This window comes from Liquorilactobacillus satsumensis DSM 16230 = JCM 12392 (assembly GCF_001435195.1).
Classification (GTDB): Bacteria; Bacillota; Bacilli; order Lactobacillales; family Lactobacillaceae; genus Liquorilactobacillus; species Liquorilactobacillus satsumensis.
This window is the reverse complement of the sequence record NZ_AZFQ01000052.1, coordinates 52,916-168,258: the sequence shown is the minus strand read 5'-3', so window position 1 is coordinate 168,258 and position 115,343 is coordinate 52,916. Positions and strand designations below refer to the sequence as shown.

The 115,343-nt window shown below is 39.2% G+C and carries 129 protein-coding genes, 2 tRNA genes and 2 pseudogenes (1 of these 133 cut by a window edge); 113 read left to right on the top strand and 20 right to left on the bottom strand.

From position 1 onward, the window contains the following. The 43 genes from FD50_RS09520 to dltD form a co-directional block, all read left to right on the top strand. Positions 1–173 carry the 3' portion of a TIGR00282 family metallophosphoesterase gene (locus FD50_RS09520; RefSeq protein WP_054755925.1) on the top strand. It extends 628 nt beyond the left edge of the window, so 173 of the gene's 801 nt are visible here — the last part of the coding sequence; the start codon falls outside the window, past its left edge; the stop codon is at positions 171–173. 16 nt (positions 174–189) lie between these two features. Beyond that, positions 190–2,802, top strand: coding sequence for a DNA mismatch repair protein MutS (gene mutS / locus FD50_RS09515; protein ID WP_056961307.1), 2,613 nt, complete (start codon positions 190–192; stop codon positions 2,800–2,802). A gap of 23 nt (positions 2,803–2,825) precedes the next feature. Further along, complete coding sequence (mutL, locus tag FD50_RS09510) at positions 2,826–4,775, top strand: DNA mismatch repair endonuclease MutL (RefSeq protein WP_056961305.1); 1,950 nt, start codon at positions 2,826–2,828, stop codon at positions 4,773–4,775. A 32-nt stretch (positions 4,776–4,807) separates the two neighbouring features. Beyond that, entirely contained in the window at positions 4,808–5,419 is a 612-nt protein-coding gene (ruvA, locus tag FD50_RS09505) for a Holliday junction branch migration protein RuvA (RefSeq protein WP_056961303.1), read from the top strand. A 27-nt stretch (positions 5,420–5,446) separates the two neighbouring features. Then, positions 5,447–6,463 (top strand): Holliday junction branch migration DNA helicase RuvB, encoded by a 1,017-nt coding sequence (gene ruvB / locus FD50_RS09500; protein WP_056961301.1) that lies wholly within the window; start codon positions 5,447–5,449, stop codon positions 6,461–6,463. Positions 6,464–6,491: 28 nt separating this feature from the next. Next, positions 6,492–7,526, top strand: coding sequence for a tRNA preQ1(34) S-adenosylmethionine ribosyltransferase-isomerase QueA (gene queA / locus FD50_RS09495; RefSeq protein ID WP_056961366.1), 1,035 nt, complete (start codon positions 6,492–6,494; stop codon positions 7,524–7,526). 27 nt (positions 7,527–7,553) lie between these two features. Next, on the top strand, positions 7,554–8,699 hold the full coding sequence (tgt, locus tag FD50_RS09490; protein ID WP_056961299.1) for a tRNA guanosine(34) transglycosylase Tgt: 1,146 nt from the start codon (positions 7,554–7,556) through the stop codon (positions 8,697–8,699). Between the two features lie 81 nt (positions 8,700–8,780). Next, positions 8,781–9,158, top strand: coding sequence for a preprotein translocase subunit YajC (gene yajC, locus FD50_RS09485; protein ID WP_056961297.1), 378 nt, complete (start codon positions 8,781–8,783; stop codon positions 9,156–9,158). Positions 9,159–9,599: 441 nt separating this feature from the next. Then, complete coding sequence (fabZ, locus tag FD50_RS09480) at positions 9,600–10,046, top strand: 3-hydroxyacyl-ACP dehydratase FabZ (protein ID WP_056961295.1); 447 nt, start codon at positions 9,600–9,602, stop codon at positions 10,044–10,046. Between the two features lie 92 nt (positions 10,047–10,138). Continuing rightward, entirely contained in the window at positions 10,139–10,579 is a 441-nt protein-coding gene (locus tag FD50_RS09475) for a MarR family winged helix-turn-helix transcriptional regulator (protein ID WP_054755929.1), read from the top strand. 20 nt (positions 10,580–10,599) lie between these two features. Beyond that, positions 10,600–11,577: a beta-ketoacyl-ACP synthase III gene (locus tag FD50_RS09470; protein ID WP_056961293.1), complete on the top strand. Its 978-nt coding sequence runs from the start codon at positions 10,600–10,602 to the stop codon at positions 11,575–11,577. Positions 11,578–11,611: 34 nt separating this feature from the next. Then, a complete protein-coding gene (locus FD50_RS09465; RefSeq protein WP_054755933.1) occupies positions 11,612–11,854 on the top strand; it encodes an acyl carrier protein in 243 nt (80 codons plus the stop codon). Positions 11,855–11,873: 19 nt separating this feature from the next. Continuing rightward, a complete protein-coding gene (locus tag FD50_RS09460) occupies positions 11,874–12,812 on the top strand; it encodes an ACP S-malonyltransferase (RefSeq protein ID WP_056961291.1) in 939 nt (312 codons plus the stop codon). A gap of 4 nt (positions 12,813–12,816) precedes the next feature. Beyond that, on the top strand, positions 12,817–13,548 hold the full coding sequence (fabG, locus tag FD50_RS09455; RefSeq protein ID WP_056961290.1) for a 3-oxoacyl-[acyl-carrier-protein] reductase: 732 nt from the start codon (positions 12,817–12,819) through the stop codon (positions 13,546–13,548). A 12-nt stretch (positions 13,549–13,560) separates the two neighbouring features. Continuing rightward, on the top strand, positions 13,561–14,796 hold the full coding sequence (fabF, locus tag FD50_RS09450; RefSeq protein WP_056961288.1) for a beta-ketoacyl-ACP synthase II: 1,236 nt from the start codon (positions 13,561–13,563) through the stop codon (positions 14,794–14,796). Positions 14,797–14,800: 4 nt separating this feature from the next. Further along, positions 14,801–15,271 (top strand): acetyl-CoA carboxylase biotin carboxyl carrier protein, encoded by a 471-nt coding sequence (gene accB, locus FD50_RS09445; protein ID WP_056961286.1) that lies wholly within the window; start codon positions 14,801–14,803, stop codon positions 15,269–15,271. A 1-nt stretch (position 15,272) separates the two neighbouring features. Beyond that, entirely contained in the window at positions 15,273–15,698 is a 426-nt protein-coding gene (fabZ, locus tag FD50_RS09440) for a 3-hydroxyacyl-ACP dehydratase FabZ (RefSeq protein WP_056961284.1), read from the top strand. Positions 15,699–15,712: 14 nt separating this feature from the next. Then, positions 15,713–17,077 (top strand): acetyl-CoA carboxylase biotin carboxylase subunit, encoded by a 1,365-nt coding sequence (gene accC, locus FD50_RS09435; protein ID WP_056961282.1) that lies wholly within the window; start codon positions 15,713–15,715, stop codon positions 17,075–17,077. Positions 17,078–17,080: 3 nt separating this feature from the next. Then, positions 17,081–17,938, top strand: coding sequence for an acetyl-CoA carboxylase, carboxyltransferase subunit beta (accD, locus tag FD50_RS09430; RefSeq protein ID WP_056961280.1), 858 nt, complete (start codon positions 17,081–17,083; stop codon positions 17,936–17,938). Then, a complete protein-coding gene (gene accA / locus FD50_RS09425) occupies positions 17,931–18,719 on the top strand; it encodes a carboxyltransferase subunit alpha (protein ID WP_056961277.1) in 789 nt (262 codons plus the stop codon). Before accD ends, accA begins: the two co-directional genes overlap by 8 nt. Positions 18,720–18,740: 21 nt before the next feature. Continuing rightward, positions 18,741–19,499, top strand: a complete 759-nt coding sequence (gene fabI, locus FD50_RS09420) for an enoyl-ACP reductase FabI (RefSeq protein WP_156653531.1) — start codon at positions 18,741–18,743, stop codon at positions 19,497–19,499. Between the two features lie 227 nt (positions 19,500–19,726). Beyond that, the gene (gene zwf / locus FD50_RS09415) at positions 19,727–21,190 is read left to right on the top strand and encodes a glucose-6-phosphate dehydrogenase (protein WP_056961273.1); all 1,464 of its coding nucleotides are present in this window, start codon (positions 19,727–19,729) and stop codon (positions 21,188–21,190) included. A gap of 309 nt (positions 21,191–21,499) precedes the next feature. Continuing rightward, complete coding sequence (gene dinB, locus FD50_RS09410; RefSeq protein WP_228888527.1) at positions 21,500–22,555, top strand: DNA polymerase IV; 1,056 nt, start codon at positions 21,500–21,502, stop codon at positions 22,553–22,555. Positions 22,556–22,618: 63 nt separating this feature from the next. After that, entirely contained in the window at positions 22,619–23,302 is a 684-nt protein-coding gene (locus tag FD50_RS09405; RefSeq protein WP_056961269.1) for a metal-dependent hydrolase, read from the top strand. 11 nt (positions 23,303–23,313) lie between these two features. Further along, positions 23,314–24,273: a DHH family phosphoesterase gene (locus FD50_RS09400; protein WP_056961267.1), complete on the top strand. Its 960-nt coding sequence runs from the start codon at positions 23,314–23,316 to the stop codon at positions 24,271–24,273. Beyond that, a complete protein-coding gene (locus FD50_RS09395; protein WP_056961265.1) occupies positions 24,266–25,606 on the top strand; it encodes a DEAD/DEAH box helicase in 1,341 nt (446 codons plus the stop codon). Before FD50_RS09400 ends, FD50_RS09395 begins: the two co-directional genes overlap by 8 nt. A 276-nt stretch (positions 25,607–25,882) precedes the next feature. After that, positions 25,883–28,531 carry an alanine--tRNA ligase gene (gene alaS / locus FD50_RS09390; protein WP_056961263.1) on the top strand — a complete coding sequence of 883 codons (2,649 nt, stop codon included), beginning with the start codon at positions 25,883–25,885 and terminating at the stop codon, positions 28,529–28,531. Positions 28,532–28,841: 310 nt separating this feature from the next. Next, positions 28,842–29,105, top strand: a complete 264-nt coding sequence (locus tag FD50_RS09385) for an IreB family regulatory phosphoprotein (RefSeq protein ID WP_056961364.1) — start codon at positions 28,842–28,844, stop codon at positions 29,103–29,105. Beyond that, entirely contained in the window at positions 29,102–29,533 is a 432-nt protein-coding gene (gene ruvX, locus FD50_RS09380) for a Holliday junction resolvase RuvX (RefSeq protein WP_054755945.1), read from the top strand. The genes FD50_RS09385 and ruvX overlap by 4 nt, the downstream gene beginning before the upstream one ends. Positions 29,534–29,570: 37 nt before the next feature. Then, on the top strand, positions 29,571–29,858 hold the full coding sequence (locus FD50_RS09375; protein ID WP_054755947.1) for a DUF1292 domain-containing protein: 288 nt from the start codon (positions 29,571–29,573) through the stop codon (positions 29,856–29,858). Between the two features lie 216 nt (positions 29,859–30,074). After that, positions 30,075–30,341 (top strand): cell division protein ZapA, encoded by a 267-nt coding sequence (gene zapA / locus FD50_RS09370; protein ID WP_054755949.1) that lies wholly within the window; start codon positions 30,075–30,077, stop codon positions 30,339–30,341. A gap of 5 nt (positions 30,342–30,346) precedes the next feature. Then, positions 30,347–30,892 (top strand): CvpA family protein, encoded by a 546-nt coding sequence (locus FD50_RS09365; RefSeq protein ID WP_056961262.1) that lies wholly within the window; start codon positions 30,347–30,349, stop codon positions 30,890–30,892. Between the two features lie 11 nt (positions 30,893–30,903). Then, positions 30,904–33,264 carry an endonuclease MutS2 gene (locus FD50_RS09360; protein WP_056961260.1) on the top strand — a complete coding sequence of 787 codons (2,361 nt, stop codon included), beginning with the start codon at positions 30,904–30,906 and terminating at the stop codon, positions 33,262–33,264. Between the two features lie 71 nt (positions 33,265–33,335). Next, positions 33,336–33,647: a thioredoxin gene (gene trxA / locus FD50_RS09355; RefSeq protein ID WP_054755951.1), complete on the top strand. Its 312-nt coding sequence runs from the start codon at positions 33,336–33,338 to the stop codon at positions 33,645–33,647. Between the two features lie 266 nt (positions 33,648–33,913). Further along, positions 33,914–34,243: a PadR family transcriptional regulator gene (locus FD50_RS09350; protein ID WP_056961258.1), complete on the top strand. Its 330-nt coding sequence runs from the start codon at positions 33,914–33,916 to the stop codon at positions 34,241–34,243. After that, positions 34,236–34,844, top strand: coding sequence for a DUF1700 domain-containing protein (locus FD50_RS09345; protein ID WP_056961256.1), 609 nt, complete (start codon positions 34,236–34,238; stop codon positions 34,842–34,844). Before FD50_RS09350 ends, FD50_RS09345 begins: the two co-directional genes overlap by 8 nt. A gap of 1 nt (position 34,845) precedes the next feature. Beyond that, on the top strand, positions 34,846–35,778 hold the full coding sequence (locus FD50_RS09340) for a DUF4097 family beta strand repeat-containing protein (RefSeq protein ID WP_056961254.1): 933 nt from the start codon (positions 34,846–34,848) through the stop codon (positions 35,776–35,778). Positions 35,779–35,803: 25 nt separating this feature from the next. After that, the gene (locus FD50_RS09335) at positions 35,804–36,058 is read left to right on the top strand and encodes a PspC domain-containing protein (RefSeq protein WP_054755959.1); all 255 of its coding nucleotides are present in this window, start codon (positions 35,804–35,806) and stop codon (positions 36,056–36,058) included. A 250-nt stretch (positions 36,059–36,308) separates the two neighbouring features. After that, on the top strand, positions 36,309–36,458 hold the full coding sequence (locus FD50_RS12560) for a teichoic acid D-Ala incorporation-associated protein DltX (RefSeq protein ID WP_082610504.1): 150 nt from the start codon (positions 36,309–36,311) through the stop codon (positions 36,456–36,458). Positions 36,459–36,478: 20 nt separating this feature from the next. Next, positions 36,479–37,993 carry a D-alanine--poly(phosphoribitol) ligase subunit DltA gene (gene dltA / locus FD50_RS09330; RefSeq protein ID WP_056961253.1) on the top strand — a complete coding sequence of 505 codons (1,515 nt, stop codon included), beginning with the start codon at positions 36,479–36,481 and terminating at the stop codon, positions 37,991–37,993. Next, positions 37,993–39,201 carry a D-alanyl-lipoteichoic acid biosynthesis protein DltB gene (dltB, locus tag FD50_RS09325; RefSeq protein ID WP_056961252.1) on the top strand — a complete coding sequence of 403 codons (1,209 nt, stop codon included), beginning with the start codon at positions 37,993–37,995 and terminating at the stop codon, positions 39,199–39,201. Before dltA ends, dltB begins: the two co-directional genes overlap by 1 nt. Positions 39,202–39,215: 14 nt before the next feature. Then, positions 39,216–39,443: a D-alanine--poly(phosphoribitol) ligase subunit DltC gene (gene dltC, locus FD50_RS09320; protein WP_056961250.1), complete on the top strand. Its 228-nt coding sequence runs from the start codon at positions 39,216–39,218 to the stop codon at positions 39,441–39,443. 1 nt (position 39,444) lies between these two features. Then, a complete protein-coding gene (gene dltD, locus FD50_RS09315; RefSeq protein ID WP_056961249.1) occupies positions 39,445–40,683 on the top strand; it encodes a D-alanyl-lipoteichoic acid biosynthesis protein DltD in 1,239 nt (412 codons plus the stop codon). Positions 40,684–40,955: 272 nt separating this feature from the next. On the opposite strand, the gene FD50_RS09310 is transcribed toward dltD, so the two are convergent. Beyond that, positions 40,956–41,456 carry a YslB family protein gene (locus FD50_RS09310; protein ID WP_056961248.1) on the bottom strand — a complete coding sequence of 167 codons (501 nt, stop codon included), beginning with the start codon at positions 41,454–41,456 and terminating at the stop codon, positions 40,956–40,958. A 147-nt stretch (positions 41,457–41,603) separates the two neighbouring features. Here FD50_RS09310 and FD50_RS09305 point away from each other — a divergent pair, with 147 nt between their 5' ends. The 4 genes from FD50_RS09305 to FD50_RS09290 all read left to right on the top strand — a co-directional run bounded on the left by FD50_RS09305 (position 41,604) and on the right by FD50_RS09290 (position 43,280). Continuing rightward, positions 41,604–42,200 (top strand): XTP/dITP diphosphatase, encoded by a 597-nt coding sequence (locus FD50_RS09305; RefSeq protein ID WP_056961247.1) that lies wholly within the window; start codon positions 41,604–41,606, stop codon positions 42,198–42,200. Then, a complete protein-coding gene (locus FD50_RS09300) occupies positions 42,200–42,736 on the top strand; it encodes a metallophosphoesterase (protein WP_054755962.1) in 537 nt (178 codons plus the stop codon). Before FD50_RS09305 ends, FD50_RS09300 begins: the two co-directional genes overlap by 1 nt. A gap of 245 nt (positions 42,737–42,981) precedes the next feature. After that, positions 42,982–43,054, top strand: a tRNA-Glu gene (locus FD50_RS09295). Positions 43,055–43,207: 153 nt separating this feature from the next. Beyond that, positions 43,208–43,280 (top strand) — tRNA-Gln (locus FD50_RS09290). Positions 43,281–43,466: 186 nt separating this feature from the next. Here FD50_RS09290 and FD50_RS09285 read toward each other — a convergent pair. From FD50_RS09285 to FD50_RS09260, 6 genes are all read right to left on the bottom strand, one after another. Further along, positions 43,467–44,612 (bottom strand): tyrosine-type recombinase/integrase, encoded by a 1,146-nt coding sequence (locus tag FD50_RS09285; protein ID WP_056961246.1) that lies wholly within the window; start codon positions 44,610–44,612, stop codon positions 43,467–43,469. 165 nt (positions 44,613–44,777) lie between these two features. Then, positions 44,778–45,497 carry a hypothetical protein gene (locus FD50_RS09280; RefSeq protein WP_054756688.1) on the bottom strand — a complete coding sequence of 240 codons (720 nt, stop codon included), beginning with the start codon at positions 45,495–45,497 and terminating at the stop codon, positions 44,778–44,780. A gap of 17 nt (positions 45,498–45,514) precedes the next feature. Continuing rightward, complete coding sequence (locus FD50_RS09275; RefSeq protein ID WP_056961245.1) at positions 45,515–45,898, bottom strand: hypothetical protein; 384 nt, start codon at positions 45,896–45,898, stop codon at positions 45,515–45,517. A gap of 76 nt (positions 45,899–45,974) precedes the next feature. After that, a complete protein-coding gene (locus FD50_RS09270; protein WP_054756692.1) occupies positions 45,975–46,286 on the bottom strand; it encodes a hypothetical protein in 312 nt (103 codons plus the stop codon). Between the two features lie 40 nt (positions 46,287–46,326). Then, on the bottom strand, positions 46,327–46,758 hold the full coding sequence (locus FD50_RS09265) for an ImmA/IrrE family metallo-endopeptidase (RefSeq protein WP_056961244.1): 432 nt from the start codon (positions 46,756–46,758) through the stop codon (positions 46,327–46,329). A gap of 11 nt (positions 46,759–46,769) precedes the next feature. After that, a complete protein-coding gene (locus FD50_RS09260; protein WP_054756694.1) occupies positions 46,770–47,183 on the bottom strand; it encodes a helix-turn-helix domain-containing protein in 414 nt (137 codons plus the stop codon). A 254-nt stretch (positions 47,184–47,437) separates the two neighbouring features. Here FD50_RS09260 and FD50_RS12730 point away from each other — a divergent pair, with 254 nt between their 5' ends. Then, on the top strand, positions 47,438–47,575 hold the full coding sequence (locus FD50_RS12730) for a hypothetical protein (protein ID WP_156653530.1): 138 nt from the start codon (positions 47,438–47,440) through the stop codon (positions 47,573–47,575). Here FD50_RS12730 and FD50_RS12725 read toward each other — a convergent pair. Further along, positions 47,572–47,736 (bottom strand): hypothetical protein, encoded by a 165-nt coding sequence (locus FD50_RS12725; protein ID WP_156653529.1) that lies wholly within the window; start codon positions 47,734–47,736, stop codon positions 47,572–47,574. The two genes, FD50_RS12730 and FD50_RS12725, sit on opposite strands and share 4 nt — an antisense overlap. Before the next feature lie 53 nt (positions 47,737–47,789). On the opposite strand from FD50_RS12725, the gene FD50_RS09255 reads away from it, so the two are divergent. Further along, entirely contained in the window at positions 47,790–47,996 is a 207-nt protein-coding gene (locus FD50_RS09255; RefSeq protein WP_054756696.1) for a helix-turn-helix domain-containing protein, read from the top strand. Between the two features lie 14 nt (positions 47,997–48,010). Further along, positions 48,011–48,154 carry a hypothetical protein gene (locus FD50_RS12720; protein ID WP_156653528.1) on the top strand — a complete coding sequence of 48 codons (144 nt, stop codon included), beginning with the start codon at positions 48,011–48,013 and terminating at the stop codon, positions 48,152–48,154. On the opposite strand, the gene FD50_RS09250 is transcribed toward FD50_RS12720, so the two are convergent. Both FD50_RS09250 and FD50_RS09245 read right to left on the bottom strand, forming a co-directional pair. Beyond that, positions 48,138–48,371: a hypothetical protein gene (locus tag FD50_RS09250; protein WP_054756699.1), complete on the bottom strand. Its 234-nt coding sequence runs from the start codon at positions 48,369–48,371 to the stop codon at positions 48,138–48,140. The genes FD50_RS12720 and FD50_RS09250 overlap by 17 nt on opposite strands. A gap of 69 nt (positions 48,372–48,440) precedes the next feature. Beyond that, a complete protein-coding gene (locus tag FD50_RS09245) occupies positions 48,441–48,671 on the bottom strand; it encodes a DUF2188 domain-containing protein (protein WP_054756701.1) in 231 nt (76 codons plus the stop codon). Between the two features lie 156 nt (positions 48,672–48,827). On the opposite strand from FD50_RS09245, the gene FD50_RS09240 reads away from it, so the two are divergent. From FD50_RS09240 to FD50_RS09200, 10 genes are all read left to right on the top strand, one after another. Further along, the gene (locus FD50_RS09240; RefSeq protein ID WP_054756703.1) at positions 48,828–49,031 is read left to right on the top strand and encodes a helix-turn-helix domain-containing protein; all 204 of its coding nucleotides are present in this window, start codon (positions 48,828–48,830) and stop codon (positions 49,029–49,031) included. Positions 49,032–49,035: 4 nt separating this feature from the next. Further along, positions 49,036–49,317: a helix-turn-helix domain-containing protein gene (locus FD50_RS09235; protein ID WP_054756706.1), complete on the top strand. Its 282-nt coding sequence runs from the start codon at positions 49,036–49,038 to the stop codon at positions 49,315–49,317. A 289-nt stretch (positions 49,318–49,606) separates the two neighbouring features. Further along, positions 49,607–49,837: a helix-turn-helix domain-containing protein gene (locus FD50_RS09230; RefSeq protein ID WP_235803458.1), complete on the top strand. Its 231-nt coding sequence runs from the start codon at positions 49,607–49,609 to the stop codon at positions 49,835–49,837. Continuing rightward, on the top strand, positions 49,828–50,043 hold the full coding sequence (locus FD50_RS12715) for a hypothetical protein (protein WP_156653527.1): 216 nt from the start codon (positions 49,828–49,830) through the stop codon (positions 50,041–50,043). The genes FD50_RS09230 and FD50_RS12715 overlap by 10 nt, the downstream gene beginning before the upstream one ends. 6 nt (positions 50,044–50,049) lie before the next feature. Beyond that, on the top strand, positions 50,050–50,385 hold the full coding sequence (locus FD50_RS09225) for a MazG-like family protein (RefSeq protein ID WP_054756708.1): 336 nt from the start codon (positions 50,050–50,052) through the stop codon (positions 50,383–50,385). Positions 50,386–50,387: 2 nt separating this feature from the next. After that, entirely contained in the window at positions 50,388–51,689 is a 1,302-nt protein-coding gene (locus FD50_RS09220; protein WP_054756710.1) for an AAA family ATPase, read from the top strand. Positions 51,690–51,692: 3 nt separating this feature from the next. Further along, positions 51,693–52,751: an ATP-binding protein gene (locus tag FD50_RS09215; protein WP_056961243.1), complete on the top strand. Its 1,059-nt coding sequence runs from the start codon at positions 51,693–51,695 to the stop codon at positions 52,749–52,751. 12 nt (positions 52,752–52,763) lie between these two features. Further along, positions 52,764–53,333 carry a hypothetical protein gene (locus FD50_RS09210; RefSeq protein WP_056961242.1) on the top strand — a complete coding sequence of 190 codons (570 nt, stop codon included), beginning with the start codon at positions 52,764–52,766 and terminating at the stop codon, positions 53,331–53,333. Positions 53,334–53,347: 14 nt separating this feature from the next. After that, positions 53,348–53,650 (top strand): hypothetical protein, encoded by a 303-nt coding sequence (locus FD50_RS09205; protein ID WP_056961241.1) that lies wholly within the window; start codon positions 53,348–53,350, stop codon positions 53,648–53,650. Positions 53,651–53,803: 153 nt separating this feature from the next. Further along, on the top strand, positions 53,804–54,037 hold the full coding sequence (locus tag FD50_RS09200; RefSeq protein WP_054756714.1) for a hypothetical protein: 234 nt from the start codon (positions 53,804–53,806) through the stop codon (positions 54,035–54,037). On the opposite strand, the gene FD50_RS09195 is transcribed toward FD50_RS09200, so the two are convergent. Then, on the bottom strand, positions 54,015–54,725 hold the full coding sequence (locus FD50_RS09195) for a DUF4145 domain-containing protein (protein ID WP_056961240.1): 711 nt from the start codon (positions 54,723–54,725) through the stop codon (positions 54,015–54,017). The two genes, FD50_RS09200 and FD50_RS09195, sit on opposite strands and share 23 nt — an antisense overlap. Before the next feature lie 63 nt (positions 54,726–54,788). Here FD50_RS09195 and FD50_RS13025 point away from each other — a divergent pair, with 63 nt between their 5' ends. The 41 genes and pseudogenes from FD50_RS13025 to FD50_RS08990 all read left to right on the top strand — a co-directional run. Next, a complete protein-coding gene (locus tag FD50_RS13025; RefSeq protein WP_056961239.1) occupies positions 54,789–57,413 on the top strand; it encodes a DEAD/DEAH box helicase family protein in 2,625 nt (874 codons plus the stop codon). 86 nt (positions 57,414–57,499) lie between these two features. Then, a complete protein-coding gene (locus tag FD50_RS09185) occupies positions 57,500–57,736 on the top strand; it encodes a hypothetical protein (RefSeq protein ID WP_054756721.1) in 237 nt (78 codons plus the stop codon). Beyond that, the gene (locus FD50_RS09180) at positions 57,723–59,975 is read left to right on the top strand and encodes an AAA family ATPase (RefSeq protein WP_056961238.1); all 2,253 of its coding nucleotides are present in this window, start codon (positions 57,723–57,725) and stop codon (positions 59,973–59,975) included. Before FD50_RS09185 ends, FD50_RS09180 begins: the two co-directional genes overlap by 14 nt. Positions 59,976–60,260: 285 nt before the next feature. Further along, positions 60,261–60,638 (top strand): RusA family crossover junction endodeoxyribonuclease, encoded by a 378-nt coding sequence (locus tag FD50_RS09175; RefSeq protein ID WP_415621171.1) that lies wholly within the window; start codon positions 60,261–60,263, stop codon positions 60,636–60,638. Further along, the gene (locus FD50_RS09170; RefSeq protein ID WP_056961236.1) at positions 60,639–60,872 is read left to right on the top strand and encodes a hypothetical protein; all 234 of its coding nucleotides are present in this window, start codon (positions 60,639–60,641) and stop codon (positions 60,870–60,872) included. Next, complete coding sequence (locus tag FD50_RS09165; RefSeq protein ID WP_054756727.1) at positions 60,865–61,131, top strand: hypothetical protein; 267 nt, start codon at positions 60,865–60,867, stop codon at positions 61,129–61,131. The genes FD50_RS09170 and FD50_RS09165 overlap by 8 nt, the downstream gene beginning before the upstream one ends. Continuing rightward, positions 61,124–61,543 carry a hypothetical protein gene (locus FD50_RS09160; RefSeq protein WP_056961235.1) on the top strand — a complete coding sequence of 140 codons (420 nt, stop codon included), beginning with the start codon at positions 61,124–61,126 and terminating at the stop codon, positions 61,541–61,543. Before FD50_RS09165 ends, FD50_RS09160 begins: the two co-directional genes overlap by 8 nt. After that, complete coding sequence (locus FD50_RS09155; protein WP_056961234.1) at positions 61,540–61,767, top strand: DUF3310 domain-containing protein; 228 nt, start codon at positions 61,540–61,542, stop codon at positions 61,765–61,767. The genes FD50_RS09160 and FD50_RS09155 overlap by 4 nt, the downstream gene beginning before the upstream one ends. A gap of 6 nt (positions 61,768–61,773) precedes the next feature. Then, entirely contained in the window at positions 61,774–62,223 is a 450-nt protein-coding gene (locus FD50_RS09150; RefSeq protein WP_054756731.1) for an ArpU family phage packaging/lysis transcriptional regulator, read from the top strand. 207 nt (positions 62,224–62,430) lie between these two features. Further along, positions 62,431–62,838, top strand: coding sequence for a hypothetical protein (locus tag FD50_RS09145; RefSeq protein ID WP_056961233.1), 408 nt, complete (start codon positions 62,431–62,433; stop codon positions 62,836–62,838). A 95-nt stretch (positions 62,839–62,933) separates the two neighbouring features. After that, positions 62,934–63,734, top strand: coding sequence for a phage terminase small subunit (terS, locus tag FD50_RS09140; RefSeq protein ID WP_056961232.1), 801 nt, complete (start codon positions 62,934–62,936; stop codon positions 63,732–63,734). After that, on the top strand, positions 63,724–65,019 hold the full coding sequence (locus tag FD50_RS09135) for a PBSX family phage terminase large subunit (RefSeq protein WP_056961231.1): 1,296 nt from the start codon (positions 63,724–63,726) through the stop codon (positions 65,017–65,019). Before terS ends, FD50_RS09135 begins: the two co-directional genes overlap by 11 nt. A gap of 18 nt (positions 65,020–65,037) precedes the next feature. Next, positions 65,038–66,513, top strand: coding sequence for a phage portal protein (locus FD50_RS09130; protein ID WP_054756736.1), 1,476 nt, complete (start codon positions 65,038–65,040; stop codon positions 66,511–66,513). Continuing rightward, positions 66,491–66,796: a ribosomal-processing cysteine protease Prp gene (locus FD50_RS09125; protein ID WP_054756738.1), complete on the top strand. Its 306-nt coding sequence runs from the start codon at positions 66,491–66,493 to the stop codon at positions 66,794–66,796. The genes FD50_RS09130 and FD50_RS09125 overlap by 23 nt, the downstream gene beginning before the upstream one ends. A 4-nt stretch (positions 66,797–66,800) precedes the next feature. Further along, positions 66,801–67,964 (top strand): minor capsid protein, encoded by a 1,164-nt coding sequence (locus FD50_RS09120; protein WP_056961230.1) that lies wholly within the window; start codon positions 66,801–66,803, stop codon positions 67,962–67,964. An 89-nt stretch (positions 67,965–68,053) separates the two neighbouring features. Further along, the gene (locus tag FD50_RS12710; RefSeq protein ID WP_156653525.1) at positions 68,054–68,230 is read left to right on the top strand and encodes a hypothetical protein; all 177 of its coding nucleotides are present in this window, start codon (positions 68,054–68,056) and stop codon (positions 68,228–68,230) included. A gap of 2 nt (positions 68,231–68,232) precedes the next feature. After that, entirely contained in the window at positions 68,233–68,424 is a 192-nt protein-coding gene (locus tag FD50_RS09115; protein WP_054756742.1) for a hypothetical protein, read from the top strand. A gap of 44 nt (positions 68,425–68,468) precedes the next feature. Next, on the top strand, positions 68,469–69,170 hold the full coding sequence (locus FD50_RS09110) for a hypothetical protein (RefSeq protein ID WP_054756744.1): 702 nt from the start codon (positions 68,469–68,471) through the stop codon (positions 69,168–69,170). Between the two features lie 167 nt (positions 69,171–69,337). Next, entirely contained in the window at positions 69,338–69,997 is a 660-nt protein-coding gene (locus FD50_RS09105) for a capsid assembly scaffolding protein Gp46 family protein (protein WP_054756747.1), read from the top strand. A 16-nt stretch (positions 69,998–70,013) separates the two neighbouring features. Then, a complete protein-coding gene (locus tag FD50_RS09100) occupies positions 70,014–70,370 on the top strand; it encodes a hypothetical protein (RefSeq protein WP_054756749.1) in 357 nt (118 codons plus the stop codon). A gap of 37 nt (positions 70,371–70,407) precedes the next feature. Further along, positions 70,408–71,448, top strand: a complete 1,041-nt coding sequence (locus FD50_RS09095) for a major capsid protein (RefSeq protein WP_054756751.1) — start codon at positions 70,408–70,410, stop codon at positions 71,446–71,448. Between the two features lie 17 nt (positions 71,449–71,465). Next, the gene (locus tag FD50_RS09090; protein WP_054756753.1) at positions 71,466–71,771 is read left to right on the top strand and encodes a phage head-tail connector protein; all 306 of its coding nucleotides are present in this window, start codon (positions 71,466–71,468) and stop codon (positions 71,769–71,771) included. Then, the gene (locus FD50_RS09085) at positions 71,768–72,127 is read left to right on the top strand and encodes a hypothetical protein (protein WP_056961229.1); all 360 of its coding nucleotides are present in this window, start codon (positions 71,768–71,770) and stop codon (positions 72,125–72,127) included. The genes FD50_RS09090 and FD50_RS09085 overlap by 4 nt, the downstream gene beginning before the upstream one ends. Continuing rightward, positions 72,120–72,671, top strand: coding sequence for a hypothetical protein (locus FD50_RS09080; protein WP_056961228.1), 552 nt, complete (start codon positions 72,120–72,122; stop codon positions 72,669–72,671). Before FD50_RS09085 ends, FD50_RS09080 begins: the two co-directional genes overlap by 8 nt. Further along, positions 72,671–73,036 (top strand): hypothetical protein, encoded by a 366-nt coding sequence (locus tag FD50_RS09075; RefSeq protein WP_056961227.1) that lies wholly within the window; start codon positions 72,671–72,673, stop codon positions 73,034–73,036. Before FD50_RS09080 ends, FD50_RS09075 begins: the two co-directional genes overlap by 1 nt. 27 nt (positions 73,037–73,063) lie before the next feature. Continuing rightward, a complete protein-coding gene (locus FD50_RS09070; RefSeq protein WP_056961226.1) occupies positions 73,064–73,534 on the top strand; it encodes a phage tail tube protein in 471 nt (156 codons plus the stop codon). A 111-nt stretch (positions 73,535–73,645) separates the two neighbouring features. Beyond that, the gene (locus FD50_RS09065; protein ID WP_054756761.1) at positions 73,646–74,050 is read left to right on the top strand and encodes a DUF6096 family protein; all 405 of its coding nucleotides are present in this window, start codon (positions 73,646–73,648) and stop codon (positions 74,048–74,050) included. 89 nt (positions 74,051–74,139) lie between these two features. Continuing rightward, positions 74,140–74,412, top strand: coding sequence for a hypothetical protein (locus FD50_RS09060; protein WP_056961362.1), 273 nt, complete (start codon positions 74,140–74,142; stop codon positions 74,410–74,412). A gap of 15 nt (positions 74,413–74,427) precedes the next feature. After that, positions 74,428–80,067 (top strand): hypothetical protein, encoded by a 5,640-nt coding sequence (locus FD50_RS09055; RefSeq protein ID WP_056961225.1) that lies wholly within the window; start codon positions 74,428–74,430, stop codon positions 80,065–80,067. A gap of 13 nt (positions 80,068–80,080) precedes the next feature. Then, the gene (locus FD50_RS09050; protein ID WP_054756763.1) at positions 80,081–80,443 is read left to right on the top strand and encodes a DUF6711 family protein; all 363 of its coding nucleotides are present in this window, start codon (positions 80,081–80,083) and stop codon (positions 80,441–80,443) included. A gap of 15 nt (positions 80,444–80,458) precedes the next feature. Beyond that, a complete protein-coding gene (locus FD50_RS09045) occupies positions 80,459–84,994 on the top strand; it encodes a gp58-like family protein (protein ID WP_056961224.1) in 4,536 nt (1,511 codons plus the stop codon). Further along, positions 84,991–85,428 carry a DUF1617 family protein gene (locus FD50_RS09040; RefSeq protein WP_056961223.1) on the top strand — a complete coding sequence of 146 codons (438 nt, stop codon included), beginning with the start codon at positions 84,991–84,993 and terminating at the stop codon, positions 85,426–85,428. Before FD50_RS09045 ends, FD50_RS09040 begins: the two co-directional genes overlap by 4 nt. 2 nt (positions 85,429–85,430) lie before the next feature. Beyond that, entirely contained in the window at positions 85,431–85,661 is a 231-nt protein-coding gene (locus FD50_RS09035) for a VCBS domain-containing protein (protein WP_054756769.1), read from the top strand. Positions 85,662–85,695: 34 nt separating this feature from the next. Continuing rightward, positions 85,696–86,049, top strand: coding sequence for a hypothetical protein (locus FD50_RS09030; protein WP_056961222.1), 354 nt, complete (start codon positions 85,696–85,698; stop codon positions 86,047–86,049). Continuing rightward, positions 86,049–86,408: a holin gene (locus FD50_RS09025; RefSeq protein WP_056961221.1), complete on the top strand. Its 360-nt coding sequence runs from the start codon at positions 86,049–86,051 to the stop codon at positions 86,406–86,408. The genes FD50_RS09030 and FD50_RS09025 overlap by 1 nt, the downstream gene beginning before the upstream one ends. Positions 86,409–86,419: 11 nt before the next feature. Further along, positions 86,420–87,664: a GH25 family lysozyme gene (locus FD50_RS09020; protein WP_056961220.1), complete on the top strand. Its 1,245-nt coding sequence runs from the start codon at positions 86,420–86,422 to the stop codon at positions 87,662–87,664. Positions 87,665–88,522: 858 nt separating this feature from the next. Further along, positions 88,523–89,035 carry a hypothetical protein gene (locus FD50_RS09015; protein WP_056961219.1) on the top strand — a complete coding sequence of 171 codons (513 nt, stop codon included), beginning with the start codon at positions 88,523–88,525 and terminating at the stop codon, positions 89,033–89,035. Then, a complete protein-coding gene (locus FD50_RS09010) occupies positions 89,023–89,484 on the top strand; it encodes a hypothetical protein (RefSeq protein ID WP_056961218.1) in 462 nt (153 codons plus the stop codon). The genes FD50_RS09015 and FD50_RS09010 overlap by 13 nt, the downstream gene beginning before the upstream one ends. Then, positions 89,471–90,217, top strand: a complete 747-nt coding sequence (locus FD50_RS09005; protein ID WP_056961217.1) for a hypothetical protein — start codon at positions 89,471–89,473, stop codon at positions 90,215–90,217. The genes FD50_RS09010 and FD50_RS09005 overlap by 14 nt, the downstream gene beginning before the upstream one ends. Positions 90,218–90,892: 675 nt before the next feature. Then, on the top strand, positions 90,893–91,177 hold the full coding sequence (locus tag FD50_RS12555) for a helix-turn-helix domain-containing protein (protein WP_082610500.1): 285 nt from the start codon (positions 90,893–90,895) through the stop codon (positions 91,175–91,177). A 14-nt stretch (positions 91,178–91,191) separates the two neighbouring features. Further along, a pseudogene (locus FD50_RS08990) lies at positions 91,192–91,989 on the top strand (IS3 family transposase); the annotation flags it as partial. A 7-nt stretch (positions 91,990–91,996) separates the two neighbouring features. Here FD50_RS08990 and FD50_RS08985 read toward each other — a convergent pair. Continuing rightward, complete coding sequence (locus tag FD50_RS08985) at positions 91,997–92,524, bottom strand: hypothetical protein (RefSeq protein WP_056961215.1); 528 nt, start codon at positions 92,522–92,524, stop codon at positions 91,997–91,999. Between the two features lie 365 nt (positions 92,525–92,889). Here FD50_RS08985 and FD50_RS13080 point away from each other — a divergent pair, with 365 nt between their 5' ends. Both FD50_RS13080 and FD50_RS08975 read left to right on the top strand, forming a co-directional pair. Then, on the top strand, positions 92,890–93,243 hold the full coding sequence (locus tag FD50_RS13080) for a DUF1648 domain-containing protein (RefSeq protein ID WP_056961214.1): 354 nt from the start codon (positions 92,890–92,892) through the stop codon (positions 93,241–93,243). A 502-nt stretch (positions 93,244–93,745) separates the two neighbouring features. Beyond that, positions 93,746–94,042, top strand: coding sequence for a MazG-like family protein (locus tag FD50_RS08975; protein WP_056961213.1), 297 nt, complete (start codon positions 93,746–93,748; stop codon positions 94,040–94,042). Between the two features lie 73 nt (positions 94,043–94,115). Here the strand turns inward: FD50_RS08975 and FD50_RS08970 are convergent, their stop codons facing one another. After that, entirely contained in the window at positions 94,116–94,328 is a 213-nt protein-coding gene (locus FD50_RS08970; protein WP_054758164.1) for a hypothetical protein, read from the bottom strand. A gap of 822 nt (positions 94,329–95,150) precedes the next feature. Between FD50_RS08970 and FD50_RS08965 the strand changes: the two genes are divergently transcribed. Continuing rightward, entirely contained in the window at positions 95,151–95,417 is a 267-nt protein-coding gene (locus FD50_RS08965; RefSeq protein WP_054758163.1) for a SemiSWEET family transporter, read from the top strand. Between the two features lie 544 nt (positions 95,418–95,961). On the opposite strand, the gene FD50_RS08960 is transcribed toward FD50_RS08965, so the two are convergent. Beyond that, positions 95,962–97,473, bottom strand: coding sequence for a glycosyltransferase family protein (locus FD50_RS08960; protein WP_056961212.1), 1,512 nt, complete (start codon positions 97,471–97,473; stop codon positions 95,962–95,964). Between the two features lie 888 nt (positions 97,474–98,361). On the opposite strand from FD50_RS08960, the gene gltB reads away from it, so the two are divergent. Further along, positions 98,362–102,831 (top strand): glutamate synthase large subunit, encoded by a 4,470-nt coding sequence (gltB, locus tag FD50_RS08955; protein ID WP_056961211.1) that lies wholly within the window; start codon positions 98,362–98,364, stop codon positions 102,829–102,831. Positions 102,832–102,846: 15 nt separating this feature from the next. Further along, positions 102,847–104,271 carry a glutamate synthase subunit beta gene (locus FD50_RS08950; RefSeq protein ID WP_056961210.1) on the top strand — a complete coding sequence of 475 codons (1,425 nt, stop codon included), beginning with the start codon at positions 102,847–102,849 and terminating at the stop codon, positions 104,269–104,271. Positions 104,272–104,610: 339 nt separating this feature from the next. Here FD50_RS08950 and FD50_RS08945 read toward each other — a convergent pair whose 3' ends face one another. From FD50_RS08945 to FD50_RS08925, 5 genes and pseudogenes are all read right to left on the bottom strand, one after another. Then, the gene (locus FD50_RS08945; RefSeq protein WP_056961209.1) at positions 104,611–105,159 is read right to left on the bottom strand and encodes a cysteine hydrolase family protein; all 549 of its coding nucleotides are present in this window, start codon (positions 105,157–105,159) and stop codon (positions 104,611–104,613) included. A gap of 173 nt (positions 105,160–105,332) precedes the next feature. Then, positions 105,333–106,489 (bottom strand): annotated as a pseudogene (locus tag FD50_RS08940) (MFS transporter). Positions 106,490–106,566: 77 nt separating this feature from the next. After that, positions 106,567–106,866, bottom strand: a complete 300-nt coding sequence (locus FD50_RS08935; protein WP_054758026.1) for an ArsR/SmtB family transcription factor — start codon at positions 106,864–106,866, stop codon at positions 106,567–106,569. Positions 106,867–106,954: 88 nt separating this feature from the next. Continuing rightward, positions 106,955–107,704, bottom strand: a complete 750-nt coding sequence (locus tag FD50_RS08930) for a glucose 1-dehydrogenase (protein WP_056961208.1) — start codon at positions 107,702–107,704, stop codon at positions 106,955–106,957. Between the two features lie 141 nt (positions 107,705–107,845). Beyond that, positions 107,846–108,970: an alpha/beta fold hydrolase gene (locus FD50_RS08925; protein ID WP_056961207.1), complete on the bottom strand. Its 1,125-nt coding sequence runs from the start codon at positions 108,968–108,970 to the stop codon at positions 107,846–107,848. A gap of 136 nt (positions 108,971–109,106) precedes the next feature. On the opposite strand from FD50_RS08925, the gene FD50_RS08920 reads away from it, so the two are divergent. From FD50_RS08920 to FD50_RS08895, 6 genes are all read left to right on the top strand, one after another. Continuing rightward, positions 109,107–109,649 carry a TetR/AcrR family transcriptional regulator gene (locus tag FD50_RS08920; RefSeq protein ID WP_056961206.1) on the top strand — a complete coding sequence of 181 codons (543 nt, stop codon included), beginning with the start codon at positions 109,107–109,109 and terminating at the stop codon, positions 109,647–109,649. A 98-nt stretch (positions 109,650–109,747) separates the two neighbouring features. Continuing rightward, on the top strand, positions 109,748–110,173 hold the full coding sequence (locus FD50_RS08915; protein WP_056961205.1) for a MarR family winged helix-turn-helix transcriptional regulator: 426 nt from the start codon (positions 109,748–109,750) through the stop codon (positions 110,171–110,173). Between the two features lie 134 nt (positions 110,174–110,307). Further along, the gene (locus FD50_RS08910) at positions 110,308–111,168 is read left to right on the top strand and encodes an arginase family protein (RefSeq protein ID WP_056961204.1); all 861 of its coding nucleotides are present in this window, start codon (positions 110,308–110,310) and stop codon (positions 111,166–111,168) included. Positions 111,169–111,409: 241 nt separating this feature from the next. Beyond that, positions 111,410–112,189, top strand: coding sequence for a tyrosine-protein phosphatase (locus FD50_RS08905; RefSeq protein WP_056961203.1), 780 nt, complete (start codon positions 111,410–111,412; stop codon positions 112,187–112,189). Positions 112,190–112,250: 61 nt separating this feature from the next. After that, positions 112,251–112,709: a DUF1003 domain-containing protein gene (locus FD50_RS08900; protein WP_056961202.1), complete on the top strand. Its 459-nt coding sequence runs from the start codon at positions 112,251–112,253 to the stop codon at positions 112,707–112,709. A gap of 34 nt (positions 112,710–112,743) precedes the next feature. Next, positions 112,744–113,394, top strand: a complete 651-nt coding sequence (locus tag FD50_RS08895) for a DUF1345 domain-containing protein (protein WP_054758033.1) — start codon at positions 112,744–112,746, stop codon at positions 113,392–113,394. 8 nt (positions 113,395–113,402) lie between these two features. Here the strand turns inward: FD50_RS08895 and FD50_RS08890 are convergent, their stop codons facing one another. Beyond that, complete coding sequence (locus FD50_RS08890; RefSeq protein WP_056961201.1) at positions 113,403–113,882, bottom strand: TspO/MBR family protein; 480 nt, start codon at positions 113,880–113,882, stop codon at positions 113,403–113,405. 240 nt (positions 113,883–114,122) lie between these two features. Between FD50_RS08890 and FD50_RS08885 the strand changes: the two genes are divergently transcribed. Next, entirely contained in the window at positions 114,123–115,028 is a 906-nt protein-coding gene (locus tag FD50_RS08885) for a phosphatase PAP2 family protein (RefSeq protein ID WP_056961200.1), read from the top strand. Positions 115,029–115,343: the final 315 nt, after the last annotated feature.

Below are 115,343 nucleotides of genomic sequence, written 5' to 3'. Positions count from 1 at the left end.
GGCGCAAAAACGTAATTTCACGATTTTTAAATCAAATGCCAACCCGCTTTGAAGTTGATGAAGGCGGTCGTAAAACACTCTCCTGCTGTGTAATTGATATTGCAGCTGACACGGGAAAAGCACGCAAAATTACGCCGCTTCAAATTAATGCGGATCATCCATTTGATGAGTGACAAAGGAGAGAAACAAATGCCACAGAAGACAAAAAATACACCAATGATGGAACAGTATCTTGCAATTAAAAATCAGTATCCGGATGCTTTTTTGTTCTATCGTTTGGGTGACTTTTATGAGATGTTTTATGAAGATGCAATTAAGGGTTCCCAATTATTGGAGCTGACACTGACAACACGTAATAGAAACGCTGCGGATAAAATTCCGATGTGCGGAGTACCCCACCACGCAGCCCAGAACTATATTGATATTTTGGTTGATCAAGGTTATAAAGTTGCTATTTGTGAGCAGATGGAAGATCCAAAATTAGCTCAGGGAATGGTTAAACGTGCTGTAATTCAGTTGATTACGCCAGGAACGATGATTGATAGTTCTGCCAGCGAAGCAAAAGAGAACAATTATCTGACGGCTCTGCATGAAGAAAAACAGCAATTTGGGTTTGCCTATACTGATTTGTCCACGGGAGAATTGAAAGTTGCCACGTTACAATCGACTGCTCAGTTATTAAACGAATTGATTAGTTTACGGACGAAAGAAATTGTAATTGACCAAAGTGTGACGGCTGCGACGCTTAAAGAGATAGCACCGCTAAAAATTTTAGTTTCGCACCAAGACGAGTTGACGAAAAATGCAGAAGCTAGTTATACGACGCAAGGACTTACCAGCAAGCTTGAATTAAGAGTAGTCAGACAGCTAGTCACATATTTAAGCGTGACACAAAAAAGAAGTTTGGGCCATTTACAGCAAGCAGTCAGGTATGAACCTTCGCATTTTTTGAAGATGGATCACTATTCAAAAACTAATTTGGAAATTGTGGAGAACAGTCGGACTGGAAAAAAGCAAGGGACGCTGCTGTGGGTCTTAGATAAGACAAAGACTGCTATGGGTGGACGGGCACTCAAACAGTGGCTTGATCGACCATTGCTTGCACAAAAAGAGATTACGTTGAGACAGCAAAAAGTTGCTAGTTTGCTGGATAATTATTTTGAACGCAGCACACTTCAAGATGAACTGACCAACGTTTATGATTTAGAGCGCCTAGCTGGTCGGGTTGCGTTTGGAAATGTAAACGGACGTGACTTGCTCCAATTAAGACAATCGCTGGAGCAGGTCCCGAAGATTCGCTATGTGCTTGAAAAAATTGACGATGGGACTTTTACAGATATTTTGGCGCGGCTTGATCCAGTAGAAGAAGTAGTTGAGTTAATCAAACGCGCTCTTGTCGATGAACCCCCCATATCCGTCAAAGATGGTGGATTAATTAGATCTGGATATAACAAGGAGCTTGATGGGTATCAAGATGCTTTGAAAAATGGTAAAAAATGGTTAGCTACTTTAGAAGCCAAAGAACGCCAGGCAACTGGGATTTCGAATTTGAAGATCGGCTTCAATCGTGTCTTTGGTTACTATATCGAGGTTTCCAAAGCAAACTTAGCCAAATTACCTGAACAACGTTATCAACGAAAGCAAACATTAACGAATGCAGAGCGCTTTATTACACCGGAATTAAAGGAAAAAGAAACCTTGATTCTGGGGGCAGAAGGCAAAGCTACCGAACTCGAGTATCAACTTTTCGTAGCAGTTCGTGAACAAATAAAAAAGCAAATCAAGCGTTTGCAAAAATTAGCACACGGGTTGGCAGAACTTGATGTACTGCAAGGTTTTGCGACTGTCAGTGAAGAGCAGCATTTTGTTAGACCCGAATTTACAGCTGGTGAACATCGGCTGCAGATAACTGCTGGCTGGCATCCGGTCGTTCAAGAAGTGATGGGAAAGCAAAGCTATGTACCTAATGATGTGATCATGCCACAGGATTTGAACATTCTCCTGATTACCGGGCCGAATATGTCCGGGAAAAGTACCTACATGCGCCAAGTCGCACTGACTGTTGTGATGGCACAAGTTGGCTGTTTTGTGCCGGCTGCCAAAGCAGAGCTACCACTTTTTGACCAGATCTTTACGCGTATTGGAGCGGCTGACGATTTAATCGCAGGGCAGTCGACTTTTATGGTTGAGATGAAAGAAGCAAACGAAGCCATTAGTCATGCAACGCGAAATTCATTGATTTTATTTGATGAAATTGGGCGTGGAACCGCGACGTATGATGGAATGGCGCTTGCACAAGCAATTATTGAGTACGTGCACAAAAATGTGCATGCCAAAACACTTTTTTCAACACACTACCATGAATTAACGGAGTTGTCGCAGACGTTGACTGAACTGGAAAATATTCATGTTGGAGCTGTCGAAAAAAATGGTGATTTGATTTTCCTGCATAAAATGCAACCAGGAGCGGCTGACAAATCATATGGGATTCATGTCGCAAAGTTAGCAGGGATGCCACATGAACTTTTAACCAGAGCGAATCAAATCTTAATTGAACTTGAGGCTGCAGCTGGAGAAAATCAGTCACCTGTGACTGCACCAGCAGCTACTACACCAGCTCAAAATGCTGTGCAAGATAAGCAACTTTCACTTTTTGTTCCTGAAGAAAAGCCGGAAAAGACACAGCCACTGCAAAAAAAAGTTTTGCATGAGCTATTAGGAACTGATTTAATTTCACTAACGCCGCTAGAAGCACTTAATACACTTTACAAGTGGCAAAAAGAATTAAAAAAAAATAAATAAAGAATGAAGAGGGGGCGTCTTGAATGGGAAAAATCCATGAACTAGCTGCAATCTTAGCTGACCAAATCGCAGCCGGGGAAGTTGTTGAGCGCCCTGCTTCGGTTGTCAAAGAACTGATTGAAAATGCGCTTGATGCACACAGTACTCAAATTGATATTCTTGTCGAAGAAAGTGGCCTTAAGCGAATTCAAGTTACTGATAATGGGGATGGAATTGCTCCAGAGGATGTTGAATTAGCCTTTAAACGACATTCCACCAGTAAAATTACTACAAAAAAAGATCTTTTTAAGATTAAAACGCTTGGTTTCAGGGGCGAAGCGCTTCCGAGTATCGCGTCAGTTGCAGACGTTTTGTTAGAAACTGCAACTGCGACACCACCTAGTACGATCATTCATATCAAGGGCGGTCAGCTGGTCTCAAAAAAAATAGGGGCACGCGCCCAAGGAACACAGATTGTGGTTTCGGATCTTTTTTTTAATACACCAGCCCGCTTGAAGTATTTGAAGAGTATGCAGACAGAACTTGCGGCAATCAGTGATATTGTTAACCGGTTAGCTTTAAGTCACACGGAAGTTGCTTTTTCTTTTCAAAGCAATGGTCGTTTGTTGCTGGAGACAGCTGGTAATGGAAAATTGCAACAAACTTTTAGTGCGATTTATGGTGTCAAGGTTGCGCGTGAAATGATTCCAATTAGCGGAGCAGATCTGGATTTTGAAGTCAGCGGTTACGTCTCTTTACCAGCATTGACACGGGCTTCCAAAACTTATATTAGTTTGCTGTTGAATGGCCGTTATATCCGCAATTATCAGCTTAGTAATGCTGTTATTAAAGGATACGGTTCAAAGTTGATGGTCGGCCGCTACCCTTTTGCGGTGATTAATCTTAAGCTCGATCCGTTGTTAGTTGATGTGAATGTGCACCCTACCAAGCAGCAAGTTAGAATTAGTAAGGAAGATCAACTAGCACAATTATTAAGAAAAACGATCTATACGCGAATTGCACAGGAAAATTTAATTCCGAATGCGCTTGAAAATGTGGGACGGCGTGAAAAATCCAAGCTTGAACTTGACCAACTTGAGATTGATCTTAATGAATCTTCCCAAAACTACCAGGCACACAAAAAACAGTCAGCTAATTTTCCACAAAATGAAAAGCAGTATTCTCGTACATTTAAAAAAAATGCAGCGGCTGAAGAGAAAAAACCACAAGCTGAGGAGCAACAACCAGGACTGTTTGTTGTGCAGCAGCGGGCAGACCTTGAGACAAAATTACGTGCTTGGGATAAAAAATATTTCCCTAAAATGGATTCAACTGCAGCCGCTGACAGTGACCAAGAAACGGTGCCAGTTCAACCACCCAAGAAACGGTTTCCTATGCTCAGCTATCTTGGGCAGATGCATGGAACATATCTTTTTGCTGAAGCTGAAGATGGGTTATATATTATTGATCAGCATGCTGCTCAGGAGCGGTGCAACTATGAATTTTACCGGAAAAAAATTGGCGAAGTTGAAGATGCACAACAAGATTTGTTAGTTCCACTAGTGCTCGATTATTCAACTAGTGAAGTCTTGATGATTAATCAAAATTTAGACAAGCTTAGAAAGGTCGGTATCTATCTAGAAGAATTTGGGCGCAACAGCTATATTGTGCGGCATCATCCAACTTGGTTCAAAGCCGGACAAGAAGAAGCAATTCTTAAAGAGATGATTGATTATTTGCTAAAGGATGGTAATCTAAGCGTGGCACAATATCGGGAAAAAACTGCGATTATGATGAGCTGCAAACGTGCAATCAAAGCAAATCATCACTTAGACGAACGTCAAGCACGTGCGCTGTTACAACAGTTGGCACGCTGCGAGAATCCGTTCAATTGTCCACATGGGCGCCCAGTACTTGTCCACTTCTCAAATGCAGATATGGAAAAAATGTTCAAACGGATCCAAGACTCGCACCACAGTCTTCGTGAGCAATGAGAAAGTCGTAACTTGGAAGGAAAATATTATTAATGTATGAATATCTGACAGGGATTATCAGTACGGTTACACCTTATTACATCGTTGTCGAAGTCGGAGGGATCGGCTATCAAGTGTATGTTGCTAATCCGTTCCGTTATCAAGTTGATCTTAAAATTAACAAACGCGTTTATGTCTACCAGGCAGTTAGAGAAAATGCAATTTTGTTATATGGTTTCTGGGATTTAGCTGAAAAGAGCCTTTTTTTGAAGCTGCTGAATGTCTCGGGGATCGGTCCCAAAAGTGCCCTTGCAATTTTAGCAAATGAGGATCATAGCGGGCTTGTGAATGCCATCAATCATGAAAATGTTAATTACCTTACCAAATTTCCTGGAGTAGGTAAAAAGACGGCTCAACAAATTGTATTGGATCTTAAAGGAAAGATGAGCGAATTAGACAAGACAGAGGCTTTACCGGGACAAACTGAATTAGGAATTGGCTCGGAACCTCAAAAGCATTATTTAGATGAAGCACTCGCAGCACTGGGAGCTCTGGGGTATACTAAAGCAGAGATTAAACGTGTTTCAAAACAGCTTGCACAGACTGATAAAGCGTCAACTGATGAATATTTGCGGGCAGCTTTGAAGTTGCTGATGCACAACTAAATTTTAATTAAGAAGGGAGGCCAGGCAATGGCTGAACACGAACGGCTTGTGTCTGCCGGATTAGTAGAAAGCGAAGAAGATGAGCGTGACTCTTCGCTGCGGCCACATACACTTGCACAATATATTGGACAGGAAACCTTGAAAAGAGAACTGACGGTCTATATTGCTGCGGCTCAAAAAAGACAAGAAGCGCTTGACCATGTTCTTTTGTATGGGCCACCAGGCTTAGGCAAGACAACTTTGGCGATGGTGATTGCAAATGAAATGCAAGTTAAAATTAAGACAACTAGTGGTCCGGCGATTGAAAGACCTGGAGATTTAGTAGCTTTATTGAATGAACTTGAGGCTGGGGATGTTCTTTTTATTGATGAAATTCATCGTTTGCCTAAGGTAGTTGAAGAAGTTCTTTATTCCGCAATGGAAGATTTCTTTGTGGATATTGTCATTGGTCAAGGTCCAACCGCTCATCCCGTGCATTTTACATTGCCTCCATTTACCCTTATTGGTGCGACCACACGAGCAGGGTTACTCTCGGCACCTTTGCGTGATCGCTTTGGGATTGTCGCACATATGAGTTATTATACGCAAAACGAACTCGAAAAAATTGTGGTCCGCTCTGCGGGAATCTTTAAGACTGTAATTACACCTGAAGGAGCTGCTAAAATTGCATTAAGGTCGCGCGGAACTCCTCGAGTAGCTAATCGGCTTTTACGCAGAGTCCGGGATTTTGCTGAAGTTGCACAAAAAAAAGCGGTTGACGACCAAATTGTGGTTTCATCACTTGACATGTTGCGTGTTGATAAATGCGGCTTAGATGAAACTGACCGCAAGTTATTGCAGACAATGATCAATTACTATGATGGCGGGCCTGTAGGAGTCAATGCACTCGCAGCAAATTGTGGCGAAGATGTTGAAACAATTACTGAAATGATTGAACCTTACTTGCTACAAATTGGGTTCATCAAGCGTACACCGCGGGGGCGGGTAGCAACCAAAGCTGCATATGAGCATTTAGGAATTCAATTTGTTCAAAATAAAAATTAGTTTAAAAAGGGTGACAAACTTGTCAAAGATGCATTTAACAACAGAAGATTTCGATTATGATTTACCCGAGGAACTTATTGCACAAACACCATTAACAGAACGTGATCATTCGCGGATGCTTGTGTTAGATAGTCAGACTGGCAAATATCGCGACGATGTTTTCTATCACGTGATCGATCAATTAAATCCCGGCGATGCACTTGTCATGAATGACTCGCGTGTGATGCCGGCACGAATTTATGGAATAAAGCCGGAAACAGGAGGCCATCTCGAAGTCTTATTATTAAACAACACAGATGGAGACAACTGGGAAACACTTGTCAAACCGGCACGCAGAGCGAAGGTTGGCACTCGAATTGTGTTTGGTGATGGGCAGCTTAGTGCGGTGATTACTAAAGAACTTGAACATGGTGGTCGAATGATTAAATTCGAATATACCGGAATTTTCATGGAGATTCTTGATCAACTTGGTGAGATGCCACTTCCACCTTATATTAAGGAAAAATTAGACGATCCAGAAATGTACCAGACTGTTTATTCACGTGAAATTGGCTCGGCTGCAGCACCGACTGCTGGGTTGCATTTTACAAAGGAACTGTTGCAAAAGATTGCGGACAAAGGTGTTCACCTTGTTTATCTGACTTTGCATGTTGGGTTAGGAACTTTCAGACCTGTCAGTGTGGAGAACATCGAAGATCACAAGATGCATAGCGAATTTTATCGTCTCTCACGTGAAGCAGCTGCAGTTTTGAATCAGGTTCGCGCTGAAGGCGGCAAAATTGTTGCTACAGGAACAACAACCATCAGGACGCTAGAAACAATTGGTACGAAGTTCAATGGGGAAATTCAAGAAGACAGTGGCTGGACTGATATTTTTATCAAACCGGGCTATGAATGGAAGGTTGTCCAAGCCTTTATCACAAATTTTCATCTTCCAAAATCAACTTTAGTCATGTTGGTTGCTTCTTTTACAGGAAGAGAAAATATTTTAAATGCTTACCAGCATGCTGTGGCAGAAAAGTATCGCTTCTTCAGTTTTGGAGACGCAATGTTTATTAAATAAGCAGGAAATAGAAATGGAGAATTTTAAATGACCGAACCAGCCATTAAATACCGATTGCTCAAAAAAGAGAAACATACAGGTGCGCGTTTGGGTGAAATCATTACGCCCCATGGCACGTTTCCGACTCCAATGTTTATGCCTGTGGGGACTCAAGCAACGGTGAAGTCACTTGCCCCAGAGGAACTCGAAGAGATGGGAGCTAATATTGTACTTTCCAATACTTATCACCTTTGGTTGCGTCCAGGAGAGGAAATTGTTGAACAAGCAGGTGGGCTGCACCGCTTTATGAACTGGAACAAGGGAATTTTAACAGATTCAGGTGGTTTCCAGGTTTTCTCGCTGGCTAAAATCAGGGATATTACTGAAAAGGGCGTACATTTCAGGAGTCATTTGAGTGGTGAAAAACTTTTCCTTTCACCGGAAAAAGCGATCCATATTCAAAATTCCCTGGGTGCTGATATTATGATGAGCTTTGACGAATGTCCGCCTTTTTTTGAAAGTTATGACTACATTAAAAAATCGGTGGAAAGAACCAGCCGTTGGGCAGAAAGAGGGTTAAAAGCCCATCTTAATCCTGAAAGACAAGGATTGTTTGGCATCGTTCAAGGTGGGGGCCACCAAGACCTGCGGCAACTAAGTGCCCGACAATTGGTCGCAATGGATTTTCCTGGTTATTCAATTGGTGGTCTATCAGTAGGTGAGAGTAAGACAGAGATGAACCATGTCTTAGATTTTACAACCCCTCTGTTGCCTGAAAACAAGCCACGTTATTTAATGGGAGTGGGGTCTGCAGATGCCTTAATCGATGGTGTTATTCGTGGGGTAGACATGTTTGATTGTGTCTTGCCAACAAGAATTGCGCGTAATGGAACCTGTATGACTTCTCATGGCAGAATTGTGATTAAAAATGCGACTTATGCCCGTGACTTTAGCCCGCTTGATGATCGCTGCAACTGTTATACTTGTCGGAACTTCACGCGTGCGTATCTGCGACACTTATTCAAGGCAGATGAGACTTTTGGATTGCGCCTTGCAAGTTATCACAACCTTTATTTTCTTTTGCATTTAATGCAGAACGTGCGGCAGGCGATTAAAGATGATCATTTACTGGAATTTCGAGAAGCTTTCTTTGAAGAATATGGATTTAACAAAAAAAATGCCCGGAATTTTTAATTTTTTTGGCTACATGGCTGGTAAGTGGCCGTCAACTTTGCTAAAGTTAAAGTTAGTAAAACAAATAGGAGTGAATTGATAATGAACGGTTCAGTTTCAACGATCCTCATGTTTGCGGCATTTATCGTTTTGATGTATTTCATGATGATACGTCCGCAAAAGAAGCAGCAGCAAAAACGTCGGGAAATGATGAGTAATTTGAAAAAGGGGGATGCTGTCGTTACAATTGGTCGTCTGCATGGTGTAATTGATAGCATAAATCCTGCTGAGCATACGGTAACCCTTGATTGTGATGGAATTTATCTAACTTTTGATCAATCTGCAATTGGTCAGGTTATCCCCGCTGAGAGTGCTGTCAAAAGTGCACCTTCTGCAGTCGAAAAGACTCCGGAACAAAAGCAGCCAACGGAGACAACAGACTCTGAGACAGAAAAAAAGGAAGAAAATAATAAAGAGTAGTGCGTTTCCAGCATCCTAATTTCAGGAAGCGGACTGCTAACTGAGTAGGGTGTGTCAAAATTTAAAACTTTGCACACCCTATTTTCATGCGTTTTAGAATTAAAAGTTGATTATTTTTAAATGAAAAAATTGTAATTGTGACTGCCATTCTGTCTGCGAGCTTTCGTAAATCAATTTTTTCCCAACTATTCAAAAACAACTTTCTACAAAAATTGCGCTCAGCATGTGTTCGTAGAATTAATAGGAAGTTGCGGAGTTTATTGTGAAAATTTAGCTGAGCAGAAGCAGCCGGTTCAGAAAGGCAGTAAAGTTTATTTTTATACGTAAATTTTATTACCTTTCTTTAGAAAAGGTATAATTTGACTTTTTTGCTGGAGTGTAATATTATTCAAACATCGAATATTTTGATATTCGAAATAAATTTTAAGTGAGGTGAAGAATGTGGCAATTATGGATGCACAAGAAATTATGGACTTGATTCCTAACCGGTTTCCAATCATCTACATTGACTATGTAGATGAACTGGTAGCAGGTGAAAGCATCATTGCAACTAAAAATGTGACAATTAATGAATCGTTCTTTAAAGGACATTTTCCTGGGAATCCAGTGATGCCGGGGGTCTTGATTATTGAAACACTTGCCCAGGCCGCTTCGATCCTTATTTTAAAATCACCTGAATTTGAGGGAAAAACCGCTTATTTGGGTGCGATTCATAAAGCTAAGTTTCGGCGTGTTGTCCGTCCGGGCGATGTTTTGAAGCTACACATCAAGTTAACGAAGAAAAGGGAAAATATGGGAATCGTTGAGACTAAGGCCGTGGTTAATGGTGAAAATGCTTGTCTTGCGGAATTAATGTTTGTTGTTGCTGAGAGAAATGAGAAGATCTAAATTTTAAATTGAGATTGTTTTTTTTTGCTCAAGTATTTTGATAATTGATGAATTCACATTGCACCATAAAAAAGGATGAGCATATTACACAGATGAAAGAAAGAGTAAAAACAATCAATGACTCTCTGGTAAGGATTTATAGTGACATCCTTTGGATTGAGGAAAATGAACTGCGTAAAAGCAAGTTCAAGGATCTTTCAATTAAGGATATGCACGCCATCAACGCAATTACAATGTATGAAAATAAAACAGCTTCCCATGTTGCGCGTGAATTGCACCTGACACCAGGAACGTTAACGTCAACAATCGATCGTTTAGTTAAAAAAAAGTATGTTCGCAGAATTAGAAGCAGTGACGACCGCCGTGTGATTCGGTTGTGCCTGACAAAAAAGGGCAGGTTGATGTATCGGGCGCATGATGCTTTTCATAGGATGATGATCAAGAGTTTTTTGAAGGATGTTGAGCCTCAGGAAATTAAGACGATTGAAAAGGCACTTCGGAATTTAGAAAATTTCCTGCGCGAACATTCTTAGGATCAAGGAGCACATAGAACTTGAAAAAGATAAAAATTGTTGAAACTGCAAGTTACGTACCGCAAAAAATTGTCACTAACGACGAACTTAGCCAAATAATGGAAACCTCAGACGAGTGGATTAGCACTAGAACTGGAATTAAACAGCGTCACATTAGTCTGGGAGAAAATACTTCAGATTTGTGTCTGCATGTTGCGCAAGAGCTGCTTGAAAAAAGTGGGTGGGCACCAGAATCACTCGATCTTTTGTTAGTTGCAACAATGTCTCCAGACAGCTATACCCCTGCTACTGCAGCACTTGTACAGGGGAAACTGCAGGCCAAAAATGCACTGGCGTTTGACATTAGTGCTGCTTGCTCGGGTTTTATTTATGGGTTAAAAGTTGCGGAAAAGTTTTTACAACAAGGAAGTACGAAACGTGTCATGCTGATTGGTGGAGAAGTTCTTTCGAAGGTGATCGACTGGAGTGATCGCACGAGTGCAGTACTTTTCGGTGATGGAGCAGCTGGGGCATTGCTCGAAAGCAAGACCTCTGGTGACTCGGATTTTCTAGGTGCAAGCTTGCATACTTTCGGAGAATTTGGAGACAAACTGGAAGCCGGTAAAACTGAGGCAATCAGTACCTTTCCTAATCTGAAGGAGCATTATATCAGGGCATTTTCCATGTCCGGAAGAGATGTCTATACGTTTGCCACCCATCGAGTTCCTGAATCGATTGAGGAAGCAGTCAGCAAAGCGGCACTTACTTTGGATGACATTGATTACTTTGTGTTGCACCAGGCAAATTCGCGAATTGTCACGCAAATTGCAAAAAAACTAGCTCAGCCGCTGACTAAGTTTCCATTGAATATTGCGGAATATGGTAATACTTCTGCTGCCAGTGTGCCATTGTTATTAGATGAATTGGTTACACAAGGAAAAATCAAGCGTGGTGTTAAAATTGCTTTGAGCGGTTTTGGTGGGGGCTTGACAGTTGGAACTCAAGTTATAAAATATTAAAATACAAAAAAATTATTGAGGAGTGTTTTTTAACATGACAGAACAAGAAATTTTCGAAAAAGTAAAAGGTATCGTAGTTGAACAATTGGATGTAGATGCAGCTGACGTTAAGATGGAATCTGACATTAAGAACGATCTTGAAGCCGACAGCCTTGATGTTTTTGAAATCATGAACGAATTGGAAGATGACTTAGATATCAAGTTGGAAGCTGACGAAAATGTTAAAACTATCAAAGACGTTGTCGATTATGTTAAAAAGGAAATCGATGCTAAATAGTTAATGGGGACTTTTAATTATGAAGATTGGCTTTTTATTTAGCGGTCAAGGCGCTCAGTTCAGTTCTATGGGCTTGGATCTTTACCAGCATGATCAGGAATATCGCACAACGATTGATCATTTTAGTGAAGTTTTGGACCTCGACTTGCTAAAGATTTATCAGAATGAAGCAGGACAGCTTTCTCAGACTGAGTATGTGCAGCCCGCAATTGTTGCAATGAGTTTAGGAATTAATCGAATGTTAACGAGAGATTTTCCAATGCTTGATGTTGCTGGAATGCTTGGACTTAGTTTGGGAGAGTACGCCGCTTTAATTGCTGCAAAAGCATTCTCACCTGAGGATGGAATTGCAGTTTTAAAAGATCGCGCTCGTTTTATGCAAAATGACGCTGATGAGACTAAAGGTGAGATGGCAGCGGTGATTAAAGCTGATCCAGTTTTAGTGGCGAAGTTATGCGATGAAGCAAGTCACGCTGATGAAGTTGTTAGCGTTGCTAATTACAATACACCTAAACAGCTCGTGATTGGTGGTCATGCAGCTGCGGTTGAGCGTGCCCTGTCACTTTTTGAAGAAAATAAAATTAAAAGGGTCATTCCATTAAAAGTCAGCGGGGCGTTCCATACCCCGCTTTTTCAAAAGACTAGCTTTTTGATGGAAAGAAGGCTCGCTGATGTTGCGGTTCAGGAAACAAGTGTTCCAGTGATCAGTAACACAACTGTGCAACCATTTGAGAAAAAAACTTTGAAACAAATTTTAGCACAGCAAGTTATTTCACCAACGCACTTTGGCGATTGTCTGCAATTCATGGTTAAGCACAGCGGAGTCGAGACTGTCGTCGAGCTTGGACCAGGAAAAACACTTTGCAAATTTGCCAAACAGATTGATCGTAATTTGAATTGCTATCACATTGATAGTCTAGAGAGTTATCAAAAATTTAAAGACGCAAACCGAGGTTAAACACATGGAATTAAAGGGAAAAACAGTTTTTATAACTGGAAGTTCACGAGGGATCGGTGCACAGATCGCACTTGCTTTTGCGCGTGAAGGAAGCAAGGTCATTCTGAATGCCCGTAAGCAAGTTCCAGCTGAACTCATTGCACAGATCAAAGGATTAGGCGCGGAGTGCAGTGTTGTCTTGGGCGATGTTTCTCAAAGTGAAGATGTTGTTCGGATGCAAAAAGAAATTTTCCAAGATAATGAAAAACTTGACGTATTAGTTAACAACGCTGGAATTACGGATGACAAATTGATGATTGGAATGAAAGAAGACGATTTTCGTCGTGTTCTCGAAACTAATTTGATTGGGGCTTTCAATTTATCACAAAAGATTTTGAAAAAAATGTATAAAAAAAGAAGTGGCGTCATCTTAAATATGGCCAGTGTGGTTGGGCTGCACGGTAATATTGGTCAGGCAAACTATGCTGCCAGTAAAGCAGGTTTGATCGGATTAACCAAGACAATTGCGCGTGAAGGTGCCTTGCGGAACGTAAGATGCAATGCAATTGCCCCTGGAATGATTAAGAGTCAAATGACTGCTGTATTGGATGAAAAGGTCAAAGAAAAGGTTTTGCAAGACATTCCATTAGGCCGTTTTGGCGAAGCTGCTGAAGTTGCACAGGCTGCAGTTTTCTTGGCACAAAATGATTATGTTACAGGTCAAGTAATCACTGTTGATGGTGGGATGACAATCTAGGAGGTATTAGCGATGAATAGAGTTGTAGTTACGGGAATGGGTGCCGTTACACCAGTTGGTAATGACGTTGCAACTTTCCTAAAAAACATTTTTTCCGGGAAAATTGGATTTGACACTATTAGTAAATTTGATGCATCCGAGACTGGGATCACAGTTGCTGGTGAAGTAAAAGATTTTGATCCAAAATTGCGTGTTGGGAAAAAAGCAGCTAAAAGAATGGATCTTTTTTCACAGTATGCTGTAGATAGTGCAATTGCAGCTGTTGAACAGGCCGGAATTGATGAAACAAACACTGACTCTTACGATATGGGTGTCATTTACGGTTCTGGAATTGGTGGTTTAACAACAATTCAGGAACAAGTTATCAAAATGAAGGACAAGGGGCCACAACGGGTTTCACCGATGTTTGTCCCAACTTCAATTGCTAACATGGCAGCCGGTAATATCGCATTGCGGTTCAAAGCCAAAGGAATCTGTACTGCAATCGTAACTGCATGTTCTTCTGGTACAAATGCAATCGGCGAAGCTTTTCGTCAGATTCGTGAAGGCCGGGCGCAAGTGATGCTGACTGGCGGTGCAGAGGCTTCTGTAAATGAGATTGGCATTGCGGGCTTTGCTGCTTTGACAGCTTTATCCAAAGAAACCGACCCAGCACGTGCCTCATTACCATTCGATGTTGATCGTTCTGGATTTGTAATGGGCGAAGGTGCTGCCACCTTGGTTTTAGAAGAACTTGAACATGCGCAAAAACGTGGAGCAAAAATCTATGGCGAGATTGTCGGTTACGGGAGTACTTGTGATGCTTTCCATATGACATCACCAGACCCTACAGGTGAAGGTGCTGCTCGTGCAATGCAACAAGCAATTGCTGAAGCTGACGTCACACCTGAACAGATTGGGTATATTAATGCTCACGGAACTGCTACTCATGCAAATGATACAGGTGAATCAATTGCAATTAATCGTGTCTTTGGCGAGGATAGCCAAGTGAAGGTTAGCAGTACAAAGAGTATGACAGGACATTTGCTAGGGGCTGCAGGTGCAATTGAAGCTGTGATTACAATTGCGGCCCTTGAAAAGGGTGAATTGCCTGCCAATGTCGGATTAAAGAAGCAAGATCCTGAGTGCCACGTAAATGTGGTCACAGAAAATGCTGAACCAGCTCCAGACCTTGAATATGCAATCAGTAATTCATTAGGTTTTGGTGGTCATAACGCTGTTTTAGCATTTAGAAAATGGAGTGAATAGAAACATGGACCTTACTGAAATACAAAAATTGATCTCAGAGTTTAACGCTTCCCCTACACGGGAAATGGAGATTGAAACTGATGGGTTTCATCTGCGATTGAGTAAAAACGAAATCACCGCCGAACTGCTGCAACAATTCAAAGGTACAGCTGGGCAACCCCAAGGTTCTAGCAATGAGAGCGGCAGTACTGTCAGCGAACAAGAGGATGCGCAGACTTCACAGCCGAAAACAGAGGGGACAACAATCAAGTCACCAATGGTAGGAAGCGTCTATTTGCAGCCTAAACCAACAGAACCGGCATATGTTGAAGTGGGTACGCATGTACACAAAGGTGATGTTGTCTGCATTATTGAAGCCATGAAGATGATGACAGAGATCAAGAGTGATGTTGATGGAGTTATTAAAGAAGTGTTGGTTAACAACGAGGAATTGGTAGAGTTTGATCAACCTTTGTTCCGTGTTGAGGAGGATTAAGATGAAGTTAGATATAACTGAGATTAAAAAAATCATTCCGCACCGTTATCCGATGCTCTTGATTGATCGTGTTGATGACTTGGTTCCTGGTGAATCAGCAGTTGCTAGACGGAATGTGACAGCGCATGAGGAAGTCTTCAATGGTCATTTTCCTAACAATCCGGTTCTTCCAGGTGTTTTAATTATTGAGGCCCTGGCACAAACCGGAGCGGTTGCTTTATTGTCGCTACCTGAATTTAAGGGAAAGACAGCTTACTTTGGAGGCATTAAGAATGCCAAGTTCAGAAAAGTTGTTCGCCCAGGAGATACAATGATTTTAAAAGTTGAGTTAGAAAAGATCAGGAACAATGTTGGTCTAGGCCGAGGCCTTGCTACAGTAGATGGACAAAAAGTCTGCTCAGTTGAACTGACCTTCATGATTGGTTAAGGTAGGGTGATTTGATGTTTAAGAAAGTCTTGGTTGCAAACCGTGGCGAAATTGCAGTTCGTATTATTCGGTCCTTAAAAGAGTTGGGGATCAAATCCGTTGCGGTTTATTCCGACGTTGACCGTGAGAGCCTGCATGTTCAATTGGCCGATGAAGCGGTCTGTGTGGGAAAAGCAAGACCGCAGGATTCGTATCTTAATATGAAAAATATTTTGAGTGCCGCGGTTGGAACGGGAGCTGAGGCAATTCATCCAGGCTTTGGTTTTTTGTCTGAAAATAGTCGGTTTGTTGAAATGTGTGAAGCTTGTGGCATAACTTTTATTGGTCCCAGATCTGAAACAATTGATTTGATGGGAAACAAAGCTAATGCACGGGAGCAGATGCGCGTGAGTGGAGTGCCAGTAATTCCAGGGAGCGATGGCTTTGTGTCTGACGCTGATGCTGCAGAAAAAATCGGTGAAAAAGTTGGTTATCCGATCCTTTTAAAGGCTGCTGCTGGTGGCGGCGGCAAGGGAATTCGGCGTGTTGACGATGAAACACAGCTGCGCAAGGCGTTTGCAGAAGCACAACAAGAAGCTCAAGTTTCATTTGGTGATTCACGCATGTATGTGGAAAAAATCATGGAAAATGTGAAGCATATCGAGGTTCAGATTTTTCGTGATCATCAAGGAAATGCGGTTTATTTTCCTGAGCGTGACTGTTCGCTGCAACGCAGTAAGCAAAAAGTGATTGAAGAGAGTCCGTGTGAATTGATTGATGAAAAGCAGCGTCAATTTCTAGGTGAAATTGCAGTTAAAGCTGCCAATGCAATTAATTATGTCAACACGGGTACTTTAGAATTTTTGATGGACGAAGAGCATCATTTCTATTTTATGGAAATGAACACGCGAATCCAAGTTGAACACACCGTTACCGAGATGGTGACTGGAATTGATTTAGTTAAAGCTCAAGTGAAGGTTGCAGCTGGTGAAGAGCTTCCCTTTAAACAAGCTGAGATTGAATGCCATGGGCATGCGATTGAATGCCGGATTAATGCAGAAGACCCCGCAAACAATTTTGCGCCTTCTGTGGGAAAAGTAAAATACTTATATTTTCCAGTTGGAAATCTAGGCATGCGGATTGATTCTGCACTTTATGCAGGAGTTACGATTTCACCTTTTTATGATTCGATGATTGCCAAGGTGATTGCGCTTGGAAATGACCGCACGGAAGCAGTTGAAAAGATCAAACGTCTTTTGAACGAGATGATTATTAACGGCATTAAAACGAATCAGTCTTTTCATCTGGCATTACTGCAGGATGATAAGTTTATCAAAGAAACCTTTACGACAGATTATTTGGAGAAGAGCTTCTTACCGAAGTGGAAGAAGGAGGATTAGTGCATGCAATTATTTAATGAACTGAAGACATTAGGTCATAAGCATATTAAAGCTGATAAAAAGGCTAATGAAAGGGTTCCTTCAGGAATCTGGTTAGCATGTCCTAAATGTCATCAATCCTTCTACCACAAAGATTTGGGACTTTACCAAGTTTGTCCAAATTGTGAATATGGGTTTCGGATCACAGCGCGTGAGCGTTTGGCATGGTTAGTTGATAAGTTTGATGAAGAAGATGCAGAGTTGAAAACCAGTGATCCGCTTAAGTTTCCAAATTATGCGCAAAAACTGGATAAAGCACGTCAAAACACAGGATTAAATGATTCTGTACTAACAGGGACTGCACAAATTGCAGAGCAAACCTTTGCCCTTGGAATTATGGACCCAGATTTTATAATGGGGTCAATGGGAACCGTCACGGGTGAAAAGATTACGCGTCTGTTTAAACGTGCGACACGCAAGAATCTTCCAGTTGTAATCTTTACAGCTTCTGGTGGGGCACGGATGCAGGAAGGAATTTTTTCGCTGATGCAGATGGCCAAAATTTCGCAGGCTGTGCAGGAACATTCGCAAGCAGGGCTGTTATATATTACGGTCCTGACAGATCCAACAACTGGCGGAGTAACTGCCAGTTTTGCAATGCAAGGTGATCTGATTCTTGCGGAACCACGTGCTTTGGTTGGCTTTGCTGGTAAACGCGTGATTGAACAGACAACACATCAGAAGGTTCCAAATGAATTACAAGATGCAGAAACAGTTTTAGATCACGGGTTTATTGATGCGATTATTCCACGCAAAGAAATGAAAGAAAAACTTGCATGGTTGTTAAAGCTTCACAATGAAGGGAATGGTGTAAATGGCTAGTTTTCTGGAAAAGAAAAAAACAGCCGCACAAATCGTTGCGAATGCTCGTGGAGAAGAAAAAGTTTCCGCACAAGAGCTGCTTGCAGGTGTTTTTGATGACTTCTTAGAATTGCATGGTGATCGTTTATCTGCTGATGATGCCGCAATTATAGGTGGCGTCGCTCATTTCGAAGGCAAACCTGTCACGGTAATACTTACCAATAAGGGTAAAAGTGCACAGGAACGGTTGCGGACTCATTTTGGTTGCCCTGAACCTGCTGGATATCGTAAGTCATTGCGCTTAATCAAACAAGCAGAAAAATTTAAACGTCCGGTGGTAACTTTCATTAACACTGCGGGTGCATATCCAGGCCAATCTGCAGAAGAAAATGGTCAAGGTGAAGCAATCGCACGTAATTTACTAGAAATTAGCAGTGTTAAGGTTCCGGTCATTGCAGTTATTTATGGTGAAGGTGGCAGTGGGGGTGCTTTAGCCCTCGCATGTGGTGATTCTGTCTGGATGTTTGAGAATAGCATGTATTCAGTCCTTTCTCCAGAGGGATTTGCAGCAATTCTTTGGAAGGACAGTTCACGTGCGGACGAAGCTGCAGAAGTAATGCAGTTAACACCTGAAAAATTGTTGCAGCAAAAGGTGATTGACGGTATTATTCCTGAATCGCGTTCGCATAAGCGCTTGTTTAGAGCAGTAAAGAAGGTTTTGCAACAAGAGCTTGAAAAGTACCAAAAGTTATCTGCAAGTGCACTAGTTGAGAAAAGGCAGCAGCGTTTTCAACGTTTTTAAATTCTAATGGAGGTCAAAAAGGTGGAAAAATTATTAAGTGGCAAAAAAATATTAATTATGGGGGCTGCAAATAAAAGAAGTATTGCGTGGGGATGTGCCCAAGCGATGCTTGATAACGGTGCCGAATTGATATTTACATATCAGAACGAGCGACTGAAGAAGAGCCTTTTGCGTTTGGTTTCTGACGAAGAAAGACTGGTGGAATGTGATGTTGCTAAAGACGAAAGCATTGCGCAAGCTTTCGACACCATCCTTGATAAATTTGGCAAAATTGATGGAATTGTGCATGCAATCGCATTTGCCAATAAGGACGAACTTGCTGGCGATATTATGAATTCCAGTCGTGCCGGATATGCGCTTGCCCAAGATATTTCAGCTTATTCGCTGATCGCAGTCTCTAAATATGCGGTTAAGTTGCTAAATAACCCAGCAAGTATCGTCACATTAACTTACTTCGGTTCAGAACGGGCGATTCCAAATTATAACGTCATGGGGGTTGCTAAGGCTGCCTTGGAAGCTAATGTACGTTATTTAGCGCGTGATATGGCAAAATATGGAGTGCGTGTTAATGCAATTTCTGCTGGTGCAGTTAAAACATTGGCTGTTACTGGTGTGAAGGACCATGGCGATTTATTACGGATTTCTGAAGAACGGACAGTTGATGGGAAGTCTGTGACAACTAAAGAAATCGGTGGCGCAGCAGCCTTCTTAGTCAGCGATCTTTCGACCGGGGTTGTGGGCGATACGATCTATGTTGATAAGGGTGTACATTTAATTTAAACAACGTTAGTCTACTAGTTATTATTATTATTTTCTGTAAGTGAAGAGAAATTATCAAGATAATTGTTGTAGTATTGAATGCAAAAGGGGTTGTGCCAGCGGTTAGGATGGGCACAACCCTTTACGTATAACTTTAAAAAAAGTGGCAGAACACTTGTTTAAAGTCAGCTTTGCAAGTACACTTATTGTTGGAAATATGAGTCTAAACGAAAGTGGTGCTAACTATTATGGGAACAGAACAAAGAGCGCTCTTTATTATTTTTGGAGGAACAGGGGACCTTGCAAAACGAAAACTGTATCCCTCACTATTTAATTTATATCGCAAAGGTTTTTTGAATGAAAACTTTGCAGTGATTGGGACTGCACGGCGTCCTTGGACTGATGAGTACTTTCAAAAGGTTGTAACTGATGCGATCAACAGTGAAGATGCTCTTGCGGAAGATGCTACGCAATTTGCAAGTCATTTTTATTATCAATCACATAATGTGAACGATACTGAGCATTACATTACTTTGCGAAATTTAGCTGATAAGTTGGATCGAAAATATGAAATTGGTGGCAATCGCATGTTCTATTTAGCAATGTCTCCGCGTTTCTTTGGCACAATTGCAGAGCACCTCAAATCGCAAAAGATTGTGACAACAGAGGGCTATAATCGAGTTATTGTTGAAAAACCGTTTGGACGAGACTTTGCGAGTGCAACAGAACTTAATGATGCGATCGGACGTTATTTTCCTGAAAAGGATGTCTTCAGAATTGACCACTATTTGGGCAAAGAGATGGTCCAAAACATTCTGGCTGTTCGTTTTGGGAATAATCTTTTCCGTGCACTTTGGAATAATCGCTACATTGACAATATTCAGATTACACTTAGTGAGGCACTTGGCGTTGAAGAACGTGCTGGTTATTACGAAACGGCGGGAGCTTTGCGCGATATGGTGCAAAATCATATTTTACAGATTGTCGCTTTGCTGACGATGAACATGCCAGCTTCTTATTCTGAAGAGGACATTCGGCGCGAGAAGATTTATGCATTAAAATCACTGAAGAAATATACACCTGCGCAAGTGCAAGCAAATTTTATTCGCGCACAATATACTGCAGCTAATGGGCAGCGGGGATATCGGGAAGAGGAAAAAATCGCAAGTGACTCTGCAACCGAGACTTTTGTTGCTGGAAAATTATTTGTAGATAATGAAAACTTTTCAGGTGTTCCAATATATGTTAGAACCGGTAAACGACTTAGCCAAAAAAGATCACGAATCGACATTGCATTCAAAACGATGCCGACAAACATTTTTGCACCGCAACCGTTAGGACAAAATGTGTTAACAATTAATATTGAACCTGAGGGAAAAATTTTTTTGCAGATTAATGTTAAACAGGTGGGACAAGGATTTACACTTAAAAAGAGCCATCTTGACTTTTTCCCAACTTCCAATGGAAAACAGGTTTTTCCTGAGGCTTATGAAAAGCTTTTTGCAGATGCACTTGCAGGGGATGCAACTAACTTTACTCATTGGGAAGAGGTGGCATACTCTTGGAAATTTGTTGACGCGATTCGAACTGCTTGGGATCAGCATGATTATGCGCTGGAAGAGTATCCATGTGGTTCAATGGGACCGGTAGCAGCCGACAAGTTATTAGCACGTGATGGACATAAATGGTTTTATACTGGTCAGGAACACTAAACTAAGTGGTTGAAATATGCTTTTTAAAAATATTTTCTGATGAGAAACACACACTAGCAGGGACTCTATACCATCTTGGAGGAGTCGCTGCTTTTTTGCGGGATTGAGCTCGCTCTTGCTAACTTACAGCCAAAGCCTGGCTGTTACGTGAGCTAATACCTAGCTCACAAAGTCTGAACACTAGTTGTCACACTCTTTTTTGACTGGAGAGTTCTGCTTAATTATGTTATATTATAAAGCGAACAAGTGTTCAGAAAAAGTGAGAGGAGCAGCGGTGTGAAGAAAGCGCGCAAAATAATTCATGTGGATATGGATGCGTTTTACGCCTCAATTGAGATGCGTGATCATCCTAATTGGCGTACACGACCGCTCGTGATTGCAAAAGATCCACGCCATAATGGCGGCAAAGGAGTCGTGGCAACTGCAAACTATAAAGCGCGCAGTTTTGGAGTTCACTCGGCAATGAGTGCCCAAAAAGCACTGCAACTTTGTCCAACAGCGGTCTTTGTACGGCCTAACTTTGAAAAGTATCGCCGGGTTTCTGCTCAAATTCATGCGATTTTTCATGAATATACTGATAAAATCGAACCGATTGCTTTTGATGAAGCTTACTTGGATGTGACGCACAATAAAAAAGAGAGTTTTTCAGCGCTGTTACTTGCAAAAAGGTTGCAACAAGAGATTTTTGACAAGACACATTTAACCTGTTCAACAGGGATTTCTTATAATAAATTCCTGGCAAAGATGGCCTCTGATTTTCATAAACCAGTAGGGGTTACTTTAGTCCGGCAAGAAGATGTGGCTGCCTTTTTAGCGCCGTTGCCGATTGAAAAATTCCGTGGGGTAGGCAAAAAGACGGCTCTTAAAATGCACTCATTAAAGATTTATACAGGAGCAGACCTTTTACGTCAAAATGAAAGAGATCTAATTGCACATTTTGGAAAAATGGGTGCGGTTTTTTACAGGCGGGCTCGTGGCATCGATGAGCGTCCCGTGGAGTGGCAGCGTGAACGCAAGTCGCTTGGAAACGAGCGCACCTTTGCGCAGCCGTTGAAAAGCAGCCAAGAAGTCGAGGAGGTACTCTCTTTTTTGAGTATCAAACTGGAACAAGGGCTTAATAAGCGGCAACTGCATGGTAAGTCATTGGTATTGAAGTTGCGCACCAGTGATTTTAAAACCATCACTAAAAGAATGACGGCGGATTCTTTCTTTAAAAATGACAGCAAGACACTTACCTTTTATGGACAACAGCTTTTCGATGAATTGCAAGGTGATGAGATTGATGTTCGTCTTTTAGGACTTACAATGACCAATTTAACTGCGCTTCAGTACGAAAATATTGAGTTGCCGTTATGGGGGAGCTAGGCGCTTTGTAATTCAGACCTTTTATCGGTATACTTAGAGTTGAAATGAAAATGGGGTGGAAAAATGAAAATAACTTGGCACGGTCATTCCGTTATTGAAATCATTACAAATTCTGGGAAAAATATCCTAATTGATCCTTTTATTAAAGATAACCCGCTGACTGATTTAAAAATCACCGACTGTCATCCTGATTACATCTTGTTGACACATGCACATCATGATCATGTTGGCGATACGCTTGAGATTGCCAGACAAAGTGGTGCAAAGGTGATTGCAATCGTTGAACTTGCGAAGTACTTTGCGCAACAAGGAGTACCTACAGCTGGAATCAATTTTGGCGGCTCTTTCAAAGAAGCAGGCCTGGCCTTCAAACTTGTGCCGGCATGGCATACAGCCACATTGGCACAAACCAGCACAGGAACGCTTTCTTTAGGGAATGCAGCCGGTTTTGAACTGCACATTGAAGGTAAGGTTCTTTATGATGCCGGCGATACAGCATTGTTTTCCGACATGCAGCTTATAAATCAAGGTCAAGGGGTTGATCTGGCGTTTTTACCGATCGGTGATTACTTCACGATGGGGATTGCAGACGCCCAATTAGCTGCTTCATTTGTAAAGGCGCGGCGTGTTTTACCGATCCACTACAATACTTTTCCCCAAATTAAGCAGGACCCGCAAAAATTTATTCAAGGACTTGCTGAGAATGTGGGACTAAACGTCAAAATTGGACAAACGTTCGAACTTTAAGGAGATTTAGAATGTCGATACAGGAAGATATATTTGCAAAGATTCAGGAATTTGAGACAATCATTATTCACCGTCACCAACGACCTGATCCGGACGCATATGGTTCACAATGTGGATTGGCAACGATTCTACGTGCGAATTTCCCGCAAAAAAAGGTTTACCAAGTGGGAGAAAATGTGCATGGATTGGCTTGGATTGCAGAGCCTGAAAAAATTGCAGATGAAGTTTATAAGGATGCACTTGTAATTGTTACTGATACTGCAAATCAACCTCGCGTGGACGATCAACGTTATTTGAACGGAAAATATCTGATTAAGATTGATCATCATCCTAATGAGGATCCTTATGGTGAAATTTGTTGGGTAAATGACCATGCTTCCAGTTGCTCTGAGATGATTGTGGATTTAGTAAATGGAGTTGAACAACTCACTTTGCCGGATGAGGCTGCTCGGATGCTTTATGCTGGAATTGTTGGAGATACAGGCCGTTTTATGTATGATGCGACTACTCCGCATACTTTCAGAGTTGCGGCACAACTGACTGAACATCATTTTGATGTTGCTCACATCAATCGACGCTTAGACAGTATCGCACTTCCAGTTGCCCGTTTGGCAGCGTACGTGTATGAAAATCTGCAGTTGACTGAAAACGGCGCGGCTTATATTGTTTTAAGCAATGAACTCATGCATAAATTTGAGTTGAAGGATGCAAGTACTGCCCCAATTGTTCCTTTAATTGGTAAGGTAATTGGTGTAAAATGTTGGACAATTTTTGTTCAGCAAAAGGATGGGACCTTCCGCTTGCGAATTCGTTCAAAGGGACCGGTCATCAATGAATTAGCCAAAGAGTATGGCGGCGGCGGACATCCGCTTGCTAGTGGGGCCTTTATGCAGGATGAAAAAGGGATTCCCGCGTATATTAAGAAGCTGGATGCAATTGCAACTGCTTATACAGGAGAAAAAAATGACTGAAACGTTTCAAAAATTCGGCTTCAAACCATTTATTAATGAAGCCTTGAAAAAAATTAATTTTAAGCAACCTACAGAAGTGCAAGAAAAATTGATTCCGGTTATTATGGAAGGCAGGAGTGTGGTGGGGCAATCCCAAACAGGTAGTGGTAAAACACATACTTTTTTGCTCCCGCTTTTGAATGAAGTCAATCCACAGCTGCACGAAGTTCAGGTTGTAATTACAACACCTAGTCGAGAGCTGGCTTATCAGATCTATGATGCAGCTCGTCAAATCACAGAGCAGAGTCCTGAACCTCTTAGTTTGGCGCATTATATTGGTGGAACTGATAAAAAACGCCAAATTGAAAAACTCCAACACAGACAACCGCAAATTGTAATTGGGACACCAGGGCGAGTGCTGGATTTAATGAATGAACAAGCACTGGATATTCATAAAGCGCATGCGCTAGTCGTTGATGAAGCTGATATGACTTTGGATCTTGGATTTTTAAAAGAGGTTGATGCAATTGCATCGGCTTTGCCACAGGACTTGCAGATGCTCGTCTTTTCAGCGACAATTCCAGAAAAATTGAAACCTTTTTTAAGAAAATACATGCAAGCACCAGTGATCGAAGAAATTAAGAGTCAAACGGTGATCAGTCCGACAATTGACAATTGGTTACTATCGACCAAAGGAAAAGATCGCAACGGCTTAATTCTAAAGCTTTTAACGTTGGGACAGCCATATTTGGCAATGATTTTTACAAATACAAAAACACGTGCTGATGAATTAACTGATTATCTGCGTTCTCAGGGGCTGAAGGTTGCTAAGATCCATGGTGGAATATTGCCACGTCAACGTAAACGAATTATGCGCGAAGTTCAGAATCTTGAGTATCAATTTGTGGTGGCAACTGATTTAGCTGCGCGGGGAATTGATATTGAAGGGATCTCACATGTCATTAATGATCAGCTGCCAGAAGATCCCGAATTCTTTATTCACCGTGTCGGACGAACTGGCCGGAATGGGATGAAAGGCATTGCGATAACTTTGTATGAGCCAAACGATGATCGCCAGATTACAGAACTTGAACAGTTGGGTGTGAAATTTAAACCTAAGGCTCTAAAAAATGATGAATTGGTTGATTCGTATGATCGTGACCGACGACAGAAAAGAAGATTGAAGAAAGATCGTCTGGATGTGGGACTAGTTGGCTTAGTCAAGAAAGAACGTAAAAAAAGGAAACCGGGCTATCGCAATAAGATCAAACGTGCAATTAAAACAAAGGAACAACAAGAGCGTAAGATTGCAAAGAGACAGGAAAAGCGTGCACAACGGCGTGGATCTAAGTAGTGCGATTGACATTTACTGAAAGTTTGACTATAATCTTAGAGGAATTTAAAAGATAGGATATATCTTGACTCACAGAATAAAAAGAGAAAGTTCGGTTGGTGAAAGAACTTATTTTGGAGTTTGAGATGCTCCCTGTTGTTTTATAAAAACGTGACTCAGCGTTATTGAGATTAAAGAGGTAAACGACAACATCGTTGCAAGTAAGGTGGTACCGCGCGTTCAGCGTCCTTACTAGCAACGGTGTTTTTGTTGCCTGAGGAGAAGAAGGGAATTACGATGGAAAAACTAAGCAGTGCTCAGATTAGAAAAATGTACTTAGACTTTTTTAAGAGTAAGGGACACACGGTCATGCCCAGTGCCTCATTAGTTCCACATGATGATCCAACTTTGCTTTGGATTAATTCTGGGGTCGCGACAATGAAGAAATTCTTTGATGGGTCTGTCGTTCCAAAAAATCCTAGAATTACAAGTTCTCAAAAGAGTATTAGAACCAATGATATTGAGAATGTCGGACATACTGCGCGCCATCACACACTTTTTGAGATGTTGGGTAACTTTTCAGTCGGAGATTATTTCAAAGAAGAAGCAATCACATGGGCATGGGAATTGCTGACCAGTCCTCAATGGTTTGCGATGGACCCAACGCGTCTTTATGTAACAGTTTATCCCAAAGATACAGAAGCAAAACGCATTTGGCATGAAGTGGCGCAGGTACCTCAGGATCATATTTATGAAGTTGACGATAACTTCTGGGATATTGGTGAAGGCCCAAGCGGACCAGATTCTGAGATCTTTTATGATCGTGGACAAGAGTTTAATAATCTGCCAGAGGATGATCCTGAAAGTTATCCAGGCGGTGAAAATGAACGTTACCTTGAAATTTGGAACATTGTGTTTTCGGAATTTAACCATAAGCCAGATGGCACTTATGCACCTTTACCACATAAAAACATTGATACGGGGATGGGCTTGGAGCGTGTCGTTTCTGTTTTTCAAAATGCACGCACTAATTTTGAAACAGATCTTTTCTTGCCATTAATTAATGAAACTGCTAAAATCAGTGGTCAAGCTAAGTACGGCGACAGTGCGGCAACGGATGTTTCCTTTAAAGTAACTGCTGATCATATTCGGGCGGTCACCTTTGCGATTGGTGATGGTGCGTTGCCTTCCAATGAAGGACGTGGCTACGTTATTCGGCGTTTAATTCGCAGAGCAGTAATGCATGGACAAAAGCTAGGGATAGAGCAAGCTTTTCTGTATCGTTTAGTCCCACTTGTGGGGAAAATTATGGAATCGTATTACCCTGAAGTCTTACAGCAAGCCGATTATATTGCAAAAGTTGTTAAGATGGAAGAAGACCGCTTTAATGAGACGCTCAAAGACGGTTTGCAATTGTTAAATGAGATGATTGCTGATGCTAAGCAGGAACAACTGCAAGAAATTTCAGGGAAAGTTGCGTTTAAGCTCTATGATACCTATGGATTCCCCGTTGAGTTAACCAAGGAATATGCACTGGAGCAAGGCTTAACAGTCGCTGAAAACGAATTTGATGCAGAGATGCAAAAGCAAAAAGAACGGGCACGAAAAGCACGTGGCAATGCTAAATCAATGGGCGTGCAAAGCGGTTTGCTGACAGACATCACAACTCCGAGTGAATACGTTGGTTATCAAACTTTGACAACTCAGAGTGTGCTGAAAGAAATTATTTGTGATGAACACTTAGTAAATGAGGTTCAAGCTGGAACAGCTTTGCTGATCTTTGATAAAACTCCGTTCTATGCTGAGATGGGGGGCCAAGTAGCCGATCGTGGTGTGATTAAAAGTGCCCAAGGAGAAGTTGTTGCCCGCGTGATAGATGTGCAGCATGCTCCTAAGGGACAGAATATGCATACCGTTGAAGTTTTGCAACCCTTGAAGGTTGATCAAACTTATACACTGGCAGTTGAACGGGAATTTCATGACAAGGTCCGTAAAAACCATACTGCAACTCATCTACTGGATCAAGCTTTACGTGATGTTCTAGGAAGTCATACCCATCAGGCAGGTTCTTTAGTTGAACCGACTTATCTGCGGTTTGATTTTACAAACTTAGGCTCGGTGACAGCTGCAGACTTGGCAAAAGTTGAACAAATCGTTAATGCACAGATTTGGCAGAACCTCAAAGTTGAAACGATTGAGACAACCCTTGAAGAAGCTAAAAAATTAGGTGCAATTGCACTTTTCACAGAAAAATATGGTGAGCGTGTGCGCGTTGTCAAAATCGGTAATTATTCAACCGAGTTTTGTGGAGGCAACCATGTTGATCAGACAGGTGATCTAGGGCTCTTTAAAATTGTTTCCGAATCCGGTGTCGGTGCTGGTGTTCGCCGCATTGAAGCAGTCACTTCCAAAGAGGCTTATGAGTATTTGGAAGGACATTCACAGCTTTTGCAAGAAACAGCAGCTGGGCTCAAGGTTGCACAACTAAAAGAAGTTCCGCATCGAGTGGGATTGTTGCAGCAAGAGATCAAGCAGCTTGAGCAAAAGGTTTCGACGTTAGAAGCTAAGGTTGCTAGTCAACAAGCGGCCGCTATTTTTGCGCAAAATGAAAAAATCGGCAAATGGACGCTCATTAAAGCTCAGGTCAAGGTTGCGGGAATGGATCAGTTACGTCAATTAGCCGATCAATGGAAGGCGAAAGCAGCATCAGATGTTTTGGTACTTGCGACAGCTGTTTCAAAAGATAAAGTTAATTTAATTGTGGGTGTTTCACCGCAGGCTCTGAAAGCTGGACTTAAAGCTGGCGCGTTGATTAAAGCAATTGCGCCTAAAGTTGGCGGTGGTGGTGGCGGCCGCCCAGATTTGGCTCAAGCTGGTGGTAAAAATCCTGAAGGAATTACCGCTGCACTTGCGGCTGCTGTTACTTGGATGCAGCAATTGGATTAATTGGAGTGATCATTAAAGTGGATCGCAATTAAATTTTGTTGAAAATGTTAAAATAAATTATGCGAGGGATTGGGTCAAAACTGAGCTTTTGAACTGGTTCCTCGCATAATTTTCACCTAGGACTGCAGTCTGCCTGCAATTTGTGGCACCTTATTTAAGACTTGGTTTTATAAGCGGAAATTAAGCAAATTTAAGAGCGGATTTGACAATTGTGTTACGGAATGATTACAAGACCGTGTTTTGATTGTGACAATCTTTTTTCTCTAGTAGAATGAGGACAGGAGTTGTTATGCATGCGGAGGTGCTTGCAATGAGTTCGTTAGATAAAACAATGTACTTTGATTTTGAAGATGGAAATCAAAAAGATGTCCATGAGACTTTGGTAACAGTCTATCAGGCTTTAGAAGAAAAGGGTTATAACCCGATCAACCAAATTGTTGGTTACCTGATGTCTGGTGATCCAGCATATATTCCACGGTTAAATGATGCACGTAACTTGATTCGCAAACATGAACGCGACGAAATTGTTGAGGAATTGGTACGTTCTTACCTTAATAAGGAGGACAAAAAGTGACGCGACTAATGGGGTTGGATGTTGGTTCTCGAACGGTCGGAGTCGCTGTTAGTGATCTTTTGGGGTGGACGGCACAAGGAATTGAGATTATTCCGATAAATGAAGAAGAGCATTCTTTTGGAATTGAACGCGTTGCAGAACTTGTGTCGCAGTATGAAGTCACCGGCTTTGTTGTTGGGCTTCCTAAGAATATGAATAATACTTCAGGTCCGCGGGTAGAGGCTTCTAAAAATTATGGTCAGCTTTTGGCAGAAAAATTTGGTCTGCCAGTTGATTATCAAGACGAGAGATTAACAACTGTTGAAGCTGAACGAATGCTTGTAGAACAGGCAGATACATCGCGCAAGAAGCGCAAAAAAGTTATTGATAAGGTTGCAGCTGGGTTAATCTTGCAGAATTATCTTGATCGAAAAGGACCATTATTGTAAATGACAGTGATTTTAGCGCAGAAATGAGGTAGTTTTAATGAGTGAAGAAGATAATTTAATTACACTTGTCGATGACAAGGGCAACGAAACATTATATGAAATCCTTTTTACCTTTGAATCCGAGGATTACGGTAAATCATATATTCTCTTAATTCCTGCGGGATCACAGCCAGAGGAACAAGTCGACGTGCTTGCCTTTTCGTTTGACCCAGATGAAAATGGTGAGGCCAATGATGCTGAACTGCATGATATTGAAAGCGATGAAGAGTGGGACATGGTCGAAAGTGTACTAGACACGTTTTTAAATGATGAAAATCTGCAATAGGTAGCTTGTTTAGAGGCACATGAATGTTTTCTAACGAGGGGGCTGTGACAAAACATTTGTTTTGACATAGTCCCCTCGCTTTAGGTTGAGGGTTGAGTGGCAGTCAGTGCACTTAGCGTAAACTTCTTTTTTTGTAAGATTTCATTCAGAAGTAATAAGAGATTTGTTTTTATGCTAGAATTATATTATGTAACTTTGAATTAGGGAGGTTCCAGCATGTCAGAAGGCAAACGGCGTTTTAAAGCTCATATTGCCGGTGAAGACTACATTATTATCGGAGATAGTTCAACACAGCATATGGAAACCGTTGTTAAATTAGTGGAACAGCAGTTTAAGGAAATCAAACAACTGATGCCAGGTTTAAGCAAAGAACGGGCGGCGGTTTTATTGGCAATTAATGCAGTTTCTGACCAAATATATAAACAAGAAGAACTGGATCGTTTGAAAAGCGAAACAGCCGCTGATGACAAGAAAAGTAGGTGAATGAGATGCTTATTTCAATAATTATTGTTGTATTGTTAGTCGCAGCTTATTTCAATGGTGCAAGAAGGGGTCTGGTACTAACTTTACTGGATTTGATCGGGTTAGTGGTACTCTTTATTCTTGCAGCAAATTATTCTGCCCTTGTAGGGGAGTGGCTTCAACGCTTAGTTGCGCTTTTTGAAGGAAATGGAGCATCATGGCAAGCAACTAAGGGAGTAACTCTCTCGGGGAGTAGTACTTTTTACTATGGGCTTGCTTACTGGCTGATTATTATTATCGGGGGCTTGCTGATCAGAAGACTGATTCGGAGTTTAAATCTAGTAACCAGAATACCGGTTATTAAGCAATTAAATTCTTTGGCTGGGGGAGTTTTGGGCTTGTTCTTAGTATATTTACTGATCTTTGCAGGACTCTTGGTTTTACAAGCATGGCCAAGTGCTGCAATCAGAACAAATGTGCAAGATTCACAATTGGCACAAGTAATTTTAAATAAAACCCCGGTTGTATCACAACAAATCCTTGATAAACTGGAACAAGAACACAGCCTTTAGGAGGTAGAGCAGTGAACAGTAAATCAATGCTGACTCTAGAGTATGATAAGATAAAAAATAATTTGCGCCAATTCGTAACCACTCCGATGGGGGAGCGGCAAGTTACCAAAATGGAACCGCAAACACAAAGAGCGGATGTTGCCGACTTACTTGCACAGACTAAAGATGGTGCAGATATCTTGCGGCTTAAAGGAGAGATTCCAATTCCAAAGCTGTTAGAAATTAAACAGTATTTAAAACGCTTGGACATTGGGGCAACGCTCAATGGTAAAGAGCTCGCGGCAATCGGCAGAGTGTTGCGTGCTACAAATGAAGTCCGTCTTTTCTTTATGAAATTAGATGATGAAGAGCTCAAGCTGGCATCTTTGTATGAAGTAGCTGCGCGTTTGCAGGTTTTGCCAGAAGTCAACAAGCGCCTTTTAAGTGCGATTGAAGCAGATGGTTATGTAACTGACGAAGCTTCGACTTTATTAGCGAGTCTGCGACGGGCGATCTCAACGACAGAAAATCAGTTACGTGCTAAATTAAATACACTGATTCATGGCAATTCGGCTAAGTATTTGAGTGATGCAGTTATCACGATTAGAAATGATCGGTATGTGATTCCAGTCAAGCAGGAGTACCGCACTCGTTTTGGAGGAGTTGTACACGATCAAAGTGCTTCCGGGCAGACACTGTTCATTGAACCTCGGGAAATTGTAGAACTCAATAATCGATTAAAGCAGCAGCAATTGAGTGAAAAAGATGAGATTGCCCGAATTTTGCAGGAATTGTCTGAGTTGGTTGCACCATATACACCAGAGCTTGAAGATAATGCAGGAATTCTGGGAGTTTTTGATTTTGTTAACGCCAAAGCTAAGTATGCGAGCACACTCAATGCTACGGAGCCGCTGTTATCTGCGGAAAATGATGTTTATCTCAGACATGTATGGCATCCGTTGCTGCTACAAAAGCAGGCTGTTAAAAATGATATTATGCTTGGACGAGATTACAAGGCAATTGTGGTGACGGGGCCTAATACAGGTGGGAAGACAATCACCTTGAAGACTCTTGGGTTGGTACAGTTGATGGGACAGTCGGGATTATTCATTCCAGCGTTTGAAGAAAGTCGGATTGGAATCTTTACTGAAATCTTTGCTGATATTGGTGATGAACAGTCGATTGAACAGAGTCTGAGTACTTTTTCCGCGCATATGACAAACATTGTCTCGATTTTAGACAGGATTGATGAACATTCATTAGTTCTCTTTGACGAATTGGGGGCCGGAACAGATCCGCAAGAAGGAGCTGCACTTGCAATCGCAATTTTAGATTACGTTGGAGCTCAAAGCAGTTATGTGGTTGCAACAACGCATTATCCAGAACTTAAGGCATACGGTTATGAGCGTCCGCAGACAATCAATGCAAGCATGGAATTTGACAGTGAAACTTTACGGCCGACTTATCGGTTGCTAATTGGAATTCCTGGGCGGAGTAATGCACTTGAGATTTCGCAGCGCTTGGGGCTACAGCCTCAAATTATTGCACAGGCGCGGCAATTAACTGCAGGACAAAATCAAGATCTGAATGATATGATTCAAGATTTAGTTGAAAAGCGCCACCAAGCGGAAGAAGAGACCGTGGGCTTGCACCATGAATTGACAAAAGCACAACAATTGCATCAAGAACTTGAAGCAAAGTACGAGACTTTCTTACAGCAAAAAAATACGCAACTGGAGCAAGCACGGCAACAGGCAAATGAAATTGTAGCGCAAGCAACTCGCAAATCTGACGAATTGATCGCAGAGTTGCGCCAATTACGCTTGCATGCTAGCTCATCAGTTAAGGAAAATCAATTAATCGACGCTAAAACCCGAATGAATCAATTGCGGCAACCTACCAATTTAAAGCAAAATCGGGTTTTACGCCATGCCAAAGCACAACAACAGCTTCGTCCCAATGACGATGTTTTAGTTAAATCCTATGGACAGCGTGGTGTCTTAATTCGCAAAGCAACCGAGCATGAATGGGATGTCCAGATTGGAATCCTAAAAATGCGTGTCAATGATACTGATCTTGAAAAGATTAAGGTCGCGCCTGAAAAGAATAAGAAGATTAGAACTACACTGTCATCTGGTTCTCAAGCACATGTTTCAACGTCGCTTGATCTGCGTGGCAAGCGGTATGAAGAAGCGTTAGTAGAGGTCGATCGTTATTTGGATGCTGCAATTCTTGCTGGCTATCCTAGCGTGACAATTATTCATGGTAAGGGGACCGGCGCTCTTAGAAAGGGCATTACTGATTATTTAGCACAAAGTTCCAGCGTTAAAAGTTTTAACTTTGCTCCACCGAGTGCAGGTGGTAATGGGGCAACAGTGGTATACTTCAAGTAAGCAAGAAGATTGATTTTTTTGAATATTCTGGTATGCTTTACTTACAAAAGCAAAGTAGGGGGGCGTTAATAGTGGTTAAAGAATTAACAGATGCAACTTTTGCAGCAGAAACAAGTAGTGGAGTGACATTGACAGACTTTTGGGCAACTTGGTGTGGTCCATGTCGGATGCAATCACCTGTAGTTGAGCAACTTGATGAGGAAATGGGCGATACTGTTTCTTTCAGCAAAGTTGATGTTGACGAGAATAAACAAGTTGCAAGTGAGTTTGGAATTATGAGTATTCCAACACTGTTGATCAAAAAAGATGGGCAGGTAGTTGATACTTTGGTGGGCTACCATCCTAAGGAACAGATTGAAACTAAATTAAAGCAGTATCTTTAAAAGAATCTTTGCAACAGTCAACTGCAGAGTAAGCAACAGTTGGCGAAAACGCTAAGTGTAATATTAATTAAAGAGGATCAGAGCAGACTTGCGGGTTGCCCTGATCCTCTTTTTGTGTGCACTTTTTCATTGGCATACGATTGACACCAACTTTGCTGTTTAAGCATTGGTGAGTTGATGATAGCAGTTTTTGCAGTTAATTAATTGCAATATAATACTATATAACGTATAATATTGTTTAAGGAAAAGCCAATGGAGGCAAAAAAATGAAAATCAAAATTTCTGCAGATCTGTTGGACGGACTGGTGCTCGCTTTACTGGAGAGAAAGGATTACTACGGGTACGCACTAACACAAGATATGCAAGCGGTAATTGAAATTTCAGAGTCTACTATGTATCCTGTTTTGAGACGTTTGCAAAAGAATAATTATCTGACGACCTATGACCAACCCTTTCAAGGGAGGAATCGGCGGTATTACCGGATTGCTCCTGCCGGGACACAGCACTTGGAACAGATTCGCAAAATGTGGGTTAACTATAAAGTGAGTTTGGATAATATTCTGTTGGGGGAGGCAAAGGGAAAACACTATGGATAGAGACAGGTATTTAGATGAATTGAAAGCATGCTTGCAAGGCTTAACAGTAGCAGAAGTTAAAGATGCAGTTGCATTTTATGCTGAATATCTTAGTGATGCACAGTTAGAGCAGCGGGCCGCAATTGAAGAGAAGCTGGGGACTCCTCGTCAGTTAGCACGTAAAATAATGGCCGATTATTCAATTAGGGACGATGAGCATACCACTGGCAGCAAAGTGAAATCAGCGCACGCTAATTCAAGAATGATCTGGTTGATAATACTTGCCTTATTATCAGCACCGTTTGCATTAGGAGCAGTGGGTGTTGGCGGCGGCGTGCTGATAGCTGTAATTTTCTTAATTTTAGCTTTTTTTATGGTTGGAGCAGGTCTTTTGTTGGCGATTTTGCTTTTAACAGCTTTTTTCCTTTACAGTGGAGTAGTGTTACTATTTCAGGAATTTAATGTTGGCATTTTTTATTTAGGCTGTGGGATGGCCTGTTTAGGTCTTTTATTGCTAATCGTGCCATGTCTCTTTTGGTTTGGGCGTGTTCTAATCCAAGCAGTTGCTAATTTTGCTCGTTATCTTTATCGTAAATTCAACGAAAGAAGGAGGGCAGATTAGGATGAAAAAGACATTGCTTTCTGGTATGGTAATTTTAGGTTTGGGACTGCTTTTGATGGCAGCTGGTTATCTGTTTCACGGAGCTCAGATAATTGCTTTTCAGGGGTGGCAGCCGGTCAGTGCCCGCACTAAGTTTAGCGGCAAAGTAGTTAAACGAAATGTTGAGTTTAACCAGATCTATGTGGAAACGCGCACAGCGGATGTTGAAGTTAGAAGTGGCAGTGAGGCAAGTGTTATGTATACTGCTGACAGCAAAAATACCCCCACGGTGAAGGTTACAAATGGGGTTTTAAATGTTCGGCAAACAAAGGCAAGTGATTTTTCAGGTTTTTATTTTGGAGTAGCGCGTAACGAAAAAGTTGTGATTACTGTCCCTAATGGAAGACAATTACGGAACGTGACCGTTAATTCTAAAACAGGAGATCTTAGAATTTCCGGGCAATCAGTGGATCAGCTAAATGCATTTACCGACACGGGAGACGCTTATCTTGCAAATGTTAAGGCTAAAAGGGCAGCGATTTACTTGAATAATGGAGATGCAGTGCTTAAGAACGTTTCATTTGGAAGCGGGAGGCTGCAGCAAACGAATGGTGATTTAACGCTGAAAGACTCACAGTTAACTAATGTTATTATCCACAATACTGATGGAGACGTGACTTTCACTGATTCACAATTTATTAAAGGAAATTTGTCACTGAGCAGTGGTGATCTGGAAGCAAACCATAACAAATTTTCTGGGGTTTACACTATTGAAAATAAGAATGGGGATAATGAAGTAGCAGATACACAGGTAAAGGGTATCCGTGTGGAAACCAACGCTGGGACCAACCAACTTTTTTCAAAGACTAGTGAGGGCGGTACCTTGCAACAAGGTCAAAATAACTCAAATATGTTGATTTTACGCACCGATTCCGGTGATAATGAAGTTAAGTAAGGGATCAATGAAAGGAAGGATTTTCATGAAAAGAAAAAAGCAGTTAACAAAGTCAAAAGATAAAGTTGTTTCAGGCGTTTTCGGAGGAATTGCAGAGTATTTTGAATGGGATAAAGCGATTGTTCGGATCATTGGTGCGATTTTAATCTTTTTCCCAGGACAACTGATCATTGGGATAATTGTTTACTTTATCGCGGCAAGTGTCATGCCGGAAGCAACAGACGGCAACGGTCGCAATGACGATGATGACATCATTGAAGGCGAATTTAAAGACAAGTAGCACTAAATGGCACACATTTAATTGGGGGCTGTTGCGGGTCCTCTTTTTTGCTATAATAGAATAGTTGTATAGCTTCAAAAGGAATCAATTTAATGAAATCTTAAGTAATCTTTGAAAAATTTTACAGAAAACTGGTTTACTGTGGTGTAACATTAGTGTAGTTACATTTACTGTTTTAATTGCTTAATGTTAAAGATTCATTTGTTGCAGATCGCTGTTTTCAGTTTTAGATTGTCGTGGGGGTGAAGAGATGGGGCAATGGCGCTCACGCTTGTTACATAGTGAGGTAACCAAATTTGTTTTGAAAACTATTTTTTATTTTGTGGTCATGCTGATATTGGTTTATTTGTATAGTTACAGTGGTATCAATGGACCGCACTTTATCTATAACGAGTTTTAATCGGGGAGAGAACAACTTAAATGAATGTAATTCAAAGAATAGATAGCTGGGCACAACGGGACCCGCAGCGAGTAGCTTATAACTATCTTGGAAAAGAAAATACGTATCTTGAGTTAAAAAATTACTCAGACAGCGTTGCCGCAGCAATCACTAACATGGATTTGCCGGACAAGGCACCCATTATTGTGTATGGCGGTCAAGAATTTGAAATGATCGCGGTTTTTCTGGGAATCGTTAAGACAGGGCATGCTTACATACCGATCGACAGCGATTCGCCAAGTGAACGCTTAGTTACCATTAATCGTATTGCGCAGCCTGTCGCATGTATCGCAGTTGAGGAGCTTCCGGTTGAACTTGCTGGTTTACCTGTTGTAACCCCAGCAAAGTTGAAGCAGCTTTTTTCTGAAAGAGTAAGTTTTTCTGCTGCAAATCAGGTTAAGGGATCAGATGTTTTTTATATTATCTTCACCTCAGGAACAACCGGTGTTCCTAAGGGGGTCCAAATTAGTGCACAGAATTTGGAAAGCTTTTTGGCCTGGATGGAAAGCGATTTTGGAATCAAAGACGAAAGTACTTTTCTGTCGCAACCGCCGTATTCCTTTGACCTTTCTGTCATGGATTTATATCCGGCATTGACACGTGGAGGCACACTCAGCGTGATTCCTAAGAAAGTTACAGAAGATTTTAGGCAGCTTTTTTCTGTCTTGCCGCAGCTTAAGCTCAATGTTTGGGTTTCGACACCATCATTTATGGATATTTGTTTGCTGGAAAAAAGTTTCGACGAGGAACATTATCCGCAATTGCAGCATTTTCTGTTTTGTGGTGAAGAACTTACTCATAAGACTGCACAACAACTTTTGCAGCGTTTTCCGCATGCAGCAATTTATAACACGTATGGACCTACAGAGACAACCGTAGCTGTTACACAAGTTCAAATTACGGCAGATTTGCTTGCTAAATATGAACGTTTGCCAATCGGTAAACCTAAAGCAGATACTAAGGTTGTAGTTGTTGATGAAAACTTGCAAGAAGTTGCAGCCGGGACAGCCGGTGAAATTTTAATCTATGGTCCAAGTGTTTCTCAGGGATATCTCAATAATCCTGCCAAAACAAAGCAGGCTTTTGTGAAGTTTAACGAGCAAAATGCTTATCGGACGGGTGATTTAGGTGAGTTTGATGAAGCCGGGCAACTGCTTTATAAGGGGCGTCTTGACTTTCAAGTTAAGCTCCACGGCTTCAGAATTGAATTAGAAGAGGTTGACTATCATCTTGGCAAAGTTGGGTTAGTAGAGCAGGCTGCTTGTGTTCCAAAATACGGAATGGATCACAAGGTCTCTCAATTAGTAGCTTTCGTAGTTGCTAAGCATAATGAATTCAAAAATAACCTTGAATTAACCAAAGCTATCAAAGAGCAATTAGCAACTTTATCAATGCCATACATGATTCCACAGCGGTTTGTTTATGTGGATTCACTACCGCTTACAACAAATGGAAAAGTTGATCGGAAGCACCTCTTTAGCGAGGTCAATCATTAATGATTAATTTACAACCTTATGAAAATCCAATGTATTTTGTTTACCTAGTTATTGCATTATTACCGATCATGATTGCGATGCTGCGTGGTAAACAGCTTCATTGGTATCAGACAATCGTATCTTTTGCCTTTTTACTCTTGGCCTTTGGCGGAGTTAAGTGGCATGAAGGCATTGCACTCATTGGCTATATTATTTTTGAAGTTGTTTTAGTGGGTGCTTATTTTCATTATCGGCAAAGAGAGAATCAGACTTGGATTTTTTGTAGTGCTGTTATCCTCGCAATCATTCCGTTAGTGATTGTGAAAGTGACACCAGCTGTTTATGGACATCCATCTTTGATCGGCTTTTTAGGGATTAGTTACTTGACTTTTAAAGCTGTCCAGATGGTGATGGAGATCCGTGATGGAGCGATTAAAGAGTTTGATCCTTGGTTGACACTACAATTCTTGCTCTTTTTCCCAACGATTTCTTCGGGGCCAATCGATCGTTATCGTAGATTTAAAGCAGATTACGAACGAGTTCCTAACCCGCAAAAATATTTGCAGTTGCTTGATAAGGCAGTGTGGTACATTTTCTTAGGCTTTTTGTACAAATTTTTACTAGCTTATGTTTTTGGAACCTTAATGTTGCCTTATGTCAGCAAAATGGCACTTTCCTACGGGGGAATCTCGTGGTGGTTAGTAGCTTACATGTACGTTTATTCGATGGATCTTTTCTTTGATTTTGCCGGCTACAGTCTTTTTGCTGTGGGAATTAGTTATTTGATGGGAATTGAGACTCCAATGAACTTTAACCGTCCTTTCAGTGCGGTGAATATCAAAGAATTCTGGAATCGTTGGCACATGACACTTTCATTTTGGTTCCGTGATTACATCTATATGCGTCTTGTTTTCTTCATAATGAAGAAGAAGCTGATGAAAAATAGAATTGCAATTGCAAATGTTGGTTACTTGACGCTGTTTCTGATCATGGGTTTTTGGCATGGCTTGACGTGGTACTACATTGTTTATGGCCTGTATCATGCTCTAGCGATAATTTTGTGTGATGTCTGGCTACGTTATAAGAAGAAGCACAAAGACAAGTTTCCAAGTAATCGATTCACGAAGCTACTAGCAATTTTTATTACATTTAACGTGGTTTGCTTTAGCTTTTTGATTTTTTCAGGTTTTTTGGACAAACTATTATTCCATAATATTATATTAAGATAAGGGGAGTTTTAATCATGAAAGAAAAGGTAATTGAAATTTTAGAGGATTTAACAGGCAGTTCAGATCTTGCAGATAACTTGGATATCAACTTGTTTGATGAAGGCTTGCTAGATTCAATGGCAACCGTACAACTCTTGTTAGAGTTGCAGTCCCAATGTGGGGTTGAAGTTCCAGTTTCTGAATTTGAGCGCAGCGAATGGGATACACCTAATAAAATTATTGCGAAAGTAGAAAGTATGTAACATGAAGATGTCAAAGAAACTATTCTTGATTTTTGGGCCGGTGATTTTGGCTGCAGTGCTGCTAGTTGCACTTTTTTTAACACCAGTCAATGTACAAGATATTTCGCGAGGAACCATTCAACGGGCAGCACTATCGCAATCGCCTAAAGTTTTTCGGGGAATGGCAGTCAAAAAGGCAGCTTTTTCCAAGAATTATGTTCCATTCTTTGGTTCATCTGAATTATCGCGGATGGATTCGCTGCATCCATCAGTTCTTGCCCAAAAATATAAAAGAAGTTATCGTCCTTTCTTGCTGGGTGCTCCGGGGACACAATCATTGGTCCATTACTGGGGGATGCAGGGAATTGATGATAAACTGGAAGGTAAAAAGGCAGTTTTCATAATTTCACCGCAGTGGTTTGTGCAAGGCGGAATCAATCCTGACATGTTTAATTATTATTATCCTAAACCTGCAATTGTTAAATGGTTGTTGCAGGCCAAAAATAACAGCATGGATAGATATGCGGCTGAAAGGTTATTGGCATTATCGCGAGATCGTTCTAGCATTGAAAATAATGCAACAATTCGAATTGCTGCCGGGCAGTCACTGACAAAATTTGAACGTATTTATCTGGGCTTGAAGGCGAATGCACTTGATCGTGAAGACCAGCTCTTTTCAACGATTACTTTGAATAATCGTGAAAGTGCAGTTATTAAGAGCGAGAAAATTTTACCTGCAACCTATAACTTTAAGCAACTGGATGAAACAGCTTATTATTTAGGCAGGACACATACGACTAATAATAGCTTTGGTGTCGACAATACTTTTTGGAATAAGCGGTTAAAGCGTAGTTATAAGAAGTTAGCTGGTAAACAGGCAAATTATAGTTATTTGCGTTCAGTTGAATTTTCAGATTTTCAGTTAGTGCTGAATCAGTTTGCCAAGCAAAATATGAAGGTCCTTTTCATAATTCCACCGGTTAATAAGCGTTGGTCTGAATATACTGGACTTTCAATGCCGATGTTGCGGCAATTTGTGAAAAAAATTAAGTATCAATTAAACTCGCAGGGCTTTCATAATGTAGTTGATTTGACTAAAGATGGCGGTAAGGCTTATTTCATGCAAGATACAATTCATCTTGGGTGGCGTGGCTGGCTAGCTGCTGATCAGTATATCAATCCATTTTTAACTAAAGCACAGCCAACTCCAAAATATAAAATTAATAACTATTTCTATTCAAAAACTTGGCAGCAAAAGTAGCGATTTGTGAATAATCTTTACCAAAGTTAGTGTGACAAAGCGCATACCATGTTTCTAGAAATAGCTGAAATAATCTAATCACTAAAAATAGCGACCTGATTCCATGTTGGAAAAGGCCGCTATTTTTAGTAGAAGTGGGTAACTCAAATGGGACTGGGTAAAAACTTAGAGCCTGACTTATGTCATAAGCACAAATTAGGTTTCACCCAAAAATGAATTGCACAATTTTTGAATGAAACCTAATTTAAATTATATGTGTAAAGCTGATTTGATTACTTTTCAACTGCAGTGGTTAGTTTTAAGGGTTCTTTTTCGGGTAAGATCGCTGGGTCGAGAGGATCCTTTGAATCTCGTTGGACTAAAAACGAAATAATGCCATTGCGTTGATCGGTGCTCTTTATAATTGCTTCTGTTGTAAAACCAATCTGATTCTGCAGCGTTTCTGCTAAGAAACCAGCCTCTAGAAGAAAATCGACTTGCGGGACATTTTGCTGACGTAGCTTAACAACTGCTCCGCTGAGTTCGAATAATTGCTGATCTCTTTTTGTACTAACCAACTTCAACGTACCCCAACCAGCTTTCTCAAAGAAGAGGGGTAGATCTTCGGCTTCCGCAAGAAAGATTTCGCGCGCTAGCCGTTTCCCTGCCCAGTAGAGAATTGTTGGGTTGCTTTCTGTTAGTTCAGGAAGCAGAACGTCACGTAAAACCTCATATCCAAAAGCAGGGGTTGTATCTTTGTCTTGTATTAGTTGTTGATAAAAATTTGCGTCCATGAAGACTCTCCTTCACCTCAATCTAACATTAATTATACCTTGAACTTGCAAAAAGCGAACAGTTATTTGTAAACTTAAGAAAGTTGCTAAGGAGTTGGCTTGCTAGCTATAATTAAAACTAACAGCAGTGCGAAAGGATGAAGAAAGATGCAGAAAATAATAATTGCGACAAAAAATGAGGGAAAAGCCAGAGAATTTAGATCTTTTTTTGAACCGCGTGGTTTTGTGGTCAAAACACTTAATGATTTGACAGAAAAGCCAAATATTGTAGAAAATGGAAAAACTTTCGCTGAAAATGCGTATCTTAAAGCGAGCACCTTGACAGCTGTGCTGCATGAAACAGTCCTCGCTGATGATTCGGGACTGCTGGTGGATGAGCTTGATGGGGCACCAGGGATTTATTCCGCACGTTATGCGGGTGATCATGATGATGCTGCCAATAATGCTAAGTTGCTTAGAGAACTTCGTGATACGCCTCAAGAGAAGCGGACAGCACGCTTTCATTCTTCACTCGTAGTCACAAGTGTGAATAAGGAACCATTAAAGGTCGCAGGAGAGGTTACAGGCACAATTCTGACAGCTCCGCGTGGAGAAGACGGCTTTGGATATGATCCGCTTTTCTATTTGCCACAGCTTGGTAAAACCTTTGCACAGCTTACACCAGCTGAGAAAAATAAAATCAGTCATCGTGGACGAGCAATTGCAGCATTGAATGCAAAATTTGATGATTGGTGGAAAAGATAATGAAGAACAAGAAGATTAGATTTCTAGTTGTCAGTGATAGTCACGGAGACCGGGAGATTCTGGAAAAGTTACGCGCTAAATATCAAGGGAAAGTTGACGGCATGTTTCATTGTGGAGATTCAGAACTTGCGCCGGATGATGAGCTTTTCACAGATTTTCAGGTTGTGATGGGAAATTGCGACTATGATCCACGATTCAAAGAACTTATCCTGACGGAATATGGCTCAGAGCGGGTCTTGCTGACACATGGTCATTTATATGGTGTGAATAACGGCATGGAGCGTTTAGGGTTCTTGGCGGCGTCCAAACAGGCTACAATTGTCTTATTTGGACATACACATCTTTTAGGCGCTGAGTATCGGAAAAAATGTCTGTTTCTTAATCCAGGAAGCATCAGCTTTCCGCGCGGAGAATACAGCTCCTTGGGTGGAACGTATGCTGTGCTTGAGGTCACTCCTGAGGCATTTAAACTGCAGTTTTACGCACGAACCTTCAAAGAGATTCCAGAGCTTGCTTTTACTTTCAAGCGTAACTAAATAACAGCTGGTGAGAAAATGGATCCTAAGTTAAGAGCGATGTACATTAAACTATTAAAATGGAGTGTTACGACCTTGTTTTTCATAGGCGCACGCAGCCTCGTAATAATTCCTTTACTCAATCTGGTTATCATCGGGTGTGTGGGTTATTGTTTGCTGCTTTTTGGAATTTGCGTCTATCTGCAGTTAAATCGTTAATTTTATCTTGACAATAACCAGGACCTCTGTATAATAGTAAGAGTACTTGCCCGTTGGTCAAATTGGTTAAGACGTCGCCCTCTCAAGGCGGAGTTACGGGTTCGATCCCCGTACGGGTGATATCATCTTTTTCATGAGAATGTCCATCGTATTTGTAGGTGGACTTTTATTTTGAAAAGAGATGAAACAGCGCCTACAATAAGTCATAGCGTTAATTTTTCATTGACAACTTGTTGAAAAGGTACTACTATTAAATAGTTGATTTTTTATTTTTGGGCATTCGCCAAATTGGTAAGGCAGCGGACTCTGAATCCGCAATGTACTGGTTCGAGTCCAGTATGCCCAATTATATGTTTCGTAAAGCTGGTAAATCTTCGTAAATCGTTGATTTATCAGCTTTTTTATTTTTTATTTTCGTAGCCTTTGGTACATTTTCGTACTCTTGTGTTGCATAGATGTTGCATGGAATTTTTTGTGTAATGCTTTAACAACAAGGAATATAGGCATTATATTTAATGAATGTTGCATGAAATTAAAAATTAACAAAAGCCGTAAATTTTTCAGGTGTATCTTTCTTCTGTTGATCAGTTACAGAGGTGTAAATATCCAATGTCGTTTTAATGTCACTATGGCCAAGTTGAGCCTGCAGTTCTTTAGGCGGCATACCACCTTGAATGGCTAACGTTGCATAGGTATGTCTGAAGCCATGCACAGAGATGTGTTTTAAATCATAGTCTTGGGTTACTCTTACGGCCCACACTCGTGGCTTATTCGGGTTATGCATCGTATTATTTTGTGATGCAAAAACAAGTTGTTTCGTATCCATTGAATTAAATCCAAACTGTAGAAGTTCAATACGCTGTAATTTTTGCCAATGTTTTAAGATGCTGAGTGACTTTTGATCAATAAAAATAGTTCTATCACTAGCTTCTGTTTTAGTTGATTGAATTACTAAGTGATTGTACCCATTAGACTGTGTTTTATTAATTGTAATTTGACGTGTCTTAAAGTTTATGTCAGCCCAAGTTAGGGCAAGGGCTTCACCTTTACGCATACCGGTAAATGAAAGCAATCTGAAGAATGTATAGCCTTGATAGTTATCCGAATCATACATGCACTTTAAAAATACTTTTAACTCTTCACGAGTATAGTATATATCTTTATCATTCCTGATTTTTACCTTTTGATGTTTTGCACTAGGGCGAATAACAGCTTTAGTTGGATCATCAGTAATCAACTTTAACCGTACTGCATATTCAAAAACATTTTTAATGTTATTGAAAAAACGTTTGTAGTTTTTTAAAGGTTTGTTGAACCAATTGTTGACAACTTGTTGGCAAATAGCAGGGGTTATATCAACAATCTTTCTATTACCAAGTACAGGTAATATATGATTTTCAAAATTGCGTTTAGTAGTGGTCCAAGTTGATTCTTTTGTAGTTAGCTGATAGTTTTCAAACCAAAGATTAAAAACGTCACCGAAAGTTATATTAGCATTTTTGAAAAAGCCACGATTGATTTCATCTTCAAGTTTTTCAGCGAAACTCTTAGCTTCCTTTTTGGTGGAAAAACCACCTTTACCTTTTTGCTTACGCTTTCCAGTTATAGGATCCTCATAGGACACCTGAAATCTCCAAAACATTCCTTTATTTGTTTTATATTTTGTATATGAAGCCATTTGAATTTCTCCTTTAAAATAATTTTGCTGGCGGCAAGTGACTTTATTTTAAAGTTGGCTTGTTGTTAAGCATCATCTCCTTTATAATGTCAAATAGGGCGCAAAAGTCCTATATATTTTAAGTACAGCATATCTTTCGTCTTGGTCGGGGAGAGATGTGTTTTTTTATTGTAGATTTAAAGTGAAGTCGTAGGTATGGTTAGAATTTTCATCATCGTAATTATCTGTTTTATAATTTGCATCGAATTTATACCTTATAGATTTGATGGAAGAAGTATCGTTCAAAGTTTTTATAGGAAATGTTACCCAACCATCTTTAGTTGCGCCGTTTGAGATATCTCCATCCCAACTTTCACCAGTGTCTGCTTCATGTTGTTCTCCATTGTAAAAAACTGCAGTTCCTTGAGTAGGATAAATAGATATATCTCGACCCGCAGTAATATTAAAATGAACTTTAACAAATCCTTGAATATTAAATTTACCATCATTGGCTGAATCGTAAGTATAACCCTTAGACAGTTTGTATGTTTGAACTTTGTCTACATTAACTTTAGTATTTGCCCAGGAAGAATCGCTGAAAGCTACTGAGTAAGTTTTATCTGAAGAAACATCATAGTCTTTATATGAAACTGTCAAAGATTTGCTTTTGCTTTCAACCGAAGATTTTTCTCCTGTTTCAGATTTAGTAGTTTTGTGTCCTTTAGCCGATCCCGTTGTAGATGTATTAGTTGTTTTGGATTTAGCGTTGCTATTATCATGACCACCAAAGGAACCCAATAGAAATACCACAACTACAACGGCTAGAACCCAGACCCACCATTTTTTATACCACGGCTTTACTTCAACATATGTATTACCATTTTCATCTTGAATTTTTTTACTCATGTTTTATTCCCCCAAAATTATTTGCGAACTAAGGCTAAAATTCCTGTTGCAATAAAGAAAATACCACCTAAAATTCCATAAACTCCACAAGCTAGCAAAATAAATACACCAATAATAATTATTAGCCAACTATTTAAAGTGTGATGTTTGTTAATAAGGAAAGTAAGTGCAAATGCAACGATGGCTAGCAGTATTCCAATAAGAAATTTACCAGTGTAGTAACCGCCACCACCCCAAGCATCAGCAAAAGATGCAACTCCTAGTCCAGAACCAATTAGTACTATGGAAAGAAGAAGGCTGATTGCTGAAAGGATAATTTCAGGCGTTCTTTTTCGATTAACATTATTTGGAGTAACCTGCTTATACTTTTTCCCATCTACTCCTCTAATAACTTTTGACATTTTTTATTCCCCCACAAATTTCAGCTTTTACAGTCATCAGAATTTGGACTTATAATCTTTAAACAATCTTAATATATCATACAAATTGCATTTCAATGATAGATTCTTCTAATTCGTCTAAAATATCATTTTCATCTATAAAACTGATCCACTCTTTCACTGGTTCTGAACTATTTGGATTAATATGTGACTTCATTTTTTCGTGGATATTAGTTACAAAAGTATTTAGCATTTTTCCAGTTTCACGTTCCAATCTTGCCTCGTTCCATCTTCTTGCAGGTGGACGGTTCTTATTTTTACTTTCTTGGAATTCTAAAGCCTTATGGTTAAATAAGCTAATAGCTTGGCTATTCGTTTCTAAGTAATCTTGAAATTGTTGCTTGTCCATAATCTATAAAATCTCCCTTTATCAAACGTATGTTCTTTTTTTACTCCAAAAAAAATTCCAGTTGGAATGGTAGTCCTAGGTAGTTAAGCAATTGGTATTTGGTCAAACCTTGAATTTCGGTCATATCCTGCATGGAAATTAATATCTTTAAAGCTAATGAATTGGCTTCTCTTTCCATTTTAGGGATAAAGGTACCAAGACCGATATTTCTATAAAATGGTGCACTTTCACCGCCATGTAACTTAAGATGGCTAAATTCATGGAGAATGACGAAATTTAGATAATGTTCTTCCCAATTTCTATTTACAATAATGGTGCTACATCGACTATTTGTAATAGTGCAACCGCCTGTATTTTTATCTAAATCAGCATAGAGTATCTTATAATGAGCTTCTTCTGCCAGTGAGTGGGGGGTAGTAGAAGAATAGGTTCTCTTAATTTTATCGAATTCATTTTCGACGTGGTAGTTCATGTGGTCTCCCCCTAATTACGATAATCCTTACGTGTGAATTTCTTTTTGGCTTCTTGTTTGTTCATTTCCATCGCAGTTTTAATTGCAATTAATAAACGATCCTTTTGCTCTTGAGTTGCTGGTTCCCCATAAAAATTTAGATTATCTCCATTTTCAATTCCTTCAATAATCTTTTCAGCCTCAACTGCCAGATCTTTCTTTTCTGTGTTGCTTAGATCATAGTAATTTTCTTTGTCAGTTTTTCCAAGAAGATAGTCTGTAGAAACGCCAAGCACATCTGCTACAGCTTTTAAATTGTTGTAGTTGGGTTCCTTAGTTTTCCAGGAATATATAGTATTAGTTCCTAAGTTAGCCATACTATTAACCTTTGTTAAATTGTAACCTCTTTTTTTCGAAATTTTTTTAATTCGTTCTAATAGCGTCATATCAATAAAAAGCTCCTTTTATTGATAAATTAATTAGTCTTAGACTAATTAATAGTTGACTATTTTTAGACTAAGGCTTATATTTAATTCATCAAGTAATTACGCAACTAAAAACTAACCTTATATGATCAACTTTGGCGAGCGACTTATATAAGAAATTGTTTTTTTAGGCTTATTTTGCATGCCTTAATATTAGACTAAGTCTAATTGGTTGTCAATTACTTTATTAATAAATTACAGAAAGGAGTAATTTCGTGAAATTAGAGAAAGAAACTGACATTGAACAGGCAGGTCGTGACTATCTGGCACAGTTGCTTACTTCAGACAAAGAAAAAAGCCCCGAAATGGTGGCAGCCATTGCGAAGCTTTATCACGAAGTAGTCAATTTCTAGTTAAAGGAATGAAGTTTTGGGGCTGAAACATTTCTGTTATGTTCTTTAACCATCTTTACGGCTTGTTCGTATAATTCAATTTTGCTTTCAATAGAAAGATTTGGATTAGACGAATTTACCACAGCAATAGCAAATTCCGAAGCAGGAATTTTAACTGACATATTAATCACCTCCTTAAAGATGATTATATCAAATATAGAAAGGGGGTAATCCTATGGTCGAGCAGAGTCTTGTTGAAACTGCTAAAGAAGTTAAGAAACAAATTAAGTTTCATTTACTTGAGCGAGATATGACTCAAGTGGAATTGGCAGAATTGATTGGCGAGGGAGCAATTCAAGTTAATCGTGCGATTAGTGGCGATATGTCTCCGAAGTCAATGAACATTCGCAAGAAGATTTATCGAGTTTTGGATATGGAGTAGGAGGGAGTAGAGGGATGAAAGAACAAAACAAAAAGAGATCCACGTCTGCAATACGTGAATCCCTGATTATGTTAAGCAATGATAAAACTACAGTGAAAGTTTCTAAAAATCACATTACTATTCAAAGCCCTAAATTAAATATTAAACAACATCAATAAAATTAGAATTTTGGGAATTGTAGTTTGGAGTTAAAGAGCCATCAGCTTCCTGGATCCAATTGTAATTGGAATGTAATGTTGTTTCCTCAGCTGTTTGTTCAAAAATCAAAACCAGACCATTACTGTATTTTGTTCTAGATTTTATGAAATCAGCTCTTTGCTCTAATACTTTGAAATCTGCAGGCATTTCTTTTGGAGTATTTATTTTAACATTCATACTTTTAACCTAACTTTCCATCGGATTCATACTACCTATTTTTTTGAAGGGAGTAACTTTAAAAGATAATTAATTCTTATCTTTGGGAGGAAAAGGATCTTTACCATAACTATTCTTCAGATTAATTTGTCCATTTTGCTTTTGTCCAATTAATTCTGAATGCTGATTTTTTGCTACGTTTTTGGCGAAATCTAAAGCATCTGATTTTTTATCAAATAATTTCGTAGCTTTCCCATTGCCAGCACCTTTTACGGCCCATTGGTCTCCATGGGGAGAAACCCATTGATTTTTACCTGTCATATAAACTCATCTCCTTCGTTGAATTCTCAACAGTATTTATTTGTAGGTAAAAGTTTTAGGAGGCTGTTATCTACAAAAAATACTATATCACAATGTTTATAAAATCACAATATATTGTGATTGATTTTGGGTAAGCACTATATATGGAGGCACAGAATGTGGAGAAAGATTGAAAAAATTCTTAAAAGTAAAAAAATTACGATCAATGAGTTAAGCAAAAATATTTATGGAGATAAAAGGAACATGACTATTTATGCCTTGAGAGACGGAAAGATTAAAAAACCGAGTTTTGAGTTAATGTGCAAAATTGCTGATGCATTGGATATCAGTTTGGATTATTTCAGAGATAAAAAGAGGTGATTATGTGGCCGAATTAAGAATGAATTTATCTCATGATTTTGAGGATAGTCTTCGAAAAGATGTCAGAGAAGCATTGGCTGAACTTCTTGCCGAAATTAAAGAAGGTAATACCTACCCAGAGTATATGTCAGTTGATGAAACTGCAGATTATGTGAATGTTAGTAGATCAACAATTGACAAGTGGATAAAAAATAGAGGATTACCAACGATCACTGTAGGTGGAACTACAAGGATACGAAGAATTGAATTAGACGACTACTTACAAAGCTTCCGTTCAAATAAATAAATTACAAGTCTGGCGGCAAGTGACGAGGAAGGCTGCATAAGTACAAGTTTGATAAATGAATAAAAAGAGGTGTGTTTATGTCGTTTGTTTATTGGGTGATCACACTACCAATTGTCTATTTCATTGGTTTTTACGAAGGAGAACACAAAAATGATAAAACTTCTAGCTGATTATTTTGGAAGTATGGTATTTGCAATCTGGGTAATTGCAATGTTTCTGATTTTAGCGATTGGGGAGGTGGTTGCATTCTTCATATAAAAAAATATCTAGCAAGAAAGAGGTGTGAAAGGTGGAATATAATTCTGAAACTTTTAGTTGTGGTGTCAGATATAGGATGGCAGAAATGAAACTCAAAGATAGACAGGTTCACGAAGCTACAGGAATTTCTAGAAACACTATAGCTTCCCATAGAAACGGCAATTCAAAAATGGTGAAACTTGATACTTTAAATAAGCTTTGCCAATTTCTCAGATGTACACCAAATGAATTGTTCAGAGAACCACCAAAAGAGTGGCAATAAAAAAGAGCCTACTCGCAATAGGCTCAAGTATAAATAATTTACATGATCATTTTACCACAGTGGAGAAGAAAATGTTTTTCAATTTAAGCGTTTTGGACAAGGCTGCTAGCAAAATAGGTTACGAAGTTTTTCGTGATGTTCCAATGAGTCGATACGATGATTTGTTTGAAGCAGCAGAAGATTTATCAATCGGAGATAAGGAGTGAACAGTAGTGGTCTCAAAACAAGAGTTAGATGAATTAAACCAAAATATTATTGCTTGGGGTGCCAAACGTAAATTACTTAACAAAGAATTAAGTAATCGCCAGTTAATAAAATTTTTCGAAGAAGCTGGTGAGCTGGCACAGGATTTCAGCAAAGGTAATCGAGCACACATGATTGATTCAATCGGTGATGTATTTGTAACCTTGACTATTTTTGCAAAACAACAGGGAATCACAATGAATCAAGCACTTGAAAAAGCATACAGTCATATCAAGGACCGGCAAGGAAAACTTGTAAATGGAACATTTATTAAAAATGCGGATTTGAACAAGAAGGAGGAGTAGTTATGGCAGTCAAGATTAACAAGCTTGAAATCGAAAACGTCAAGCGAGTTAAAGCAGTGAAAATTGAACCAACACAGCAGGGTTTAACGATTGTTGGTGGGAATAATAACCAGGGTAAGACAAGCGTACTTGATGCAATTGCTTGGGGGTTAGGCGGTAATAAATATAAACCATCTAAGGCTTATCGTGAAGGTTCAGCTACACCACCACGTCTCCACATTGTTATGAACAACGGTTTGATTGTTGAGCGAACAGGTAAGAACTCAAGCTTGAAGGTTATTGATCCAAAAGGGCAAAAAGGTGGACAACAACTCCTAAACGACTTTGTAGAAGAGTTAGCGATCAACTTGCCAAAGTTTATGGAATCAACCTCAAAAGAAAAGGCACAGACCTTACTTAGAATAATTGGAGTTGGTGACAAACTTTTTGAGTTGGAACGCGCAGAACAAGAGGTTTATAACCAAAGACACACGATCGGACAGATTGCAGATCAAAAAAGCAAATTTGCTAAGGAACAACCATATTTTCCAAGTGCTCCTAAAAAGCCAGTTGATGTTAAAGATTTAATTCAACAACAACAGACTATCTTAGCTAAAAATGGTGAAAATGCTCGCAAGCGGCAGCAGGCAACTCAAATTAAACAAAAGTTTGATTTTGAAGCTGAGAAAATTCAACAGCTGCAAAAACAGCTTAACGAATTAGTTCAAGTTCACGAGAGAACTGAAACTGATCTGAAGATTGCGCAGAGTTCTACTAAGGACTTACAAGATGGATCAACTGCTGAACTTGAAAAGAGTTTATCAGAAATCGATGAAATCAACCGTAAGGTAAGAGCCAATCTTGATAAAGATAAGGCAGAAGAAGACGCTGCTCAATATAGCAGTAAGTATCAAGAATTAAGTGAAGGTATTGAAGAAATTCGTAAACAAAAAGCTACACTTTTACATGATGCCACATTACCACTTTCGGGTTTGTCGGTAGAAGATGGCGAGTTAACTTACAACGGTCAAAAGTGGGATAACATGTCTGGTTCAGATCAACTCAAGGTATCAACAGCAATTGTACGTGAATTGAAACCGGATTGCGGATTTATTCTCTTAGATAAGTTGGAACAAATGGATATGACCACATTGAGTGAGTTTGGTAAGTGGCTTGAACAAGAAGGATTGCAAGCAATTGCCACCAGAGTTTCAACAGGTGATGAATGCAGCGTAATTATCCAAGACGGTTATGCCAAGGAACAAGCGTCACAAATTGAAACAGCACCAGCGCAAACAGGTTGGCAAGGGAAGGGAGCATTTTAACTGATGGGATTTCAAATAAAAAGTGGAGTAATTCCTAAAGCGCAAAAAGTGATTTTGTATGGAGTGGAAGGAATTGGAAAAACTACTTTTGCTAGTCAGTTTCCAAATCCATTATTCATTGATACAGAGGATTCATCGTTATATCTGAATGTTAAACGCTTTGACAAGCCTACAAGTTGGACAATGTTGTTGCAGGAAGTTGACTTCGTTAAACAGACTCGACCGTGCAGGACATTAATTATCGACACAATGGATTGGGGCGAGGACTTAGCTAAGAAACATCTAATGGCTCAAAATCATTGGCAGGCGATTGATTCCACCGGCTACGGCACACGTTATGTAGCATTAGCAGATGAAATTGGAAAATTGCTGAATTCATTAAGTGAAGTGATTGAACTGGGAATTAACGTTGTGATCACGGCTCATGCTTGGTTGCGCAAAAAAGAAGAGCCAGACGAAATGGGTGCTTATGATCGCTATGAATTAAAGCTGGAAAAGAAAACTGCACCACTAGTTAAAGAGTGGGCCGACATGGTACTGTTTGCCAACTACAAAACAACAATTATCACAGATGACAAGACTAATAGTAAGAAGGCTACTGGTGGTCAACGAGTGATGTATACCACACACAGACCGTCATGGGATGCAAAAAATCGACTTGGCTTACAAGATGAATTGCCATTTGACTATTCACAAATTGCACAAGCATTTGAAGCTGCTACTAATATTCAGACTCAACAAGTTACTCAGACTGCAGAAACGCAAGATATACCTTTGCCATCGGTTCCAGAAGAAACGCCAGAAGATCAAGGCGATCCAGTACTTGAGACGGCTCCTGCACCAGAATACAAAGAAAACATTCCAGCTGTGATCCCGCAGGACGTTGCGGACTTAATGAAGATTAACCAAGTTACGGTAGAGGAAGTGATGCAGATCATTTACCAAGGCGGCTTCATGCCAAAGGATACGCCAATTGGAAATATTCCAACAGATTTATGGGGATACTTAGCAACAAATTGGGATAAAGCTTTAGGACTTTTAAACTCAAAAATTAGAAAGTAGGAGGAATTTTAAATGAACAACGAAAATGAATTTTTAGATTGGAATAGTGGCTGGGTGGCAGAAGAAAGTGACTTCACCTTATTACCAGAAGGTACTTATCCATTCACGGTTACAAACCTAGAACGCAAGGTTTATACCGGTAATAGTGACAAAATTCCAAATGGAGCACCTTACGCAGAAGTGAGCTGCGAAGTAGTTGGTAAAGAAGGTAAGACTACCGTCAAGGAGCGGATGTACTTGATGAAGAAGTTTACCTGGAAGTTGACACAGTTTTTCGCTGCTATTGGTCAACCGACTGTCATTGGTCAGCCATTTTCCCCTAACTGGTCCACGGTAATTGGGAGCAAAGGACAAGCTAAAGTTAAAGTCAATAGTTATAACGACCGTGATGGAAGTAAAAAACAGAACAACCGTATCAAAGAGTTTTTAAAGCCAGCTGCAAATGCAGGTGTTGTTCAACAGCAAAGTGTGCAGCCTAACTATGGAACAAATACGCAACCAAATTACGGTAATCAGCAGCAAAATAATATCCCAAATAACGGGCAACAGACACCAAGTGGATTTCAACCAGGTGCATTCTAAAAGGAGGGGTTGCAATGATTAGCTTTGAAAAGACTTCAACCTTCGTTTATAAAATTTTGCGTTTCGTAGATTTTGGTGAACTAAATAGTGACGTTGTGGCAACAATGCCAATGAGTTTTCAAAAATGCTTTATGTGTGACCGTGTTCTCAAATATGGTGAAGAAATATATTTGGGTGTAATGCCACATGGTAATAAGACCTTTTGCGAAGGATGCAAGAACAAACTTACTGAAATAGAGATTAAAAGAAATGCAGCATATCCAGGGGCTCTGCGTGCGCAATGGCCGGCTGTAAAAGTAGGCAATCAACATGATTGATATTGGTGACAAAGTTCTTTATAGAGATGGTGTTTATCGGGTAATCAAGATTGTTGATCTAGCTCCATATGTAGTAGCTAAGTTACAAATTAGGGGACTTGTTAGGCGAGTTCCACTGGAACAACTTATTAAGTTGGAAGAGGTGTGAAATTTATGGAATATACCAAAAAGGATGATTTTGTAGGTGGCTATATTGAGTACTTTATCTCTAAAATTCCTGAATATAAAAATAAAAAATGGACAGTAAAAGTTTATGCGAAGGTTGTAGCTTCTGGATATTCTACACAAAAAAATGGTAGACAAATTCTTTTAAAGAAAGGATTTACTACCAATGGAAATAAAGAAAATGAGTTTTATAAGTATTTTACGATTCTTGAGGATTTATAAAGGCTTCCGCTTCGTCAGCTTTTAATTCAGCAGAAATATATAAAGCAGCAGCTGATAGAAATCCTTTCATATCCTTTAAATCTTTTTCGCTATGAATTTTCACAAAGTGGGTTTCATCATTACCAATCCAAACTGCCGCTTTAGCTAAAGTCTGAATTCTTGGGAGATCGTCCAAATTTTCATTAATAACATTTCCAAGAAACTTACTTTCTATCTCAGAACGCTTTTCTGGATTCTTGGATATTACAAATTCTTTTAATAAAAATTCAATTGCTTTGCGATATCCAACACCTGCTATTTCGTCAAGCCCCATTGATTCGGCTTGTAAAGACTGATCATAAATTTTTTTAAATCCTGGGAATGTGTTATTAAGGTTTTTAGGAAGATCATTTTTTAAATGAGGTGAGTAGGTGTATGGAATGGAGGGTTGAATTTCTCTTAAATCTAAAAATCTGTCAGCTATGCATGGAAATTCTAAACAGTAGAACTTGCCACAATCTTTTCTAGAACATTTTAAAAACAAAGCAATACTATTTTTCTTATTTTGAAAGACTACTCCAGAGGTAATTGCAAAAATAATTTTAGGAGACATTGATTGTTTGCAATGCGGGCAGTATTCATCAATATCGATATAAACATTATTTGTTTTTGCTGCTTCTAAAAATTTTACATGTACAGATTGTTCCATGAAATCACCCCAAAATAAATTTTTTAACCAACAAAATTATACCAGCAAAGAAAGGAGTTTGCTATGGAATTACGGCCATACCAACAGGAAGCACGTGAAGCCATACAGGAAGAATGGCAAAAGGGCAATAAACGAACACTATTAGTTTTGCCAACAGGCTGTCATGCTGAAGACGAAGAATTGCTAAGATATAATGGCGAAATCGAAAAAGTACAAAACATTATGGTAGGAGACCAACTAATAGGGCCAGATGGCTTGCCAAGAAATGTTTTACATGTTCAAAAGGGCAGTAAAAAACTTTATTGCGTAAAACCAGTAAAAGGGAAATCCTTTATTGTAACAGGCGATCATAAATTGACGTTAGTACGTACAAATGAAAAAAGTCGAAAAAAATATCCGAGTGATTTTCTAGGTGGTCAACTAATCGACGTCACAATAAAAGAATGGCTTAGTTGGTCAAAAAATAAAAAGCACATTCATAAATTGATTCGAAGTAATATGATTGAAAACTTCGGTGGACAAAAAGATTTAACAATTGATCCATATTTTCTAGGAGTGTTGCTGGGAGATGGAGAAATAAAAAACTCCATTTCAGTTACAACGATGGATGCAGAAATTGTACAAGAAATAGAAAAACAATGTCAAAAGTACAATATGACCTATCGGACGGAACCAGCAGGAAAAGCATTTACTTATATTTTCAAAAATATAAATGTGCTTTCTAAACAATTGAAAGAATTGGAGCTCCGCAAAAAAGGTGCTTACGAAAAATCAGTTCCTTTTAAATACAAAACAGCACCCTTGAAAGAACGGATGCAAGTAATTGCGGGTCTTATCGATACAGATGGAAGTTGTAACGGGAGTGGGTTTGATTTTGTTTCAGCATCAAAACAGCTAGCTGAGGATTTAGCTTTTATGTGTCAATCAATTGGATTAGCTGCCTATGTAAAACCAACCACAAAATTAACACAAACAGGTTTTACAGGAATTTATTACCGTGTATCAATTAGTGGTGATTGTACAACGATACCATGTCGTGTTGAACATAAAAAGCCACGTAAAAGAATGCAAATTAAAAATGTATTACGTACAGGCTTTTCAGTAGAACCGATAGGTACGGGAAAGTATTACGGATTTACGGTCGATCAAGATAATCGTTATCTAATGTCTGATTTTACAATCACTCACAATTGCGGAAAAACAATAGTATTCAGCAAAGTGATTGAAGACAGGGTGCGATTAGGCGAACGTGTATTAATTCTGGCACATCGTGGAGAATTACTTGAACAAGCATCTGACAAATTAGTTAAGGCAACAGGATTAAAAACTGCTACCGAAAAAGCAGAAGAAACTAGCATTGGGAGTTTTTACCGAGTTGTAGTTGGATCCATTCAAACCTTGCAACGAGAAAAAAGACTGAATCAATTCTCGGCTGATTATTTTGACAGCATTGTAGTTGATGAAGCGCACCATTGTATCAGTGATGGTTACCAAAGAGTGCTACAGCATTTTGAAGATGCAAATGTTCTAGGAGTTACAGCTACCCCTGATCGTGGAGATATGCGCAACCTTGGCTCATATTTCCAAAGTCTCGCGTATGAGTATACTTTGCCGGCTGCTATCAGAGAAGGATATCTAACACCAATTAAAGCTCTCACGATTCCGCTTCATTTGGATTTATCCGGAGTTAAACAACAAGCTGGAGACTTCTCGACAAAAGATTTAGGAACTGCGTTGGATCCGTACTTAGAACAGATTGCGGATGAAATGGTAAAGAACTGTATGGACCGCAAAACAGTTGTGTTCTTACCACTTGTAAAAACTTCTAAGAAGTTCCGCGACATTCTGAATGCTAAAGGCTTGAAGGCCGCAGAAGTGAATGGTGAATCTGACGATCGTAAACAGATACTCAAAGACTTTGATGAAGGAAAGTACAACGTCCTTTGCAATTCAATGCTTTTAACAGAAGGTTGGGATTGTCCATCAGTTGATTGCATCGTTGTATTACGGCCAACTAAAGTACGTGGCCTTTATAGTCAAATGGTTGGACGTGGAACTCGATTATGCAAAGGGAAAACGGAACTCTTGTTGCTTGATTTTTTATGGCACACAGAACGGCTTGAACTTTGCCATCCAGCTAACTTGATTACTAAAAATCAGGAAGTAGCCAAGAAGATGACAGACAATATCGAAGATGCAGGAACTGCAGTAGATATTGAAGAGGCTGAGAAACAAGCTAGTGAAGATGTCGTAGCAGAACGTGAAGAGGCGCTTGCCAAACAATTATCTGAAATGCGTAGACGCAAACGTAAGCTGGTGGATCCGCTGCAGTTTGAAATGTCGATCCAAGCTGAAGACTTAACGAGTTATACACCATCATTTGGTTGGGAAATGGCTCCGCCAAGTGATGATCAGAAAAAGACACTTGAGAAGTTAGGGATTCTTCCAGATGCAATTGATAATGCCGGAAAAGCTTCAATGGTATTAGAGAGGCTTTCACGCAGACGAGATGAAGGATTAGCAACACCTAAACAGATACGCAGGCTTGAAATTTATGGCTTTAAAAATGTTGGAACTTGGAAATTTGAAAGTGCCACAAAGATGATTTCAAGGATTGCGGCAAACGGCTGGAGATTACCACAATCAGTCAAAGCTTCTGAGTACAAGCCAGAAGCAGCAACGGTTTAACCACAGTCTGGTGACATCAGCATGGTTCGATTCCATGCTGTGGCATAGTTTGGCCAAACTAAGTAAATAAAGATGGAGGACCACAAATGCAGGAAGATTTACAGAAAAAGATTACCGGTGATTTTGCGGTCATCAAAAAAATAGTACTTAACACATTTTATTACGACTGTCCGTATGAACAATCACGTGCCCAAATTAATCAGATTGAAGAGCATGTTTCTGCAATACTCGGAGAAGCGTTTGACCAGGGATGGACCGCGGCACTTGAGTATTTAATGGAAGAAGTAAAGAAAAAGGAATCGATGCCACATGACAGAACATAAATTTAATTTACTGGATCCATTAAGTTCCATTAATCCAGGGTCACTCTCATATACTGAGTGGGTAAATGTCGGTATGGCACTTAAGTATGAAGGTTATTCCGTCAGTGACTGGGAATCATGGAGCCGAAATGATCAGGGGCGGTACCACGATGGCGAGTGTGAGAAAAAGTGGGAAACCTTTGACGGTGCTAATTCACCAGTGACGGGTGCCACAATCACACAGCTTGCCAAAGATAATGGTTGGCAGTCACATGGTGGAGCAGATGGAGACGACTTCATTGGTTGGGACGAAGGTTTTGTCGCAACTGACATCGATAAGGGTTACAAAATTGTTAACACCGATTATGTGGTTGGTCAAGAAATCAAAGAACCAACTAATTGGAATCCATCTCAAGAAATTGTTGATTATATGAAGACACTTTTCAATGCAGGAGACGTTATCGGTTATGTGAATGATGGATATCCGCATAAACAAGGCGAAATTGAGAAGTGGCTGCCTAATAAAGGAGTCTACACCAAGACAGCTGGAGAAATTATTGATGGTTTGAGACGGAACAAGGGAGACATTGGCGCGGTGATGGGCGATGCCAATCCAGAAATTGGAGCTTGGATCCGTTTCAATCCATTAGATGGTAAAGGTGTTAAGAACGACAACGTAGTCGATTTTCGATATGCCTTAGTAGAAAGCGACAGTATGAGCCTAGAGCAACAGAATGAAATCATGCATAAGCTTGAATTACCGATCGCCACCTTAACGTATTCCGGATCCAAAAGTATTCACGCGGTTGTTAAAGTGAATGCTGCTAATTATCCACAGTATCAAGAACGTGTTGATTATCTCTACAAAATCGTTGAAAAAAACGGTTTGAAGGTTGATAAGCAAAACAAAAATCCATCCCGCTTAACACGACTGCCTGGATTTGAACGTCAAGGCAAGAAACAATTCTTAATTGCTAAAAATATTGGCAAACATTCCTGGGAAGAGTGGGAAGAATACATTGAGGATATGAATGACAATTTACCAGAAATGAAAAACATGTCTGATTTATTTGATAAGCCAATTGTCCTAGCCCCTGAGTTGATTTCAGGTATCTTACGTCAGGGACACAAGATGTTAATTGCCGGTCCAAGTAAAGCTGGTAAGTCCTTCTCACTAATTCAGTTGGCAATTGCCATTGCAGAAGGCTGGAAGTGGTTCGGATTCAATTGCCAACAAGGAAAGGTTTTGTACGTCAATCTTGAGTTGGATGAGCGTTCAGCCAAAAAACGGTTTGTTGATATCTACAACACACTAGGACGCGGCCACAATCACGTTAGCAATATCGATGTTTGGAATTTACGTGGAAAGACAAGTCCAATGGACAAGCTGGCCCCGAAGTTAATCAGGCGGGCAGAAAAAGCAGACTACAAAGCAGTTATCATTGACCCAATTTACAAGGTACTGACTGGGGATGAAAACAATGCGCATGATATGTCGCTTTTCGTAAATCAGTTTGACTTAATTGCCACTGAATTAAAATGTTCAGTTATCTACGCACATCATCACAGTAAAGGAATTCAGAGTGGAAAGAGTTCGATCGATCGTTCAAGTGGATCCGGAGTGTTTGCCCGTGACCCAGATGCAATTTTGGACTTGATTGAATTACCAGTTGAAGAACAACGATACATGCAGCGTGTGAACCAAGCAATCTGCAATGTGTATGACCTAGCAATTAAAAAGTTCAATCCAATGTATGACGAAGTGGGAGTAGATGATCGCTTTAGTGAAAAACAAATGACGCATCATTTAATGGCTGCAATGAATAAGTTACCGAACGGGCAGCAGTTATTGAAGCAGATTAACGAGCAAAGAAATATTGCAGTTGAAGCAATGAGACAAGCGACCGCATGGCGACTAGAAGGTACCTTGCGAGAGTTCCCTAAGTTTAAATCAGTAAATGCCTGGTTCCAATATCCTATACACGTTCTGGACGACACATTGCAGGATATCAAGTTAGAGGAAGAGCCAACTGCTAAGTGGAAAAAAGGTGTAAAGAAATCTAATCAATCTCGAAGTGAAAAAACTAAACAAGAGCTTGAAGAAGCTTTCAACATTTTGAGTGAGGGCGGCGAACCAGTCGAGCCTAAAGCAATTGCTGAATACTTAGAAATTGCTAAAAGCACAGTTTATGCTCGCATAAGAAAGCATGAAGGATTTAAAATCATTGATGGTCTTATAGAAAAATCTAATAGTAAGTAACAAAAAAACTTGTATAAGGCTATTAGCTTGATAATAGCTTGATACAGGGCATAGCGTTCGTCAACTCTATTAGCCTAATACTAGCTTTCAACAGTCCGAAAAACCTATTATGGCGCTGTCTGCTATTCCCGTATATATCTCCCTTTTAGGGATAGATATATACGGAGGAATACAGCGAGACAAAAATAGAATGATACATTTAAAATTATTAAATTTATTTAATTAAAAATAATGAATAAAGGTGATCGAAAATTGACAAGAAAACCACTGGAGTTTTTTATCCCAATGAAAAAAATTCCGACTGTAACTCATCAAGAAAAACAGGTTGCAGTTATTAAAGGTAAGCCACATTTTTACGAGCCGCCAGAATTACAATCGGCCCGGTCATTAATTACTGATCACCTTGGAAAGTTTGCACCGAAGGAACCATTCCCCGGTAAAGTCAGATTACTGGTGAAATATTGTTATCTCGCAACTGGTAAACATAAGAATGGTGAGTACAAGCGTACTAAGCCAGATTTGGATAATAATATGAAGTTGCTGCAGGACTGCATGACTCAATTAGGATTTTGGAAAGATGATATGTACATTGTCAGTTTGATAGCTGAAAAGTTTTGGGCGGATCTACCTGGTATCTATATCAAAATTGAGGAAGTGAGTTGAGTGAACTGGGATAACGTTTTTCAAGATATTCAAAAGTGGATGGCTGCTTCTAATGAAGTTATGCGGACCTACCCATTAACAAGCCGAGAATATTGGAGATGGCTAGTGGGATCTCTGGGACATTTGGAGCAGAAATATAACAGTCATCCGCTAGTAGTAAATCTGTGCGTTGCTTTGTTCGATTATCAGGACAGAAATTATAAAAAGATGGAGAGTGGTGGGGCAAATGGTTAATCAACAATTTTTACGAGATAAGGAAACTATTGAATGTTATGTCAGAAGAAGCATGAAAAATGCTGATTCAGTAACCGAGATAGTTGCGAAACTAATTGCTAAGTATGTGAGATGCAAACGAAACGGTTTTGAGCTATCACCGGAAATCAAAGCACTGTTTAGGATAAGCGAGTTACCAAACGGGACGGACAGGCTAATGCAGCAGTTGCTGATTGACAAGGCAAACGGAGAATTTGAGGGAGTGAAATTAAATGGTTGAAAGCAATGCATTTACTGATAAGTATGGTAAGCAAATACTTGTAGTTGGAAATAGGGCAAATATTGAGCTTGCAAGTACTGAAAATACAGAAAGAATTATTTTTGACTTAGAGATGAGCATAGATATCTTGCAATTCATTTACAAGGTGGCTAAAAGAACTTGGAAGAATTTTACTCCAAAAGAAGCATTGTCCGATTCCTCTGATTACTATACCTACTATGACAAAAGGTTGGATAGTGAAGGGGGCTTATACTTTGTTAGTAATAATCAGAAGGAAAAAAGTTTAAAACTCATTGTTGAAAGACCTTATGGAGCGGGAAAAGCCTACTACAAATTTAACAAGGTACGTTGTGAGACTTTTATTTATGACGTTATTAAACGGTTTCCAGAAATTGCGGGAGTGAAGGAATGAGTAAATTACGTCCAGATTATTACAAAGGCCAAAATGGCCATGACTTGTTCTGGTTCTTTGAAACCTTCTTGCCTAAGCAGTGGGTAATCGGATTTTACGTGTTGAACATCATCAAGTATGTAGTCCGGCATGAAGGCAAGAATGGTATTGAAGATCTCGATAAAGCTAGAACGTATGTTGAACGACTGGCGGAGTTTGAGAAAAGAAATGGAGAAGGGGGGTAAGTATTTTTGTTGCTGGATGAATTAAACGAAGAAAAGACCATTCAAAATGTTAATACATTATTGGAAAATTACGATAGACTGAAACGTATTGCGCACAGCAGCTTAGATTTAAAATCTCCTAAGTTTGATGATATGCCCAAAGCTCAATCAATAAAAAATCCCAGTGAAGAAAAGATAGTAAGACGTCTGCAGGCTAAACAGGAATTTGACGCTATCAATAAATCTATTGAAAATCTTCCTGGTGAACATGGAAGGTACCGGTATATTTTAAAGCAACTATACATATACCGGACACGACCAGTTGAAAAAATATACCGAGAATTGCATATTGAAAAAGATGCTTATTCTAAACTAAAACGTGAGGCTTTACTAGCTTTCGCTGAATCATTTCTGATAGAAGATTTATTAGATTGGTCTCCAAAAACAGAAATTGAGCAGAAATCGGACAGAATTTGAACAGAAAAAGAACCGAAAATATACCGAGTAAAAACAGAGGAAAAGGTATTAAAATGGTATTGTGCCAAAGTTGGTACAACTTTATCTCCCCCAGGAATAATTATTTTAACAGTGGCACCTAAATAGGTGTCATTTTATTTTACTTTTTGAGACTTTAGAGGTTTAATTTTAATTGTTAAAATAATTGTTTATTATAGGGGAATTAATATGGCTGATGATAAAAAAGGTTTGACGGGGAAACAAGGTTTAACTTTCAGAATTTCTGGGAAGGAAATGTCAAAAGAAAAAGGGTATAAATTGGATGCGATTCTTTCCACTTTACAAGATGCTGATAATCTGATTAAATCTACATATTTAAGTTTAAATAATCGCAGAAGGTTTACTGATAATGATGATGAAAAAATTGAAATATCAGTTACTAATTCTGAAGATTTGGAAATTGGTGAAATTTATAATGTAGTTATAGATGATAAACTTCATATAGAAGGAAAGTGGAGAGACATGTTTTTAAATGAAAAAGAATATTTAGGAAGATGTAGAATGAAAAGAAGTTCAACTGGGGAGTATAAGGTAGTAGAAGTTTTAATTACGGACTGGTTTAATGACGAAAACTAAAAATTATTTATTCAGCAGCTTAGCGGCTGCTTTTTTTTGTACATAAATTACAAAACGAAACTTAAAAGTGAGGTGGTGTGAGATGACTTGATAGACTGGAAAAAGATTCGCAAAGAGTACGAAGAAAGTGCATAACTGCTAGTGCTTTAGCGAAAAAATATGGTATTAGTCCTTCAACATTAAGGAGTAGAAAGAACCGAGAAGGGTGGCAACGTGGTGCAACGCAAAATAAAAACGTTGCAACGCGACGCAAGAAAGATGATAATCGTGGGGCTCCTTTGGGAAGCCATAATGCTAAAGGCAATCCAGGCAATCCACATGCATCTCCACCACCAGGAAATAAAAATGCAGTAAGCCATGGCCTATTTGCTAAATGGTTGCCAGATGACACTCGATCGCTGATCCAAGAAATCTATACGTCTGAACCTGCAGATATTATTTGGAATAATATTATGATTCAGTACGCAGCTATCATTCGTTCTCAAAAGATTATGAATGTTGCCAACGAATTTGATACGACTACTGATATTACTGAAGTGGACTTGAATCCGAAACTTATTGATGAGGATGGCAAACCTGCACAGATTAAAGAAGTACGGCAGTATCAATACGCTTGGGACAAACAAGCAAATTACTTAATGGCAATGTCGCGAGCCATGGGAACACTTAGCAAGTTAATCAAGCAATTTGTTGAGATAGCTGATGAACGAGATGAGCGTCGTAAGAAACTTGAAATTATGGCAGTGCAGCTTAACCTCGTTAAAACTAAGACTAAACGTGCACAGATTGAAAATGGTGATGTTGATCAACAGGAGCTTGGCGACGATGGTTTCTTAGCAGCAATCGATAAGAGCATGGATAGTGTTTGGGAAGACGGTGATCAAGATGAGACTTAAGCTGCGACAAGCTAAATTTCATTTCTCACCGTTTTCTCGCAAACAAATGCAGGTTCTGACTTGGTGGAGATATAAAGGAACCAAAGATAAAGAAGCAATTATCTGCGATGGTTCTGTTCGTGCCGGTAAAACTGTTATTATGTCACTGTCATATATTTTATGGAGTATGACAGAGTTCAATGATGAGCAGTTTGGTATTGCCGGGAAGACGATTGGCTCACTGAGGCGTAATGTTATTCGACCGCTGAAGGCAATGTTAGAGAGTCGCGGTTATTCGGTTCACGATTCACGCTCAGAAAACATGCTGATTGTTCGCAAAGGTAAGAAAACAAATTACTACTTCTTATTTGGTGGTAAAGATGAATCAAGTCAGGACCTCGTTCAAGGGATTACCTTGGCTGGGTTCTTTTTTGATGAAGTTGCTTTGATGCCGCAGTCGTTTGTTAATCAGGCCACTGCACGTTGCTCCGTTGAAGGTTCTAAGCTGTGGTTTAACTGCAACCCTGCCGGTCCTTATCATTGGTTCAAAGAAGAATGGATTGATAAGCTCGATGAAAAGAGAGCAATTCGAATTCATTTCATGATGAAAGATAATCCATCCCTTTCATTAAGTATCCGTGAGCGGTATGAACGAATGTATTCAGGTGTGTTCTATCAACGCTATATTTTAGGCTTGTGGGTACTTTCAGAAGGAATCATTTACGATAATTTCGATGAGAATACAATGGTGGTTGATCCACCGGATAATGCAACATTTGAAAAGTATTATGTATCGTGTGATTACGGTACGCTGAACCCTACAGTATTTCTGCTGTGGGGTCTTTTTGATGGAACCTGGTACTGCCTTGATGAATATTATTATTCAGGTCGTGATACTCAACATCAACGAACAGATGAGCAATATGCCAATGACTTGGATAAGTTCTTAGGCGATATCAAAGCCACAATCATTGTGGATCCAAGTGCTGCATCATTTATCAAGGTGCTGCGTAATCGTGGACGGACAGTTATTAAGGCTAAAAATGATGTGTTAGATGGTATTCGAGCTACACAAACAGCAATGAACACTGGCAAGATTATTTTCACTCGCAAGTGTAAGAATTTATTTAAGGAATTCAGCTCTTATATTTGGGATGAGAAAGCTGCAGAGCGTGGCGAGGATAAACCAGTTAAGCAACATGACCATGCTTCTGATGCACTGCGCTACTTTGTTTACATGGTGGTATTCAAGAAACGAACAGTCAAAGTTACCAAGAAACCAAGCAGATTTTACAGAAACTTTTAACAGATTGGAGATGAGAACATGGGAGTTCCAATTGATGCAGAGTTGCTACAGGATCCAAATAATCCTAGCTATGAAGTTTTAAATTATGTAATTCAGCAACACAATAAAAGGAAACACAGACTGCAGATGCTGTCAGATTATTATGATGGTAAGCATGAGATACTGCATCATTCAATGGCAAATAATCAGTACAGCAGCAATAACAAGGTTGTTGTTAATCATGCCAAGTACATTACTGATATGAACGTTGGCTTTACCACAGGTAATCCGATTGCGTACACAGCTGAAAAAGGTAAAAATATCGACCCGATCACTGACGAATTCAATAAGATGGATGTTCAGACTCACGATGCAGAGCTTGAAAAAGACCTGAGTGTGTTCGGTGTCGGTTTCGAAGTTCATTATCTCAAAGCAACAGGCTTTGCAGATGATAATCAAAAGCAGCCGATTACTGAAGAACGAATTGAATGTATTGATCCACGAGGAATTGTGATGTGTACCGATGATACGGTAGAACATAATCCGTTGTTTGCTATCCATATTCAAGAGAAGTTTGATCTGGACGGAACAGCTAACGGCTATCTGCTTGATGTGTATACCAAAACACAGTTAATTTCGTATCGTACGAGATTCGGTTACAACTTGGATGATAGCAATATCGACAGCAAGAAAGTAACACCACATTACTTTGGCGATGTTCCAGTAGTTGAGTTCAGGAACAACGAGGAGCGACAAGGTGACTTTGAACAATGTAAATCATTGATTGACGCTTATAACACGTTGCAGTCTGATCGGATTACTGATAAGCAAGATTTCATTGATGCCTTACTGATTGTGTACGGGTTCAGCTTAATAGGTGATGATGAGGAAGAAAGCAAAAGCAAACTTAAGAATGGTTTCATTGACGGCGCACCAGGCAAAGGTGAAGATGGTGCATCTGTTGAATGGCTTACCAAGCAGCTTGATGAAACTCAAGTTGAGTTGTTGGCCAAGTCAATTGAAAATGACATTCACAAGATTTCGTATGTTCCCAACATGAACGATGAGAACTTTATGGGCAATGTCTCAGGAGAAGCGATGAAATACAAATTGTTTGGCTTGCTTAATCTGCTATCCACTAAAACAAGATACCTGGTCAAAGGATTGCGCAGACGTTTAGCGTTAATGCAGAACATTCTGAATAAAAAAGGACAAGGTGTTGATGCATCTGGTTGCAAGATTACCTTTACACCAAACATTCCGGTTAACTTATCAGATATCATTACCAATATGAAGAACGCTGATGGTATTATTCCACGCACAATTACCTATGGTTGGTTGCCTGATGTTGACGATCCAGAAGAAGTAGCAGATCAGATGAAACAGCAAAAAGCTCAAGATATCAAGGATAGTCAGCAGGCTTTAACAGATGATACTGGCAAGAATATTGACGATGAGGAGTTTAATCAAGACAACAAGGGAGGGAAGAAAGATGATCAAGGTTCAAATGATTGAAACACGCCGCTTTAATGAACGCCAGGTCTCAATTAGAGCAAGTGGTCATGCTGGGTTTGACCTACCTGGTAAAGATATTGTGTGCGCTGCTGTTTCAATTTTACTGGAACATACCACACAAAACTTAACCTCTTGTCGTGTTAATGATGATGGAATCAATTATAAAGCTGATGTCCTGAATATTGATGAAGGCGACAAACGGTTACTGAGAGCATTAGGCAATACTTTAGCAACGATTGCTCATCAATATCCAGATAACCTTTCATTTACTACAAAGGGCTGATGATATGGCTGATAAAGACAAGTTAACTTACTGGGAGTTACGAGCTGTCAGGAATGAACAAAAAGCACACGATGATGCCAACAGAAAAGTTGAACTCATAACGCGTGCTTATTTACGTTCACAGAGTTATTTGAATCAGCAAGTCAGTAACATCTACAAAAGATATTTTGACAATGGTAATTATACTGCAGCACAGGCAGAAGAAATTATGAATACAGTAGTCAGTCCTACTGAGCTTGTAACTCTGCGTGCTTTAGCTAAGAATATTACTGATTCTCAATCTAAGAAACAAGTTGCAGATTATTTATCAACATTAGCGGCAAAGGGTCGGATCACTCGTTTGGAAGAACTACGAGCCAAATCCTATATTGTGGTTAAGCAAGCAGCCAGTGTTGAGGTTGAGCATTCGACCGGACTATATACCAAAGTGATTCAGGACGCATGGAATCAAGCTGCTGCAGAAAAGATTATTGGGGATGTTACTAAAGATGTTCAGCTGTACGAAAAAGGATATGTTGCTGAATTAGATAAAACTAAACGGCAAATTAGAATTGCTGATCCTGAAACAGGTAAAAAGATCACGACAGTTAACGCGGTTCCTGAGAAGAAAGTTACTGAGTTTAAGCAACTTTCTACTCGTTACGTTCAGAAGGCACTTGATGAACGCTGGCATGGCAAGAATTACTCACAGCGTATCTGGGATAACACTGATAAGTTGGCAGATAGACTGCAGGAGTTATTTACTGCACAGCAGATGTCTGGAATGTCTGAACATGATATGGCACAGGCGATTGAGAAAGAGTTTGGTGCTGGTATCTACAATGCTAAACGACTAATTAGAACTGAAGCTAACTACTTTCACAACAAGACAAAGCTTGATAGTTGGAAAAAGCGTAATGTTCAAGAGTATCAGCTTGTTGCGGTACTTGATAAACGTACTTCCCAGATATGCCGGCGCATGGATGGTAAAGTGTTCAAAGTTGATGATGCAGAGGTCGGTACAGACTACCCGCCTTTTCATCCGAATTGCCGAACAGTTTCAGTTATCCATTTTGCTAACAGTTCGTATACTGGTACAAGAAATGCAAACAATCCGAATACTGGTAAGAAATTTAAGATTAGTCAAGATGCAACTTATCGTGATTGGGAAAGGATGATTAATGAATGAGATGTTGCAGTGGTTGTGGGTGCATGGTGTTTATTGTCGTTTTATTCTGGTTGTGTTTGTTAGTGGCGATATTTTAGGAGGCTATTGCAATGGAATGTGTGAAGTATAAAAGAAACGGACAGACTCATATTGAACGTGGCAACAAACCTACTGATTGGATTAAATCCCCAATGGATCAGGTAATGGTGAAAGGATTATTGCAGATTAAGCCTAGTTCGTTTAGCCAATGTTCTCCATTCAATGTTGAAAGTGTTAGGAGGAGTTAATTATGGAAGAACAGCATAAATCATTAGTAATTTGGTTTAGAAATGGGGCAACAGCAATGTTTATAGATGTGAAAGATTTTAGAGAATTAAATGAAGGAATCCAGTTTGGTTATTTTGGACAAAGTACACAGACTCAAAGAAAGGCTAAATTTTTACACGCTGCTATTGCAGGGTATGCCTTTGAAATTGATTAACATAAATTTCTACACTTTGCTATATTATTAATGAGGTGATGGAAATGTTTCTAGCAGTGGTAACAAATCAAGAAATTATGGACGTTTTGCAATTGTTGAAGGGTAAATCCTCTTGGGAAATTATATTAAATACTTGTGCACCAATAATTGCATCTTTATTGACTTTATTTATATCAAGCTATACTTCTCGAAAGCAGATGGAAAAGCAGTTCCAAAATGAACGTGACAAAATTAAAGAAGATAGAGGGCTACAGTTAAAAGCTGAAGAAAGGGCTTTTATTGATCGAGAGTCTATAAAAAAAATAACGGAACTACTAAAAAAAATGAGAGAGTTCTATTTGCAAGAAACATTTCAAATTAAAACTTTATCGATGTATTATGGCTTGAAGAATATTAATATGGCTACGGAGGAAGTTAAGCAAGAAACATTAAAGAAAATTTTAAGCTTTAGTATTAATGATGATTCTAAATACCATGAATGCAGAAGTTTGTTAGCCTTCGCTGATAGAGACATAGCTGAAGACTTTGAAACTTTTGCATCTAGTCTTCAAGACTTTAATGTAGAACAAATTTATTTACAATATGATTATTTAAAGGATGGAAAAAAACCTGAAAGGGAAGAGTTATTATCTCCAGATAAAGTAGATGAATTATACAAAAAATTTATAAAAGACTTTGCAAGAATTTCCCAAAAAATGAATGATGAACTTCGAAATTACATTGAAAATTCTAAAAGAATTGACTAAGGACTTTTGACCCAAGCAAGTCGCTAAACTACTTAATTTAAATAGCGTGTGTGGGTTTAACTACTCTACATAATGATTGATAGCACTGTACATGGGGCATTTGCCGTGTGTGGGGTGCTATTTTTCGTGGAGTGAATTAAATGTGCATGGGCTAAGGAGGAGTCACAATGGAAAAGATACGATTTTACAGCACTTTATTGAATCTGCAACGTTTCGCTGAAGGTGGAGAAGGAAGTGGAGAAGGTTCTGGCTCAGGCGAGGGTGAAGGTTCAGGTGAAGGAACTGGTACCGGTGAAGGTAAAGAAGATAAGCCGTTCAAGGCATTCAAAACTGAGGATGAATTCAATAGCTGGTTTGATTCTGCTTATGACAAGCGGTTTGAAAAGGCTGCAGAGAATTTGAAAGCCAAATGGGAGAAAGAGTCTAAGGAAAAGAAGTCCTACGACAAGATGACTGACGCTGAAAAAGCTGAGTATGACTTCAATCAGAAGCAAGAAAAGCTCAATCAACGTGAGCAGGAAGTTACCGTCAAAGAAAATCGTGCCAACATCACGAATAAACTCGCTGAGGATGGCTTACCAGTTAGCTTGGCTAAGGCTTTCGCACCGGCGTTTGCTGACACAGATAATCTTGAAGCAACTTACAAAGAAATTACCGAGGGATTCCGTGAGGCACTCAAGCAAGGCGTTGATAAGGCACTGGCTGATTCATCTAAAACACCTGGTGCCGGTGGTGGCGGTTCGAAGTCTACCGGTGAAACCTTTGCCCAAGAGCGAAACAAGCAGAGTAAGGGTGCTGCAAAGAGTATTTGGGACACAGTCAAATAAATAAGGAGGAATTTCAATGTATGTAAAAGGAAAAACAGTAGTTAACCAGCTAAACTTCTTAGCTTCTGAAAAAGTAACTTCATTTACACAGACAGTGGATAATACCAACTACAATGTACAGACTGACGATCTTGGTCACAAGATTATCCCTGCCGGTACCATTTATCCAACAAATGATGCTAAGGCAATCGGGGTGACCTACAACGAAGTTGATGTAACGAACGGCAAACAGCCTGTGGCAGTCATTCAGGAAGGTTGGGTACTTGGTCAACGTTTGCCAGTTGCTCCGTCTGCGGATGCAATTAAGGCAATGACCGCAATTCACTTCAAGGATATTGATGCTTTAACTGCCGCACAAGACGGTCAAGTCTAGTATTTTTGTTCAAATCACAAATTAGGAGGAACTGTTAATGCCAAAATTAATTGATTTACAACGTTTTGCAGATATTGCAGAACTTTTCTCGCAACGAGAAATCTTAGATTACACCCGGAATCGTGATTATCCAGTAATGTTGGGTGATACGTTATTCCCAGCACGCCGGACACAATCACTTGAATTAGATCAGTTGAGCGGCGGTACACGCACACCGATTATTGCTTCACTGTCTGCATTTGATGCCGAAGCCGAGATTGGCAGCCGTCAAGCTGAAAAGAAAGCAATGGAACTTGCGTACATTAAGCGTAAGATGCAGATCAAAGAAAAAGATCTCATTGCTTTGAAGAATCCACGGACACCGGAAGAACAGCAGTATCTTATGAGCCGTGTATTCAACGACATCGATGTTTTGGTGCAAGGTGTTAATGCGCGAGTTGAGAAGATGGCTATGGATGTGTTGGCTACTGGTAAAATTACCGATGAAGATCTTGATATTTCTTTGGATTACCAAGTTCCAGCAGAACATCAAGCAACGCTCGCAAGTACTAAGACATGGGATAAAGACGGTGTCGATATTCTGAACGACTTGGTTACTTTTGCTGATGCGTTGGATATCACACCAACGCGTGCACTGACATCTAAGAAAGTCTACCGTTTGATTACTACTAACGCTAAGGTGCTGCAGGGTATTTATGGGACTTCAACACGTGCGTTGAGCCAAGCAGACTTTGATGCATTCATGCAAGCACAGGGATTACCAATTATCCGCACATACGATAACAAGTACAAAAAGGAAGGCAAGGACGGTAAGCTTACCTCTGAACGCTACTTCCCTGAAAATCGGATTGTGCTGATGAATGACGATCTGTTAGGCGAAAAGGTTTATGGACCAACACCTGACGAAATTGCCTTACCAAGCAACTCTGATGTGCAGTCAAATCAGATTGGAAATGTGTTTACTGCTATTTACTCTACAACCAAGGACCCGATTGGGACTTGGGAAAAGGCAGCTGCTACTGCATTACCAGGTTTTGCAGCAGTTGATGAAGTATTCCAAGCACAAGTTTTAGCTTAGGCATGGAGGTGTAGTCGATGAATGACGCTCAACAGATTGCTGCATTGGTTACACGTTTAGGTATCAGTACGGAGCTTGCAACCGATTATTATAACGACGGTGTAGCTGAGATTCTCGACTACACCAATCGAGACAAGTTGGTTGGGAATATGGCGGTGTATGCTAAGAAATTAGCAATCATTGCTTATAATCGAGACGGTATCGAGGGCGAATCAGCACGTACTGAGGGTGGAGTAAGTAACACCTTAGAACTTGGAATTCCGCTTGAAATCAGACATGGGTTAAATAAATATCGGACTGCAAAGGTGGTTGATCTGCAATGAGACTTAAAACAGCAGATTTAACCACTATTTATTTACGTGAACCGATTAATGGTCAAGATGATGAGGGTAATATCATAAAAAATGGTTGGGGCGATCCAATCACAATTAAAATGAATGTCCAAAGTGCTGGTGGTACTGTCAATGCTCAAATCTGGGGCAAAGACCTTAAGTATATCAAGTCCTGTAAGTACCAAGGAAACTTGATAAACGAAGGACAGCAGGAAAACTGGGGCATTTGCCTGCATGTTGCTAAGGATGAGGAACCAGATTATCTGATAAATTCCATTCAAACCTTTAGTGACCACAAGAATATTACGTTGGAGAAACGTAACAAAGGCAGTGATTCTAATGGCTGAGATTGAATGGAAAGGTTATGACAGTTTAAAAGCTAAACTCGCTAAGCTACCTAAGATTGCACATGATGCAATTTGGGATGGGAGTTTTGACGTTGTCGAAAAAGTGCAAGGTTACGCGATTAGAGAACTTCAATCCAGTGTAAAGCATGGAAATGGAGAGCTTGCACGCAGTCTGAAGTATGAAGTAATTGATAAAGAAGGCAAAGTGGTCGGTCGTGTTTGGTCCGATGATGCGGTGGCTTGGTTTAGAGAATTCGGGACTGGGAAGGTTGGTCAAGAGTCACCAAAAGAACTTCCGAAGGGATTTAATCCTTCTTACAGGCAAACGCCTTGGTTTATTCCGGCGGATAAGGTAGGAGTTGACCTTAACGAAATCTATGGAATGCCAAAAATCAAAATTAATGGGAAGTTATTTTATCGGACTAATGGTCAGCCGGCACGCCAATTCTTAACACCGGCAATCAACAAGGTTAAGGACGAAGCACCTGAGATTGTCAAAGCTAGAGTCAATAATGCAATCAGAAACAAGTTAGGGGGATCATGATGGAAATATTCAACGTGAAATCCCAAGTATTTAAGACACTGAAATCTGTAACTGAAATAAAACAGGTTTCGACAACTTATCCAGATCAGTTTGTGGTTTATCCCGCTGCAGTTTATTATGCACAGCACAAGGCTTATTTCAGGGATAATCACATGCAGGAATTACAGACAGAATGGACAATTACCGTTGATCTATTTATTGATCAAGGTAGTTTAACCAGCATTACCAATCAGCTCATATCGCTATTTAGTGATATGGGCTTTTCTAATGATGTCGGTGATGACAACTTAGCTGGGATCACACGTTGTGTTCTGCGATTCACTGGGGTAGTTGATAATCAGACACTAAGAGTTTTTCAGAAATAGAAAGGATGAAACATATTGGAAAAATACATGAAGTATGAAACATTGCTCAATCTGCAGCGATTTGCTGACACGGTAGATGCTAGTGCTGGTCTTGCTGGTACTGGTTCAAAATTGGAGATGTCATCTGATAATGGAACAACTTTTACTGAAGTTGCCTCAATTAAAACAATTCCCGATATCGGTGCTGATCCAGAAAATATTGATGTTACCTCCTTAGCTGATGACAAGAAAAAGAATGTCCCGGGTATTCAAAATACTTCTACATTGGCATTTCAAGTTGTTTATAAAGGAGACAACTTCAAAACTGCGCTTACACATGCTGGGGATCACAAACAGTATAAATGGAAAGTTACTTATCCAGATGGAATGACAGCAACCTTTGAAGGTTCATACACGATCAAGATGGGCAACGTGGCAGTTAATGGTGCGTTGGACTTCACGATTTCAATTGTGGTATCTGATGGACCGGACTTTACAGCTGCCAGTAGTGGCCAATAATGGAACGACAACCTATTATCCAACAACTGGGTAAGTAATTAACTAGGTAAGAGACGAGCAAGCCTAAAAAGGTGGATATGAGACGATTAAATAAAACGGAGGAATTTAATAATGCCAGTAAAAAAAGCAACTAAGAAGTTTGAATTTGGTGGTCTGCAGCTTGAATTGAAGTTAAGTGGCCGTGACGTGATTAATATTGAAAAACGTTTAGGAAAGTCCATGATGTCGTTATTTATGAGTGGAGATGGAGACATGAAGTTGCCACCTGCTAATGAAATGCTGATTGTATTGCAAGGTGCAAATCAGACTCACGGGGTCAGCGAAAATGACATTATTACTGCCTTTGAAAAGTTCTTCGATGAAGGGCATGCACCAATGGAATTATTCTCTGTGTTGACAGATTTATTCCAGGAATCAGGTTTTTTCGGCAAAAAGGATTCGGTTTCGAAGACGAATTCCAAATCGGAGTTGGAAGTGTTGGACGGAGGAGTAAAGGATCCGGAAAGCGTACTGTAAAAGAAAGTTATTCAACTGTATCTGAACTGCTGAGAGCTGTTTATCCATTGGCAGTTCAATCCGGTATTGATGCAGAGCAATACTGGGAGATGAATTTTGAGGAAGTCATGGTGCAAACTTTGGCTAATAATCGTAATAGAATTCAAGACTTACGAATGCGAGCCATTATGGATCATAAGCAATCGGAGCTTATGGCGTACGCGTTAAATGATCCGGGTAAGATGCCAAAAGTAGAAGAAGCTTATCCATTTGTTAAGAGATCGGAACCTAAACAGGTTGAACAGGTACCACAATGGAAAAAGGATCAACTGATGCTTATGCAACAGGCGCAGAGAATCAGAAATTCTAGAAAAAATACATAGGAAGGAGGCAATAACGTGGAATTAGAAGAGATGGAAATGCTGTTCAAAGTTAATACCCAACAGATGGAGGAACAGTTTGCGAAGATTCAACCGATGATTGACCGGTTTATGGGTAAAACAGCCGATTCTGCTAAAACTGGGATGTCTAAAACTGAACAGTCGATGGACGTTTCTAAAGGGATTACCAAAGTTCAAGAACAGCTATCTAAGTTGAACGAAAATTTTGGCAGCATGTTTGAAAAAATCCGGAATACAGCTTCAACCGGTGCAACTAAAGTTAGTCAAACTACTGGCAATATGTTTAGTGGTAGTCGTACTAAAGTTAAACAAGACCTTGACGCAATGCTGTCAGACATTAACGCTAAGATGGACCAAGCACGTGCAGCGCAAGCAAAGGCAAGAGATCTAGTCAACCAGAAGAATTCTTTGGGAACTGCACAACAAAGCGGTACTGAAGGAGTCAAGTTTGATGGTCAAATAGCTTCTGCGCAAGCTCAAATGACACGTTACCAGAACCAAGCTAAAGCTCTAGCACAAGCAATGCAGCGTGAATTTAATGCTGTACCTGATTCATTAAAACGCATTGCGCAAACAATGGATCAGAATGAGGTTAAGATTGAAACCTTACGCAGGCAATTAACGGCTTTACAAAGTTCTTATAAGGACGTCCAAGAATCACTAAGTGTCATGGGTGACAATAGTCGGCTTGTTAGACAAAGTACTTCATTGGAAAAAAGTATTATGAGCGTTCGCGATAAGATGAATCGGCTTATCAATTCTAATGATGACCTGAATAAGTCATATGCGTATGTTTCTGATCGTGGAGAGAAACTAAAGTCGATTGTTGGACAGTTAAACACTGAATTAGGTACATCCGGCAGTAAAGCTAACAGTTCAAGCGGAATGTTTAACCGACTTGGAAACTCAATGCGTGAAGCTGCCAGTCGAATGATGAATTTTGGTAATAATAGTAGCAGTTCAATGGAAAAGTCATCAAGCAGCGCTAGAAGATGCAGATCTGCAATTGGAGAAATTAGCCAGCAACTGAAATTTTTGCCAGCTCAATTAATCGTCTTTGGTTTGATGTACCAAGGTATTATGTTATTAGCTAGCGGACTTGGTTCTGCTTTAAAAGCTAATACACAGTTTTCTAACAGTCTCAATCAGATCAAGGTCAATTTGCTGACAGCTTTCTATCCAATTTATAACTATATTCTGCCAGCAATTAATGCTTTAATGTCTGCACTTGCTAAAGCAACTTCTTGGATTGCACAGTTCAGTTCTGCTTTATTTGGCATGAATTATTCAACTGCACGGAGTGGTGCTTCGGGCTTGTACGATCAAGTTAAGGCGATGAACGATACTTCATCTGCTTCAAAGAGTGCAGCTGCTTCTGTTAAAAAAGCAAATGAGGAAATTAAGAAACAAAATGAAGCACAGTCAAAGGCAGTACGTGATGCTAATCGACAAATTACAGCAGCAAACAAAGAAGGAGCTGCTCAAGTTCAAGCTGCTAACGAACAAATTAAGGCTTCAAATAAACAGGCTCAGGAGTCATATGAGGAAACTAAGAAGAAAAACCAAGAATTAGCTGAATCATTAATGGGTTTTGATGAACTCAATCTTTTAGATAAGAGTTATGGGAATGATAGTCTGACCAAGCCTGAAAGCCAGCCCTATGAGAAGTTTAATGCGCAAGATAAACAGCAAACACCAGATTCACAACCACTTGAATCAACTGATGATGCAGATGGTAGCGGAGACGGTGTTAATTTTAATGTTCCTCTAGGCAATCAGTTTAATAGTGCGTCCGATGCTGCTAAGGATCTTAAAAAAATCTTGGGTGAGTTATTCGACCCGATGAAAGAAGCTTGGGACGCTAAAGGCAAAGAAGTTGTTGATGCGGCTAAGTATGCTTGGAATGAAGTTAAACGCGCTCTCGAAGATGTTGGTAAATCCTTCATGCATGTGTGGGATAACGGTACAGGTGAGAAGACAGTTGCCAATATTTTGCAGTTACTGGCAGACATGCTGAACATTGTTGGTGATATCGCCAAGGCATTCTCACAAGCTTGGGAAGGTGGCGGCGGTCGAGGAACTAAGCTTATCCAGACAATTTTCGATTCGCTTAATAGTGTCCTGAAACTCTTGCATGATATTGCCACTTCATTCAGAGCGGCGTTTAATGATAACAATCTTGGTGAACGAATCATGGCTAACATCTTGGAAATTGTTACCAATATTTTCAAGACGATTGGTAATTTAGCTAGTCAGTTCGACAAGGCTTGGAATAAGGGGAATGTAGGAACCTCAATTTTTAAGACGCTGCTTGGTATAGTGAATGACTGCCTATCAGTTATTAACGATATGACTGGAGCAACTGCAAAATGGGCCGCTAAGCTTAATTTTACACCGTTACTTAATTCGATTGATACGTTGTTAAAAGCTATTCGACCAGTCGTTAAGGATGTATGGGATGGACTTGATTGGGGTTACCAGAATCTCTTATTACCGCTTGCTAAATACACGATCACGCAGCTGATACCAGCATTCTTCAATGCTTTCGCAGCAGCTCTCAAAGTTGTACACAGCATTATTCAAGCTGCCAAACCGGCGTTTCAATGGGTGTGGGATTCATTCTTGCAGCCGATTGCTAAATGGACTGGTGGTGTAATTATTGATGTACTCAGGAAACTTGCAGATGCATTGAATGGTGTATCAAGCTGGGTAGATAAACACCAAAAAGCGGTTGAAGCGATGGCTAAAGTCTTAATCGCAATGTTTGCATTTAAAGTTTCCATGTCAGGATTAAATGCGGGTGTGGGGCTCCTTGGGCAGGTTGCTGACAAAGCTGTTGTTATTGGTGGAAAAGGAAATGTTCTAAAGAATTTCTTTGGAAAGCTCACGGGAATATCTGATTTAAAAGAGGCAGTTTCAAATGTAAAAACTTTAGCACAGTTATCTTGGAGTGGAATTAAAAGTGGAGCTGGCTATATCGTTGACCTTGTAGTTGGTATTAAAAACTGGTCTATTTGGTCTAAGGTAGCTGCAGCAGGGCAAGCAGCATTAAATCTTGTTATGGATGCTAATCCGATAGCTTTGGTAGTATTAGCAATTGCAGCTTTAGTAGCAGGCTTCGTTGCTTTATATAAACACAATAAAGCTTTTAGAGATTTTTGTAACGATGTTTGGAAGAACATTACCAAATGGTTCGGCGATTCAGTCGAGTGGATTAAGAAAAACTGGGTTGGTGTGGGCCTGCTAATTGTAAATCCAATTGATGGCGCTATTAAACTTCTTTACGACAACAATCCTAAGTTTAAAAAGTGGGTTGACGATCTATGGTCGGGAATGCAAAAGAATCTTTCCAACTTTAAAAAAGGTTGGGATAGTTACTGGGATAAACTGCATGAAGGTGCGGACAAAACTTGGGATAATACCAAAAAAGGCTGGAATGATTTTTGGCAGGGATTAACTACTGATCAAACTAAAAATAAAAACAAGAAATCATTTACTCAAGGTTGGGAACAGTTCTGGTATGACTTAGGAACAAACATGAATAAATGGTGGAAAGACGTTCAAGGTGGTTGGAGTGACTTTTGGAATCAATTAAATATTGAACAAGGTAAGAACAAAAATAAAAAAGCCTTCTCTCAAAATTGGAATAGTTTTTGGAGTGGAATAGGTAAAGACTTACAATCCACATGGAATGATGCCAAACAAAGTACTAACAGCGCTTGGAATTATGTAGCGTCAAAAGTTATGGAAGGCGCAAATAATGCACGTAACGGTTCTGCTGCGGCTTGGGACAACATTAAAAGTAAAACAAGTAGTATATGGAGTGATGTTTGGAACAATACAAGTAGTACTTGGTCAAATGTCCGAGATCGAATAAGTACATTAGCTTCCAATGCTAAGGAAAACACTTCGAATATTTGGAATGCTTTGCGTCAAAACACAAGTGACTCTTGGGCTAATGTCAGTTCTGCTGCTGGTAATATATGGAATGATATCAGGAATAAGGTTAGTTCCGCTGCAAGTAATGCAAAAGACAATACTTTATCTGCATGGGATAATTTAAGGAACAATACTCCAGGTTATTTCGAAAACATTAAATCAACTATCGGTAATGCATTCAATAGTGTAGTAAGTAGTGCTGGTTCATTGGGCGGTAGAGTTGCTAATGGTATTAGAAATGGTATGAGCACTATCAGAAGTGCTATAGGGGACATGGCTAATTCCATTAAAAATCCAATAAAGAATGCTATTGATAAAATAAAAGATGGTATTAATTGGGTCTTGAGCAAAGTAGGTCAAAGCGGCTTTGATTTTGGATGGTTTAATTGGGCTACTGGTACAAATAGTCATCCTGGTGGACTTGCTATGGTCAATGATCAAACGGGACCAAGTTATCGTGAATCTTTCGAATTACCAAACGGTAAACAAGGAATTTTCCCGGATGTTAGGAACTTGCTTTTACCATTACCACAAGGCACTAAAGTTAAAACTGCCGCCGAAACAGCTAAGCAAGTTGCTGCAATGACTCCTCATTATGCTGGTGGAATTGGAGATTTCAATTTTGATTTCAGCGGATTAGATCATCTGATGGACGGTTTCGATTTCAGTAGTCTTTTGAGTGGAATTGGAGATTTTACCAGTGGCATAGTTGATGAGTTTGACAATATTCTTGACGATATAACTCATCCAAGAAAAATGCTTGATTATATGATTAACAAGTTTGTGAAAATCTCTGAGCCAAGTGAGTTGCAACAGAAACTCACAAAAGGTGCTGTAAATAAAACCGAAGATGGTTTAGTTGGTTGGGCATCTAAGATACTCAAACAGTTCGGTGGAAGTACAAAACAAAACGGTGCTGGTGCAGAAGGTTGGCGGAGTGCTGTTAAAAAAGGTTTACGCGAAAATGGGTTACCAACTACTGACTCGTATGTAAATGCTTGGATTCGTCAAATTCAGACTGAGTCTGGTGGTAATGAAAGAGCCGTTCAAGGCGGATATACTGACATCAATACTTTAACTGGAGACCTTGCCAAGGGCTTACTGCAAACAATCAGCGCTACATTCAATGCTTACAAGTTTCCTGGTCATGATGACATCTTCAAGGGTTACGATAATATTCTTGCCGCTATTAATTACGCCAAACATCGTTATGGTTCAGATATGTTAGGTGTGATTGGTCATGGTCACGGTTATGAGAATGGGGGCATGGTTAGTCTTGATGGTATGTACCATGTGGCAGAAGGAAATAAGCCGGAAATGATTCTACCGTTAACTAATACTCCACGTGCACTAGAACTGATTAAACAAGCACTTGCTTTCATGGGACAAACATTTAGTGGCGGCTTACAGATGCCAGCAGCACTTACGCAGCAGATGGATTTAGGCAGCCTAGGTGTAACTTCAAGCAGCGGCTCTCAGAACATTAATGGAGGCGGAATTAATGAACTTGGTTCTTCAATTGTTAATGCGCTGTTACAAGGTTTGCAAATGACAAATATCAGTAATAGTTTAGCGAGTTCGCAGCCAATTAATGTTAATCTTACACTGCAAGTTGGTGATGAGAAGTTTGGCAGTGCTGCTATTAAAGGTATCAATGCAGTCAATCAAAAAAATGGTAAGAATATGCTGAAGTTATAGGAGGCGGTTACGATTGTCATACTCATTATCGATTGGAGGGACACAGGTTAAAGCGCCTGCGTCTCTTGATTGCATAATACAAGATATTGATGCAAAAGCTTCACGTGATGCGAATGGACTGCTTCATCGTGATCGTGTTGCTGTAAAAAGAAAATTAACTTTGAAATGGGGTCCGTTAACTGTTTCTGAATGTAGTGCATTATTGCAAGCTGTCTCCGGACAGTTTTTTTCTTGCACTTATTTAGATGCGCAAGATGGAGGATTAGCTACACGAACATTTTACGTAGGCGATCGAACTACACCGGTATACACATTTAATACTGATTTATCGGAGTATGTGTGGCAGAACCTACAGATGGACTTTATCGAACAATAGTCAGGAGGTGATAATTTGATAACACAATCAGATAAAGCCCTTGAAGCTTGGAGAGCAACCGAACGGGTATTGGACGCAATTGTAACGATTAATGGTACTGATTACCACACCACTGATATTACCTCTATTGCCTATGATTCTGGAGCATTCACTGGCGATACGTTTGCCATTGGTTCCACGTATGAAAATGGACTGACAATCGAGTTCTCACATATTGTTGAGGGCTTAGAACAAGGACAAAAAGTCACAGCAAAAGTTGGTATTAAAACATCTGATGGGACTTACGAATACTGTCCATTAGGTGTTTTTATTGTTTCTGATGACATTGAGATGGACCGTAATAATGATCAGACTTCGATTAAATGTTATGACCAAATGTGTTTAATGGAAGGAACTTATACTTCTAAGTTAAGCTATCCTGCGAGTGCTGCAGATATTATTGCAGAAATAGCTAATATGGCAGGAGTTATGCTTAATACCGATGAGATTGCAAGATTACCTACAGTGACAAGTTTAGCAAATGCAATTTCAGGACAGACTTATCGTGATGCAATTGGCTGGATAGCACAGTTTTATGCTGGGTTTGCGACTTTCGATAGAGATGGAAAGCTGACAATTCATACAGTAGCCACTCCAGATTACACATTGGATCCAAGTCAGTATGAACAGGCGGGTCTTACCAAGAATGAGGCTCCATACAAAATCGGTGGTATTCAGTGCGAGGTAACTACAACTACTACTGATTCAACTGGAGAATCGACAGATAATACTGTAACTTTGCAAGTTGGTGATTCTACCGGATCACAAATTAAGCTTACCAATAACTTAATGACACAGGAAAGACTCGAAATGGTTTGGGCACAACTCAAAGATATTAATTTTTATCCTTATAGTCTAAATTGGTTTGGAAATCCTGCCATTGAAGCTGGCGATTGGCTAACTCTCCAAGATACAAAAGGTAACAAGTTCAATGTTCCTAATAATTCTTACACTATGACCTTTGATGGGAGCTTTTCAGCAGTCTCTAAAGCTGATCAAACATCTACTTCAAGTTCAACTTATGCTTGGAACGGTCAACTGACGCAAGTGGTAAAAACGTTAGTCGGTAAATTAACCCCTGCGGGTAATTTTATTTATGGGCCCGAGACAACCGATGAGCCAACGGGGGCTAAGTTTAATGATCTTTGGTATAAGCAAAATGGGAACAAGTTGGAGATGTGGACCTATGAACGTCAAAGTGATGGTTCTGGTAAGTGGTCTCAGACTCTTTCTGATGCGACTGGCGAAGATGTAAAGAGTGCGGTAGCTGCTAATCAGGCAGAAGCAGAGGTTGCGAAAACAAACTCTCAAAATGCAGTCGATAAGGCTGATAGTGCTATCCAGCAGGCTGTTTCAGCGTATACACTTGGTTCGAATGCAAATCAACTGGCATCGGATGCTAAGAATGATGCAGCGACAGCATTAACAAAAATTGGCCAGACTGACAATAATCTTACGAATGTTCAAACTCAATTAACTGATGCAAAGAGTGACTTATCCGCAGTTACTCAGAAAGCAAAAGAAAATGGCGATAGTATTATCGTTGTTCAATCTGATATTAGTGGATTTAAGAATCAATTAGCGGATACCGATGGAAGAGTTAGTTCAACGGAACAAGATATAAATGGAATTAAGACTGCCGTAACAAATAGCAAGAATGATATTACAGTACTGCAGACAACTGCCACAGGGCTGACTGCTAATATGCAAGACGCTCAGGGAAATATCGCTTCGTTGCAAGCTACCGCTCAAAATATCACGCAGACGGTTAGTGACACTAACACGCGTATAGATAATTTGGACTATGCAAACACAAATTTACTAACTAATTCAGGAACCTTCAAAGCTACATGGGGATATTTTGGCAGTATAGATACTTCCAGCCCAACTATATTCCACTATTCAGGTACCGTAGATAATTACCAAGATTTTTTAAATCAACCTAATTTAGCAGGATTATCATCAATTCAGCAAACTTATACTATTGGATTTTGGGCTAAAGGGACTGGAATTCTAACGACTTATGTTTATCCCGGTGTCGGCGGAGGTGATAATCACCACACATGGTCTCTTACTTCTGAATGGCAATACTTCACCCAAAATTTTGATACTCATGCTAGTGATACAGATATGGGTAATAAAACATTTCTGTTTAGAAACAATAAGGGAGATAACCCTAGCGGCAGTTTAGATGTATATATTACTAAACCTAAACTAGAACAGGGTTCTAAAGCAACACCATGGAGTCCAGCGCCGCAAGATTTTACCGATCTTTCTACAATAGTTACAGGTCACACAACTCAGATCGAACAGAACACCAATTTAATCAATTTAAAAGCTAATTCAACCGACGTCGATCAATTGGCCGGACGTGTTTCAACTGCCGAGGGTAATATCTCTGTTATGACCGGACAGATTCAGACTAAAGTAACCCAAAATGATATCAATAATGCTCTTACAGGATATGCAACCCAAGACTGGACTAGTGGTCAGATATCAGTTAAAGCTAATGAAATTAACAGCACTGTTTCTCAAGTACAAACCAATCTTGATAACTTACAAATTGGTGGGCGTAACATAATTCCTAACTCTAGTATGAGCGTATTAGAAAATACGGGCTGGGCATTTAATCCTGCCACAGCTCGTATAGAAGGCACGGATACTGTTATTGACGTGCTGACTGGAACAATGTCCGCAGAAATATCTAGGGATATTACAGGCGTGCAGCCAAACACTGATTACTGCATATCCATTGATTTAGACTGGGGTGAATATGACTCGTCTAAAGTTGGGAGTTTTGAGGCGCATGTATTCTTTGTGGAGAGAAAAAGTGACGGCAGTACCACGGCAACGTATGTAGATAACAACTACAACATATCAAACTCAGATCCAAGGCAGGGGCACACATTCAAGACGCAGCCCGACACCGCGGGAGGAACTCTAATTGTCCGTGCTGGCCCTTACAATAAGATCATGTTTAAAGAATTAGAAATGCAGACCGGGACTAAATTTGGTCCTTGGTCGCCAGCGCCTGCTGACCTTGCCACAGTTACTGCTCTTTCTAGCGTTAGCCAGAAAGCTGATAGTATAAGTACTACAGTAACTAACAATAAGAGCGATGCAGATAGCAAGTTTAGTACTATTAATCAGACTATCTCAGGTATTCAATCCACTGTGTCAAATAAGGCGGATAATAGTACTGTTACGCAACTTTCAAATGTTGTTCAAACAAAAGTTTCATCGCAGGATTATACTTCTAAAGTTACTCAGCTCTCCGATGATATTAATCTGAGAGTTGAAAAATCTGGGGTAATTGCCGCGATAGACGTCAGTTCTGAGGGCATTCAGATTTATGGAGATAAACTGCATATCACGGCTTCAACTTATATTGATAATGCCGTAATTAAGTCTGCCATGATCGATACTCTATCAGCTGACAAGATAACAGTTGGGACTTTAAACGGTGCAAGCGTCAATGTGATTAATCTCAATGCTGCCAACATTACCACTGGTACATTAAGTGGATCGAACTTGAGCTTGAATCTTGATACTGGGGAAGTTCTGTTTCAAAAAGGTGCAATTAAATCGACTGATGGTTTGTTAAACATTGAAATTAATGATGGAACATTTTCTCAAAACAATTCCAATGGTGATGGATTTATATTTAGAAATGGTAATATCTATTTCTCCAATAAGTCATCTTGGGCTGCTTGGGATGCGCCATTATACGGAACAATCAGCCTTAACGAACGTGCATTTGCAGCTGGTCAAGGCGGAATGGCAATTAAAGGTGCCAAAAATGTTGTAGTGCAAACTGATGATTATAATGGCGATTTTGTTATGGGGCCACCTGCAAGTCTAACAGGGTCTGGCTTACTTTTGAGGGAAGATCGAATCGAGATGGCCTCTGCTCAAACCTATCTTTATGGAGGGCTTGGCTACAGTTATATTAATCATCCGTTTATTGAAATAGGTACTAGTATTTGGGAGAACCAATACAATGATAATGCTGGTTCGAATGTATTAATTAGAGCCTCAGGAATCATATTAGATGGCAATGTAATGAGTTTAAATGGTTTCCATATTGCAAATAACTATATTACAACAGCTGGTGACGGATTATGGGTCAACAGTGCTTTTGGAAGTGGAGGAAATGCGGCTATCCATGCTCAATCATTTAATCAGACTTCCTTGCTATCGAAGAAAACTAATGTTATTCCTCTTGATAGGCTTAAGGCACGGAATGCTATTCGAACTGTTGATATCCAAGAATACATGTACAAAGATGATGTTGAGAATGGCATTACGAAAAAGTATTCTTCAGGAATTATTGATGATATTAACGATAAGCCAAAATACTCAATGCCATTTGATTGGATTTCAGCAGATGGCAAGGGGCGTGAGGATGGAACAGCACTTGGATATACAATAGTTGCAGTTCAGGATTTATACGATCAAATTGAGGATTTAAAGGAACAGGTCAAACAATTAAAGGGAGAGAGTGCAGCATGACAAAAACATTGGAATTTAGAAATGGTGAAGTAGTAGCAGTTGGTAATTTCTTAGCAGGTTTAAAGTTAAAAAATAAAGCAAGCCGAGGGCGTACCAAATTAATTAAGTTGCTAGATAAGAAGAATAAAGAATTCAGTGAGGATCGCGATGAAATTCGTGATCCTTATTTTGTTAAAGATAAATCTGGAAAGGCGGTGGTTAAGGATAACCAATACGAATTAAAGAATAAGGATAAAGTAGGGGAACTGAACAACAAGTTAAATGAACTAGCTGAGGAAAAGGCTGTGATTGAGTTTACTGAGTACAACGAGAAAATCAAGGCTCTCTACGATGCGCTCAATAACTACACCGAAGATTTAAGCAACAGTGACGCTATTCTTTACGATTTAGTGATGGACCAGCTCGAAAACAACTTTACAAAGGAAGGTAAATAATTATGGAAATTACATTAAACAGAATTGCTTATAGCTTTGCAACTGACGGGACAACTCAAGCTGTTTCAGTAGGTTTAAATGGCAGCCAGGATAGTAATGCAGTCAGTGCAAGTATTCAGTTGACAGCTGAGGATGTGACCGATGGAAAGACACTCGATGATTTAACCAAGAAAGATTTCCAGGCTCTTGCTAAAGCTAAGTTAGCCAAGTTCACTGTAGTGCAAGCCTCTTAAGAGGTTTTTATTTTGGAATTTTAGGAGTGGGAAGATGATTCAACTAGGGTATTGGCTACAGATATTTAGTGAACTGGGTGGTGTGGGTGTGATCGCATGGGCTGTAAGAAATTGGACGAAGTACTTAGAACATAAAAAGGAAACGCACCAAAAAACAATGGACGGTCTGCATCAAACAGATAATCTGTTAAAAGCCGGTGTCGTTGCCATGCTACACCATGAGCTTTACGCCAACTGTACTAAGTATCTGAAAAATGAGTATGTGACTCCTGGTCAGTTAAACGACTTGGAGTATATTTTTTCTAGCTACAAAGATCTTGGGGGTAATGGCACAGGAGAAGTTTTGTACAACAAAGTCAGAGCACTATCAATTAAGGAGGAAGAATAATGGACATTTTGAAAAATTTATTAGGATCAGGTACCAATGCAACAGTAGGATTGACGGTAATTGTAACTTGGGTATTAGTTCAAGTTGTTAAACCAGTCGTGAAGAATCAGAAGTATTTACCACTTGTTTCTGTAGTTGTCGGGGGAATTGCTGGATTGGTAATTGCCATGCAGAGTAAAGATGCAAGCTTATTGTCTGATGTAGTCTTAGGAATTGTGGCCGGCTTTGCCGCAACTGGTGTTAACGAGACATTCACCAAGTCATTTAATGAGGTAATTGGAACAACCACACAAAAAATTGCCGGATCCGTAAATGACCCAGAAGAGAAAAAAGAAGAAACTCCAACTCAAAATAAATAGGAGGTCATCTTGTGAAATTTAAAAAGTTATTATTGGGAGTAGCCCTTGCGGTTGCTCCTTTTTTGTATATTGAAAATGTACATGCGATGACTCAGACGACTAGTCAGCCTCGCGTTGATATGGTTGATGTTAGTTCACACAATGGGGATGTTTCTGTAGCTGATTATCAGCAGATGAAGTCTCAAGGGGCTAAAGCTGTTGTCGTCAAGGCGACCGAGGGAACAAGCTACAAGAATCCGTATGCCAAGGAGCAGGCACAAAATGCTGATAAGGCTGGTATGGCAATGAATTTTTACCATTTCAGTCATTTTACCAGTGAGCAGGACGCGATTAATGAGGCTAACTACTTCGCAAATTACGTTCAAACGATTACTTCTGATCGACATGTAGTCATGGTTAATGATGAAGAATCTAGTACTTCAACCTATTTCACCTTTGACCAAAATAACGCTTTTAATGCAGTATTTGTGGCTCAGCTTAATAAGCTGGGGTATTATTCTACGGACCTTTATTCTAGTGCTAGTTGGTTCAATTACCGATTCAGTACGAACAGTGCCAACAAAGGCTGGGTAGCAGCTTATCCAAGCATTCCGACAGGAACACGCTATTCTGTTAACAATTCTTGGCAGTGGGGGTCTGATTTCCAGTTTTGGAATATGCTAGGTCGTAATTTTGACGTTTCGCAAAACTATTCCGACAAGTACTACCATACAGGAACATCTAATGCTTCACAGCCAGCGCAAGCAATTACCAACGGCACAGCCACTGCGACTACAATTTCATTAAGTGCTGGTGATACTGTTTATATTAAAACGGCGGCAGATAAGTATTACGGATCCAACACTTCAATTCCTAAGTTCGTGAAGAATAAGAACTACCATGTTCTTTCAGCGAGTGGGAATCGTGTAGTGATTAAAGAAATTTTGTCAGCTGTAAATCGTGCTGATGTAGTTAAAGTTTCTACTCCAAATGTTTCAACTCAGCCTGTTTCAGGAACATTCCAAGATGGTCCTTACACAAATACTCGTGAGAGTGGCACATTCACACCTAACCAGTCATTGCGTGTATTTGCTTATCCCGGTGTTCAGCCGACAGGTTCCTACTATTACAGTGGTGAAACTGTTCCTGGTAATGATTCCTATCTTGGCTATGTACGCAACGGCAGTTTTGTATATGTGGCATATCGTGCAAGTAATGGTAACATTCACTATGTGGCATGTCGGCAAGATGGAGTTGCATTAGGTAGTTTCAAGTAGTAAAATTTCTCATTAGGCTAGTAATGTTTCTCTCTCAAACCTTACATTACTAACTTTGGTACTTTCCCTAGTTTCTGAGTCTATCCTCAATTGGGTAGGCTCTTTTTTTGTGTAAAAAACAGACCTCTGGAATTAGTCCAGAAGTCTAAAAAGGTGTGTTAATTTATCAAGCGCTATATATATGAAAATATAGCTATTAGGAAAAATTGGTGAATTTTCTTTTCAGAACTTATCTATATATTGAGATAAGACCCTTTTTGTGTATAATATCAAGAATTAAGTATAAGGTCATAATACGGTTATTAAAGAACGAAAAAACAATTTAATAATTTAAAAAAATGCGTTATACTTGTAAAAACTCATAGATATTCTGTTGTTTATGCTAAAATGCAACCGAAGTTAATAAGCCCATATTACTATGAGTTTTAGCCTTGGTGTTCACCAGGGCTTTTTTGTTGAACACGTAGAATTTGAATATTACACTAAATAATAGACGGCTGTGTTTAAACACTCCTTGTATCACCCACAATGTAAATGTACATAACTGTCTACGATAAACCTGACTGGTTTTAACCATTCAGGTTTATTCTTGCGTAGTAATAATTTGATCGATAAAAACAACAAAACCTACCTCTTTTGAGGTAGGTACATTTTTTTAAAAAATAATTGTTTTAAATAGCTAAAAGTAGTAACATACGAAAATATAAATTACTTGTAAAAAAATAGCAGTCGTTGTAAAACTGTCATCTGACTAGGTATATATAGTAGGCCTGCGATAATTACCCGCAGCATACAGTGGCTTGACAGAATATGTTAAAATTGATATGTGCTATTTTTAATAGACTGGGGAGAATAAAAATGAGAAATTTTTGTATTGTAGATTCTATTAATGATGAAAAGCGTGTGGATAGAATGGAAGCTTCATTTAGCAATACTTTAAATCTTATCAAAGGAAAAATTCTAAAATCTTCGAGCTTTAGCGAGTCTGATAGACGGTACTATAATGGAATAATAAAAAATATAAAGAATAGATCTGTTAACTTAAACTCAATTGGTACAATGCAAGGTATTAGATATCTTTATAACAAACAAAACAGCACCAAGCAGAGAAAAATAGCTGATTTTATATTGAAAATGTCTGAAGATGAACTTAACTCAATTCAAAAAAATATAAATAGTAGCAATATATCTAACATGATTGATGCTACTAATCAAATTGATATTTTAGCTATTAATCGACTTAGGGGTAATAACGTTAAAAACCATAAAGTTAGCGTTTTCTTTCCTGAAGTGTCACATAGTCATATTGATAGTAATTATATCGTCAAGAGAGAAATTGCATCTAAAGGGGAAATATCATGGAGATTATAAGAGAAGTTGACAAAGTGAGTTTAGCAAGTGTGAGCATGAGTGATATTCCATTAAAGCTTGAAGACTATTTTCAGGATTCAACAGATGAAGAAGCAACTATTGAGCTTAGGCTACAGGTTAATTTTAAAAATGCTGGGCAAAAAATAGACGATCCTCTTTTTTGGCGTGCTCAGATTGAATATATAGTGAGGTTACATGCAAAAAATGAAAAAGAAGATATTGGTAAACTACGGATCGTATATATATGCGATTTTCAAACTAAAAATAAGTTACCACCAAACTTTTCTAAATCAAAAAAAATGCAGAATCAAATTATAAAGATTGTGAATCCGTATTTTAGAGAGACAGCATCTTATTTAACTAGAACATCAAATATTCCAGATTTTAAGTTTCCATACGATATTGGTATTAGTGATAAGAGGAGCGATACTGAAGATGGATTACAGTGATATTGTTTTTAATGGTACCAATTTTTTTGAAAACGGTATACCATTTAAAGTTAGAAAATATGAAACCTTTTTTTCAATGATACACGAAAAAATAAAAAAAGATCTTAAAATTTTTGACTTTATATGGGAGTTTTTTTCGCAGAAGACATCACGTATTAGTTCTGATGACTTATTAATGACTTTAGATAATCAAAAGCACCTATATGAGTTAAAAGGTTCATGGACCGATGATCTATGTAACCTCTATAAAAAAATGGTTTTTTTGGCAGAGAGTTCAGATTGTGATGAGTATGCTTTAACAAGAACTTATTCTCTAGAAATGATTACGGAATTGTTTTTGGAAAAAAAGTTGAATGTGCCAGCAAAAGAATTATTTCATGAACCTGCTGTGTTACTTGGTGATAAAAATTTTTTCCCTGAGGATGAAGAATGGTCAGAAGCTTTAGTAGATTTTTGTTATAAAAACAAAGAACGTTTTTTTATTATGTGTGATTCTAAAGCTAATATTACTAATTTTAGGAAACAAGGGCTGCATAAGAAACCAAGACTATTTCATAAAATATCTCTGATGAAATATTTTAAGGAGAAAGTCGAAAATGAATTAAAAAAATCAGAAGTTGAGTTATCAATTTCGACATTTCAGCAATCAAGAATATCCAACTCCGTATATCCGTTTAATAATGTTTTTCGCTTTTTTACTCGTAACGAAATTAGAACTGTGTTTTTTGGTTAATTTTTGTGAAATAAGTCATTTTCATTATTGGTGTGTTGTCGAAGTGAGATAGAATAATGTACTCAGTTACTTACAAAAAAGTAAAAAAATACGCTACCATGTATGTTAAAGAGATTGCTGTTAAGAGGTTGATAATTCTTATCATGAATTGATTTGTTTTGGAGTTAGAGGAAGTTAGAGCAACTAAATTTAGTAAGGTGACTTCACACTTAATTGTGTGAGGTTATTTTTTTCTTCCTATTATGACGGTGACTTCTGTGTCTAAATTTATTTGCAAATTGCATCATAATTATAAAAACTACAATAAACTAGATTAGTTAACAAAATAAAAAAGCTTTGAAATCAACGCTTCAAGGCTTTAAAAATAGGTTAAATTATGCTAGAAATGTCCTCGGCAGGCATACATAATTATAGAAAAATATTACAAGAGTGTATCATTTAATGTGTCTTCAAGCAAATTATTTAATATTATATTTGTGGGAGTTTGTGGTTTCATTGGAATAGCCACTGGAAATGAGGAATTACCAGTATTTAATTCTTCAGCAATGCTTGAAAAGTAGTTTGACAAGTTATTTCTTTGAGAAAATACACTATCATCAAGAAAAACAATATCTGCTTCGTTTTGCAATTTATTTTTTGAGTAATGCTCCTATGATGATAATATAGACCATTTTTATGGTATACCTTTCAGGTATAATAATTATTAAAGGAGTCTTTTTATGCCAAAATCATATAATTGTTGAGTTAGTAAAGCAAGATCATACAGTGAAGTCTTTAGCTGAGGAATACAATGTCTCAGCCAATACTATTAACAGATGGATTAAACAAAATAAGATTATCAAAGTAGATGGTAAAAACATTTCATACGAAAAATACGTTCAAATGGAAAAGAAATTAGCTGAAGCTCAGGAGGAACTTGAAATTTTAAAACGAGCTGCGGTGTTACTTGGAAGACGTTAACAACCAAAGAAGCCTTAGGCTTCATCAATGATAGTTTAGAACACGGACACCGCTTAGTTATTATTTTGAAAGCATTTAAGATACCAAAAAGTACTTATTACTACTGGAAGAATCATAGAATTACTGCTCGAGATAAACAGAACATTACTTTGCGACGCGAAATCTTAGTTACTTGGAAACAAAGTCGACATGTCTATGGTTACCCCAGAATTCACAAAGCTCTTTCAGATAAAGGATTTAATGTTAGTGCCAAAAGGGTCTGGAATCTGATGCATTCAATGAATATTCACTCAGTAATGAATAAGAAATACCGGAAACCTTCTACTCACAACGATTATGCTCAACGTGATAACTTAGTCCATAAAGACTGGCATGCCGCATGGTGTGCTGATATTACTTACATTCCACTGCTGAACCACCAGTGGGTTTACTTAGCCAGTGTATACAATCCCACAAAACACAAGGTTGTTGCTCATCAAGTATGTAATGAAATGACAGCAGAATTAGTAACTAGAACCATGAAGAAAGCTGTTCAGAATACCAAGAAACCAATTTTTTTACACAGTGATATGGGTAGCCAGTATACCAGCAATCAGTTTGAAACTTTGCTAACCAACTTAAATATCAAGCATTCATATTCATTAAAAGGTCATCCATACGATAATACTTACATTGAGAACTTTCATTCAATGTTAAAACGGGAACTAGTCTTTCAAACAAAGTTTGAAAGTATCGAAGAAGTAATCGCCAGTATTGATTGGTATGTACGCTGGTATAATAAAGAGCGAATTAGCTTGGTTCAATCTACATAAAAACAGTTCAGGTTATTGACATAGGAACATAAGTAGACATATTAAAATTACTTGAACCTATTGCTGCTGCAAAAACATGAACATTTTGCATAAAGTTGGGTATACTTTTTTTATTTGTCAATTTTGGCGAGAATGGATCTGTAAAACCCAAAAACCACATTTTTCGATGATCACGAAAATTCTTTTTGAGTGAGAGTTGAGGTACTGAACAATTTTTATATGTTAAGTAATTTTTTAAAATAGTGTATAATGAATTGCTGTGTGGATTTTTTGTAAGCCTATGATTTCCATTCATTGTATTAAGAAGATAAAAAGTTTTTAAACCCAAAAAATTCGTACCCAATAATTTTATGAAACTTTGATTTGTTTTTACAGTAGTTGAAAGATATCCCGGAGAAATAAAAATAAACTTATCAGTTTTAGACGGGCATAGCGAAATGAGTCTATGTGATAGATCCTGTAATTCAAATCCTAATGGATAAAGCTTATTTTTTTTGGGAGTAGCATTTAACTTTTGCAAGTATAAAATTTGCATAAATACACCTTCTTCTACAATTTAATCTTATAACTATATATTAAAAATTGTAAAGTACTAATTTTATTCATAATGATGGAAAAAAAAGTAAATAAAAAAACCTGCATTAGCAGGGGAAAGTCACTTACCTATTTTTATGTTGCATGAGTGTTGCATGAAAAGAAAGTTCACAAACTTTTGTGTCTGTTTTTGCTTATATATAGCTATTTATACTATGCTTTGTGAACATAAAGCTGAACCCAGTATGCCCAATTAGATATTGCACAAAGAGCTTATGCTGCGTTAAAATGCCGGTATAAGTTCTTTTTATTGTTCTATCCGAAGTTTGAGTAACAATAAATAAAAAAATAAAAGAGCTGCTTTCCATGGGAAAATTTAATCACTTTTACAAAAAAATATTGTCTTATTTTATACTGCTTTATTTTTGCGAACTAGTCTTAGCTGTTATCTTATATTTCTTCTTACCAGAAAATGTGCCTGTACATCTTGGATTGACCGGTGTAGATGCTTGGGGAAAAGGGAAGTACATCATTTTTTTGCTACCATGTTCTTTAATACTGTTCTGTTACATATGCAGATCTGAGTTGATTGAACAGAAATATTTTTTAAGTCCACCCGCGGCCACTTTGATGAAGGTGTTTTTGTGCGTGATACATTTGGCGACAACAGTCGGTTCTGTGGAATACTTTTACATTTTAATCAGACTAGCTTTAGAATAAATGTAGCACTCGCGCTAAAAGGTTAGTTTTAAGGTGGGAAAATTTAATCCAACTTTACGATAATCACGGATAGCGATGTGTTCAGCAAAAAGCAATTTTCTTAAAGTATTTTTAAATTTAAAGCTATGAATTTCAACAAACTTAAGCGAGTTGTTTATTTATAATAAAAATGTAGCCACCAAATAACTGGCGGCTACTGTATTAAACTAAAAAGAAGAATGTGATCAAAATACTGAGAATGGTATTTTAATCTATTTATAATATATATGTTATAAACGTTTAATGCAACAGCAAAAAATATTTTCCTGCATTTTCTGAATAGTTAGCTAATTGGGAAACTAGCAGTGACAGCAACCTTCGCTATGTGAGGCTGCAATGCAAGTTAGGCACTGCTTTTTAACTGCTTATGTGTATCCATAGCCTAGATACAGCCTAAAAAATAGTGAAATTGTTTTTGAAAAAGTAATAAATAACCAAATCAATCAAACAGGAGGATTTGCGAATGAAATATCTTGACGATCATCTCAAAAAAGCAGCTAACAGAGAACCTAAAAGTATCGAACAGCAGTTTCTGAAATTGACTGAAGAAGTGGGAGAAGCAGCCCAAGCGTATCTTTCCAGCAAGGGAATCTCTGGCAATAGATACAAGGGACTTAATCGTAATAATGTTAAAGAGGAATTGGTTGATGTTTTACTCGTGAATCTGGCATTATTAATCAGAGTCGGGGCGACAGAAAAAGAAATTGAAGAACTTGTTGCACACAAAACCGACAAGTGGCTGCATAATCAAAATAACTGATGCGCTATACAGTCATTTAAAATGGTGATCAAATAAAGGGATGACTTTCACGAACCTATTGCTGATGAGCATCTTAAACTTGCAAATTTTGTTTATACACATGATAAAGCTTGTGACGAATAAACGAATCTTCTTCTACATATCGATTAAGTTCTTCAATGACTTTAAACATCGCAAAATCATCATCGAGAGTGTCTTGGTCAGTAAGCTCTGCTTTTTGCACATCGAGAGCTTCCTCTAAACAAATACCAATTCTATAAATAAAATATTTTTCTTCTTCGCTCATAAAAATTCCTTTCTGTTATGCATGCTAACTAAGCAGTGTTTTTAATTACGTACGAAATAATTATAGACTTCACTGCTTGAACCGCAAGCACAATTTCAGTTTTAGGAAGTGCACAATATTTTATTAGGCTCAAGCTAATTTTAAAATAGATAGAGCTAAAAAACAACGCTTAATATAAACGCCGATAATAGGTGGATTACAGAATATAATTGGTTATTTTGTTTAATCTAGTTTCATATTATAGAGTAACAAGGATATAATTCTGAAGTAGATGAAATTCTGCAAGTTATTATTCAAGGCGATTAAGAACAAGAGTTGGTTAATATAATGCTTTTTTATATCTTTTGTCTGTGCAGTTAGGGTAATAAGCGTATTTTTAGGGGCATTCTTTAAAGCTATTTGGAGCTTAAAGTGTTTTTTAATAGTTGTAGCTTTCCTTTAATTGGCAACTTTTCCTTTTTGAATCATCAAGTTTGAACTTGTCAAAAATTTAACAAATTAAATAGGGCACGATGCTAGTTTTTTGAAACTAATACGGACATGGCATCTCTCAAAGGCATTCAAGGCTTAATAGACAATGGCAGAAACTGAGTTTTGAAGGTCTTGTTAAGTAATGTTTTTCAAAAATATAACGACAGGCTTGTAGTTAAATCTATTTTGGGGTGAATTTACAAAAACTAAGATAATGTTTTCCTAGCTCTATAGTGCCGCTGGCAAGGGATTGCGAATAGTGTCAAAAGCGTGACGGGCTTGCAATCAAACTGGGGAATGTATACAATTGCAACTATATCGAATGGTGTGAATATTTAAGGAGGTTCTTTCTTGAAGGAAGAAGACAAGTTTATTCAAGTCCTAGGTCGAGTTGCGACTGTTTTATCTGTGTTAATGTATGTTTCATACATACCGCAAATCATGAGCAACCTCCAGGGAAATTATGGTAATCCCATTCAACCGCTGGTGGCTGCGATTAATTGTTTGTTCTGGTGTGTTTATGCGTATTTTAAGAAAAATCGTGATTGGCCAGTTTTTCTAGCAAATCTACCAGGAATTTTCTTTGGGGTCTTTGCATTTGTAACTGCACTACATTAGCCAGTGAAGGGCACCAAAAATTGACAAGGTGCAAAGTTAGCTGTTGAGGGTAAAGTTATTAGAGTTTGTTAATGAGCTTAACTGAAAAGTGAAGAAAGCTTTCGTTAGAATTAGGTTTTGATGTTGCTAATTATCAAATATCTTAGATAATTCAAAATAACTTCAAATAAAAATAGATAAATGTTAATTTAATCTGTGTATATTAACCATAGACGCTACTTAAACAGCACCGCCGGAAGAGGCCTGGAAAACCTCTTCTTTTTTTGTTTTTAAAAGGGGCTGTGACAAAAGTTAAATTTTGTCACAGCCCCGCTTTTATTCCGGATAAACGTGTTCCATAAGTCAAAATTCTCCGTCTAACTTCGAATTACTCATCGCAAAGTACTCGCTATGTTCGTAATTTCGAGTTAGTACTCAAATTTTCCCGACTTATGTCACACTCTCTTTTGGACTCTATTAATTAAAGAAAGGATTGCGCTAACTTGAATTTGCTGCGACTGCTTGACGGCTGTTTTCTAAAATAGAGGATAGGATAGAAGCGTAATCAATCTTTTTTAAAAACTGCCATACTTTCTTTTATTTTGGCAAAGGCGGTTTCGGCGACTAGCCCAAAAAGCAGTAAAAAAACGGGCAAGAATTGAATTAAATACCGACTCCTACCACCTTCGAATAACAAAAGAAAACTTAGACCGCCGATGATAGCCAATCTAAAGACTTGAGAAAATTCATCAATGTAATTAACACCTAATAGCAGAATTAAGCTAAAAACTAACCAAAAAAGTTGAGCAAACCAGTAATAATCACCAAGATATTTTCCACCTGGATAGAAAAAGGCTTTAATTAGATTCGTGGGTTTAGCTAGAATGAAGCGGCCCTCTTTGTTCCAGCCGAAAGTTCCATCAGATGTGTTATTTTGATTTTTCAGCAGTAAAAATTTAAGATAGCCCCAAAAACCAAAATGCTTTAAACGTTGTTTGATCAATTTTTGTGAGTAGCGGGAGCGTTCTTTAACGGTTTTTAACTGCTGATTACGGATAACTTCTTCCTGATTAAAGCCGCCGCCATTACTCATGCCCATACTAATGAAATGAATTGGAGGTTCTTCATGGCCCTTCGCATAAGTGATAAAATGCTGTGTGTTTGCGAAATGCTGATATTGTAAGGTGAGCGGAATTGTAATTCCTAGGAAAATAAACAAAAGCAGAATGCTTTTTAAGTGTGGTAACCGCTGAATCCTAAAAATGTGATCAAAAGCCAGCAGCAGTTCTGAAATCATAATTGCAATAAATGGTACAATTGCAGATGGCTTCATCAAATAAGCACCAGTTAAACCGAGCGCTAAGCAAAGGCAGCCTAAGAACTGGATTGAAAAAGAGTGCCTAACCTTTAGCAAAATAAATCCAAGGAGATAAAAAGAGACTAAAGGCATTACCATGGTATCAGAGTAAGGCACAATTACCATTGGAAAAAGAACAAGCAGGAGATCTTGCAAATAGACGGTAGTAATGGTGTGTTGTGGTTTTAAAAAATAAATCGATAGCGTGTTGAAAATGAAGGATCCAACGACACAACAAAAAGATAGGATCCCTAAATTATGCCATGTTGGGGTTGCATGAAAAAAGTTTAGGAGCGTTTTTTGGAAGAATACTAGAAATAAGTTATTCGGATTGTACTTAAAATACCATGCTGTCTCGGCTGATTGGGGGTGTTGCAGTGCACCGTGAATAAACTGAACATCAAAACCGATCGGAGTAATAAGTTGAGTTACGATGAAGAACTGCCATACCAGACATAAAACGGTAATCACGAATACACTCCACCATTTGTGAGTGATAAAGAGGAATCGCCAACCTTGCTGAATCTTTGGAATCTTGAAGATTGCAATTACCAATACTGAAAAAGTGACTGCAATTATCACAATTAAAGGTGTTGTATTCAAAAGTGAAAAGTTGGGATTTTGTAGAATACCAAAAACAATTAATAAAAGCCAGATAGAGAAAACGCCAATTAACGGTTTTCTTAAAATTCCAGCTGCTAGCGTGAATTTATCTTTCATTAGAAAAACCTTCCCTGAGTTAAAAACTTAGCAAATGCAAACAGCGTATTTTGGAGCCAAATTCCCCCAATTCGTGCTAGATAGTTGCTCCGCAATTTAAACCATTTTTGCCACTACACAACAAGTATACAGATTAAGATACGCTGCTTCAAACGAAATTTTGCGCGTAAAATATGTATTAGTGGGCGCTTGGAATCATATTTATGCAAAACTTTAAGAGTTCTTCGTAAATTATTTAAATTCCTACGTTATCCTTCTTAATAAGAAGAGCAAGGAGGTAGTGACAATGGAATTTTTCAAAGGGCTAAAATATGCGCTTTTACCGAGTATTATTTTATGGGCACTACTGATATTGTTAATCAGAATAAGTATGGTGCTCTGAAATGAAAATTAAAATAAACGCGACTTAGCATCTCTTTTTAATGGAGGTGCTTTTTTAGTGGCTAAGGCTGCTTAACTGCTACAAGACTAGTGATAATTGAAACGTGACAGTTCTTCGTCGTAAATATGTGATTAACTAATAACACTTTAGCAAGCAATTCAAGTAAAGAGTTTTCATAAAATCGGTAGACACTAATTTTGTGCAATTTTTTTGATTCTATTAATATTTCAGTTTTGGACAGAAAATTCGTGGCACAGCAACAGTTAACTGTTAGAATACATTTACAACGTTTAGAAATATTTTTAAGTGTTAGTCAATGTTTGATAACAAACTTTTTAAGTCTAAATACTTTTGTTTACAAAGAATTATGGGGTACAGCTTGTTATTTTCTAAATTGCTTATTAAAATTAAAACTACATTAGATTGCTTTAAAATAAATTTTATTTTAGTGTTCGGTTTTTGATGAGTTTGAAGGCGTTAATTTGGAGATTAAGGTGGGAATAACAATGAAAATCAAAAAGGAAACTATGTATAGTCCGACTTTTGAACATGATGCCTGTGGGATGGGATTTATTACCCAGATCGATGGCCAGGCAAGTCATGAACTGGTCGAACGAGCACTGACAATGCTGCAGCGGATGAATCATCGTGGCGGCACAGGGGCCGAACCTGATACTGGAGACGGCGCCGGAATTTTGTTATCCATGCCTGATGCCTTTTTTAGGGAATATGCGGCACAAAAAAACTTTAAGTTGCCACTTGCCGGTGAATACGCAGTGGGAATGCTTTTTTTACCGCAGCAAGAAGATGAAAAACAGGCAATGTTGCAATCTGTAACTGATGAAATTACGGCAACTGGTTTTAGAATTCTGGCTGTTCGAGATGTTCCGTATGTGTATGAAAGTTGTGGCCCGACAGCGCAAAAAGCAATGCCAGGTTTTGCACAGGTAATCATGCGCAAACCAGCAGAAGTTGCGGCTGGGCGTGACTTTGAAGATGAACTGTATCGCTTGCGGCGTCATTTGGAAAAGACATTTTCTGCGGAAGAGTTTGCAATTGTTAGTCTCTCTAGTCGGACTCTTTGTTACAAGGGAATGTTACATGCCTATCAGGTTGGTGAATTTTACCCTGATTTGCATGCTGAGAAGATGAGTGCAGCGATTGCGCTAATCCATTCACGTTTTTCAACAAATACTTTTCCAAGCTGGGAACGTGCACAGCCATTTCGGTTTGTGGCACACAATGGGGAAATCAATACATTAAAACGTGCTGAGAACTGGATGGTAAGCCACAACATTGAAATTTACAATGACGATGACTCCGATTCGGCTAAGTTGGAAAATTGTATGGAATATCTTTATCGTCATGGACGCGATATTCCACAGATTCTCTTGATGATGGTACCAGAAGCGTGGGGAAAAGAAACGCAATTGACACCAAAGCAGCGGGCCTTTGACGAATATAATGCTAGCTTTATTGCTCCGTGGGACGGGCCAGCCGCCCTGTGTTTTACTGATGGGGTTCAAGTTGGGGCAGCTCTGGATCGGAATGGGCTGCGACCTTCACGCTTTCAGTTAGTCAAGGGAAACTTCCTCGTAGTTGCTTCTGAATCAGGTGTCTATGATGTTGCACCAGAAGAGATTCTCGATAAAGGAATTCTGGGACCTGCAGATATGATTTTAGTAGATACGAGCATTGGTAAATTTTATCGGACAGCAGAGATTAAAGAACATTATGCCAAGCAGCATCCGTATGCAGAATGGTTGAAGACGCAACAACATTCTTTGCAGGATTTACCAGCAGCAGACGTTGATGAAAAACTTTCTGCTAATGCGCTCAAAATTCTGTGGCGGCGTCATGGATACACAGAAGATGTCATTCAGGATGCTTTAATTCCGATGGCTAAAAACGGTGAAGAGCCTGTCATTTCGATGGGTTATGATGCTCCATTGTCTGTACTGAGCAAAAAACCGCAATCTTTATTTACCTATTTTAAACAGCAATTTGCACAGGTTACGAATCCACCGATTGATGCAATTCGCGAGCAATTAGTCATTGGAACTGAGATGTTTCTTGGAGCTGATGGAGATGTTACCAGCGATGTTCCGCAAAATGCTAAGAAGATTAAATTAGAAACCCCCTTGTTAAGTTCTGCAGCCTATGAAAAGTTGCGTCATTTGAATGGAAAGTACGGCTTCAAAGCTGCGGAAGTTTCTCTTTGTTATGATAATGTTGTCCGCACAAACCGCTTAGAACAGGCTTTAGATGACATGTTTAAAGAAGCGGAAAGTCAGATTGACAATGGAGCAAATCTCCTTTTATTAACTGATCGTGGAGCTACCCGGGATAAATTGATTATTCCTGTTTTATTAGCAGTCTCAGGGCTTAACAATTATTTAGTACGCAAGGGTAAGCGCGAACTTGCTTCAGTGATTGTTGACACTGGTGAGGCCTGCGAGATTCATCATTTTGCAACCTTGCTAGGTTATGGAGCTTCGGCAATTCACCCTTATGGAGCTTACGCAACTTTGGAAGCATATGGATTAGCTGATCAGTTGACTAATTACAGACATGCAGCAGAAAAGGGAATCGTTAAGATTATGAGCCGGATGGGAATTTCGACAATTGTCGGTTATCAAGGAGCTCAGCTTTTTGAAGCAGTCGGGCTGTCCCAGACAGTTGTTGATGAATACTTCACGGGGACCGAGAGTCGAATTGGAGGATTGTCCCTTAATCAAATTGAAGCAGAATACTTGGAACGTTACCAGCGTGCCTTTGGAATGAAGGCAATTGAGCCGCTATCGTCTGGTGGAAGCTTCAAATTTAGGCATGATGGAGAACATCATTTATATAACCCGTTAACCATGTACAAGTTTCAACAAGCCGTTCGCAGTGGTGATTATCCCCTCTATCAGGAGTATGTAAAAGAAATGCGCCAAGAGGAGTTAAGTACTCCAACAACATTACGGTCACTATGGGAGATCAAGCTGCAACAAGCTGCTGTTCCGTTAAGTGAGGTAGAGCCTGTTAGTCAGATCGTGAAACGCTTTAAATCTGGTGCAATGAGCTTTGGTTCACTGTCTCAGGAAGCACACGAATGTATTGCACAAGCAATGAATGAACTAGGGGCTAAGAGCAATAGTGGTGAGGGCGGAGAAAATCGTCGCCGTTTTAAACCGCAAGCTGACGGGCGTAACTTGAATAGTAAAATTAAACAAGTTGCTTCTGCACGCTTTGGTGTTAATGCTGAATATTTGATGAGTGCGGAAGAACTTCAGATTAAAATTGCTCAAGGGGCTAAGCCTGGTGAAGGTGGACAGTTGCCAGGAAACAAAAATTTCCCGTGGGTTGCTGAAATTCGCGGCTCCGTTCCAGGTGTAAGATTGATTTCACCGCCACCGCATCATGATATTTATTCAATTGAAGATTTAAAACAATTGATTCATGACTTAAAACAGGTTAATCCGTTTGCCAAAATTACGGTTAAGTTGGTTTCAAGTACTGGAGTAGGTACAATTGCTGCAGGTGTTGTGAAGTCTGGTGCTGATAAGGTTGTTATTAGCGGCTATGATGGCGGAACTGGTGCAGCACCGAGAAATTCTGTCCGTGATGCGGGTTTGCCTTGGGAAATGGGCTTAGCGGATGCACACCAGACACTCGCACTTAATAATCTGCGGCAACGGACAACACTTGAAACAGATGGTAAGTTAATGACAGGGCGTGATATTGCGATCGCAATTATGCTGGGTGCCGAGGAATTCAGTTTTGCTTCCTTAGTGTTAGTTTCAATTGGTTGTATTATGATGAGAGTTTGCAGTAAGAATACCTGTCCAACAGGGATTGCAACTCAAAATCCGGGGTTGCGCAAGCTGTTTATTGGCAAGCCAGAACATGTTAAAAATTGTATGCAATTTTTAGCTGAGGATCTGCGTGAAGAAATGGCAGCTTTAGGTTATCGGACGATTGACGAGTTGGTTGGTCATACGGAGAATTTGCAGCCACGCTTTATTGCAAAAGGCAAAGCAAAATCACTTGATTTTTCACGTATCTTGGGAACTTCAATTGGGATTCAACGTAAAGCAACTGATCCGTTTGCACCTAAGGACCAGTGGCCAGAATTAAATGCCTTTGCTGAGACGGCAATTGCTGGGCGCAAACAAGTAGTAATTAAACAGTCAATTAACAATCGAATGCGAACTGTTGGGGCGCGAATTGGTGGCTGGATTGCACAGCGCTTTGGAAATGACGGGCTACCCGCTGGTCGTTTGAAATTTGAGTATACTGGAATTGCCGGTCAGAGTTTTGGAGCATTTATTACGCAAGGTTTGGAACTTGATTTAATTGGTGAAGCAAATGACTATGTGGGCAAAGGCCTGAGCGGTGGTCGTCTAATTGTACGTGCTCCCAAAAAGGCCCAAAAACTCTTTAGCGGTGCGCCGATTGTTGGAAATGTAGCCTGTTTTGGAGCAACTGGTGGAGAAGCGTTCTTTAATGGACGTGCCGGCGAGCGTTTCTGTGTTCGCAATTCTGGGGCGCAAGTGGTCGTCGAAGGAATCGGTGATCATGGATGTGAATATATGACGGATGGTGTTGCAGTAATTCTGGGTTCAACCGGGCGCAACTTTGGAGCAGGAATGTCTGGTGGGCTTGCTTATGTTTACGATCCAGACGGTGATTTTGCGCAAAAGTGTAATTTTGAAATGATTGAACTCTTTAAACTAAATGAAAAGGGAAATGATGAGCTTCTTCCTGAACTGCTTAAGAAGCACTATCACTATACTGGCTCACAGCGGGCTAAGGATCTTTTAGATAATTGGCAAACAGCGCAACAGCATTTTGTTAAAGTATATCCGAAAGAATACCGCCAGATTAACGAAATTATGGCCAAATATGCTGTTAAAGGAGTCAGCAACGCGCAACTTAAACAAAAAGCATTTGACGTAGTGGTTGGTGCCCAGCCAACAATCATGAAATAAGAGGAGGAAGCGAAAATGGCAGATCCATTTGGTTTTATGAAATATCCACGGGTCAATAACCCATATCGCAGTGTGGCAGAACGCATCAAAGACTTTGAAGAGATGCAAGGCCCGCTCAGTGATGAAGAACGACGGCGCCAGGCAGCACGTTGTATGAATTGTGGAGTACCGCACTGTCACGTTGGTTTCTTTTATGCTGGTGGACGTGCAGTTGGTGGCTGTCCGAATGATAATTTGATTCCTGAGTGGAATGATCTGGTATATCGGCAGGAAGATAAGCAAGCTTTTGAAAGATTGACCAAAACGAATCCACTCCCTGAATTTACTGGTCGGGTTTGTCCGGCTCCTTGTGAAGTTTCTTGTAATGAGGCGCTTCATGGACAGGGAATTACGATTAAAGATAATGAACGTTTTATTATTGAACAAGGTTTCAAATACGATTGGGTAGTTGACAGCGGAATGCCTGTCCGGCGCAATGGCATTAAAGTTGCGATCGTTGGTAGTGGTCCTGCTGGTTTATCGGCAGCTTGGCAGCTGAATAAATTTGGTTTCGATGTTACAGTTTATGAACGCGACGATCGACCAGGCGGTTTAACAATGTATGGGATTCCTAATATGAAATTGCCAAAAGAGATTGTTGCACGTCGAATTAAGGTGATGGAAGCTGTCGGAATTAAATTTGTGGTAAATACAAATGTTGGAGTGGATGTGACTGCACAAGAGCTTAAGGCTCAATATGAGCGGATTATTTTAACCATTGGTGCACGTGCAGCTCGCGACTTGCAGGTTCCAGGTCGTGAACTTAAAGGAATCATGCAGGCGGTTGATTATTTAACACTCGCCACCAAACAGGTTCTTAAAGATGGACCACGGGCTAACCAGCGCTTAGCTGGCAAGAAGGTGGTTGTAATTGGCGGTGGAGATACTGGAAATGACTGTATTGCAACCGCAGTCCGTCAGGGAGCTGCAGCAATTCAACAGCTTGAAATTACGCGACGACCACCCACGAAACGTGCTGCTAGTAACCCATGGCCACAATGGCCAATGGTTGCTAAAACAGGCTATGGTCAACAAGAGGCGCAGCAGCTTTTTGGAAGTGAGCTGACATCTTATGAGTCTACCGCTGTTGGATTTAAGGGTAAAAACGGGCAACTTACTAGCATGACTACGAGTGATGTACAACTGTTTAAACCAGTTGCAGGAACTGAAGCTGAGCAACCGGTTGATTTGGTGCTTTTAGCAATGGGCTTTACTGGAGCGCAACAATCAGTCTTATCAGCCTTTGAGATCACAGAGGTGAATGATGATTATACGACTAATGATGATCAAGTCTTAGTTGCAGGGGATGCGCGGCGTGGTCCAAGTTTAGTTATCTGGGGGATCCATGAGGGTCGCATGGCTGCTGATCGGGTCGCACAATCATATGAGGTACGGCTATAAGCAAACTGCTTTTAATTTGATTTAAGCAAAACCTGTACGTGTTTGTTAGCGGTTATTATGTGGAATAAAAGAGAGAGTGTGACATAAGTCGGGAAAATTTTGAGTGCTAACTCGAAATTACGAACATAGCGAGTACTTTGCTATGAGTAATTCGCAGTTAGACGGAGAATTTTGACTTATGGAACACGTTTATCCGGAATAAAAGAGGGGCTGTGACAAAATTTAATTTTTGTCACAGTCCCTTTGCTTTTTTAGTATCCAATTAACATGTTCCAATGAGCAATCTTTTTTCATTTAAGTATGAATTACCCAAGGACTAAGCATGCTGCAAGTCTTTTGTTAAACAATCTTAGCATTTAAGACTGTTTTAAAATGATCAAGCGCCCATGCTTGTCCTCCAGGTTTGAAAGTGGCAACAGCCTTTTGGTGGATAACCAGTGGATAGTTCAAGTTATAAGCATCAACTGCTGTATGCAATAAGCAAATATCGGTGCAAACACCTACAAGATGGACTTCAGTCACCTGACGCTCGCGCAGCCAGAGATCTAACGGGGTACCTGCAAAACTTGAATAGCGGGTTTTATCAAAAAAAATAACATTTTGCTGTCCCTTATTAGCGGCATACCATTGGGCAAGGGGACCATACAGCTCTCGTCCCCAGCTCCCACGCACATTGTGTGCCGGAAAAAGCTTAGTTTCAGGATGATAAGGGTCAGCAGGAGTATGAACATCGGTCGGTAAGAAAACAAAGTCACCGGCACGCTTGAATTGGGCGGCTAAGTCGACGATCGCAGGAGCAAGCTCTTGTGCAGGTGGACCAACCGTCAAAGCTCCATTAGTAGCAACAAAGTCGTTGGTGTAGTCAATGATTAGCAATGCTTTTGGCATGATTATGATTCCTCCAATTATTTTATGTGATCTGGAATTGAATTAATTTAATTCAATTATTAGGTTCTTTGGCAGGCATGTCAACTTGGCTGAACAACCAATTTAAAAAAAACGGGTGTTGACCAGAACAATGAAAGCAGAAGCTGCAATGTGAATGATCACTGAATAGTGGTTTACCAAAAATGCAGGGTGAGCGCATATAATAAGTAAGAGATGGAGGCTAACAGAGCTGTAAAAATTCCAATACCCCAAAAGCCAGGGAAATTTGCAATCAAAATTCCACCAGCAAAGCCTCCAAGTGCTTCACCTAAAAACATTGCTGCATTTGAAACTGAAGAAATGGTACTGCGAGCTGTTGTGATAGTTGCTTGCAAGTTAGTCATGAACAAAGGGAAAATGATTCCACCGACCACAAAGATTAAAGTCAATAGAATTTGGGCAACAAATAGCGTTTTAGAAGTTGCAACCAATGTGTAGAGCAAAATGTAGACTATGAGCCCGCCAAAGAAAGTTCTCTTCACTCCCCAAAAACTACCAGCTTACTGTTTAAAAGGGTACCAATAAGATTACCACACCCAATTAAAATCATTGCAGTTCCTATTTGACCAACACTCAGTTGAAAACTTTTGTTGAACCAAGTTCCAATGAAAGAAAGTGAGCAAAAGTTTCCAAGTTGAAAGATGAAATAGGCTAGTAGAGATAATCGTGCCTGTTGATTGTACCAGAGTTCCTGATAGACAGCGGTGAATTTTAGTTGGGGTGTTGCGTTAGCTTGATTAAGGCTAGGTAAGCTGACATGACAAAGGCCCAAAAGTAAAAGTGCAAGAAAAGCAATGAAGAAAAAAGGAAAACGCCAAGAGACAATGGCCAAATAGCTTCCAAGAGGAATTCCGATAATCTGTGAAACTGCTAAACCAGCGGCTGCCAGCCCCATCGCAGCAACAATTTTTTCCTGAGGAACTATTAATCGAATTGAACCCCAAACCTGCGGACCAATAAAAGCAGCACTGATGCCTGCAAGCAGTCGGGCTAGCATCATTATCCAAAAGGTATTTGCCAAGCCGCAAAAAAAGGTGGCGCCAGCAAAACATAATAATCCCGTTAATAATATTTTGCGGCGATCATGACTGTCAGAAATTGGCCCAGCAACTAAAGCACTCAATGTATATCCTAAAGCATAAGCACTTACCAGCAACCCGGAAGTGGCAGTTGAAATCCCGTAGAATTTGATGAGTGTTGGTAAGAGTGGCGAGATTAAAAATGTATCTGTTCCAACGACGAACATTACTAAAAAAAAGATAATTGGATATGAAGTGCTTTGTTTTTGCATAAAAAGAGTCCCTTCAAGTTCTTTTATTTTTATACTTTTATGATTATGAAAGTATTCTGTAAAAACAAACCCTTCTGCTAGTCAATCAGAAGGGTTTCTAAAAATCCCGGTAAGAATTTTGCAAATGTTTCGTATCTAAGTGAAACATACTTAGTGCGGCCATCTTTAATTGTGTTTGTCAGCCCGGCTAATCGGAGTGCTTTGAAATGATAAGAGACAGTGGAAAGCGTTAAATTAAGATGCTCTCCTAGTTCAGTGCAGCTCATCTCCTTTTTGTTTTTATAAAGCAAACGAATTAGTTGAAGTCGATTCGGGTCAGATAAACATTTGAAAATTTCCGCACGCCGAAAATCATTGTCTGATAGTTTGATATTCATAAAAGTATGGTAGCATCATTGTGAATAAATTACAAGTTGAACTTCTACAGTCGGATCAAAAATGTTTAAAAGTCAACTTAGCGAACATTTAAGCACGTATTCCGCCATCGACAACAAACTCTGCACCAGTTGCATAACTTGATTCGTCACTTCCGAGGTAGACACAAAGTTCACCGACGTCTTGTGGTTTTCCCAAACGTTTCAGCGGAATTTCGGGGATAATTTGTGCGTAGATATCCTGCGGTACCATTGGGGTATCAATCCAACCAGGGTGAACAGAATTAACGCGAATATTGATGCCACGATGTGCAAGCGAAAGAGCAGCAGAGTGCGTCAATAAACGGGTTCCACCTTTGCTTGGTGAATAAGCAGGAGCAAAAGGAAAGCCAACCAGACTAGCATCAGAGGAGATGTTTACAATTGAGCCTTGTGCTTGATTGCTTTTTTGCATTGCATGGATGGCAGCACGCACACCAAGAAAATTACCAGTTAGATTAACTGCAAGGACTCTTTGCCAGTCTTCCAACGTTTCATCTTCAATTGGAACTAGTTGACCGGTGATGCCTGCATTATTTACAAGAATACTTAATTTGCCAAATTTGGTGAGGGTAGCAGCGATAACTTTCTCCCAATCCGACTCGCTTGCGACATCTTGTTGGACAAAAAGAGCGTTCTCAGTGCCAAACTCTTTTACTAATGCGGTTCCACCTACGATATTATGGTTAGCGGTAAGCACGACTTTAGCACCTTCTCTGATATAACAACGAGCAATTCCTTCGCCGATTCCCGAGGCACTTCCGGTGATGATAGCAACTTTATTTGTTAGTCGGTTAGTCATTCTAAATACGCTCCTTTTTATAATTTGTAAGGAAATTAACAAAAATTTCTAAAAAATTGATTAACTAAGGTTTCAGTATGGAAATTTAGCAGTTGAAATCATGTTCTAATGCGACTAAATACTCACAAACCATGGCTAATACTATTTTTCCAGAAAAGAAATGATTTTTTCAAAGGCAATTTGTTTGTTTCCAACTTGGCAGTGGCGTTCTCCTCCACTTTTTTCGGTAAATAAAAATTGTGTGACTGATTTTGCATTAACTAATTTTTTAGCGACTAAAGCAATTGTGGATGTAGGGACATACAGATCTTGATTGCCTGCTAGCAGCAGCACATCTTGGGTGACTTTTTTTTCACAGCCTTTGAGCGTGTATTGCTGAGCTGCTTTAATTAACTCAGAAGCGTTGTGCGTCTGCATCACTTCGTTTCCCTTACGAATTTTAAAAGCAAGGTCAATATTAGATTTAGCTGCTTCAGTTAAAGCTGCATCAATTTTACTTGCAATCGCTGGATTTGCAATTTTTGTAAGTGCGGTGCGCGCCTGGGGAGATAATTTCATCGTAAATGAGTCGAGCATGCTATAGTAGACGTCAAAGGCAATTACTTTTTTGATGCGCGGTTCAAAAGCGGCTGCTCTAACAGCCAAATATCCACCTAGAGACATTCCTAATAAGACAGCAGCATCTATCTGATAGTAGTCTAGAATTGCTTTGATCGGTTTTTCCCACGCATGCGTCATTGGGAATCCGTCTTTTAAAACTCTACCTTGACCGGGACCTTCAAATAGAATAATGTTATAGTCTTTTAACTGGAGTAAGCCTGAAGTGAGTGTCAGTCTGATGATCTCTTCTAGATACGAGTCAAAACCACCATGGAAAATCAGCGTTTTAGTAGCTCCTGGATGACTAAAGCGCGCGATTGGCAACAGCATGCCGGCATAGGGAACAGTTTCAAATTTAATTTGTACCTGTGCAATGCTGGTGTAAAATGTTCTCTGAAAAGCTGCATAGGTCTGTTCTTTTCGAATGTCTTCTTCAGCTAAAAAGAAATCAGCTAATTGATAGTATGCAGCAGCAAGATCGTTACGACCTTTTTTTTCGGTTTTAAGGCCAAGCTGATTCCAAACACGATACCAGCTTTCTTCATTAACTAGCTTTTCTGCGTTTTCTTTGATCGTTTGTTGCACATTGTCATCTGTGTAGTAAGGTTCCAAGAAACGATTAATTTGAAAATTGAATTGTTCGTTAGTAAGATATTTTTTGTACATGGTGATCTACCTCCTTTTGTTACTTTTTATGTTATTGTTTTTCACAGTAATTGCGAGTATCAGTTGCTAACTGAGTGTAACGTTTGTAACAATAATTGGGAATGTGTCACATAATAATTTGAAATGGGGTTTCAAGATGAGCGTTTTCGAGCTGACCAAAACTGACGAGTCTATTTGGGAGGCATTTTTTTCCTTATTGGATCAGGAAAAGTTTTCAGCGATTACAGTGAGTCAAATCTGTCAAATTGCCAGGATCAGTCGTCCGACATTTTATCGGCATTATGTTGATAAATATGCATTACTCACGGCGATTAATCAGCATTATGCAGCAATTTTGAAAAAATTCATTACTCAGCGGCTAGAAAGATTTGACATTACGCAGTCATTAGTAGAAATTACGCGTTTTTTTGCTAATCAAGCAGAATATATACTAAAGCTGTTACAGATTCATACCTCAAGATCAGATTTGAACGAATTATTTAAGTCAATGTTAAGAGACGAATTTATCTATCAAGTGAAACGCAATCCGCAACGGTTCAAATTACAAGATTTCCCGTTAGAGTATTTGGCCGACTTATACGTGGCGACTGGGATGGTTTTCTTGAATTATTCATTAAAGCATGGACTTGATCTTGAATTGATTAGCGCATTAAATGACGCTCAAAAAAATATTTTTTAAAGCGCAGATTAAAAGCGCCGCATTTTTCCTTTACAAATTTTTTTATAAGTTTAAAATTGACTTGACAAGTCAATTTTAAATGAGAGGAAGAATTATTTTTGGAAAATTTACATTTGTTAAATAAATATTTGGGGAGCATTACGCGCAAATTAAATGCTGAATTAAAAATTCAGTTGAAAGAACTCAATGTTAACGTAACGGAGGGCAATTTACTGCTCTTTATCTCGGAACATCCCGGGTTACTGCAAAAAGAAGTAGCGCAGGGGATGTTTTTGGATCCGGGAATGATTACCAGAGATCTTCAATATTTAGAGGCACGGGGAGATTTGGTTAAAGCAGCAAGTCCAAACTCAAGCAGAGGAAAAAGCATTGCGGTGACGACTGCTGGTGAAGCAAAAGCCCAAAAAATCAAATGGATTATGGATGCTTGGTGGGAAGGTGTGTTACAGCATTTTTCCGAAGAACAGGTGGAAAGTCTTAAGAAACGGTTGGAAGAACTTTACCAATTTCTTTCGGGTCATTAAAAAAATTATTTTATTAGTGAATTTTTCATTTTATATTAAAAATTATTGATTCAATAATTTGAACGATGATTTTTGAGCTTTCAAAGTTTTTCACAGAATGTGGTTTAATGGGAATTAAAGAAAGGAGTTTTTTTATGCAAAATACATTAAAACTAGTTATTCCAGATTGGCGTGCCGGCGATCGCCCTGAGTATTATCGCGGGGCGCAATTGATGTCTATGCTTGCACCTTTGTCAGATGATATTAAAGAAGTCACGCTGCCACTAACTAATCCGCAAGGACAAGTTAACAAACTCCAAAACGGGATTCACGGACAAGAGGATTTGATCGCCGAAGTTCGCAATATTTGGAGTACTTTAGAGCAAGAAGACCCTGCTAAAATTGTAACTATCGGTGGGAATTGTTTTGTTTCACAAGTTCCATTTGATTATCTTCATCAGAAGTATGGTGATAAGCTAGGGATTATTTGGATTGATACTCATCCAGATGTTTCAGAGCCAACTTTTTATGACAATGAGCATGCAATGGTGCTTGGCAATTTGCTAGGACATGGCGATCCAGAACTTGCTAAAGAAGTTCATAATAAATTTAATCCGGATTCTGTATTGATGCTTGGTTTACAACCTTTAACAGAAGACGAACCAGCTGCACTTGAAAAGATCGGTCTCAAGTACAAGATTCAAGACAAAGGCTTTCTTTCAACAACTGAAGTTCAGGATTGGATCAAACAGCATGGATTCGAGAAAGTTCTTGTTCACTTTGATTTAGATGTTTTGAGTCCAGATGACTTCCGACTACAATATTTCTCTGAACCACATGCAACCGAGTATCCTTCTGCGCATGGCAAAATGACGCTAAAGCAAGCGGCTGAATACCTTAAAGCGATTCAAGAAGCCAGTGAAATTGTTGGTTTAACGATTGCTGAATTCCTGCCATGGGATATTATCAACTTGCAACGGACATTTTCTACTTTAAAGATCGTTAATAATAAATAATTGTGCAGAAATTTTGTAAGACATAGGTCAACTATTTACATTTAGCATAATCTTTTAAATTTGCTCCAGTTAGATAACTGATTTTATCAGTTTCTCTAATTGGGGCTTTTTGTTAGCTTACAGCCGAAATGTGCTTAGAGAATCACATTTTCAGCGAGTAATAAGTTTTGTTTTACGCGGATGAAGCTTTAAAATTAGGGAGTAAGTATAAGCTTAATTTGAAACTGTGAGGTGAATAAAAATGAAAAAGGAGCGGATTTTGAGTGTTCCCGGGAGTATTAATCTGCGCGAGCTGGGCGGGTATCCGACAAAAGATGGACAAGTCATTCGTTGGAAAAAGTTACTGCGTTCAGGAGACATGAGCCGCTTAACAATCAGGGCAACTTGGCAATTGGCTCGCTATGGGCTGGCTTATGACATTGATCTGCGTTCGCCTTTTGAACACGAAATGGCACCTGATCAGATTCCTAAAAGTACCAGCTATCTTTCTTATCCTGTATATCCGTTGGGGGATGGTGAACATTCTGATTTGCCGATAGAGGGGCACGAAACCGATCAAAAAGAGGATTTTTTGCATCCTTATGAAATGATGGTCATGAACAAGCATGCTCAATTAGCCTTTCGGATGTTGTTTGCAACCTTGCTGCAAAATGAACAGCCAGACAAGTCAGTTCTTTTCCACTGTGCTGCTGGGAAAGATCGGACTGGAGTGGCGGGTTTTTTGGTACTTTCGGCTTTGGGAGTGGACTATACACTTATTAAAAGAGATTATCTGTTAACAAACCTTGTTTATGAAACAAGCGACCAGCATGAGTTGCGCAAAAAACTACAAAATGATAACTTAGCGGCGTTTATTAATGACCTGAACTCCTCATTCAATGTTCAAGGTGCATCACTGGATGCTGCTCGTCAGGTGATCATAAAAAATTACGGCAGCATCCAAGAATATTTAGTCAAGGCAATGCAGTTGTCTGCTGCGGATCTTGCAGATTTGCGCAGACTTTATTTGCAGAAAAACTAAAACTATACTGCAAAAATTATAATATGTTATGTGGAAAATCTAAAGATGGGAGAAATAAGCAATGAATAAGATTGATGAAAAAAATGAGGATTATCAGATTAAAAATGTAAATAATACTTTTACAGAAAAAGAATCTTGGGGCGATCGTGTTGCAGATGCCGTCGCACGTTTTGGTGGATCCTGGAGTTTCATTATTTCATTTTGTATTGTGTTATTTATTTGGATGGCCCTCAATGTAGTACATCTTTTCGGAGTACGCTTTGACCCATACCCCTTTATTTTGTTAAATCTTTTTTTAAGTTGCGTAGCAGCTTTGCAAGCACCAATTATTATGATGAGTCAAAATAGGCAAGCGGCACGCGACCATCTTGATGCAGAAAATGATTACCATACTAATATTGTGGCCGAACGTAGATTAAAAAGAGTTGAGAAAAAATTAGAGCAGCAATCACGTAAAATCGATAATTTATTAGAGTTGCTGGAAAAACAAGTAACACATAACCCCAAAAATAAAGAGTGAGAAACTTAGTTGTGTGGAGAAGGGAAGTTTTGCAATGAGAAAAATGAGCAAGCGTAAAATGGTGCGGCAAAAAAAGAATCGTTTTATCTTCTCATATCTTTTCGGTATTTTAGTTGGAGCGTGTGCTGAATTAGTAGTGAACTGGGAAATGGCATTATTGGTGGGATGGGATGCTGCCGCTTTGTCTTTGATCAGTCTAATCAGTTTTGCTTATTTTTCACATGGGGGGGCACAAACGCGGAAAATAACACAAAATGAACGTGTTCGTTATCCTGTGTTGGATTTTTTAATAATCATTGCTAGTGTAGTCAGCCTTGTAGTCGTCGCACTTTTGTTGACTGGCAGCAAAGGGAGTCCATTTGAGATTGCTTTTTGCATTTTCAGTGTTTTTTCCTCATGGAGTTTGATTCACATCTTATATACAGTACATTATGCGGAACTATATTATAAGGATCATAATGGTGAAGGAGAAGGCGGAGTAAGCTTTAACAATGATCAGCTGCCAAACTTCTGGGACTTCGCGTATCTAGCGTTCACGATCGGAATGACTTATCAGGTTTCTGATACGAATTTTTCGACCACTGCTTTTCGAAAAACTGCTTTAGGACAAGCTTTAATTTCCTTTTTGTTCAATACTATTTTAATTGCAGCGGTAATTAATTTTGTTGCTAGCCTGTTAAGTTGAATGCGAAGCTAGTTAAGAATCGCGACTCCCAGTGTTAAGTAGGTTGCAAACAAGAGCCATGCAAAATAGGGGTAAAAAAGTATGCTGGCACCTTTATGGATAGGATAAACCTCAAGAAGATAACACAAGACAAGCAGGTCTAAGATCACAATTAATAAGAATCCCCACCAGTAATGGCCACCAGCAAAGAAAACAATGCTCCAACTAAAATTGACCAAGAGTTGAAGCCCAAAAAGCGTACTTAGAACGACTTGTTTGCGCCGGGGCTTTTTTTGCGAAAAAAATAAGTAGCCTGAAACTCCAATTAATAAGTAAAGTAAAGGCCAGACGATGCCAAAAAGCGAGGCTGGGGGTGAAAAAAGAGGTAATTTTAGGCTGAGATAAGTTTGTTTAATGTTACCTGCAAATAAGGCTGACAGGCTGCCAATCGCTTCGACAACCAAAACTGTGAGTAATAAAGATAAAAACTGTTTTCTTTTAGATTGCATAGAATCACTCTCCTTTAGTAAACCTTAACATAACTCTTTGTGAAAAGTGTCAAAAACGCAGTCAGCAAATTGATGAAGAAGCCGGTACTAAAATAATTTAAAAAGACAAAAGGTACACATACTGTAAACGATTTTTTTAATAGAAAGTGTTTAAAGTTAATTAATTTACGCAATTAACATAGAGTCATGACAGTTTCTTTACAATCAACAGGTAAACTAAAGCTAAGGGAGATGAGAGAATTGGAAGAAAGTACTAAGAAAAAATTATTTGGAACTGCCGCACTGATCTGCGTAGTTTTATTGGCGATCGCCTCATTTGGTGATTTAGCGATTAGTAACACCGTAATTAACTATAACAGTACTGTTGGAACTGTTTTTCAAACATTCGGTGAGTTTCCAGTTTATTTGATTTTTGTTTTATGTGGAGAAATTGCCATGGCATATGCTCTGCGGCACAGTGAGGAAAAATTATTTGCAGGTACCTTATTTATCGGTGGCTTTGCACTTTCAGCTTGGCAACTCAAGCAGTACTTAAATGAAATTTCAAGTTATGCATTATCAGCGTTAAAGAATATTCATGCTGGCAAACCGATGGGATTAGCAAACAGTGATGCAGCTACAGTAAAACTTTCTGCAGGCGCTGCCCTTATTTTATGGATTGTAGTTTATGTGATCATTACGTTATTAGTCCAATACTGGATGGGCAAGCAGGATAATGATCAACTAACACGTTACTTGATAGTTGCAGTGTTTGCTTCTTTGACTGTTTGGTTTGCCCTTGAGGTAAATTTGGCACTTAAGGACTACTGGGGCCGAGTTCGTCCCTATGAACTCAATGCGTCACAAAAAGACTTTACCCCATGGTTCCATCCTAATGGTGTAAACGGTCATAAGTCATTTCCTTCAGGGCACTCGATGGCGGGAACCTTGTGTATTGTATTTTCATGGTTCGCTGTCCAAACTAAACTGCGCAAACGCCTCTGGATTACAGGGATCGTATATGCAATTTTACTCGCTTTGTCCCGCGTGTTAATCGGTGCTCATTTCTTTTCAGACGTAACCTTCTCGGTCTTTTTAACTGCGACAATCATCTTTGTGATGCGTGAATTATATGATCGTTTGGTGAGTGATGATCTGAAGCTTTAAGGGTAGATTTTAACCAGTTGCAAAGACATCTTAATTATTTGTCTGAATTGATTGCTTATTTTGGCAATCTAAAGTACAATGCAGTTGTCCCCAAGTGGGACAAAAGGCACTGTTTAAACATTGTTTTTAGCTGTTTCTGAGAGCTTACCTTTCTAGAGGGTGGTAAGAATACGGAAACAGCTTTTTTGGTACTAAAAATCAAGCAGAATAGACGTTAGCAGACCCCAATTTGCATAACTAAAGATAATTTAAATGTCAAAATAAAAGTGGGGCTGTGACAAAATTTAACCTTTGTCACAGCCTCGCTTTTATTCC

Bases quoted from the DNA above. Each gene is read 5' to 3' on its own strand.
- mutS (WP_056961307.1), top strand. From the start codon at position 190: ATGCCACAGAAGACAAAAAATACACCAATGATGGAACAGTATCTTGCA.
- mutL (WP_056961305.1), top strand. From the start codon at position 2,826: ATGGGAAAAATCCATGAACTAGCTGCAATCTTAGCTGACCAAATCGCA.
- ruvA (WP_056961303.1), top strand. From the start codon at position 4,808: ATGTATGAATATCTGACAGGGATTATCAGTACGGTTACACCTTATTAC.
- ruvB (WP_056961301.1), top strand. From the start codon at position 5,447: ATGGCTGAACACGAACGGCTTGTGTCTGCCGGATTAGTAGAAAGCGAA.
- queA (WP_056961366.1), top strand. From the start codon at position 6,492: ATGCATTTAACAACAGAAGATTTCGATTATGATTTACCCGAGGAACTT.
- tgt (WP_056961299.1), top strand. From the start codon at position 7,554: ATGACCGAACCAGCCATTAAATACCGATTGCTCAAAAAAGAGAAACAT.
- yajC (WP_056961297.1), top strand. From the start codon at position 8,781: ATGAACGGTTCAGTTTCAACGATCCTCATGTTTGCGGCATTTATCGTT.
- FD50_RS09475 (WP_054755929.1), top strand. From the start codon at position 10,139: ATGAAAGAAAGAGTAAAAACAATCAATGACTCTCTGGTAAGGATTTAT.
- FD50_RS09465 (WP_054755933.1), top strand. From the start codon at position 11,612: ATGACAGAACAAGAAATTTTCGAAAAAGTAAAAGGTATCGTAGTTGAA.
- FD50_RS09460 (WP_056961291.1), top strand. From the start codon at position 11,874: ATGAAGATTGGCTTTTTATTTAGCGGTCAAGGCGCTCAGTTCAGTTCT.
- fabG (WP_056961290.1), top strand. From the start codon at position 12,817: ATGGAATTAAAGGGAAAAACAGTTTTTATAACTGGAAGTTCACGAGGG.
- fabF (WP_056961288.1), top strand. From the start codon at position 13,561: ATGAATAGAGTTGTAGTTACGGGAATGGGTGCCGTTACACCAGTTGGT.
- accB (WP_056961286.1), top strand. From the start codon at position 14,801: ATGGACCTTACTGAAATACAAAAATTGATCTCAGAGTTTAACGCTTCC.
- fabZ (WP_056961284.1), top strand. From the start codon at position 15,273: ATGAAGTTAGATATAACTGAGATTAAAAAAATCATTCCGCACCGTTAT.
- accC (WP_056961282.1), top strand. From the start codon at position 15,713: ATGTTTAAGAAAGTCTTGGTTGCAAACCGTGGCGAAATTGCAGTTCGT.
- accD (WP_056961280.1), top strand. From the start codon at position 17,081: ATGCAATTATTTAATGAACTGAAGACATTAGGTCATAAGCATATTAAA.
- accA (WP_056961277.1), top strand. From the start codon at position 17,931: ATGGCTAGTTTTCTGGAAAAGAAAAAAACAGCCGCACAAATCGTTGCG.
- zwf (WP_056961273.1), top strand. From the start codon at position 19,727: ATGGGAACAGAACAAAGAGCGCTCTTTATTATTTTTGGAGGAACAGGG.
- dinB (WP_228888527.1), top strand. From the start codon at position 21,500: ATGGATGCGTTTTACGCCTCAATTGAGATGCGTGATCATCCTAATTGG.
- FD50_RS09405 (WP_056961269.1), top strand. From the start codon at position 22,619: ATGAAAATAACTTGGCACGGTCATTCCGTTATTGAAATCATTACAAAT.
- FD50_RS09400 (WP_056961267.1), top strand. From the start codon at position 23,314: ATGTCGATACAGGAAGATATATTTGCAAAGATTCAGGAATTTGAGACA.
- FD50_RS09395 (WP_056961265.1), top strand. From the start codon at position 24,266: ATGACTGAAACGTTTCAAAAATTCGGCTTCAAACCATTTATTAATGAA.
- alaS (WP_056961263.1), top strand. From the start codon at position 25,883: ATGGAAAAACTAAGCAGTGCTCAGATTAGAAAAATGTACTTAGACTTT.
- FD50_RS09385 (WP_056961364.1), top strand. From the start codon at position 28,842: ATGAGTTCGTTAGATAAAACAATGTACTTTGATTTTGAAGATGGAAAT.
- FD50_RS09375 (WP_054755947.1), top strand. From the start codon at position 29,571: ATGAGTGAAGAAGATAATTTAATTACACTTGTCGATGACAAGGGCAAC.
- zapA (WP_054755949.1), top strand. From the start codon at position 30,075: ATGTCAGAAGGCAAACGGCGTTTTAAAGCTCATATTGCCGGTGAAGAC.
- FD50_RS09365 (WP_056961262.1), top strand. From the start codon at position 30,347: ATGCTTATTTCAATAATTATTGTTGTATTGTTAGTCGCAGCTTATTTC.
- FD50_RS09350 (WP_056961258.1), top strand. From the start codon at position 33,914: ATGAAAATCAAAATTTCTGCAGATCTGTTGGACGGACTGGTGCTCGCT.
- FD50_RS09345 (WP_056961256.1), top strand. From the start codon at position 34,236: ATGGATAGAGACAGGTATTTAGATGAATTGAAAGCATGCTTGCAAGGC.
- FD50_RS09340 (WP_056961254.1), top strand. From the start codon at position 34,846: ATGAAAAAGACATTGCTTTCTGGTATGGTAATTTTAGGTTTGGGACTG.
- FD50_RS09335 (WP_054755959.1), top strand. From the start codon at position 35,804: ATGAAAAGAAAAAAGCAGTTAACAAAGTCAAAAGATAAAGTTGTTTCA.
- FD50_RS12560 (WP_082610504.1), top strand. From the start codon at position 36,309: ATGGGGCAATGGCGCTCACGCTTGTTACATAGTGAGGTAACCAAATTT.
- dltA (WP_056961253.1), top strand. From the start codon at position 36,479: ATGAATGTAATTCAAAGAATAGATAGCTGGGCACAACGGGACCCGCAG.
- dltB (WP_056961252.1), top strand. From the start codon at position 37,993: ATGATTAATTTACAACCTTATGAAAATCCAATGTATTTTGTTTACCTA.
- dltC (WP_056961250.1), top strand. From the start codon at position 39,216: ATGAAAGAAAAGGTAATTGAAATTTTAGAGGATTTAACAGGCAGTTCA.
- dltD (WP_056961249.1), top strand. From the start codon at position 39,445: ATGAAGATGTCAAAGAAACTATTCTTGATTTTTGGGCCGGTGATTTTG.
- FD50_RS09310 (WP_056961248.1), bottom strand. From the start codon at position 41,456: ATGGACGCAAATTTTTATCAACAACTAATACAAGACAAAGATACAACC.
- FD50_RS09305 (WP_056961247.1), top strand. From the start codon at position 41,604: ATGCAGAAAATAATAATTGCGACAAAAAATGAGGGAAAAGCCAGAGAA.
- FD50_RS09300 (WP_054755962.1), top strand. From the start codon at position 42,200: ATGAAGAACAAGAAGATTAGATTTCTAGTTGTCAGTGATAGTCACGGA.
- FD50_RS09285 (WP_056961246.1), bottom strand. From the start codon at position 44,612: ATGGCTTCATATACAAAATATAAAACAAATAAAGGAATGTTTTGGAGA.
- FD50_RS09280 (WP_054756688.1), bottom strand. From the start codon at position 45,497: ATGAGTAAAAAAATTCAAGATGAAAATGGTAATACATATGTTGAAGTA.
- FD50_RS09275 (WP_056961245.1), bottom strand. From the start codon at position 45,898: ATGTCAAAAGTTATTAGAGGAGTAGATGGGAAAAAGTATAAGCAGGTT.
- FD50_RS09270 (WP_054756692.1), bottom strand. From the start codon at position 46,286: ATGGACAAGCAACAATTTCAAGATTACTTAGAAACGAATAGCCAAGCT.
- FD50_RS09265 (WP_056961244.1), bottom strand. From the start codon at position 46,758: ATGAACTACCACGTCGAAAATGAATTCGATAAAATTAAGAGAACCTAT.
- FD50_RS09260 (WP_054756694.1), bottom strand. From the start codon at position 47,183: ATGACGCTATTAGAACGAATTAAAAAAATTTCGAAAAAAAGAGGTTAC.
- FD50_RS12725 (WP_156653529.1), bottom strand. From the start codon at position 47,736: ATGTCAGTTAAAATTCCTGCTTCGGAATTTGCTATTGCTGTGGTAAAT.
- FD50_RS09255 (WP_054756696.1), top strand. From the start codon at position 47,790: ATGGTCGAGCAGAGTCTTGTTGAAACTGCTAAAGAAGTTAAGAAACAA.
- FD50_RS12720 (WP_156653528.1), top strand. From the start codon at position 48,011: ATGAAAGAACAAAACAAAAAGAGATCCACGTCTGCAATACGTGAATCC.
- FD50_RS09250 (WP_054756699.1), bottom strand. From the start codon at position 48,371: ATGAATGTTAAAATAAATACTCCAAAAGAAATGCCTGCAGATTTCAAA.
- FD50_RS09245 (WP_054756701.1), bottom strand. From the start codon at position 48,671: ATGACAGGTAAAAATCAATGGGTTTCTCCCCATGGAGACCAATGGGCC.
- FD50_RS09240 (WP_054756703.1), top strand. From the start codon at position 48,828: ATGTGGAGAAAGATTGAAAAAATTCTTAAAAGTAAAAAAATTACGATC.
- FD50_RS09220 (WP_054756710.1), top strand. From the start codon at position 50,388: ATGGCAGTCAAGATTAACAAGCTTGAAATCGAAAACGTCAAGCGAGTT.
- FD50_RS09215 (WP_056961243.1), top strand. From the start codon at position 51,693: ATGGGATTTCAAATAAAAAGTGGAGTAATTCCTAAAGCGCAAAAAGTG.
- FD50_RS09210 (WP_056961242.1), top strand. From the start codon at position 52,764: ATGAACAACGAAAATGAATTTTTAGATTGGAATAGTGGCTGGGTGGCA.
- FD50_RS09205 (WP_056961241.1), top strand. From the start codon at position 53,348: ATGATTAGCTTTGAAAAGACTTCAACCTTCGTTTATAAAATTTTGCGT.
- FD50_RS09200 (WP_054756714.1), top strand. From the start codon at position 53,804: ATGGAATATACCAAAAAGGATGATTTTGTAGGTGGCTATATTGAGTAC.
- FD50_RS09195 (WP_056961240.1), bottom strand. From the start codon at position 54,725: ATGGAACAATCTGTACATGTAAAATTTTTAGAAGCAGCAAAAACAAAT.
- FD50_RS13025 (WP_056961239.1), top strand. From the start codon at position 54,789: ATGGAATTACGGCCATACCAACAGGAAGCACGTGAAGCCATACAGGAA.
- FD50_RS09185 (WP_054756721.1), top strand. From the start codon at position 57,500: ATGCAGGAAGATTTACAGAAAAAGATTACCGGTGATTTTGCGGTCATC.
- FD50_RS09180 (WP_056961238.1), top strand. From the start codon at position 57,723: ATGACAGAACATAAATTTAATTTACTGGATCCATTAAGTTCCATTAAT.
- FD50_RS09175 (WP_415621171.1), top strand. From the start codon at position 60,261: ATGAAAAAAATTCCGACTGTAACTCATCAAGAAAAACAGGTTGCAGTT.
- FD50_RS09165 (WP_054756727.1), top strand. From the start codon at position 60,865: ATGGTTAATCAACAATTTTTACGAGATAAGGAAACTATTGAATGTTAT.
- FD50_RS09160 (WP_056961235.1), top strand. From the start codon at position 61,124: ATGGTTGAAAGCAATGCATTTACTGATAAGTATGGTAAGCAAATACTT.
- FD50_RS09155 (WP_056961234.1), top strand. From the start codon at position 61,540: ATGAGTAAATTACGTCCAGATTATTACAAAGGCCAAAATGGCCATGAC.
- FD50_RS09145 (WP_056961233.1), top strand. From the start codon at position 62,431: ATGGCTGATGATAAAAAAGGTTTGACGGGGAAACAAGGTTTAACTTTC.
- FD50_RS09135 (WP_056961231.1), top strand. From the start codon at position 63,724: ATGAGACTTAAGCTGCGACAAGCTAAATTTCATTTCTCACCGTTTTCT.
- FD50_RS09130 (WP_054756736.1), top strand. From the start codon at position 65,038: ATGGGAGTTCCAATTGATGCAGAGTTGCTACAGGATCCAAATAATCCT.
- FD50_RS09125 (WP_054756738.1), top strand. From the start codon at position 66,491: ATGATCAAGGTTCAAATGATTGAAACACGCCGCTTTAATGAACGCCAG.
- FD50_RS09120 (WP_056961230.1), top strand. From the start codon at position 66,801: ATGGCTGATAAAGACAAGTTAACTTACTGGGAGTTACGAGCTGTCAGG.
- FD50_RS12710 (WP_156653525.1), top strand. From the start codon at position 68,054: ATGGAATGTGTGAAGTATAAAAGAAACGGACAGACTCATATTGAACGT.
- FD50_RS09115 (WP_054756742.1), top strand. From the start codon at position 68,233: ATGGAAGAACAGCATAAATCATTAGTAATTTGGTTTAGAAATGGGGCA.
- FD50_RS09110 (WP_054756744.1), top strand. From the start codon at position 68,469: ATGTTTCTAGCAGTGGTAACAAATCAAGAAATTATGGACGTTTTGCAA.
- FD50_RS09105 (WP_054756747.1), top strand. From the start codon at position 69,338: ATGGAAAAGATACGATTTTACAGCACTTTATTGAATCTGCAACGTTTC.
- FD50_RS09100 (WP_054756749.1), top strand. From the start codon at position 70,014: ATGTATGTAAAAGGAAAAACAGTAGTTAACCAGCTAAACTTCTTAGCT.
- FD50_RS09095 (WP_054756751.1), top strand. From the start codon at position 70,408: ATGCCAAAATTAATTGATTTACAACGTTTTGCAGATATTGCAGAACTT.
- FD50_RS09090 (WP_054756753.1), top strand. From the start codon at position 71,466: ATGAATGACGCTCAACAGATTGCTGCATTGGTTACACGTTTAGGTATC.
- FD50_RS09085 (WP_056961229.1), top strand. From the start codon at position 71,768: ATGAGACTTAAAACAGCAGATTTAACCACTATTTATTTACGTGAACCG.
- FD50_RS09080 (WP_056961228.1), top strand. From the start codon at position 72,120: ATGGCTGAGATTGAATGGAAAGGTTATGACAGTTTAAAAGCTAAACTC.
- FD50_RS09075 (WP_056961227.1), top strand. From the start codon at position 72,671: ATGGAAATATTCAACGTGAAATCCCAAGTATTTAAGACACTGAAATCT.
- FD50_RS09070 (WP_056961226.1), top strand. From the start codon at position 73,064: ATGAAGTATGAAACATTGCTCAATCTGCAGCGATTTGCTGACACGGTA.
- FD50_RS09065 (WP_054756761.1), top strand. From the start codon at position 73,646: ATGCCAGTAAAAAAAGCAACTAAGAAGTTTGAATTTGGTGGTCTGCAG.
- FD50_RS09060 (WP_056961362.1), top strand. From the start codon at position 74,140: ATGAATTTTGAGGAAGTCATGGTGCAAACTTTGGCTAATAATCGTAAT.
- FD50_RS09040 (WP_056961223.1), top strand. From the start codon at position 84,991: ATGACAAAAACATTGGAATTTAGAAATGGTGAAGTAGTAGCAGTTGGT.
- FD50_RS09035 (WP_054756769.1), top strand. From the start codon at position 85,431: ATGGAAATTACATTAAACAGAATTGCTTATAGCTTTGCAACTGACGGG.
- FD50_RS09030 (WP_056961222.1), top strand. From the start codon at position 85,696: ATGATTCAACTAGGGTATTGGCTACAGATATTTAGTGAACTGGGTGGT.
- FD50_RS09025 (WP_056961221.1), top strand. From the start codon at position 86,049: ATGGACATTTTGAAAAATTTATTAGGATCAGGTACCAATGCAACAGTA.
- FD50_RS09015 (WP_056961219.1), top strand. From the start codon at position 88,523: ATGAGAAATTTTTGTATTGTAGATTCTATTAATGATGAAAAGCGTGTG.
- FD50_RS09010 (WP_056961218.1), top strand. From the start codon at position 89,023: ATGGAGATTATAAGAGAAGTTGACAAAGTGAGTTTAGCAAGTGTGAGC.
- FD50_RS09005 (WP_056961217.1), top strand. From the start codon at position 89,471: ATGGATTACAGTGATATTGTTTTTAATGGTACCAATTTTTTTGAAAAC.
- FD50_RS12555 (WP_082610500.1), top strand. From the start codon at position 90,893: ATGGTATACCTTTCAGGTATAATAATTATTAAAGGAGTCTTTTTATGC.
- FD50_RS08985 (WP_056961215.1), bottom strand. From the start codon at position 92,524: ATGCAAATTTTATACTTGCAAAAGTTAAATGCTACTCCCAAAAAAAAT.
- FD50_RS13080 (WP_056961214.1), top strand. From the start codon at position 92,890: ATGGGAAAATTTAATCACTTTTACAAAAAAATATTGTCTTATTTTATA.
- FD50_RS08975 (WP_056961213.1), top strand. From the start codon at position 93,746: ATGAAATATCTTGACGATCATCTCAAAAAAGCAGCTAACAGAGAACCT.
- FD50_RS08970 (WP_054758164.1), bottom strand. From the start codon at position 94,328: ATGAGCGAAGAAGAAAAATATTTTATTTATAGAATTGGTATTTGTTTA.
- FD50_RS08960 (WP_056961212.1), bottom strand. From the start codon at position 97,473: ATGAAAGATAAATTCACGCTAGCAGCTGGAATTTTAAGAAAACCGTTA.
- gltB (WP_056961211.1), top strand. From the start codon at position 98,362: ATGAAAATCAAAAAGGAAACTATGTATAGTCCGACTTTTGAACATGAT.
- FD50_RS08950 (WP_056961210.1), top strand. From the start codon at position 102,847: ATGGCAGATCCATTTGGTTTTATGAAATATCCACGGGTCAATAACCCA.
- FD50_RS08945 (WP_056961209.1), bottom strand. From the start codon at position 105,159: ATGCCAAAAGCATTGCTAATCATTGACTACACCAACGACTTTGTTGCT.
- FD50_RS08935 (WP_054758026.1), bottom strand. From the start codon at position 106,866: ATGAATATCAAACTATCAGACAATGATTTTCGGCGTGCGGAAATTTTC.
- FD50_RS08930 (WP_056961208.1), bottom strand. From the start codon at position 107,704: ATGACTAACCGACTAACAAATAAAGTTGCTATCATCACCGGAAGTGCC.
- FD50_RS08925 (WP_056961207.1), bottom strand. From the start codon at position 108,970: ATGTACAAAAAATATCTTACTAACGAACAATTCAATTTTCAAATTAAT.
- FD50_RS08920 (WP_056961206.1), top strand. From the start codon at position 109,107: ATGAGCGTTTTCGAGCTGACCAAAACTGACGAGTCTATTTGGGAGGCA.
- FD50_RS08910 (WP_056961204.1), top strand. From the start codon at position 110,308: ATGCAAAATACATTAAAACTAGTTATTCCAGATTGGCGTGCCGGCGAT.
- FD50_RS08905 (WP_056961203.1), top strand. From the start codon at position 111,410: ATGAAAAAGGAGCGGATTTTGAGTGTTCCCGGGAGTATTAATCTGCGC.
- FD50_RS08900 (WP_056961202.1), top strand. From the start codon at position 112,251: ATGAATAAGATTGATGAAAAAAATGAGGATTATCAGATTAAAAATGTA.
- FD50_RS08895 (WP_054758033.1), top strand. From the start codon at position 112,744: ATGAGAAAAATGAGCAAGCGTAAAATGGTGCGGCAAAAAAAGAATCGT.
- FD50_RS08890 (WP_056961201.1), bottom strand. From the start codon at position 113,882: ATGCAATCTAAAAGAAAACAGTTTTTATCTTTATTACTCACAGTTTTG.